Origin of the sequence: Pseudomonas lactis (genome assembly GCF_001439845.1) — a bacterium.
In the GTDB taxonomy this organism is placed as follows: domain Bacteria; phylum Pseudomonadota; class Gammaproteobacteria; order Pseudomonadales; family Pseudomonadaceae; genus Aquipseudomonas; species Aquipseudomonas lactis.
The window spans coordinates 1-112,102 of sequence record NZ_JYLO01000020.1 but is presented as its reverse complement, the minus strand read 5'-3'; the positions used below and the strand labels follow the sequence as shown (position 1 = coordinate 112,102).

The window sequence follows — 112,102 nt, the reverse complement described above, 5'->3', positions numbered from 1 at the left end:
AAAACTTTAGGAGAGCAGCATGAGCTACCTCGATGCGATCTCCTTGCGAATGGGTCGCCGCCTGCCCTTGATTCTGCAAACTGAAGCCACGGAGTGTGGCCTGGCCTGCCTGGCGATGATCACAGGCTTCCATGGTCATCATTCCACGTTGATGGACTTGCGCCGCCAATTCAACGTGTCGCTCAAAGGCAGTACGCTCAAGCAACTGATCCAGATTGCCGACCAGCTCAATCTCGGTACTCGGGCTGTCAGGCTGGAACTTGAAGATCTGAACAAACTCAAGCTGCCCTGTATTTTGCATTGGAACTTCAACCACTTCGTTGTGCTCAAGGCGGTAGAGAGTCAACAAATTATTGTGCATGACCCTGCGAGTGGCATGCGGCATCTGAGCTTGGCCGAGGCCAGCAAATCCTTTACCGGGGTAGCGCTCGAAGTCTGGCCGGAAGGAGGCTTTGAAAAGCAGGAGCCCAAGCCCCAGGTCAAACTGATGGGTATGCTGGGAAAAGTGAGTGGCCTTTATCGCTCCCTTGGGCAGGTATTGGTCTTGGCATTAGCCTTGGAAGTGTTCTCACTGGTCAGTCCGTTCTTGCTGCAATGGACGCTCGATAACGTATTGGTCACACAGGATCGTGACCTGCTGACCACGTTGATAATTGGCTTTGGCCTGTTGTTGCTGATGCAGCAAACGGTGAGTGCCATTAGGGCCTGGGTCATGATGCACATGAGTACGCTGTTGAGCGTGCAATGGTGTGCCAATGTCTTCAGTCATCTACTGCGCCTGCCAATCCAGTATTTTGAAAAGCGTCATCTGGGAGATGTTGTCTCACGCTTCGGTGCTGTCGACGTCATTCAGGGGACCCTGACAGCCGCGTTCTTTTCCGCCGTTCTGGATGGTCTGATGACCATCGCTACCTTCACGCTAATGCTTGTATACAGCCCATTATTGGCGGCCATCGCAGCAGCAGCGATGTTCCTGTACGCCCTGGTTCGCTGGGCGTGGTACTACCCGTTACGGCGGGCCAGCGAAGAGCAGATTGTTCACGCCGCTCGCCAGGAAAGCCACTTCTTGGAAACGGTACGCGGCATACGACCGATCAAGCTGTTCCAGCGCCAGAATGAACGGCGTCTCGCCTGGCTTGGATTGCTGGTAGAGCAGATCAATGCAGGATTGCGGACTCAGAAGTTACAGCTGATCTACACGCAGTTGAACGGTTTGATATTCGGTCTGGAAAGCCTGATCGCCGTAGGGGTCGGTGCGTCGATGGTCATGAATAACCAGTTCACCGTGGGTGTACTAATCGCCTTCATGGCTTATAAAAATCAGTTTGTCAGCCGCGTCGCGAGTCTGATCGATCATTTTTTTGAGCTTTACATGCTGCGTCTGCAAAGTGAGCGACTGGCCGACATCGTCATGCATCCACCGGAAGACAGTCGTGGGACGCTCGCCGGCGTGACGTGGCCAGCAAGCCCTGTAGATATTGAACTCAAAGGTGTGAAATATCGATATTCCGATCAAGAGCCATTCGTACTTGACGGTATTGATCTATGCATCGCACAGGGCGAGTCAGTGGCGATCACTGGGGTCTCGGGCAGTGGCAAGAGCACCCTTGTCAGCTTGCTGTTAGGAATCCTCCAGCCTACTGAGGGCAAGATTTGCATCGCCGGTAGTGATTTGCAGCAACTGGGTACCGAAAAGTTTCGCGGCAAGATCGGCACAGTCATGCAGGACGACTGTCTGTTCGCTGGTTCACTGTCAGACAACATTGTGTTTTTTGAGTCAAATCCTGATCTGGACTGGGCCATGGAGTGTGCACGCATGGCGTCCATTCATAGCGACATTCTGGCCATGCCGATGGGTTACAACACCTTGGTAGGTGATATGGGCACGGTGTTGTCTGGTGGTCAGAAACAGCGTGTGCTGTTAGCCAGGGCGCTCTACAAGAAACCCGACATTCTGATTCTGGATGAAGCCACCAGCCATCTGGATATGGCCTGCGAGCAACAGGTCAACGAGGCGGTGCGTGCGTTGGCGGTGACGCGCATCATCATCGCTCACCGCGCTGAGACGATTGCGTCGGCAGATCGGGTTGTGGTGATGGAGCATGGGCGGATTGTGCCGACACCGTTTGCCGAGACTCATTGTATTCATGCCATCGGCACGGTCACTTCGTGATGAGGGCGGCACGTACAGCAGCAATAGTGGCTGGTCTTTGTGCTGGCTCTCAGTGGGAAGCAGCAGCAGGTCTGGATGTGTTCATGACTGAGCGCACGGTTGCGCATACCGCCACTCAGCCCATCGACAGGGTTCCAGGAGCGTGCGAGAGCAGCCCGCTACCGGCGCGTTTAACATTGGAGAACATGATAGAGCGCGTGCTCTGTCACGACCCCCAAGCACGGCTGAACTGGGCAACTGCCAGGGCCATGGCCGCTGATGTCGGGGGGCGGCAGGCGGCGTATCTCCCCAGGCTCAACGCAAGTTCGGGTATCACCACGGGTCGCAACGACACGAATTATGACCAGCGTGAGGAATACTCCAACCGTGGTCATAAAAGCCAAGTGGATCATCGATTGGCCTTGAGTTGGGTGCTGTTTGATTTTGGTCGGCGCGATGCAGCATTGCGTAATGCTCGTCAATTGTTGATTGCGGCGAACGCCAATCAAGATGAGCAATTGCAGCAAACCTTCATACTGGCTGCGCAGTTGTATTACGACACGCTGGCCGCACAAAACAGTCAGATAGCTGCTGCTCAGGTGGCGGCCCTTGCAGCCGAAAACCTTAAGGCAGCCAGTGCCAAACATGACGCAGGCGCTGCTGCACTTTCGGACCGCCTCCAAGCCCAGGCAGCGTACTCCCAAGCGGCACTCAATGAAGTGCGCAGCAATGGTGCTTTAGTCAATGCCAAGGGGCTTATTGCCCTGCGCATGGGACTGGCGCCACAAACACCGCTGGAGCTAGCAGGAAGCCTGACTCAGCGCCCGGATACGCACTTTGTCAAAGGCATTAATGAGCTACTTGAACAAGCCAAGCAGGATCATCCCTCGCTCATTGCTGCCAAGGCTCAGTTGAATGCGGCAAAGGCCGCCATCGACGAGAGTAAGGCGCAAGGTCGGCCTACATTGTCATTTATTGCCAGTGCCTCAGATGTGCAGCTTAACCAATCAATGGCGTTCAACGGCGATAGTCGAACGCGGGACAACAGTGTCGGCCTGCAGCTGAATATTCCTTTGTTTGAAGGATTCGAGCGCACTTATCAAGTAAGAAGCGCTCAAGCACGACTGGAGGCGAGGGAGGCCGAAGTGAGTGATGTGGAGCAGCGCATTTCGATAGACCTTTGGGGTAACTATCAGGCACTGATCACTGAAACGCGATCTTTGGAAAGAACGGCTGACTGGGTGGATCAATCCAACCAGGCACTGGAGGTAGTGCAAGGCCGATACCAATCCGGTGTTGGCAGCATGATCGAATTACTCAATGCATTGACTGCGTATGCGACCGCAGAGCAGCAGCACATTAATGCACTGAATAGTTGGCAAATGGCACGCTTGAAATTAGCGGCGAGCTTGGGGCGCCTGGGGTTCTGGGCGCTATAGTCGCTTGTGTTTTAAATAAACCAAAAACTATAACTAAAAATATAAATGTAAAAAGCCGAGAAGCCATGATGAATACGGAAGCAGAATGTGCAGTTGCGTCGAGATTTAACCGGAATAGCTTTCTGCGGAATACGTCACTTTTACTATCATTGTATTGGAGGTCGGAAGAAAAATTTTTTGCGTGGTGCGCACTCATTGCCTTGGTAACGCTCTCTCTGTTGGGGGTTGCAACTGCATTAGCGCTCAATGAGTGGTATAAGCACTTCTACAATGCCATTCAAGAACTGAATGCTCACCGGTTCTATACATTGATATCGGTTTTTCTTGGAGTTGTTTGTTTCTCGGTAGCACGCTCAGTGCTGACCACCTATTTGGTAGATATATTTGCACTTAAGTGGCGTCGGTGGCTGACTAATTATTATCTTTCTGAATGGATACTTCAGTCGCCGCAGCCGGATCAGGTTGAACGTCACGTTGACAATCCAGATCAGCGTATCGCTGAGGATATCAATAAGTTTACTTATTCAACCGTCTATCTTGCTTGCGGGCTTCTTTATACGCTGGCGAGTGTGGTGTCATTCAGTGTGGTGCTCATCGCCATTTCGGGTAGTGCGTCACTGTGGGGGGTGACGGTTCCTGCCTATATGTTTTGGGTGGCGATTATATATGCTGTGCTGGGCATGTATATCAGTCAGAAAATCGGATTCAAACTTGTGTCCCTGAACAATCATCAGCAAAAGTCAGAAGCAGATTTACGTTATTGTTTGGTGCGGTTTCGTGATCGAAATAAAAAAGGGTATGGTAAAGCAATGCGAAGTTCTGAAAAGGCTAATCTTAGCAACAAGCTTGATATTAGTCTCGCTAATATGCGCCGTACCGTCCGGGTGAAAGTGCGCCTTTCGTTGTTTACAGAAAGTTATGGTCAGCTCTCATTGCTGTTTAGTAGTTTGCTGGCAGTGCCGAGGTTTTTTTCTGGCGCTATCAAGTTTGGCGATGTGATGCAGATTAATTCGGCATTCGGAAACCTCTGTGAAAATTTAAGTTGGTTTATTAATGCCTACCAGGACATAGCGGAGTGGAAAGCAACTACTGACCGAATGATATCTTTTGATGAGGCGTTGGCGCAGCAGGTTAAAATTTCAACGAGCTATCGTGACCTCATAAGACTTTCTAATTAAGGCGATAACATGTCTAAATTAACACTGAGCGATTTGCCGGAAGTGTTTGTCCCCTTTGAAACCGTAAAGGCCAATAGAGGAAAGGTTATCTATTACAACAAAGACCTTGGGGTTACCTTGAGTGCTTCGGAGTTAATGTCGAAATATAATTATATAACCATTGATACGGCTCTCGAGTCGGACAATTTTCTGGATAGAAAGGTTTTTTTTGCAGAGCGATATGGCGGTGATGGGATTTCCACCAATGGTGGCGGAGGACGCTGTGGTTTCGATGGGGTATTTCAATTAAAAGGCTTGGGGCCTAATCAACTGGTCGGAGACAGGCCTCGGGATACGTATGGAAACTCACATGCAAATGGCCTTTTATCATTGGATGTGGCTATTTATGAGGCCATTTGGGCTGAGGTCATAAACATTGCGCTTCCCTACGGAGCAGTGAGGACTGTTGCCGTTATAGATCTGGAATATGATTTTGAAGAGCCAGACAAGAAACATGCTCGGGGCCTGTTGGTACGTTTGCCCGCCGTAAGACCCGCTCACTTTATTCGTGCAGTTTACTTTAAAGAGATGAAGATTGGTTCGCTTAGTGAGGACGCTAAGCGTGTAAAAAAGGCAGTAAAAAAGCTTGTTGATTTTCTTCCGAAAAACAATCATAAAGTCGAATTTCAGGATTTAAATGTACGGATTACTTTAGGAATGGTTGAATTGGTAACGCGTTATGCCAAACAGTTTGCAGCGGCGAGAGCAAAACGAATATTTCATCAGAGTATTAGTGCGTCAAATATAACTTTAGAGGGGGGGTGGATGGACTTGGCGGGCGCGTCAGTATTTTCAGATAAGATCTGGTGGGAAGGATTCGATGTCAAACAATATTTGACGGAGTATGAGCCGGCAATTGGTAGTGTTCGCGATATGTGTTTTTATTTGTGCAAGTATGAAGTGATGAAAGTTGAGGAGTCAAATGAATTAGCGGAGTTGGCGATTACAGTTTTCAATCTTGAGTATAATAAAAGCTTGTCGCTATATAACGCGGCTCAGGCAGGGTTTCCTTTGGAAATACTAGGCGCTTTATCTGATGATATGTGTTTTTTAAGGTATTCTGATTTTATATATAAGGTTCTTAGGGATGATCGGCACACTGTAGCGCCAATTACAGCGAGGGGGGGGTGGACAGGTTACGAGCACTGGATTGCTAAGCTTTATAAGCAGCTTCTTCGGCAAAAAATCTATCAAACAAAAGAGAGCTTTTGTTGGTTTTCCAAGGACCAGGAATTCTTGAGGGGACTAATATATGCGTATGACGCACTATTTGATCTGGTTCTACGTAATTTTGAAGGTGTAGGAGGAACTTATAGCGGACTTTGTAAACTTGTGAGTATTAATGTTACTCGGCTGAATAGATGCGGTTCAGTACTGTTTAGTTTGCAGAGCGAAATCCCCAAAGCGCGTAAAGCGGCAGAGCTTGAGGATGGGGAGTTTGGAGTTGATAAGCTGTTTCAAGAGGCGATTGACTCTGCATGTTTAGCGTATAAGCATTATGCGGGCGTTCGTACTTTGTTCTGGAAGAGCGGGGCAGCAATGATTTTTTATGATGCATCGAATGATTGCTTTGTTACTAGTGTTGCCGGGCGAGAGGTTGTAATGACAGGTACATTTTCAGAAATTAGCGCGGCAGTAAGTTTGGTGAGATCCGCGGCTCCCTTTTACGATGACGTGATTGAGGTTTTTTATGAGTAAAAAATATAAAATATTCAACGAGTGCAAAAAAAGCAGCATCGACGAACAGGCAAAGACATTAGGTTTTGCGTTTTGGATTGCGATGCAATGTCCAGAATATTGCTTGTTCAGGTTGATCGATCTCAGGGCGTGGCTGATGCCAGCCATTCAGCACAAGCAAATAATGCTTTTCTTTGATGCCTTTGATAATCCAATTGGTTATGTGACTTGGGCGAACCTAGCTGCCGACGCTGAAGATCGCCTATTGAACGATCCGAATTTTTTACTTCACGAATGTGAGTGGGATGAGGGAAATAGAACGTGGATAATAGATTGTTGCTTTCCATTTGGGGGCGCGGTATTAGCTATGCCAGAACTTAGAGGTAAATTTATATCGCAGAGTATAAGTAGCGTTCATTGGGCTCGGAGGGCGGGCGACTACTCGGTTCGAAAAGTCGTCAGTTGTACTGTCTAGCTTGCTGTTGTGCGCGTGCTTGATTTATACATTGAAAATTTTTGGTGTTTTCTCAGAGGAGTAAACCGGCTCATCAATGAGATGTTAAGGTGGCGGTAATTTTTTCAAAGACTCCCTGACGGTAGCATAAATAAAAAATGCAATTATAAGCAATTTAGTGACTGGCGGCAGCGAGTATTTTACGATTAACGTATGCTGTAAGTTTTTTGGTTTGGGTTAAAGTATGGTCAAAGTATTAAAGGGTGGAGGGAGCTTTCAAGGGCGGTTGATGCGGCGAAATAAGTCCAATACGGACCGCTTATGGTGAAAAAAATGTGCTATCAGGTAAGCGATTAGAATATTGACCAATGCCACCGCACCGCTTCTAAGAACAGCTTCGATAAGCAGCATTTTTTGATTGAAATGCAAAAATATCGTATTCGCTATGAGGATTAGTGCGCCCACAGTGACAATTACTAGATGCTTGCGCGCAACTAATGCAGGTAGTATTACAGATACGCATAGAAGTCCCCAAAAACCATTCAATACCCCAAACGCGTCAAAAGTCATAAATATAATTCCTCAATACATGGGCGCTCTGTTACTTTTGATAGCAGAACACCCAAGCTTCTGGGTGTCCATTTTTAATGGTTCGCTGGGGCCTAGAAACTTGGGATCGTGAGATACACCACATTTCTTATGTGAAACACGATACCTCAAGAACTTGAGATGTTTCGAGTGAAAAGCCCAGTTGCGCTGGCCGTTGCAACGGAATATGCATAGTATACCCCTTTACCCACCCCTGTTGCGACCGAAGCAACAGCACTGTACCCCGCAGATACTCCTCCCATAACGGCCGCTCCGGCGATTTGTCCTGGACTTCCGCCGCTCAGATATGCACTCGTACCGCCTCCAATAGCACCGCCTATAACAACGACTGCTGGATGTACCCCTCCAGCAATTGTTTGAATTTCATCGTCCGTAAGCTTTCTCATTAGGTCATCATCCTATACCAGTTTTCACCCTAAACAACAGCGATCAAAAAGTGCTTCGCAGCTGTATCGCGTAATAGAGTAACGCTCCGCAGCGTATTCTAGTACCCCTACATGTGTAGGGTGATTAAGAGGTGCCTTTGCATACTGCTATATAAGAATAAGACCAATGGATGCGTGATTCTATTGCTGGATATTTTATATTATTTTTGAAAGTTTACGTCGATATTTGCTTGTTGAGTCGTCTGGGCTTGGTCTGACTTTCGGCTAACGAAGGGATTTCAAACTCAAGGGAGTAGCGTAAAAATCGTAGAAAGGCCCGTGCGCTCATGTGAGTTGACAGACGTTTAAAAATATTTGACGTTATTGCGACAGCGGTAACGATTTTTTATACCCGCGTCTCAGCATCGCAGCCCACGACTCCCGCGCGCCAGTGAGTCACTGACACGCAAGCACGGCGAGGACTTTACAACGTTTGCACAATGACCTGGCTTTTCAAATCGTTGACCATGTCTTCAATCGCCGGTTGCATGGCCGCGAAATCTTCCGGGGTGCAGAGAATCTCTGGCTTGCTAAACACATACTGACGGGTGATCAGCACCGTATTGGCCTTCTTCACATAGGTAGAGCGATAGTCGAAGCCTGCGTGTTTCACCGACACTGCCTTGGGCACCGCGAGGATCTTCACCTTGGCGGGGAACTCCAGGCGCGCAACTTCTGAGATTTCACTCGAAAGGCAGGAGAAGTTCTGAGTACGTTCCTTTTCGGCCATCAAGGAAAACACGCTCTGGCCAATACCGCCGGCCAAGCTGGAGAGGGTAGGCACCCCGGTCGGGCCAGGCAGGTTGACCAGATTGCTGGTGTGGCCTTTGAGGGTGAACTTGAAGGTATTGGCAGTACTGTCCAAAGCGTCAGTTTCGATCACGCCGCTACCGGATTGCCCAAACATGCTCAGGACCTGTTGCACCAACTGATTACGGTCGGCTGGCTGCATGGCCTTGAGCATGAAGCGGTTAAGCTCCGCGCCCCAACCGTCGATGGTGGAGTCATTGGTAAAGTCTGCAGCGCCTTTGGTGTTGACCTTGAACGCCATGGTTGTGTCCACTTTGCTAGGCTGGCGGGACGGTGTCTGCTTACGCTCACCGGTCTGTGTCAGCAATACCGGTTTGCCGAGTTCGGGCAGAGGCAGGTAGCCAGCGGCGATGGGGGTCGCGGTGGAGTCCAGGTACAGATCGAGGCTGGGTACATAAGTGATCACATGGTTGAGCACGCCCAGAGTCGGCACCTGGGGCAGTACGTAGGCGTTGCCGGCGTTGATCAGGGCGGGCGAGCTTTCAATGGCGACGGCTTTGAGCAGCGCTTCAAGCAGGGCTACATGGTCTTTGCAGTCGCCGTAGCGGTTATCCAGCACCGCTTGCGCTGAATGCGGTACTACGCCGCCGGCGCCGACGTACACGGCCACATAGCGGATGTTCTTGCGTACCCAGTCACTCAGCACCAGGGCCTTGCTGCGTGGGTTGTCGAGGTTGGTGGTGAGTTCCTTGGCCAGTTGGGTCATGGCCGGGGTCACTTCTACCTGTGCGCGTGCGGCGTAGGCCCGGGCAAACTGTTTGTAGTCGGTGAACGTCGATACGGCCAGCAGTTGCCCGTAGTCGGTGTAGGCAACGGAGCCATCTTCCACGCGATTTTTCTTGGTTTGCTCCAAGTCCCAGCGGTACACCGTTCGCCCGTTGGCGTTGGCTGGCGCGGACGCTTTGAAACCCCGTGAGTCGGCGTACAGCTTCATTTCGGCGGGCATGTCGTAGCTCAGGCGCACCTGCTCATTCTGGTAAAAGTCCGGCGAGAAAAGGTCTTCGAACTGCCCCGCAAACAACGGTGTATTGCGATGGCGCTGGTACCGCAGAACCATGCGATCACCCACTTGCAGCTCCGGGAAGATCACCACTTTGACCCGCGAGTCCTGAAACATCGGCGCCTGGGCAGACTCCAGTTCCTGCTGCTCCTTGATCCGGTCTGGTGTTACCACGACTTTGCGGCCATCGGATTTGAGAGTGTAGGCCTCGACAATATCCAGAGTTTCCAGGGTGCGATTGTAGGCCACAGAGCGCTGGGCGTTGGAGGTGATCGCGCGTTCTTCATTGATCCGCATAACCCGTTCGACATCCAGCACAAAGCTACCGTCGGGGTTCACGACGTAGGACTGGATGTTTTTTTCGTGGGTCAGGGAGAGGTCGGTGTAATCGGCACGGGCTGGCGTCGTCAACAGCGCGCAGACCATGACTGCCAGCACACCGAACAGGCGTAACGCAGAGAACGGGAGGCTTTGCATAGAGATCCTTCTGAACTAGGGGCGCGCCGTTTCACCGGGGCGTATGTTCCTGAATAAGTCGATGGATAGGACTCGCGAGCGCTTCGCCTACTCAATTGGCTGACGTTCAGGGGTTATGAAGATTTTTTAGGTTTCTCTCGTACGCTATGTGTGCCGAGACTTCCCATTGAGTAAGACGTTTTCGAAGGATTTTATTTAGCGCTGGTTAATCAGAAAGTTAAAAGCCTTGATCCATGTCTCTTGGGTGAAGAGGTGTTTTTTTGACGGCTGATGATCTTTTCCCGTCCTCTTACCTGATATGCCGATAAGGCGTTCGCCCTTGATACCTTCGCCCTGGAAAGGACCGATGCAGCTCGCCGTTGGCGGTATTGCCGATGCGCAATTGATGCCGCATATCGCCGGCGATACCACCACGGCAATCCGCACCGCTTCGCAGTGCAGCGTCGACCGCATCCATGCGTCCAGTCACGCATTGCAGATGCCGCGTAGCTGATACTGCCTGGGCCGGCCGAATGCCTAAGCGAGTTTCACATTCATGGTGATGTGGGCGGTGAAGACCTTGACGCCACCCGCATCAAAGATCTCCACCGGCACGATCTTGTCTCCGGCGGTTTGCCAATCGATAGCGCTGCCATCGGCAACAGCGCGGATATCGGTTTTCGCCTTGGCCAGGTATTCCACAGTCATGCCTTTGGGAATCCAGCGTGCGCCTGCGGGGATCGACGCGTCGGTCATCATGCCGCCGGCCAGTTCGGCGGCGTTGCACAGTGCGATGGCATGCATCGAGGCTAGGTGGTTGGTGATTTCCTTGCGAAACGGCACGGTGACCACCGCATGGTTGGGTTTGAGCTCCGCGATCTCGGGCGTGATGGTGCTGAAGTAGGGGGCCATCTGGCAGGCCAGGTTGCTGAATGCAGCGGGGCCTACGCTATTGAACATGCTCAGGGCTTGGCTCATCGGAATATCCTTAAGGGTCATTTGCAGAATAATATTCTGTAACGGAACAATATTCTGTTGATTCCGCGGCTGTCAACCTGAGCTTTCTCTGCCGGTCGTTCAGCCTATAAACTGTTTTGATTTGGCGTTCCTCCATGCACTCCATCGATCTCATCGAGCGCACCTTCCCCGGCAGGCGCAGCGACCTCAAGCGCATCATCCTGCGCGAAGCACTGGCGTGTTTTAACGAGGTGGGCATCGAGGCGACCTCTATCGAAACCATTCGCGCGCGCTGCGACACCAGCGTGGGCGCTATCTATCACCACTTCGGCAATAAAGAAGGGTTGGTCGCTGCGCTGTTCTTTGCGGCGTTGGAGGACCAGGCCAGTCTGCGTGACCACTATCTGCAAGCAGCGGACACCGCCCACGCAGGTGTCGTCGGGCTGGTGTACAGCTACGTTGAATGGGTGACCGCACAGCCGAACTGGGCGCGGTTCGTGTTCCAAAGCCGTTTTGCCGTCTCCAGCGGCCCGTTCAAGGACGAGCTGCTTGCACGCAATAAACAGCGCAACCAGCAGTTGAAGGAATGGATGGGCGGGGAAGGGCGCAAGGAGCATTTCAGCCACTTGCCTGCCGAGCTGATCCCTTCGCTGATCATTGGTGCGGCGGAAAGTTACTCGCGTGCGTGGTTGTCGGCGAAGGTCAAAAAGAGTCCATTTGAATACCGTGAACTGCTGGCTGAAGCGGCGTGGAAGTCGATCAGCCTGGGTTAGTCAGGCCTGCTCATCTCCTGCAGGAGCTGTCGAGCGGTGTTATTGTCGGGAGTTGTGTTTGGCGCGATGGCCCTGCAAACCGATATTCCACATACACCGCCGATCCCCTGTGGGAGCTGTCGAGCTTTAGCGAGGCTGCGAAAGCGGTGGGTCAAACAATGAGCCTTTGGGCAATGCCCCCCACCTGATCAAATTGCGTCTGAGGCTATACTTGCCTCCTTCCAACCAATCGAGATCCCCATGAGCACCTCTCTTTCCCTGTCGCCCGGGCGCAAGCCCGTCGCGCCACTGATCGCTTTTGTCATCCTGGTGGCGGGCGCTCTGTTCCTGCAAAACACTGTGGGCGCGCGCCAGGTGTTGTTGCTGGTGGTCGGCGCCGCGCTCGGCCTGACCTTGTATCACGCTGCCTTCGGTTTTACTTCGGCCTGGCGCGTGTTTATCAATGATCGGCGTGGCGCCGGCTTGCGTGCGCAGATGGTGATGCTGGCGGTGGCGGTGGTGCTGTTTTTCCCGGCGCTGGGCGCGGGCACTTTGTTTGGCCAGCCGGTGACCGGGCTGGTGGCGCCAGCGGGTGTGTCGGTGGTGTTCGGGGCGTTTATTTTCGGGATCGGCATGCAGCTGGGCGGCGGGTGTGCGTCGGGCACCTTGTTCACCGTCGGCGGCGGTAATGCGCGGATGTTGGTGACACTGCTGTTCTTTATTTGTGGCTCGTTGATCGCCACCCATCACGTCGACTGGTGGTTTGCACTGCCATCGTTCCCGGCGGTTTCCATTGTCAAAAGTTTCGGTGTGCTGCCGGCGCTGGTTCTAAGCCTGGCGGTGTTCGGGCTGATTGCAATGGTGACCGTGCGCCTGGAAAAGCGCCGTCATGGTCAGCTTGAACAAGGCGTACAAAGCGAGCACCAAGGGCTGCGTCGCTTCCTGCGCGGGCCGTGGCCGTTGGTGTGGGGCGCGATTGGCCTGGCGTTGCTCAACTACGTGACCCTGGCCCTGGCCGGGCGGCCATGGGGCATTACCTCGGCGTTCGCGCTGTGGGGCGCCAAGGTGGCGAGCGGGCTGGGCGTGGATGTCGCCAGTTGGGCATTCTGGCAGATGCCGGGCAATGCCAAGGCCCTGGCTGCACCGGTGTGGGAAGACATCACCAGCGTCATGGACATCGGCATTGTCCTCGGTGCGTTGTTGGCCGCAGGCCTGGCCGGGCGTTTCGCGCCCAGCCTGAACATCCCGCTGCGCTCGTTGATCGCGGCGGTGATCGGCGGCCTGATGCTTGGCTATGGTTCGCGCCTGGCCTATGGCTGCAACATCGGCGCGTACTTCAGTGGCATCGCCTCGGGCAGCCTGCATGGCTGGGTGTGGCTGGTGGCGGCCTTTATCGGCAACGGCGTGGGCGTACGTTTACGGCCCTTCTTCTTTGCGGGTGAACGGCCCCAGGTGGCATTGAGTGGCTGCTGAGCAGTCCACCCACATTCGCCTGGCGCGCGCGCAAGATGCCGGTTTGTTGCCCGCCATCGAGCAGTGCGCAGCCCAGGCATTTCGCGCAATCGAAGGGCTGGCTTGGCTGGCGGATGCGGCGTCGATCAGCATCGAACGCTATCGGCAATGGATCGCGCTATCGACCTGTTGGGTGGTGGTTGATGACCTCGATCACCCTCAAGGCTTCCTCAGCGCAGAACGCTTTGGCGACGACCTGCATATCCATGAAGTGTCGGTTGCTCAGCCGCTCCAAGGCCAGGGCTGGGGGCGCAGATTGATGGAAACGGCGATAGAGCATGCCCGCGCCCAACACCTGCGTGCGGTGACGCTGACCACTTTCAAGCATGTACCCTGGAATGCTCCGTTCTACCGGCGCCTGGGCTTTGCAATTCACCTCGATCCGCGTCTGGAAACGATCCTGGCGGATGAATACGTCCATGGCTTCGAACCCGGCAGCCGTTGTGCTATGGCGTGCCCGGTGATATGTCCGAATCCGTCCTGAAGTAGTCTGCCTTGCGTCTGTCGCGCACTGTAGGTGGTCCTTACCATGGCGTGCATCATTTACCCACTGATGCAAGCCACAAGGACTGTCCATGACCCATAAAGCCCTGATCGTGATCGACGCCCAACATTCCTTCCGCCATTCAACCTACTGGTCCGAAAATGACCTGCCCGACTACCTGGAAAAACAGCAGGCGCTCATCGACAGCTGTGTTCAGCGGGGCATCCCGGTGGTACAAGTCTTCCATGTTGAAGACCAGGGGCATTTCTCCATGCAGTCGGGCAACGTCAGGGCACTGAGCGAGTTGTCGATCAATCCGCAGTTGGTAATCCATAAGCGCTACCACAGCGCTTTGGCCGGTACGCCACTGGCCGCGCGCCTGGTGGAAATGGGCGTCACCACGCTGATCATCAGCGGCATCCGCACCGAGCAATGCTGCGAGACCACCACGCGGCAGGCTTCCGACAGCGGCTTCAAGGTGGATTTTGTCAGCGAGGCGACCCTGACCTTCCCGATGACCCACGCGCGTAGCGGCCGGGTCTATACGCCGGCCGAGATTCGCGCACGCACGGAGTTGGTCCTCGATGACCGCTTCGCCCGCATCGTGACGGTTGCCCAGGCACTGGCGGAGTGAAGTGGTGAGCGTACCGGTGCTGTTCGTGCTATTGCCAAACGTGCTGATGCTCGACCTGGCCGGGCCTGCCGAAGTACTGCGCCTGGCCGCGCAGGTCGACGACCCGGCGGCGGTGGATTTCGACTTGCAATACGTCAGCCCGGTGGCAACGCTGCACACCTCCATCGGCTTGCCGCTGACGGGGCTGGCGCCACTGCCGTCGACCCTGGCCCCCGGTACGCTGGTGGTGTTGGTGGGCTCCACGATGAACGTGTCGAAAGCCCAGCAAAAGGCCTTCGAATCGGCCAGCCATCAGCTCACCCAGTGGTTGCAAAACGTCTTCGCCCCCTCGGCCGAGCGTCTGGTGTGCGTGTGCGCCGGCGCATTGAGTGCCGCCAGGGCCGGGCTGCTCGATGGGCGCCAATGCACCACGCACCATTCTCTGTGCGCCACCCTGCAGGCCCTCGCCCCCGAGGCCCAGGTTCTGGAAAACCGCCTGTACGTCACTGATGGCCCGGTCAGTTGCAGTGCTGGTGTCACAGCAGGTATCGACCTGATGTTGCATCTGGTTGCCGAACTGGCCGGGCCACGCTTGGCGTGCGCGGTGGCGCGAGACATGGTGGTGTACCTGCGCCGCAGCGGCAGCGACCCGCAGTTGTCGCCCTGGATAACCGGGCGTAATCACCTGCACCCGGCGGTCCATCGCGTGCAAGACGCCATCACTGCCGCCCCCTGCGAAACCTGGACACTCACCCGCATGGCAAGCCTGGCCTGCACCAGCAGCCGGCACCTGGCGCGCCTGTTCCAGGAGCACGTACAGATCAGCCCCTTGGATTACCTGCATCGCCTGCGCGTGGCCGTAGCCCGCGAACTGCTGGCCGAGTCGGACCTGGGCATTGAAACCGTCGCCGAACGCGCAGGCTTTGGTTCGGCGCGGCATCTGCGGCGGATCTGGGGCAAGTATGAAGCGGCCACCCCTTCAGCCATGCGTCTTACTCAGCAGGCGTCTCGGGGGGCGTAACCGAGTCCTGGCCAGCTTCGGTTTCCAGCTTCAAGCGGTCGGCCTTGCTGATGTATCTGTCTTTGCTTTTTGGCGCCAGCTTGGCACTGGCTTTTTTGGCTTTGGCCTTGAAGAGCTGCTGGAGTTTTTTCTGGCGGTTCATGTCGCGATGCCTGAGAGGGAAAGGCGCGGATGATACCAGTTTCAACACATATGACCGGGCCCTGGGTTAATGCCAGTCAGTCAAGGCAGAGGTGGTAACTGTGGCCAGAGATTCAGTGTGCCAAGAACTGGCTGATCAGCGTGATCACCTGCTGCTGGATCACAGATCGTGGCCGTGCGCCCGGACCATCCTGACAGATGATGCTGTCACCGGGCACATCCGCGTCGAGCACTGCCGCCGCGCCAGGTTTGCATTGCAACATAAAGCTGAAGTGATTGGCGTCGCTGATCTGCACGTACTGCGTAGAGGCTTTTGGCAGCCGCTTGGCCATGTCGGCCGATTCCATCTGCGCTGGCAAATCCGCTGACGGTACACCCGCCGCTATCACCAACGCCCGCACCGGCAGCGCCGCCAGGCTTGCATCGGTAAACCCGCGCGACAGGCCCAGGTCCAAAGACACCACGGCGCTGACGCGCTTGTCGCTCAAGTCCGCGGCCAATTGCGCCTTCCCGTTCGGAGTGCCCTCAGGGTTCATCTCACGGTAGGCGGTACACGCGACCAGCGTCGGATTGGCGCTGCAGTCCCGGGCAAACAGCGCCGGGTCGAAACGTGCACCGGCCGTCTCCATCACCGTCCAACCCCCGAGGGAATGACCCACCACCGCGATCCGGCCGCTGTCCACCGCACCGAATGGCTCGGGCTGCGCCAACAGCGCATCGATGGCCCGGCTCAAATCCCTGGGCCGTTGCCACAACTGCGCAGCGGCCTCGGCGCTGCGATCTTGGCTGGTAGTGCCCGGGTGGTTCACCGCCGCCACGATATAACCCTGCTGGGCCAGTGCACTGGCCAGCCACGCCTGCTTGCCCCAGTTACCACCGTAGCCGTGGGAGAGCACCACCAAAGGATGCTTGCCGGGCGTCGGTGCGGCATCAGGTACCGCAAGCACACCAATGAACACCAGGTTGTCGGCGATCAGCTTGGGTTGCGCGGTGGTAATGGCGGGGTACCACACGGCCATCTCCAATGGGCGAATGTTATGAGCGTTGGGGAGGGTAGTGGTTTGGAAACCGATGGGGTTGTCGTTGGCGAGTGCAGGCGCGGCAAGACCTATCAGGAGCAGGGCGGCGAGGATGGCTTTCATTGTTTTTATCGTCCTTGAAATGAAGGACGCAGCATGACCTGAATCGGTCGGTTCAGGTAGAGGGTAACGGGCGCCTTGGCCGCCCAATGACTTTAGGTTTAAAGTCAGCTTTAAGGTCAATGGTTTTTATGGATGGGACATGAGAATAGGCGAGTTGGCAAAAATCAGCGGGTTGGCGGCCTCACGCATTCGCTTCTACGAGGCGAGCGGTCTGATCCAATCGGTTGAGCGTAAGTCCAACGGCTATCGGGACTATGCGCCCGGCACCGAGGCGGTGTTGGAGATCATCACAGGCGCTCAGGCGGCAGGTTTTTCTCTGGAGGAAATCCGGCAGTTAATGCCCAGAAGCGCCGGTGGTTGGCAGCATGACGCGCTGCTCAGCGGGCTCAAGCACAAGGTCGAGGAAATCGAGGTCCTGCAACAACGGCTGGCCCAGAACAAGGCTCAGTTGCTGAATGTCATCAAGGGCATCGAAGGTAGGCCCGAGGGCATGGCATGTGCCGAGAATGCGCAGATGCTGATTGATCGTCTGCGCGAGGATGGGGCGGCTCCAGCGTCTTCCAAGAGAAAGAGCGCCCGCCAGGCTTCGAGGGCCTGACCGGCGCAAAGGCGCTGTCGAGTCGTCGTGAAGTCGATCATGACGACTGATGGCTGCAAGGCTAGCTAACCGTTGAAGCACTTTCCCTCGCCATCAATTTGTCCACCAACAAAACACCCAACTCACTCAACTGATGAATCGCCAACGCGACATCGCGCTGTTTACCCGTCAGTTCATCCGACAGATCAAGCAGCAATGCGGTGACCGAGGAAAAGGTTTCGTAGCTGTTGGCGATGAGCATTTCGCTGCTGGCATCGTCGGTAACGCTGAACAGCGAGGAGGAGGGTGGTTGTGCCTGATCAAGCTTCAGGTTTGGATCGTTTGGAGGGTTGGGCGTGACTTTGTACATATGCGTAATTCCTGAATGGGGCCGACACCGTTTCGCTACTAAACGAAAGGGTGGCAGCTGTACGCAGGTTAGTAGACCGGGGAATTACACAAAGCCGGCGCGCCCGAAGGCGCCCTACGCACAGCCACCATCAGGCACAGACAGGAACGTCTGATAGATGAAGCTCATGCACTAAGTGTAATTGACCCTCGGGCTACTAAACCCGATCACTGAGTTGTCAGCGACCGAGCCACCTTAGAGACGCCCATCCAAGCGCACAAGCCGGCGGATTCTGACGCAACTGTAGGCAATGGAGCAAGGTGGTGAAGCTTGCTGTAGGACGGGTCCACATCAACGCCGGCCCACTCACCCACTCCCTGTAGGAGCGAGCTTGCTCGCGAAAAAATCATAGGCGCCGCGTTCACTCTGGATGCACACCTTATCTTTACGTTCTTCGCGAGCAAGCTCGCTCCTACAGTCGCGACGCAACGTTTCGGTCTTGAGGACATAAGCGCTAATAGTATTGCTCGGCTGCCTGCGCAGCGGCTGGACTAGGATTTTTTCTGGCGGTGCACACCGACATTAAAAATTCACTGGCATCTACAAGAAGTAGCCAGTAGGCTACATTTGAATCTATGACCAATACGATCGGCGGGACGCCCGAGGAATCAAGCGGGCAAAAGAGATTCTCGATGCCCTGAGAGGTCAATGACATGAGTAAGTCGACATTCAAACCAGAGGACATGCCGATCCTCGAGTTGGATACATCCGGCACCAGCGCCTATGAGGCTTCACGTTTCCTTGATAGCCCGGAAACCATCAGTGCCTATCTTGCGCAAAGCATGGCATGCCATGACCCACACGTCCTTATGAAGGCGCTGGCCGAGGTTGCCAAGGCCCTGGGTGTAAACAAGGTTGCCGAAGCGGCGGGGGTGAATCGGGAGAGCCTGTATAAAACCCTGAAAGGCGGATCAAAGACACGTTATGAGACGGTCCAGAAGCTGATGTTGGCATTGGGCGTGGAACTGACGGTGCGACCGATTACCGCGACCACCCCTAAAAAAACGGCTGCCATCGGTACAGAGAAGCTGTATTGAAATGCGCATGGTCTTGTAGGAAATCGACCTCTGGTAGCGTAAGGGTTTCCCTATAACACTGTTTATATATCCAGTATTTGCGGGTCTTCGCGCTCATGAACCGAAAATGAGCGAAAAATGCGCCTGTGGCAAAAAAAAGCTACTCCGTTAGGTTGAGGTCCTCTCCTTCAAGAAAGGAGAGTCCTTAATCAAGTGAATGGAGTCACAAAATGAACAAACCACAAACCCAGACACCGCTTCGCCATGGTCGTGTCACATCCCCTTCCAGCCGTGGCGCAGTCGCCGTGGATCTTGGCCTGCTGGAGACCTGGCAGGTCAATGAAATGGAAGGCGGCAAGAACTTCCCGGCACTGACGGCCGGTCCGTTCCCAGCGCCTTATCAAACCGACAGTGACAGTGTCACCCCACCCGCCGACGGCTTCATCCTCAGCGGTGGCAAGACCGATGCGCGTGACTGCGTCAACTTCACCCACGAGGAAATGGCCAAGCAACTCGGCCGCGCTTTCACTTGGCCGTTGCTCAATGTCGAGCCGGGTCAGACCTTCAAGGTCACCTGGGCATACACCGCGCCGCACACCACCCGTGGCTATCGCTGGCTGATCACCAAGGATGGCTGGGACCCGAAACAGCGCATCACCCGCGCACAACTGGAAACCCAGCCGTTCGCTGAAGACTTCTATGCCCAGGTGCCGTACTACAGCCATGCAGGCGAGCTGAAGGCCAAGGTCAATCATGAAGTGAAACTGCCGGCCAATAAAAAGGGCCAGCATGTGATTGTGTTGATGTGGATCGTCGCCAACACCGGCAACGCCTTCTATCAAGCCTTCGATGTGGACTTCAAATAAGCCCGCACCGTTAAACCCACACGTTCTGAAGGATTAGAACATGTCAAAGATTGACTTTACCTCATTGCAATCGCCGCTCAACGATGCCGCTTCGCTGATGCCGAGCATTGCCGGCAAAAAGATCCTCATGGGCTTCTGGCACAACTGGCCTGCCGGCCCGAGCGATGGCTACCAGCGTGGCCAGTTCGCCAATATGAGCCTGGCGGATGTACCAAAGGATTACAACGTGGTGGCCGTGGCCTTCATGAAGGGCAACGGTATCCCAACCTTCAAACCGTACAACCTGTCCGACGCCGAGTTCCGTCACCAGGTGGGTGTGCTGAACAGCCAGGGCAGGGCGGTGCTGATTTCCCTTGGCGGCGCCGATGCACACATCGAACTGCATAAAGGCAACGAACAGCCACTGGCCAACGAGATTATCCGCCTGGTGGAAACCTATGGCTTTGATGGCCTGGATATCGATCTTGAACAGAGCGCGATTGATTTCGCCGACAACAAGACTGTCCTGCCCGCCGCGTTGAAATTGGTCAAGGACCACTACGCAGGTCAAGGCAAACACTTCATCATCAGCATGGCGCCGGAGTTTCCGTACCTCACCACCGCCGGCAAATACGTCGGTTACATCCAGGCGCTGGAAGGCTATTACGACTTCATCGCCCCGCAGTATTACAACCAGGGTGGCGACGGCATCTGGGTGCAGGAGGTCAACAATGGCAACGGCGCCTGGATTGCCCAGAACAACGACGCGATGAAAGAGGACTTCCTGTATTACCTGACCGAAAGTCTGGTGAGCGGAACGCGTGGGTTTACCAAGATCCCGGCAGATAAGTTCGTCATTGGCCTGCCCGCGAACGTCGACGCGGCTGCCACCGGTTATGTGATCAACCCAACAGCCGTGACCAATACATTCAAGCGTTTGCACGACAAAGGATTGTCGATCAAGGGCCTGATGACCTGGTCGGTGAATTGGGACAACGGGATCAGCAAAGACCGCGTGCCCTACAACTGGGAGTTCAGCCGCCGTTATGGGCCGATGATCAATGGCACTGATCTCTCTGGCCTGGAGCAGGATGCGGCGGAGTTCGAGGTCGCTAATCGGCAGTAGCGTAAAGAGGGCTCTGGCAGACGTGCCAGAGGTCAAACCGCTAAGCTTCTGATCTGACTAAAATCCGATGCCTGTTTGGGCATCGGATTTTTTGCGTCACGCTCAAATTGCGCTGAGCGCTCCTAAAGCCGATTTACCGCACCAAGCAAGGCCGCTTGTTATCAAAGCCCCAACCCGGAATCAGAAACTGCATCGCCACACTGTCATCCCGCGCCCCAAGGCCCATGCCTTTGTATAGTTCATGAGCCTTGGCCACCGCGTCCATATCGATATCCACACCCAGGCCAGGCTTGGCCGGCACCTTCACATAGCCCCCTTCAATCTTCAACGGTTCGCGTGTCAGGCGCTGACCGTCCTGCCAGATCCAGTGGGTGTCGATGGCGGTGATCTCGCCGGGGGCGGCCGCCGCCACTTGGGTAAACATCGCCAAGGAAATATCGAAGTGGTTGTTGGAATGCGAGCCCCAGGTCAGGCCCCACTCGTTGCACATTTGCGCGACGCGCACCGAGCCTTGCATCGTCCAGAAGTGCGGGTCGGCGAGGGGGATGTCCACTGATTGCAGCTGGATGGCGTGGCCCATTTCCCGCCAGTCGGTGGCGATCATGTTGGTGGCGGTTTTAAGGCCCGTGGCGCGGCGGAATTCGGCCATGACTTCGCGGCCTGAATAACCGTTTTCTGCGCCGCAGGGGTCTTCGGCATAGGCCAGCACATGATGCTGGTCGCGGCACAGGCGGATGGCTTCTTTCAACGACCATGCGCCGTTGGGGTCGAGGGTGATGCGCGCATCGGGAAAACGCTCGGCCAGTGCGGTGACGGCTTCGATTTCCGCGTCGCCGCTCAATACGCCGCCCTTGAGCTTGAAATCGTTGAAACCATATTTGGCCTTGGCCGCTTCGGCCAGGCGCACCACCGCGTCGGCGGTCAGGGCTGTTTCATGGCGCAGGCGGAACCAGTCGTCATCGGCGTCGGCCTCGTTGCGGTAGTCCAGGTCGGTGGCGTTGCGATCCCCCACATAGAACAGGTAGCCGAGCATCTTCACCGCGTCGCGTTGCTGCCCTTCGCCGAGCAGGGCCGCCACCGGCACCTCAAGGAATTGACCGAGCAAGTCGAGCAGGGCGGCTTCCATGGCGGTGACGGCGTGGATGGTGATGCGCAGGTCGAAGGTTTGCAGGCCACGTCCGGCAGCATCCCGCGAGGCAAAGGTACTGCGCATTTGGTTGAGCACGCGCTGGTATTGGCCAATCGGCTGGCCGATCACCAGCCCGCGCGCGTCCTCCAGTGTTTCACGAATGCGCTCGCCGCCTGGCACTTCGCCCACGCCGGTGTTGCCGCTGCTGTCCTTGAGGATGACGATATTGCGCGTGAAGAAAGGGCCGTGGGCGCCGCTGAGGTTGAGCAACATGCTGTCGTGGCCGGCGACGGGGATGACTTGGAAGTGGGTGACTATAGGGGTATTCATGGCAAGTTCCTGACTGGGCTCAAAGGGGTTTGCTGAGAGGGGTGCCGGTGGTCACAGCGCTTGGCGCGGCCGACACGGCAGAAGGTGAAGTCTTGGCGAAGAACACCAGGATGGCCGCCAGCACCGAGGTGCCGGCCAGGCCATACAGCCCGCCCTGGATTGACCCGGTGGTTTGTTCAAGAAAGCCAAAGGTGGTTGGCGCGACAAACCCGCCCAGGTTGCCGATGGAGTTGATCAGCGCGATCACGGCGGCGGCGATGCGCACATCCAGGTAGCCCTGGGGGATCGGCCAGAACAACGAAGACGCGGATTTAAAACCGATGGCCGCAAAGCAAATCGCAACGAAGGCGAAGATCGGCCCGCCCGTGGTGGACATGAACATCCCCGCCGCGGCGATCAACAACGCCGTTGCGACCCAGGCCTGCTGGAACTTGAACTTGCCCGACAGCGAGGCGAACGCGTACATGGCAATGATCGAGATCAGCCAGGGGATCGAGTTGAAGAAGCCCACCTGCACATCACTCAAGTCGCCCATCTTTTTGATGATGCTCGGCAGCCAGAAGGTCGCGGCATAGATCGTCAATTGAATGCAGAAGTACAGGGCGCAGAACAGCAGGATCTGGCGGTCCTTGAGCAGCTTGCCGATGGTTGGTTTGACCGTGGTCAGGGCTTCACGATCACGTTGCTCCTGATCGATAGTCTCCACCAGCGCATCCTGTTCTTCGCGGCTCAGCCACTTGGCATCATGGGGCTTGGAGTCCAGCCAGAACCACACAAAGAAACCCAGCGCCACCGATGCCAGGCCTTCGATGGCAAACATCCATTGCCAGCCGTGCAAGCCCAGCCCTTCAATCTGCAACAAGGCCCCCGACAACGGCCCGGAGATCAATGACGCCACCGCCGAGCCACTGAGGAAGATCGCGATGGCCTTGCCACGCTCCACACCGGGCAACCAGCGGGTGAAGTAATAGATCACGCCGGGGAAGAAACCGGCCTCCGCCACGCCCAGCAAGAAACGCAAGATGTAGAAGTGGGTTTCGTTCTGGATGAACGCCATCAGCGTGGCGACGATGCCCCAGGTGAACATGATGCGGGTCAGCCAGATACGCGCGCCGACTTTTTGCAGCAGCATATTGGACGGCACTTCGAACAGCGCATAGCCAATGAAGAACAGTCCGGCGCCGAAGCCGTAGGCGGCTGCGCCGATGCCCAGGTCATGCTCCATGTGCGTGCGCACGAAGCCGATATTGACCCGGTCGATGTAGTTGAGGATGAACATGACCACGAACAGTGGGAGCACATGGCCCTTCACTTTGCTCACGGCGCGGGCGAGCGCTGAATCACTTTCGGGTGCGGCTGAGGCTGGGCTTGAATGCTTCACGAATGAAAACTCCCCCTGATTATTTTTATGCGGGCTTGGTGTTTTGTTGACGGACATCATACAAGTTGTTTTTTGAAGGCCGCAATCCTGTGAGAGCTGTTTTTGTTCTTATAAGCCGGTATTGAGATTGGCTATTTTGGTTATTTTCCAGATTTTATTGGGTTTTGCCCTGCTGGTGACGGCTCGGGGTGTGCGCTTCTCTCAAAGCGAAGACAGGCTCGGGTGAGTTGGGATGAGTGTGTTGTCATACAAGCTAGGTGTTTTTCTCCGCCACCCGTCGCCCCGTGCGCTCAGGGTGATAAGCTCCCCCCAGCCCAACCCCGTGGACCCGTCTCGATGCCGATTAAAAGCACACCGCCTGTGCGTAAACGTTCCGCCAACCTGGCCCAGGGTGTGGTCGAGGCACTGACCCAGCGCATCCGGTTGGGGCAACTCAAGCCGGGTGAAAAACTGCCGTCCGAATCCACCATCGTGCTTGAGCATGGGGTGAGCCGCACCGTGGTGCGTGAAGCCTTGTCCAAGTTGCAGGCGTCGGGGCTGGTGGAGACGCGTCACGGCATTGGAACCTTTGTGCTCGAGCAGCACACGCAGCCAGGCCTGCGCTTGCATGTAGACACAGTCGCCAGCGTGCGCAACATGCTCGAATTGCGCCTGGGCCTGGAAGTGCAAGCGGTGGCCTTGGCCGCGCTGCGCAGGAGCGAGGCACAACTGGCCCACATGCGCCAGGCGCTGGACGACTACCAAGCCTCCCTGGCCAATAACGACAGCTGTGTGGAGGAGGACAAGCGCTTTCACCAACTGATCGCCGAAGCCACCGGCAATACATTTTTCACCGACATCATGCAGCACCTGGGCACGGCGATGATTCCGCGCACCCAGGTGAATGCCGTCGAGCGCGGCGGCGCGGACTTTGCCCAACTGGGGCAGTTGGCGAACCTGGAGCACGAGGCGATCTATAACGCCATCAAGCGCCAGGACCCAGACGCCGCGCGCGCGGCCATGGTGCTGCACTTGACCAACAGCCGGGATCGATTTTCCGGGCACTCTTAAGGAATCACCGTTGAACGAACACACCTTGTCTCAGCGCCTGGAGCGCGTGGCCGCGCACATACCGGCGGGTGCCCGCCTGGCCGATATCGGCTCGGACCACGCCTACCTGCCGGTGGCCCTGATACACCGCGGCGCTATTGCGGCGGCCGTGGCGGGGGAAGTGGCCGCTACACCGTTTCAGGCGGCCAACCGTACCGTGGCCGACAACGGCCTGGCGCAGCACATCACCGTGCGCCTGGCCGATGGTTTGGCGGCGATTCAAGCCGGCGATGACATTACCGCTGTCAGCCTGTGCGGCATGGGCGGCGAGACGATCCGCGACATTCTCGACAGCGGCAAGGCGCACCTCAATGGCCGGGAACGCTTGATCCTGCAACCCAACGGCGGCGAGCAACCCCTGCGCCAATGGTTGATGGACAACGGCTACCAGATCCTGCACGAGGAGCTGCTGCGGGAAAACCGCTTCTACTACGAAATCATCGTCGCCGAACGCGCCGAGACGATGACCTATACCGCCGAGCAACTGTACTTCGGCCCGCTGCAAATGCAGGCGCGTAGCGAGGATTTTTTGGCGAAGTGGCAACGTATATTGCGCGAGAAACGCAAGACATTGGCCAGCCTCGAACAAGCGCGGCAGGCGGTGCCCGAGCAGAAAGTGCAGGAGATCGTGCAGCAGGTGAAGTGGATCGATCAGTTGCTCGCCTGAGCGACATCTCCCACATTAGAACTGTGATCCCCGGATATGCTCCAATAGCCGCATCATCAGCTCACCAGGAACCCGCCATGGCCGACACCACGGACCAAGCCTTCTACGACCGGGCAGACGCCCATATCGAACTGTCCAACGAACAGCTCAAGACCTGCGAAAGTCTCGGCGAGGTCAGCGCGTCAATGATGTTCGGCACCACACGCTTCAATGCCTGGGCCAGTGCGCGCAACTTCAAGTCCGGCGCCGAAATGGCGGATGCGCGGGAAGCGATGTTGAAGTATTTCTGCGACCAGTACCGGATGATGCTTGAGGATAACCTGGATGATCACATCAATAATTTCAGTCAGTACATGCGGGTGAACCCACAGGGTTGATCTGCGCATTTCAGGAACTCGTCTACTTCCTGTGCGTTGCGCAAGTGAATCACTGGAATCTGCGGCCCGATGTTCATGCGCGCCGCTTCAATGCCAGGTCGGCTCACCCGATCGTAGTTCCAGCAAAAGCTCAGGAAGTTCAGAAACTCCCTGTCCAGTTTCTCCTTGCAGCCTGCGGGCTTATCTGCACGCGGCCGGTCCAGCAAGCTGCGCATAAGCACTCGTCGCAAGCAGGTGGTGCGAGGTATGTCGAGCCATATGATGAGGTCTGCGCGCGGCAGGCGTAGATCGAAAGTCCGTCGGGCGTAATTGCCTTCACAGACCCATCGGTCCGATGCAACCGCTTGCCAGACCCGCGCGCGGAAGACCTCATTGTCGGCCTCCACCCAATTAGGCTCCCAGAACAATCTGTCCAGATGCACTACGGATAAATTCAGGCGCCTGCCAAGGTCGCGGGCCAGGGTTGATTTGCCACTGCCTGCGTTACCCAGTATCACGATGCGTTGCATGTGCAGTCCTTTGCTGTGGAACAGTCGAGCCTTGAGCGATATTACGTGATTTGCTCTTTAGGCGAACAACATTCAGGGCACTTCACCTCCGACGTGTAGTCTTCTGCTTATCCCTAACGGAGCTGTCCGCTATGATCACTGTCCATCACCTCAACAATTCTCGCTCACAACGCATTCTCTGGATACTTGAAGAACTGGGCCTGCCCTACGACATCAAGCGCTACCAGCGTGACGCCAAGACCAACCTGGCGCCGCCTGAACTCAAGGCCATCCACCCCCTGGGCAAATCCCCGGTGATCGAAGACGGTTCCCGCGTGCTGATCGAATCTGCTGCGATCATCGACTACCTCATCCGCCGCCACGGCAACGGCCAACTGCAACCCGACCCGGCCACCGACGCCTACGACAGCTATGTGCAATGGCTGCATTTTGCCGAAGGCTCGGCCATGCTGCCGCTGATGCTCAACCTCTACGTCGGACGCCTGGGTGAAGCGGGTGCACCGCTGCATCCGCGGATCGAATCGGAACTGGCCAACTACCTGGGCTACCTGAATGATGTGCTGGGCCACACGCCGTACCTGGTGGGCGACGCACTCAGCGGCGCGGATATCCAGATGAGCTTTATCGGCGAAGTCGCCCAGGCCCAGGGCAAATTGCAGGCCTACCCGAACCTGGCCGCGTGGCTGCAAAAGCTCCAGGCGCGCCCGGCATACCGCAAGGCGGTGGAGCGGGGCGGGGAATACGCGTTCGCCAAATAGCGGGACCACCGACACCGCCTCCTGTAGGAGCGAGCTTGCTCGCGAAAAACGTAAACGATAACGCGTGTTTCCTGGATGAACGCGGCGCCTTTGGGTTTTTCGCGAGCAAGCTCGCTCCTACAGAAGGTGACCGGGGCTTGTCCCTTACCGGTTTAACCCGCTTTGGCAGGTGAACCTTCGAGTCTCCCAGCGCTCACTTAAGAGGTGGCACTGGCTTTTCTCGAAAGGAATCTGCATGCACTCCACCTCGTCAATCGCGCCTGTAGAGCGCGAACTGAGCCTGCGGGCGGTCATCACCGGGATCGTGCTGGGTATCCTGCTGACCCCCTCCAACGTGTACGCAGGCTTGAAGATCGGCTGGTCGTTCAATATGTCGATCATCGCCTTGCTGATCGGCTATGGCCTCTGGCAGGGCCTGGCCAAGCGTTCCGGTGAACACCTGCCGTGGACCCTGCACGAGAGCAATATCAACCAGACCGTGGCCTCTGCCGCGGCGTCGATCATTTCCGGCGGGCTGGTCGCGCCCATCCCGGCGTATACCCTGCTGACGGGTAACCAACTGGCAGCGCTGCCGATGATTGCCTGGGTGTTTTCGGTAAGTTTCCTGGGGATCTGGATCGCGTGGTACCTGCGGCCGTCATTGCTAAATGACAAGGCACTGAAGTTTCCCGAAGGCATGGCCACCCTGGAAACCCTGCTGCACATCTACAACCATGGCCGCGAAGCCGCCACGCGCTTGAAAGTGCTGCTCGGCGCGGCGCTGTTGTCCGGGCTGGTCAAGTGGGTGGATACCTTCATGTGGGCCTTCCCGCGCTGGTCGCCGAACGCCCAGTTGGAGCGCCTGACCTTCACCGCCGACCCCTCCCTGCTGTTGCTGGGGTTTGGCGGCATCATCGGCATTCGCGTAGGCCTGACCCTGCTGCTCGGCGCCTTGCTGGCATGGGGCGGGCTGGGGCCGTGGCTGTTGGCCAATGGCTTGGTGAGCCTGCCCGCCGACAGCAGCGGCCCACAATTTGCCGCGCTGGTGGAGTGGCTGCTGTGGCCCGGGGTGAGCCTGATGGTGTGTTCCACCCTGGCGTCCCTGGCGATTCGCCTGTGGGCGTTGCATCGCTCAACCCGAGCGACTGGCGGCACGCCCTGGGCGGTTCCCAAGCCTGGGCCTGCCGTGGGGTTCGCCTTGGCGATCGCGCTGGTGGTGAGCCTGCAAGCGCTGTTGTTCGGTATCAACCTTGGGATGGCGCTGCTGACCATTCCCCTGGCGATCTGCCTGGCCGCCGTGGCGGCGCGGGTGGTGGGGGCCACCGGTATTCCGCCGATTGGCGCCATCGGGCAACTGTCCCAACTGAGCTTTGGCATCGTTGCGCCGGGCCAGGTGCCGATCAACCTGATGAGCGCCAACACCGCCGGCGGTTCGGCGGGGCAGTGCACGGACCTGATGAATGACTTCAAGGTGGGCAAGGCGATTGGCGCGACGCCGCACAAACAGGTTATCGCCCAGATTCTCGGGATTTTTGTCGGCAGCATCGTCGGCGTATTCGCATACCTGGCGCTGATCCCCGACCCTCAGACCATGCTGCTCACCGAACAATGGCCGGCCCCGGCCGTCGCCACCTGGAAAGCCGTGGCCCAAACCCTGACCCACGGTTTGGATTCACTGTCCCCCAGCATCCGCTGGGCCATCGGCATTGCAAGCTTGTTCGGCGTGCTGCTGGGCATCCTCGACAGCACATTACCCACACACCGCGCCCGCTACCTGCCGAGTGCGGCAGCCTTGGGACTGGCGTTTGTCTTGCCTGCGTCGGTGTCGCTGATGATGGCCCTGGGCGCGATCATGACCTGGGCCGTGAGCTGTCGCTGGCCGAGCGTGACGCAGCGCTTTGCGATCACGGCAGCGGCGGGGCTGATCGCCGGTGAGAGTATTACCGGAGTAGGCGCGTCGTTATGGCAGATGCTGGGAAGTGGATGAATGGCCGACGTGGATTTACAACTCTTCACGAATTCAAAAGGCTCATCGTTATAGGCTTGGCGCTGCGATCACTGGATCAAACCCATTCAACTGAGCGTTGAGCCTACCCATGAAACTGCCTGCCCTCGCTGCCACGTTTCTCGCCTTTGCTACGCTGCATCCTTTACCCGTACATGGCGCAGGCCCCATCACCCATGTCGCCATCTACCGTGGCCTGGCGGGTTGCCCGGATTGCTCGGAAAACGTGAAAACCGCCCTGCAGCGCTTGAACCCCAATTACCAGATCGACTTCGTTGGCGCCGACGAACCCATCGACATCACCCCGCAAACCCTGGCGCGCTACGATCTCTACGTGCAACCCGGCGGCGGCCAGGACATCCCGGCCGCCCTCGACAGCCTGGGCGATGCGCGTGCCGAAGCTATCCGCGATTACGTCGCCAAGGGCGGCCGCTACCTGGGCCTGTGCATGGGCGCCTACCTGGCCGACGACAACAACCTCGGCCTGATCCCCCAGGCCCTCGACACCGAAGCCGGCCGTCCCGGTTTTGAAGTGGCCGGCATTGAAGACGCCGCCGTGCGGGTGACGTGGGACGAGCAGCCTGACTCTGTGTTCTATCAGGACGGCCCGTATTTTCCCAAAGCCAGCGCCGCTGCGCCCTACAAGGTCATCGCTACTTACCACAATGGCGATGTGGCGGCGGCGCGGTACACCTACGAACGTGGCGTGGTGGTGCTGAGCGGGCCGCACCCGGAAGCTGGGCGGGAGTGGTTCGAAAATGCCGATATCGAGCTGAGCAAGATGCCGCGTGGCGAGCTGTTCGGGTCGTTGATACGCAGCGCGCAAGAGTAGGGCGCGCCGCCCGTTACTTCAGGGGGCCACCATTCCCCATGTCGATATCAGGCACGATGGTGGCGTAACCAGGCTACTTGTGCCTGGCCTCGGGCACTTAAGGTGAAGGTCATTGGCCGCCCGAGAACAACAAAAACAATGACTAGCCTCAACTGCAACGATTCCAACGGTCAGCTGGCGCAGGGCTTCAAGCCGCGTCACGTGACCATGTTGTCCATCGCCGGCATCATCGGCGCGGGGTTGTTTGTCGGCTCCGGGCATGCCATCGCCGCAGCGGGGCCGGCGGTTTTACTGGCTTATCTGTTCTCCGGCCTGCTGGTGGTGCTGGTCATGCGCATGCTGGGGGAAATGGCGGTGGCGCGCCCGGACACTGGCTCGTTTTCCACCTACGCCGACCAGGCCATCGGCCCTTGGGCGGGGTTCACCATCGGCTGGTTGTATTGGTGGTTCTGGGTGCTGGTCATTCCCATCGAAGCCTTGGCCGCCGGGCACGTGCTCAACCAGTGGTTCCCTCAGGTCGATGCTTGGCTGTTTGCCTTGGTTTCAATCGTTCTGCTGGTGATCACCAATCTGTTCAGCGTGGCCAAATACGGCGAGTTCGAATTCTGGTTCGCCATGGCCAAGGTGATTGCCATCATCGGCTTTATCGGCCTGGGTTTCAGCGTGCTCATGGGCTGGATCCCGGATCGCGAAGCCAGCGGCTTGAGCCGCTTGATGGAAGAACATGGCGGGTTTGCCCCCAACGGCCTGTCGGCGGTGGTAGGCGCGTTCATTACCATCATGTTCAGCTTCATCGGCACTGAGGCGGTGACCATCGCCGCAGCGGAATCGAGCAACCCGGCCCAGAACATCGCCAAGGCCACGCGTTCGGTGATCTGGCGCATCGGCGTGTTCTACCTGTTGTCGATCTCCGTTGTGATTTCCGTGGTGCCCTGGAACGACCCGCTGCTGGCCTCCGTGGGTTCCTATCAGCGTGCACTGGAAATTATGAACATCCCCAACGCCAAGTTCATGGTCGATGTGGTGGTGTTGATCGCGGTAGCCAGTTGCATGAATTCCTCGATCTACATTTCCTCGCGCATGTTGTTTTCCCTGGGCAAACGCGGCGATGCGCCACCGGCACTTAAAATCACCTCGAAGGCGGGCGTGCCCCGGGCGGCGGTGATCGCCAGCACCATCATCGGTGCGGGCGTTACGTTGCTGAGCTACTTCATGCCGGCCGGTCTGTTCCAGTTCCTGCTCGCCAGCTCCGGCGCCATCGCGTTGTTGGTGTACTTGGTGATCGCTATCTCGCAACTGCGTATGCGTCGCTTGCTGCTTCGGCAAAACGTCGAGTTGACCTTTCGTATGTGGCTGTTTCCCTGGCTGACTTACCTGGTGATCGTGTTCATCTGCCTGGCCCTGGGGGTGATGATGGTGACGCCCGAGCACCGCACCGAAGTGTCCTCGACCATTGGCCTGGCGTTGGTGATTTCCTTCATCGGCCTGGTTACGGCGCGCCAGCACAACCGGGCACCCAAGCCGGTGGCGCTGGAACATTCCTGATCACGCCTGTGGGGTAGCGGTGATGGAAACCGAGGCACCTGTTTGCCAGACCATCGGCTTTTTGCTGCTGGACCAATTCACGCTGATATCGCTGTCGTGTGCGGTCGAGCCGCTGCGCATGGCCAACCAATTGGCGGGCGAAGAACTCTACCGTTGGCAAACCCTGAGCCTGGACGGCCAGCCGGTGTGGGCCAGCGATGGCGTGTCGGTGACCCCGGATGCGTGCGCGCAGGACCAGCGCGGCTTCGATGCGGTGATCGTGTGCGGCGGCGTCGGCATTCAACAGGCTATCAGCCCTGCGCTCATCGCCTGGTTGCGCAGCCAGGCGCGCCTGTACTGCAAACGCCTCGGCGCGGTGTGCACCGGCAGTTGGGCGCTGGCCCAGGCGGGGTTGCTCGATGGCTTCCAGTGCAGCGTGCATTGGGAGCTGATGGCGTCGATGCAGGAGGCGTTCACCCGCGTCAAGGTCAGCTCCAGCGTATTCACGCTCGATGGCAACCGCTTCACCAGCTCCGGCGGCACTGCACCGCTGGACATGATGCTGCACCTGATCGGCCGCGATCACGGGCACACGCTGTCGGCGGCGATTTCCCAGATGTTCGTGTACGAGCGCATTCGCAACGAGCGCGACCACCAACGCGTGCCGCTCAAGCACCTGCTCGGCACGCAACAGCCCAAGCTGCAAGAAGTGGTCGCCCTGATGGAATCCAACCTGGAAGAACCCATCGACCTCGACGAACTGGCCGCCTATGTTCACGTGTCACGCCGCCAGTTGGAGCGCATGTTCCAGAAGCACCTGTACTGCACGCCATCGCGCTATTACCTCAAGCTGCGCCTGACCCGTGCGCGCCAGTTGCTGATGCAGACGCCCATTTCGATTGTCGAACTGGCGGTGATTTGCGGCTTTGTGTCCACGCCGCATTTTTCCAAGTGCTACCGGGATTTCTTCGGCGTGGCGCCCAGCGATGAGCGCTCGGACATGCGCCTGCATCCGCCGCCTGCGTTACGGCCAGAGGGGCAATCCCTGGCCCCGCAAAAACCCAGGGATGTACTGGAGCAGGCGCGTGACGAGCCGACGTTTGCCACGGTGCAGATTCAAAGGCGATAGGGCGATGCTCAGCTTAGCGTCAGAACGTTGTCTGTAGACCCACCCTGAGGGTTCGGCCCGGCGCCGGCATAAAGCTTTGCGCCAGCGGGTCCAGGTAGTAGCGGTCGGTGAGGTTTTGCAGCGAGACGTTCAGTTGGGTGTGGTCCTGCAATTTGTAGTTGAGGAACAGATCCACCAGCGTCATTTCGCGATAGACCAATTGCGGCGTGGTGGCGCCTGTCTGCCAAGGTTTATCGGCGGTCACCGTGGGGCCGGAGGTGTAGGTGATGCGCGTGCCGACCGTCAGCGACTGGGCGAAAAAGCGCAGGCCGGTGGTCAGGTTGGCGGCAAAGCGTGGCGGGTTCTGGGTGTTGGTGTAGGAGCCCATGAAACTGCCGGGCGTACAGTTGGGCGTCTGGCTGGTGTCGCGATAGCGGTTGCTGCTGGCACGCAGGCGAGCGGCGAACGCCGAGTCGCAGGTTTGGGTCTTGAGGTAGGAGGTGGATGACAGGTCGGCAAACACACGGCCGGCATCGTAATGGGACTGCAACTCCAGGCCGCTGGTCTTGAAACTGTCGGTGTTGCTGAATTGCATCAGGCCCATCAGGCCTGGGCTGGGGTCGTAGTAACGGGTGATGTAGTTTTTGATGGTGTTGTTGAAGTACGCCAGTTTGATCGCCGCCTCATCGTCAGCCACAAACAGGCCTTTTTGGAGGGTGCTGGCGCCGATTTCCCAGTTACTCGAACGCTCGGGCTTCAAGCCTTTGCCGGGTAAAGTTTGTAATACGCCCTGGCTGGTCTCGAACAGCGACGGCATCCGCAGACCCTGAGTGTAAGAGGCGTAGACGAAGGTGTCGGGCGCCACCTCCAGGTTGATGCCGAAGGCAGGCGCAAACGCACCGCCGCTGTTGCGGTTTTTTCCGGAGTAGTCATAACCGCTGACCACTTCGCCCACCTGGGGCTCATACACCGAGGTCTCCGTGGCCCCGAAATCGTTATAGCGCGGGCCTTCAAATGGGAAGTTGGTGTTACTGAAAACGATGCCGTTGTTCAGGCGCGGGTCGGTAGCGTCGGTGTAGTCCCCGTTCATGTCGGGGAACCAGAGCATGTTGCCGTAGGTCCCGGCCTTCGTGGCTGACACGTAGCGCAACGGGCGCTCTTCCCAGCGCGCCGTTGAAAGCGGCACATGGTCTTGTGTGCGGTAATAGGTATAGCGGCCACCGCCCCATAGTGTCAGGCGGTCCACGGGTTGGTATTCGAGCTTGCCGTTGAGGTTGAATTCCTGGCGTGAACCATCGCGCAAACTGCGGTTGGCGTTGATGTCATGCTGGGTGGTGACCACGCCTTTTTGCGGGCGCAGCTCTTCGATCTGGAAGCCACCGCCCAGGTCCAGCTTGAGGTCACCATAGTCGCTGGTGAACCGCGAAGTATTGGCCAGGTCGCCGCCGATGCGACGGTTGGCCTGGCGGCTCCAGTTGCGGTCCGAACGGTAGGCTTGGGACGCGGGCGCGAGCACTGAAGTCAGTTGGCTGGTTTGCGCATCGGTCATCCACAGGCTGGTGGTAAGGTCCACCAGCGGGTTGTTGGTGGGCAGGTAATGGTAGCGCGCGGTATAGGTGTCGATCTGGGTATGGCCCAGTGGGTACTGGTAGATGCCGCCGGTGCCGAACCGAAAAATGTCCGACGGCATGATCTCGCCGATGTGCCCGTTGTAGCGCTGGTAACCCAAGTCAAAGGTGTGTTCGTCGGTGGGGCGGAGGGTGGTCTTGAGCAACCAGGATTCGGTCTCGGCCGACGAATTGAGTACTTCTTCGCCGGCGTTATAAGTGCTGGCCACCGTGCTTTCTTCGTCGCCATAGCGGTCGTAGGTACGGTAGCGATCCTGGCCCTTCTTGCCCGCAAAATAGTTGCCTTGATTGCGGTGAGCGTAGGCTGCGACTACATCGAACAGGTCATGGGTGTAGGCAAACGCGGCGCTGCCGGATTCGGATTGGGAGCCGAACAACCCGCCACGGTTTCGGTGCGGTTCGGCGTACAGGCTGCCCTCTGATGAGTGACCGTCGCGGTAGGCGGGCGCAACGCCGTTGTTCCACGTCTCGCCCTTGAGGCGCAGGCCGATGTTTTGCCCATCGCGCAGAATGTCTTCAACTCCCAGGGTGCGCATTTTAACCGTGCCGCCGATGGCGCCGGAGTCAACGCTGGGGCCCTTGTCGATAGTCACATCGCTGATCAAATCCGGGTCGATGTAACTGCGCTGCTGGGTGCCGGCGTAGCCGCGATACACATCCAGTGCTTGCTGCGCGCCATCCACCGTAACCGCCACGCGGCTCTGGCCCTGGATGCCGCGGATGTTTACATCCAGGCCGCCGCCGTTGCGGCTGTCACCCACCTGTACGCCGGGCTGGCCTTTGAGCAGGTCGCCGGCGGAGATCACGCCAAAGCGCTGCATGTCCTCGCCGGAGATATACACGGAGGAACGCGGCGCCGCATACACTTGCTGTTTTTGCGGGTCTTCGCCGATGACTTTCTGCGTGGGCAGCGCAAGGGCCGTGCCGCCCTGGTACAGCTCGTAGCTGCCATCGGCCAGGCGCTGATAACTCAAGCGCGTGCCTTCCAGCAGCTTTGTCAACGCGGCGTCGGTGGTGAAGTCGCCGGTCAGGCCCTGGCTGTTCTTGCCGGCAGTCAGCGTGGCACGCCCCGCCATGCTGATGCCCGCCTGCACGCCAAAGCGCGAGAGCACCTGATCCAGCGTGCCGGCGTCGATGTTGAAGTGCTGGCGCTCATCGGCTGCCAACACCGCCGCGCCGCACAGCGGTTGCAAGGCAAGGAACAGCAGGCCGACTGTGCGGCTGCGCAGAACATGGAGGGGGGAGGTCATGCAGGGCTCCTGAGGGTGAAGGCCCACCTGTTTCGATGGGTTATTCCCATAGGCCAAGCGACGTGGAAAAAACTGCGCTGTATTACGAAAATATTTTCAGGCCGGTACCACGGTCACCCAATAGCGCGTGCGCCGCTCAATGCGCACCGGCAGCGCTTGGGCGAGCAGGGCCAGGGCGGCATCGGTATCGTCGAGCTGGAAACTGCCGGTGACGCGCATGCCCGCAACGGTTTCGCCACAGCGCAAAATCCCTGGGCGATAGCGCGAGAGTTCGGCCAGCAACGCGTCCAGGCGCATGCGTTCGGCAGGCAGCAAACCTCGCAGCCAGGCCTGAGCAAGGAACCCATCGACAGGGACCGGCGCGGCGACCCCCTGGCTGTTCACCTGGGTGCGCCAACCTGCTTCCAGCCGCAGGGGCAGTGGGTGGCCCCGCGTATGTACCTGCACCAAGCCGCGCAGGACCGTCACCTGAGTGCTCTGGCGGTCATGGCGCACCAGCAGATGAGCGCCCGGGCTGTGCAGCGTCGCGTCGGGTGTCTTCAGTTGCAGTGCTCGCGATTCGACGGGCGCGTCCAGGGCCATCTCACCTTCGACCAACTGCACGCTGCGCTGTGCGGCGTTGAAGTCCAGGTTGACCGCGCTGGCGGTGTTCAGCCACAACGAACTGCCGTCCGCCAATCGCCATTGGCGCCGCTCGCCGGTGCTGGTGCTATACGTGGCCAACGCCGAACGCACCACAGTGGACTGCGCACCTTGCCACGACAACCCGCCGAGCAGGCCGACGGCGAGCAAGGCCTTGAGCACCTGGCGGCGTTGGTGTGGATCATTGCCGGCAGCTTCCAGCGCCCGTCGCGTGGTGGCATCCGCCAACAGCGTCGCCCCCGGCTGCAACGACAACGGCAAGCTGCTGACGCGCTGCCAGGCGTATTCATGTTCGGTATTGGCTTGGCGCCATTGCTGCAAAGCCAAACAATCGGCAGCGTTCATCAGCCCGGATTGGCTTTTCACCAGCCAGTCGATAGCGCTGTCGCGGACCTGCGGATCAACCGGCAGGCTCATTCAAAACGACTCGCGTAACACACGCTGAACGCCTTGCCCATGGCCCGCTGCACCTGAGCCACGCTGAGGTGCAACTGCGCGGCGATTTGCGGGTAGGTCAAGCCGTCGAGCTGGGACAAAAAGAAAATCCGCCGCACCGGCATCGACAGCCCCACCAACAATGAGTCGAGTTGCAGCAGGGTCTCGATGGTCAGCAGCCGCTCCTCCGGCGAAGGCTCCAGCGCTTCGGGCCGCGCGGCCAATGCCTCCAGGTAAGCGCGTTCAATCGCCTGGCGCCGCCAACGGTTGATCAACAGATCGTTGGCAATCTTGGCCAGAAACGCCATGGGCTGGCGCAGTTCGCCCACATCCTGGCGCGAACACAACACGCGCACGAAGGTGTCGTGGGCCAGGTCCTCGGCATCGGCACGGTGCCCCAGGCGTCGATGCAACCAGCCCCGCAACCAGGTGCGGTGGCGGGTATATAACTGCTCGACCGGCGAGGCGGTGCTGTCGTTGAACATGTGAGATTCGCTTGGCTTAAATGATAACTCTTCTCATCTTATGGGTTTTGGTTAAGGGTTGTACAGCGCTAAGCAGCGTACGCTTGCGCTCAAATCCACTGATCGTTGACTGCCGTCCGCTCTCCGCCTTCGTGCCCGGTGTTCAAGATGCCCCTTGGCTCGATCATCATCAGCCTGGCTTCACCTTCGGCCGCCGTCCTGTGTTCAATGCCACGCGGCACCACATACAACTCACCCGGCTTCACATACACCGGGCCATCCGGCAGGTCGATACGCAACGTGCCCTCAAGCACCAGAAAGGCCTCATCGGTTTCCGGGTGCGAGTGCCAGATGAACTCACCCTCGATGCGCACCACCTTGAATTGGTAGTCGTTCATTTCGGCGACCACTCTTGGGCTCCATTGTTGATCGATGAGCGAGGCTTTTTGCGCGAGGTTTATCGGTTGGGCGGGTTGCTGTAGGTGAGTCATGCTGAGCCTTCCTGTCGGTGAGAAGGCCAGACTATCCGGGCCGACAGGTCAGAGGCTTGTATGATCCTGCAACCTCTCCAGGCGTACACCCCCGCATTCCCCACGGGAATGCAGCACATAAAATTAATGCATTTTTCTTACTGCGACGGTTAACGTAATTTGCGTCAAGGCCACGGAGAACCGCCTTGAACTCATCCTCATCCAACCCTGCTGACAAATTCGATACCTCAAGAGCCAACGAGTACGCGCGACAAAGCCGTATCGCGCTGGCGGGCTATGACGCGTGCCAGGATCTGGCAGCCTGCATGCTCGCGGCGAGCCTTGGCGATGCCCCTTCGGCCAGGGTACTTGTGGTCGGCGCCGGCGGTACGGCGCAGGAGATCATCGCCATGGCCAGCCTTGAACCGGGCTGGCGTTTTATGGCGGTTGATCCCTCCCAGCCGATGCTCGACGCGGCAAGGCAGCAGTTGGAAGCCACCCACTTGCTTGATAGAACCACCCTGCATCTCGGGCCGCTTGAAGACCTGGCAGCATACGCTTCATACGACGCCGCCACCTTGATCGGTGTGCTCCACCATCTGGAGGGTGATGAGGCCAAGGACCGGATGCTGCGATCGATTCGGGCGCACCTTAAACCGGGGGCACCGCTGATTGTCGCGGGCAATCAATACGCTTATGCCAGCCAGCCGTTGCTGCTGGCGGCATGGGGCCAACGCTGGCGTCAGCATGGTGCCACCCCGGACGAGGTGAAGGCCAAGCTCGGCAAAATCCTTCAAGGTGCTGACCCGCCCCATTCCGAGGCGGCGGTTCAGAAGCTGTTGCATGACGCTGGCTTCGGCGACGCGACCCGTTTCTTCAGCAGCCTTTTCTGGGGGGCTTGGTTGACGTGCAAAGTGGGGTAGCGATGTTTCCCCTTGCTCAACAACCGCGATTCAGATCGCCCGGAGAGTAGCCAGCCGCCGACGCCAATCGCCGCCATGCCGAAGGTGGCATTCCTCTTCGGAGTCGAAACTGACGCAGCGGGCGATGTTCGGGACGTGCACGTCAGCGTCATCCAGCGCGGCGGTAGTCAGCTCGCGCATACGGGCGTCCGCGCCGGTCGCGAGGGCGTGAGCCTTGCTCGCGACGCTGTCGAACACCCAGGTCACCCGCAGGCTTTGGGGGAAGGCGCGGTAATCGACGGTGTGGGTCAGCCATTCGAAGCCCGGGATTTCAGCTTTCGCGATTTCGCAGGCGTCGGTCAGGGCTGCGATGAGACGGCGTTCGATACGGGCGTGGTCGCGTGAGGCAGGTGGCATAAAGGAAGTCTGTGAGTCCTGGGAGTGGGTTGGGGCGCTGATCAGAGCATAGCTATCTACACAACTTCGGCACGACGCTAAATCTGTGGCGAGGGAGCTTGCTCCCGTGACGGCCTGACAGTCGGCGCATATCCATCTGACGCTCCGAAATCCAAATGTGGGAGCTGGCTTGTCGGGTCGCCGCATCGCTGCGAAGACGGCCTGCCAGCCGACGCCAATCTACCTGCCCCCCACGATCCAACTGTGGGAGCTGGCTTGCCTGCGATGACGGCCTGCCAGCCCACGCCAATCTACCTGACACTCAGCGATCCAACTGTGGGAGCTGGCTTGCCTGCGATGGCGGCCTGCCAGCCGACGCCAATCTACCTGACACCCCGCAATCAAACTGTGGGAGCGGGCTTGCTCGCGAAGGTGGCCTTATAGGCGACACAGCTATACCGAGTACATATCCATTCCTGCGGTAACGGCCACTTAGGGTTCCACCCTGACGGCGGCTCACTTTGCAAAAGCGGCAAAGTAAGCAAAACGCTCTTGCCCCACCACTCGGCACCTCGCCTAGGCTCGGTGTGCCCGAACACAGTCTTGAATCCGTGGGCCGCCGCCACGCGCCATCCATGGCGCGGGGCGGCTAACCCGGCGTCCTGCCGGGTTACCCACGAATTCAAGCCTGCGTTCGGCCAGCGTGGTTTAACGGGGCGCCTGAGATCAAAAGCAGATCAAGATCAAGATCAACAGCGGCTCGCTTCGCATCGTGGTTACCGTTGAGCGCTACAGAGTTGTGTAGATACCTATGCTGATCAGAGCGGGCGCTATTGAAGCGAAGGACGCAACCGTTGCCATTCATTCCAGCAATCCTCGGCAACGATATCCGGGTAACCCCGTTCTTGTTCCATCGCCAACGCGGTGGAGAAGGTTACCGCAATGCAAGTGGCCTGGTCGCGGATATTGCACACTTCGACTTCGCTGAGAGGGGTGCCTTTTTTCGATTCGGCGGCCGTCAGCACGGCGGCAAGGGCGGGAACAAAAACCAGGCAGAGGGGCTCGGTAGACATCAGCTTTTTCCTGAGTAGGGTGGGTGGTGCGCTTATTCTTCAGGGTTGATCAACGACCTCAACGTATGGTCCTCCCAAACGCCAGCAATCTTCAGATAGGCTCGCGCATGCCCCTCCTTCTCAAACCCCAGCGACTCCAGAAGGCGTTCACTTCGCACATTGCGGGGTAAATGATTGGCCATGATCCGGTGAAGCCCCAACTTCTCAAAGCAATGATGGTTAGTGACCTGAAGTGTTCTTTTCATCAGGCCACGGCCTTGGGCTGATTCCGCCAATGAGAAGCCGAGATGACAGGCCTGAAAAACGCCTCTCACAATGTTCGTGTAGTTACACCGCGCTAGAACCTCTCCGCTCTCAGGTTCAAGCAAGAGGAAACACAGAGCGTTGCCAGCCTGCATATTGTTGACCTGCTGCTCCACCCTGGCCTTGGCGTTGCCAGTGGTGAAATATTCCTCATCCCTGAGCGGCTCCCAGGGTTGCAGATGCCTGCGATTGACGCGTTCGTAACGGCTGACCCTCTCGAAATCGTCCCATGACAAGGGCCGAAGGCAGTAGCCCTCAACGCAATACTCCATAAACCCCTCCAGATTGATCAATGGCCCCATCTGACTGCTCAGCCGCAAAGAATAGCGCCGCTGCGCGTAAAGCGACCCCTTTCATGGCAAACAGGTCTACCATGCCAGCCCCGGCAGTGGTTCCACTCGCTCCCGAACTCCATTTTTCAAGGTAGCGATAATGTCCATCGACCAGATCTCCCTCCCCAAAGGCGTCGGCCCCCACGCCGCCAAGCTGCTTGACGCCATTACTGGCGCCTCCACCCATGAAGAACTCAACCGTGCTGGCGGTAAAGCCGAGGGTTTTGTGCTGGGGCTGGAGGCCACCAAGGCGATCAAAAGCCAAATTGCAGAATCGTTGTATGTGGCGTATGACGACGCGGCGAGCAATCGGGCCGGTGAACTGAAGGGCTAGTGCACGTCAGCCCATGGTTCCGGAATGAGCGCCAATCGCCGGAATGGGCTGCCGCACATAATAATTGTCGAATTCACTGCTTTCGATGAACTGGAAGCCATGGCGGGTATAAAAGCGATTCGAAGCGCTTTCTTTGAGAGCCCCCACTTTAATAGGCAGCGCCGCCGCATCCGCCTCTTTGAAAATCTGCATGAGAACAGCAGACCCCACCCCTGACCCTTGCGCGCTCGGCCTTACATACAAGTGGTCGAGCAAGAGTTCATGGTGGTGACGTTTCACCACTACGAAACCCACCCGCTCTCCAGCTGCCTCGATATAGCGTGTGTCGCGAGCTTCAAAGCCGCCGACAAACCGCTCCCGCGCACGGGCTGGATCAAATCGCCCAACACGCTCCAGGCTTTCGCGCATGGCCTCGATTCGAATGGCTACCAGATTATCCAAGTCGCTTTGTTGAACCGGGACCAAAATGATGGGGGAATTTTGATTGGGTGCGACGGGCATATTGGGTGCTCCAACTACCATCCTGGCGGCCCAGTATAGAGAGCCTGATACTGATGAAGCGACCCGCATGATATGTTCACGGCATACATGGAGTAACGGACCCCAGGAAGGAAAGTGCAATGCCAGTGGATACCCACCCAATCCGTATTCTCTCGCAACGCCTGAGCATCGAGCCCTTCTGCGAGCAGGACGCTGTTGAGTCTTTCCCTTGTATCACACCGTCTCTGACTCGCTACATGTCCTGGGAACCGCCTGCCTCACTGGAAGAGTACGCGCAAGTCTGGGGGCGGTGGCTGCCTGCGATAGCGGATGGCAGCGACATCGTGTTCACGGTCAGGGAGTTGGTAGGTGCTCGTTTTACTGGCTTGGTCGGGCTGCACCATACCGCCAGTGAAACACCGGAGTTGGGGATCTGGATCCGTGAAGATAAACACGGGCTGGGCTTTGGTGGTGAAGCGGTGCGGGCGGTTGTTCAATGGGCTAGCCAGTGGGTGGCAGCCAAGCACTTCATTTACCCTGTTGCGACGCAGAACCGTGCGAGTCGACGTATTGCTGAAGCTCTGGGGGGAGTCGTCATCGAAAGGCGGACGGCGGAAAAATATGATTCGGTTGTGTATCAGATACCGGGGGGTTAGCTCTGGGCATCGGGTTTGCGATTGCTGGCCTGCACGAACGGCAGAAATCGGCCATTAGCGGACGTTGAACTACGTCCGCTGAACCCCAAACCTGAATATCGGCTTGGCTCAGATTCAAATTCAGATTGAGCAAATCCGCCTCTCACCCAACCGCTCTACCAACCTGATGAGATAACCGTCGGGATCCTGGACGATGAATTCGCGCTGGCCCATTCCAAGATGGGTTAGATGCACCAACTATAGTTCGGTGCCACGAGGGGATCGTGGCGAGCATCATGATGCAAGGGCGGGAATTATAGTGACGCGTTGATGGCTGCTATTGGTCGAAGAGATTCTTGCACGCAGCTCACCTTTAGGCCGGTGGGCATCGATCAGACACGCTCGGGTGAGCTGCGATCGAAGCGCGTCAGGTCATAAAACATTTTTGGGGTGAACCTGCCAGCGGTTCGAATACGCATATACTGTGCGTATTGCGAATGGTAGCAGTTTGATATTGCCGGCTAAAGGTTGTGTAACTTCGATGAACAAGACTGATCTGCTTGAGTATTTGAAAGAGACCAGTTCGGAAATGACCCGAGACAATATAGATGAAGCTGTTCTGCTGCATTTCGATTTGGTCATGGAAAGCTATCGAGAAAAGCCTTCGTTTTATAAAAATTTGTTGAAATATGACCGATTCATGGTTGCCCTGTCTTTATTGAGCTTCAGCTACAAAGACGAGAAAGTTCCTTTATCCAGAGTAAAGGCATTCTGCTACGAACGTGGCTATATGTCTCGAAATAGCCTGGATTCTTATTGTTCATTTTTGTCCATTGCCGGATATCTGGATGTTCGGTTACATGTGCAGGACGGGCGTCAACGTAGTTTCCGACCTACGGAAAAAGCGCTAAGCAATACCGTGCAGCTAATCAAATCTTATTTGCTGCCTTCGCAGATGATCTCTCCATACGACAGTGGGTTATCGGTTGTGGGGAAGAATGTTGATCTATTGCGCGTATTTTTTCGAGGGTTTGCCAAGATACTTGAAGGGGACTTCCTGCTCGACAAGCTGTTGCCTGAAGCGAAATGGATTCTCAATCGGGACGGCGGTCATCTGCCGATGCTCGCACTCTATGCCGATGCCCTGCGCACCGGCTCGTTAGAGACCGGCTACAACGTATCCTCTTACGTGGAGCTTTCATCGCGTCTGGGCGTGTCCAAAACACACATGCAGCGCATGATCAAAGAAGGCCAGTTACAGGGCTATTTCAAATGCGACAAACGTTTGGTGGGGTTGAGTCCGGCCTTTCTCGAATTGATGCGGCGGGCCATGTCAATCTACTTTGCAATTGCCCGTGTCAGCATGGAGTTGGGAGTTGATGAGAGCGAAGTAGGAAACGAGCCTGGCGGTATTCGCTGTGTGTGTGAGCGTTAGCGCGAGTTCGCTTGTTATTTTGGGGAGCGATTTAATCACTAAGCAATGTCCTTTTTGTTGTAATTTTTATGCCGGAGTTCAGCGTGTTTAATCGCCAGTTGAAGAATGCTCTTTTTACCTGCCAAGAGCAATTGTGCCTGGCGCTCGGGACAGTCGCCGACGTCGAAGCGGTGTTTCTTTCAGTACGTGTCGATGGAGCTGGCCGGATTATCTCGGCCAACCAGCGGTTTGCGCAAACGCTGGGATACTCGCTGGAACAGCTTTCAAAAATGGTAATGAGTAACATCAACGCGCAACCGCAGAATGATTTTGCACCCAACCTGTGCGCCATCGAACGGCAACGCTATCGTGCCTCCGACGGCCTTGCTGTGACACTCAATATAGGCTGGATCGCTGCAGCGAACCGGACGTTTCAAGGCTACGGCATGGTTGCACCTGCGCTGGCGCGGGACGAACAGGAGGTTATCGAAATGTTCAGCGCACTGAACCGCTCGATGGCGATGATCCAGTTCAGTCTCGCGGGTGAGGTCGTCTACGCCAACGAATCGTTCGTCCAGGCGATGGGTTACAGCCTTGCGGAGATACAGGGCAAGCATCACCGTCTGTTCTGCCTGGCGGAGGACGTGGCGTCGGCGCATTACGACGAATTCTGGAAGAGTCTGAACAAGGGCGTGTTTAACGCTGGTCGCTTTCGCCGGGTAGATAAAAGCGGAAAAGTGGTTTGGCTGGAGGCCACTTACAATCCCATCAGAGACGCTTCCGGTCGGGTTTATAAAATTGCCAAATTCGCCAGCGTAGTGACCGAGCAAGTTGAAAAAGCCGACGGAATCAAACAAGCAGCGACCATGGCTTACGACGTGTCGCTAGATACCGATGTGAAAGCTAACCGAGGGATGGAACTGGTCGCCGATTCCGTGCTCGGCACACAGAATATTTCCCAACAGATGGCCTTGGTGACCGACAGCATGACCGCGCTTGAATCGCAGTCGCAGTTGATCGCTTCCATCGTCGACACGATCGGCGCCATTGCCACCCAGACAAATCTCTTGGCGCTTAACGCCGCTATCGAAGCTGCACGCGCTGGAGTGCATGGACGAGGATTCGCTGTCGTGGCGGATGAAGTGCGCAAGCTCGCCGGCCGTACCAGTGCGGCCACCCAGGAGATTAACGGTGTGGTCAGGCAAAATCGAGAATTGGCCGGCGAAGCCGCGTTGCATGTCCAGTGCAGCAGAGACCAAGCCAACGTTTTATTGGAACTGTCCGAACAGGCAGGTATGGCGATGGCAGCTATCCAGTCAGGCGCAAAGCAAGTAGTGAAAGCCATTGGTAGAGTCACCAGCGATCTGCATTGAACGCTTTATCTGCGTCGCGGTAACGCCTCCTCCTTTGGTGAAAGCAATATGGAAGTTTTTGCGTACGGTTTTTCCGATTGATAACAGGAATTTGGATGCCAAAGCACACTTAATTCATTGATTAGGTATTGCCCAGACGTTGACATCACATTCAGGCCGTTTCGGAAAAGGAGTTTAGGGATGCCGGCGAATTTCAAAATCAGACCAAGAATGCGAACACTGCTGTCACCAGCGGTAACCAAGATTGAAATGGCGGGAATTGTTTCCTGGCTTTGTGTGTTGCTGATTGAGCCTGCGACAACGTTAAATCTGTTAAATATGTTGGTTACAGCATCGTTGTTGATTATATGGTACGTTCATCGCGTAGTTGCTGATTTTCGCATATGGAGAATACTCGGCGGCGTGTATATATTGATTTTATCACTCGGCTTTGCGCATGTGATTGACACCAATGTGCAGCTGCGCGTCTTTACGCTGCCCCTAGCTGTGATCATCGTGGTAAGCAGTGCTATCTTATTCGTCACGGTTCAGGACTATCTTCTCTCTACATTGCTGGTCTGGATACTGATGTGGCCCAATTTGGACGTTGGCTTTTACCGGGAACTGGAAGTTTATCTGGTCATTTTTTGCGTTGCTTCCATGTCCATAGGGTTTACTCTCAGCTTTACCTATCTAAGAAACATGCGCTCAGTGTTGTTGGTCGAAAGTGAATTCAGGACATTGGCGGAGACGGATTTTCTCACATCCTTACTTAATCGACGGGCCTTTATGGGGTTCTTCCAAAATGCATTGGCAGAAGGCCGCAGCGGCTACTTTATAATGTTGGACATTGACGAATTTAAATTAAAAAACGATCAGTACGGTCACGATGTCGGTGACAAGATTTTGTGTGCCATGGCCGCGTGCCTGAAATCCACCCCTGGCAGCCACAGTGTCGGGCGGATTGGAGGTGAGGAATTCGGTGTCTTGTTGTTGGGCGAAGATGATGCGGTTGCTCATGAGTACGCATTGCGCCTGCTGGGCAACATCCGTTGCAGTGTATTGCCTCCGCATCAGTTCACTTGCAGCGCGGGCGTCGCGCAGTTCCGAGCGACATCGGACATGTCCGCAGTGCTCAAATGCGCCGACAGCAATATGTATAAAGCGAAGCATGATGGTAAGGATCGGGTGTTTCAGGATGGAAAGCAGGTCAAACCGCTACGTCCTGTAACTACGTAATTAAGGTTTGACTGGAGGACGTCTGTGAAAATCGTTTTCGAAGAAATCGAATCTCCCCCTTGCTGCTTGCTTACTCTGGGCACCTTCACTTTAATGTTCCAGAACCGCTCAGAGGCTGAAAGCTTTCTCAAGCTCCTGATGGGGGCGCAGACATCGTTTAGCCCCAATCGCTGAACGTCTGCTTCTGGCCGATTGCTGCCCTTCGTGAAGGGCAGGTTAGCGTCGGATGCTCTCCTTTGCCACGTAGCATTCGATCACCGCCCAACTCAGTTTGTGACGGTGATCGTCGCAATCGTTATTCCTTCTCCAGCTCTGCAATACCTCTCACCGGATAGATCACTTCATGGGTGTCCAGATTTCGAATCTCGGATTCGATAGTAATGGTCGAGACCTGACGCCCCGGGGGCCCATTGATGTCGTCGCGGGTGGTGAAGTCCACGACATATCGCTGGCCTGCGCGGAATTCCACATCGCGAGCAACGAAGCCGCACTTGGCGCCACCGGTACCCAAGGCATTCATCGATACCCAACACCAGCTCAAGGAGTGTTTGCCTGGGGTCAAGCGCAGTGCCTGCTTGCCGGAAACGTCAAGGATTGAGCGCCGCCCGGAACCCTCTAGTAGTTGGTCGTCCACATGCGTGGCCAGCAGCAATCGATGGAATTTTACTCCCAATCCGCGAAAACGGGTGGTGGCGAAATACACCACTGGCGCATTGGCCGCGTTATTGGACAGGTCATATGGCGTCATCAACTCCGGTGCCCAATCGCCTTGGTAATCCTTGTAGTGGTAGTTGGAACAAGCGGTTGTGAGACCGGCAATCAGCAGAACAGCTGGGAGTTTGAGATACGACAGAAATGACGACGAGCGCATTATTCTTCCTTGTTTAACGAGTTGGTTAGGATACCGCATCGCGAAGCCAGCTAGTACTTGAGCGGATTAGCAAACTCATCGCCCATCAGTTTCGAGCCAGCGAAAGTACAAGCGCACTTTTAAAGCAGTCGTCGCTCTCGTCATCGCAGAGGGCTTTGTGCTGAGGCTGAATCCACCAAAGCCATCAAGCGCCAAATCGTCGAGTCGTTGTATGTGGCTTACAACGACGCGACGAGATCATCGATCTAATGAATTGAAGAGCTGATCATCAGCCAGGGCAGGGCGCTTCGCGGTCCAGGAGTCTGGCGGTGAGGAGTACGCCCAGTTCGCTCAGTTGGTGGATGGCCAGGGCGATGTCGCGGTGTTTGCCGTTGAGGTCTTCGGACAGGTCGAGCAGCAGGGTGCTGACGTTGGTGAAGGTTTCGTAGCTGTTGGTGATGAGGGTTTCGTTGCTGGCGTTGGGGGCGACGGTGAAGAGGGTGGTTGAATCGTTAACCATGGTTAAGTTCCTTGCTTGGGCCACTTCCCCATCGCTACTAAACAATAAGGGCGGTAGCTGTACGCAGGTTAGTAGACCGGTGGAACCTAACAAAACCGGCGCGTCCGAGGACGCCCTACGCACAGCCACCATCAAGCACAGACGGGAGCGTCTGATGGATGAAGCGTGTGCACTTGTTAGGTCTGAGGTGGGCTACTAAACCCGATCACTGAACAATTCAGCGACCGAGCCACCTTAGAGACGGCCACCTCAGCGCACAAGCCGGCGGATTCTGACGCAGGCGTAGGCAATGGAGCAAGGTGTGGCAGGGGAATCGGATTTTGCCTTCAGGCGCTGCGTGATCGTTTGGGTTTTTCGCGAGCAAGCTCGCTCCTACAGGAGTGTTCATCACCTCAAACGAGATTGTTAGCATTGAACGCGTTTCATATTTGAGGCAGGGATGGATGACACGATATGAGGTTCAACCAATCACATACCTTCCGCGCCAGATACAGGCGCTGGAAAAGGAGGCCGTTGGCGAGGGTTTCAGGTTCCTCACGCGTCTGATTAACGAATGGCACTCTGGAGCAAACCGCTTTGATGCACCCGGCGAGTGTCTGATGGCGGCCTATTTGAATCAGCAGTTGATAGGCATTGGAGGTCTTTCAGTTGATCCCTATGCTGACAATAATGTGGCCAGACTGCGACGGGTGTACGTCGCACCTTCGTCAAGGGGGCAACACGTCGGGCAGGCGCTGGTAAAGGCGCTTGTTGAACGTGCCGCTCCCAGGTTTCAGGTCGTGCGTCTTTTCACGGATACGGCTGAAGGAAGCGCCTTTTATGAGCGCTGTGGCTTCAAGCGAACGGATGATGCCCAGGCGACTCATATCATGCGGCTTGGCGGTTTCTGAGGCGGGTAGCTGCACCAGTGGACTGCGGAGTCGACATGAACGTGTTTTTGCTTTTCAGCTATGAAAGGCGTATCGAGCGTGCCCAGCGCTATCGACACCCAGTCGGCAAACTCGCCTTGAGACCGTGACCAGAACAATGCCGAGCCGCAGTGTGTGCAAAATTCGCGCAACACCGCCTCTGAGGATGCAAAGGTTTTGATGCTGTTGGCGCCGGAAAGTAGGCGTAGTGCGTTGCGGGGAACACTGCCGTAAGAAGCGAATGCGGCTCCGTGACTCTTGCGGCACTGGCGGCAATGGCAGTGGCTCACTGATTTGGGCGTGGCGGATAGCTCGTAAGTGACGGCTGCGCATAAGCAGCTTCCTTGGTACACCTTGGTTATACGCTTTCCCGTCAAGCCAACTCGCCGAGTCGCTTGATTCACCTGGATTGAAAGAGCAACCCCACAATACTGCGGACTCGCCGTAGCACTGTGGAGTTGCTAAGACAGCGCCTACACCGCCCCGAAACGCACCTCCACCGACAGGCTGCCCTGGTTATCGCTCAGGCCAGCCCCGTAACGTCCGTCCAGGTCGTCATTGATGCACAATTGCAACTCCCCCTGCTGGCCACGCGGCAATTGCGCCTGGTTGCCCACCAGGAACGGCGCGCCGCTGGTGCCGATACGCCCGATCAACGCTCCCTCTGGTTGACCGGGTAAGGTATAGCCGGGCTTGGCGGTCAAGCCTGGGTGGCCTGCCGCGCCGACCATCCCGGTGCCCGGGTTGGCCGTCCACTGCCCACCGGTGCACACCGCCAGTTGCCAGCTGTGCCCGTTGACCTGCAGGCCTGTGCCCTGCCAGGGGTCTCTGGCCTGCACCTGCACGGTACGCTTGAGCAGGTCGCTGGCGACCACGTCGGCGGCCTGGAAGGTCAGCGCGGTGATGGTCAAGGTTGGGTTGGCGGTGCCGGTGGCGGGGAACACGCCGTCGCCGACCAGGAACAGGTTGGGGTGGTCCCAGCTGCGCTGGTCTTTGTCCACCACCGACTTGGTGCGGTCCGAGCCCATGCGGTAGGTGCCCATCAGGTGGCCAGCGCCGTAGAACGCGTAGTTCTGGCCGCCGTGCTCGAACACCGTTTGCGAGCCGGGCTTGAGCTCAGGGTTCAGGTCGGTCAGCTCGGTGGCACCCATCAGCTTGGTGATGATATGCGTGGCGGCCAGGCGCGCCTGCTTGAAGCCCTCCTTGGTGTAGTCGGACAGTTCGTAGGCGATCTGCGGCCTGGTCAGGCCCAAGCCGTCGGTGAGCCCCTCGGCCCTCTCTACCCGGCACAGCGCTTTGTCGGGGTCTTTCTCGACCTGCTCGATCAAGAAGCCCAGACGGAACTGGCGGGTCAGCACGCTGTTGAGCTGCTGCACCAGCGCCACGCCGGACAACGCCTTGTTATGGGGGTTGGCGCCGCCATGGTTGGTGCCGTCGATGAAATCGCAGACCGCGGCGTACGGATCATTCGCCGACCAATTCCAGCCCTCGTTGCCGATCTCGATACGCCAGGCGGCACGTTCGCTGCGGAACGGGCCATCGCGCATGTCTTCGATCCCCGAGGTGGACAATGGCCCACGGAACGGGAACAACGGCTTGCCTTCAGGCATTAGGCCCCAGGCCAGGTACACCGGGTGGTCGGCCAGTGACTTGCCGACCTGGCCGCTGCTGTTGGCGACGCCGTTGGGGCTGTGCGGGCCGATGGAGTTGAGCAGCAGCTTGGGCGTTTCGATCGCGTGGGCGGCGATCACGTAGCGCTTGCCCTGGGCCGTGCCGTTCTGGCGGGTGCCGTTGTTCTGGTATTGGATGAAATCGATACCCGTGACCCCATTGGCATCGACCTGCACTTGGCTCGCCACACACTGGTAGAGGATACGCACGTTGCCGGTATCCAGCGCCTTGGCCATGGTCACGGTGGCGTCGTACTTGGCCTGGATCGGGCAAATCGGCGTGCAGCTGGTGTTGCCGGCGCATACCCGTCGGCCATTGTCGTTCTGCGAGTTACGCCCGGCCGGGGTTTGCCGCACGTTGAGGGTGATGCCCTGGTACTGGGTGCCATCGACGGCCTTGCCCACGCCCTGGTCGACCAACGACGGCGGAATGCCGTGCATGCTGTATTGGTAGCCCTGCGGGAAGGTCACGCCCAGGTAGCTCTGCGACGCCACATCGGCGGACACGCCCATCTCTTCCTCGGCGCGGCAGTAGGCGGTTTGCAGGTCGTCGTAGCTGATCGGCCAGTCGACCCCGACCTTGTACACGCTCTGCATACGAAAGTCGTTGGGCAACAGGCGCAGGGCCGTGCCCATCCAGTGCCACATGGTACCGCCGCCTACCCGCTCGTAGGTGCTGGCGAACAGTTGCTTGCCCTTTTGTACCAGGTAGCTCTTCTGCAGCTTGTTCGGATCGTCGCTGCCGGCGGTGATCAAGTCTTGGATAGTCGCTCGCGGGGCGAACTGTTTGGCCGGGGTCTGCTCGGTCTGCTCCGGTGGGTAGGGCGACTCGGGCGCCTTGAGCACGGCCGTGTAGAAACGCTCCAGGTACTCGCTGCGGTTAGGTGGAATCGCCGGGCCCGACTCGAGCACCAGCACTTTCAAGCCAGCCAGGCCCAACTGATAGGCCATGACGCTGCCGGCCATGCCGGCGCCCACGACGATTACATCGGCGGTTTCGATGTTCTGGGTGTGTAGAGTGCTCATGGTTGCTGCCCTTCCTTGGCGTCGACACCGGTGAATTGCTTGAGGGTCGGTGGCTGCTCGGCCCAGTAGCCGAAGTGGTATTGGCTGTAGCCCATAGGGTGGGACTGGGCGATCTTCCACGCCCAGCTTTCCTTGTAGGCCTGGTCGGAGACCACGCGGATGTCACCCTTGTGGGCGGTGCCCTGGTCATAAGGCTGGTACCAGCTACCAAGCAGCCACAGCTTCATGATCGAGCGCGCGCCCTGGGCGATCTGCGGGTCAGAGTTGCCGAGCACGGCGCTGGCGATTTGCTCAGGCGGTTGGTTCTTGATGCGGGCGAATAGCGTCAGCAGGTTGCTGAACGCAGCGGTGCCCATGCCTTGCTCGGCAGTTGCCAAGAACAGCGGCGGCAGGTTGACCGGGTCGAGCAAAGGCGCCAGCAGTTTGGCTGACAGGCCAGTGAGCACGGCGGACAGGTCGATGAAGTTTTGCAGGTTTGGGTCGCTCATGGCATCACTCCTTGGCACCGGTGGATTGGGCACGTTCAAGCAGGAAGGTGAAATCGGCGAAACTGGTGCGCGGGGACTGGGTCACCCGGGTGGTCGCGTTGTTGTGGCACTCCATGCAACTGGACGAGGCCTGTGGCGTGGTGCCCTGGTTGTAGGTTTCCAGCGTGGCGTTGGCCAGGAAGGTCGGGGCAGGCGTGCCCAGCGGGTTGGTCGGCGACGGTACTTGGCAGTCATCGGCGGGAGCGGTTGGCCACTGGGTGCTGATCAGCTGGTAATTGGCCCAGACCGTGCCCTTGAGTGCGCCTTGCCACTGCGCGTTGAGCTGGTGGGTCGCGGCGGTGAGTGGTATTTCCCGCACGATCTGCGAAGGCGTGGCGTACTTCGACGGGTCCCACGGCCGCGCTGGCGGCTCATTCACCGGGCGGTTGCTGGCCTGGGCGTCGTAGAACAGGTAGGGGCCCTTGCGCTCGTTTATCGGTGTGGTCTCTTCCGGCACGTTGCGCACGTGCTCGAAGGTCGACCATACCCACTGCGGCGCCTCTTTGGTCTTGTGCACGATGTGCAGGCCGACCAGCCCGACCTTCTGCGCGCTGCATGACTCGGGGATTACCGCGCCCGTGTTCGGGTCGGTGTTGCCACGGGTGTAGACCAAGGCGTCGACGGCGTGGAAGTCCTGCGGGTTGTCGTTGCGGCCGAGTACCTTCCAGGCTGATTTAACCATGATCGCGCCGACTTGCTGGGTCTCCTTCGCGCCGCAGGAGAAGGCGATGCGGTTGTCGGCCTTGCTCAGGAACGCTTGCTGGCCTTCCTTGCTGTAGAGGCCGTTGTTGACGATGTCGTCGAACATCGGCTGGTTGACCATAATCGCGTTGCGCGTGTAGGTGCCCTCCTGGTCTACCAGTGGGCCGGTCTTGAACGGCTGGATGAACTCGTCGAGCACACCGGCGACCTTGCCCATCTGTTGCAGCACGGGCAGATCCCCCTTGCCTTGGCAGGCGGCGGGTGGCGGCGTGTGCTGGTCCCAGGCGACCGGCTTCTGGCCTTGGGGCAGGAAAATCGCGTAGCTCTCCTTCCACGACTCCCAAACTCTCTGCCCCGGCGCGCCGATCTGCGCCGAGGTGTTGGCGCTGCCGTCGGCGTTGGCGGGCCAGTTCAGGGCGACGAAGGTCTGCCACGACAGCACGTCGAAAGCGCGTTGCAGGCTGTCCAGGGTGATGGGAGGGTTGGCGGTGACGTCGAAGGGGATCGCAGGTGACAGCACCGGCGGGGTGGCCGTATCGGCCATGGCGAGCGCACTGGTGAAGCTTGCACCCAGACACGCCAACTGTTTCAGGGTTATTTTCATTATCGTCTCCTCAGCAGATAACGCGTCGGGACGATGAGGCGGACTGGCCCTTCATGGACCGAATGTTCAGCGTAATCCCTGACGCTAAGCTGAAGGCTAGCCGTTGCGTCAGAACCCTCAGAGATATCCGACTAAAGGTAGGGATAAGCAGGATTGGCGCACGGCGGCAGATGCAGGCGTAGGCAATGGAGCAAGGTGTGGCGGGGGGGGATTGGGTTTTGCCTTCAGGCGTTGCGTGATCGTTTAGGATTTTCGCGAGCGAGCTCGCTCCTACAGGAGTACCATATTCGGGTGTTATGGTTGCGGCAGGCTATGGAGGACTGAACATGACATTGACTGTCGACACCTTGCTCGAATTGGCCATGGCCAACCCGATCAATGCCCAAATCACGGCGCGCCTGCCGGATCTGGGTGTGCAGCAGTGCCTGCTCACGGCGGGCTGCCTGTTCCAGGCGGTGTGGAATCATCAGGCGAATCTGCCGGCCGATCAGGGCGTGAAGGATTACGACGTTTTTTACTTTGATGAGGATGTTTCGTACGAGGCGGAGGACGCGGTGATTCGCCGAGCACAGGCGCTATTTGAGGACCTGGGCGTGAATGTAGAGGTCAAGAATCAGGCGCGGGTGCACCTTTGGTATGGGCAGCGGTTTGGCCGGCCTTATCCGCAGTTGCATTCGGCTCGGCAGGGGGTTGACCGTTACCTGGTGGCGGGCACGTGCATTGCGCTGGATATTGCCTCGGGCGAGGTGTATGCGCCTTATGGCCTGGAGGATGTGGAGCAGGGTGTCTTGCGCATCAACCCTTTGCATCCGGAGCCTGAGCTGTTTTTGCACAAGGCCAGGAGTTATCAGGCGCGTTGGCCGTGGCTCAAGATTGTCGAGCCGGGCTGAGCCCCAATGCTGTAGGAGCGAGCTTGCTCGCGAAAATCGTTAACGATAACGCGTGCCTTCAGATTAAACGCGGCGCCTGTGAGTTTTTCGCGAGCAAGCTCGCTCCTACAGTAACGTGCCGAGTAGGCCGCAACTTATCACTACCAGCCATGGCGGCAGTTTCCACACCATCAACACGGCCAGTGCCAGCAACGCCAGGGCGAGGTCGTAGCCGTTGAAAATCGCACTGGTCCACACCGGCTGGTACAGCGCCGCCAACAACAGGCCAACCACCGCCGCGTTCACCCCGGCGAGCGCGGCTTGGGTGCGCGGGCTTTTGCGCAGGTTGGCCCAGAAGGGCAAGGCGCCGAAGATCAGCAGAAACGACGGGGCGAAGATCGCCAGCAGCGCGATCACCCCGCCAAGCCAACCGCTCGGGGCGTGGGTCATGGAGGCGCCGAGGAAGGCGGCGAAGGTGAACAGCGGGCCGGGCACGGCCTGGGTGGCGCCGTAGCCGGCGAGGAAAACATCGTTGCTGACCCATTGGCTGGGCACCACTTCGGCTTGCAGTAGCGGCAACACCACGTGGCCGCCGCCGAATACCAGCGCGCCGGTGCGGTAGAAGGCGTCTACCAGCGCCAGTGTGGGGTTAAGCGCCCATGCGGCGAGGAGCGGCAAGGCCACCAGCAACAGCAAAAACAGCATCAACCATAGGGCCCCGGCGCGGCGGCTGATGGCAATGGGCAGGGCGTCGGGCTCGGCACTGCTCTCGGGCTTGAACAGCAACAGGCCGGCCACGCCTGCGACCACCATGACCCCGACTTGAGCCCAAGCGGAGGGTTGCAGCAACACCACGCAGGCGGCGATCAACATCAACGCCACCCGTAAAACGCCTCTGCACAGGTTGCGTGCCATGCCCCACACAGCCTGGGCCACCACGGCTACGGCGACGACCTTGAGGCCGTGCAGCGCGCCATGGGGGAGGGCGCCGCCGTAGTGGGCCAGCCCCAGGGCAAACAGGATCAGGACGATGGCCGATGGCAAGGTGAACCCGGCCCAGGCTGCCGCCGCGCCCCGGTAACCCGCGCGGGACAGGCCCAACGCGATACCGACCTGGCTGCTGGCCGGGCCGGGGAGGAACTGGCACAGGGCGACCAGTTCGGCATAGCTGCGCTCGCTGAGCCAGCGGCGGCGGGTGACGAACTCTTGGCGAAAATAGCCGAGGTGCGCAATCGGCCCGCCGAAGGAAGTGAGGCCCAGGCGCAGGAAGATCAGGAACACTGACCAGGGGCTGCTGCGGTGATCGGCAAGCTGGGGCAAGGGGACGTCTCGGGCAGCGATGCTGGATGTTGCCGACCATAACCAATTTTCATGACGCGCAGAAGAGCGGGTATTTTGCTGCTCCCATTGAATTTATCCGAGGTTGCTTGAGTCACTCAAAGCAGTGCATTGTTTTTCCATCCACAGGACCTCAAGGACCGACCATGACCTTTTTCATCTTCCTGCTCGCCTGCGCCGCCGCCGCCAGCACTGGCGTGATCTTCAAACCCGGCGCCTGGTACGAATCCCTGGTCAAGCCCAGCTTTACCCCGCCTAATTGGCTGTTCCCGGTGGCATGGACGATCATTTACCTGCTGTTGGCCTGGGCCGGTTACCGCTTGACCTTGATCCCCGGCAGCGAAATGGTGTTGGCCCTGTGGGCGGCGCAGATCGCGTTGAACACGCTGTGGACGCCGGTGTTCTTTGGTGCCCATCGCTTGTTCGCGGGGATGGTGATTATCGTGCTCTTGTGGCTCACCGTAGCCGCCATGGTAGTGCTGGCCGTGCGCCTGGATTTGATCACCGGCCTGATCCTGTTCCCGTATCTGGCGTGGCTGTGCGTGGCCGCGGCGTTGAACTTCTCGATCCTGCGTAATAATCGCTGATGGCCTACCAGCATTGGCCCGCCAGCGAGCCCGAACTGGCCCAGATGCGCCGCTTCAATCAGAAACTGGCGTGGATGCCGCGCTTTAAAGTCCGCAACCGCGTGACACCGCGTCTGATCCAGGCACTGCTACGCGCTAGCCAGACGTTCAAGAAGGCGCCCGTGGTTGAGCTGAAAAGGCTGGGCACGGTGCCCGTGCGCATCTTGCGCCCCAGTGGCAAGCCCAAAGGCGTGGTGCTGGATATCCACGGCGGTGGCTGGGTGATCGGCAATGCGCAAATGGATGACGACCTTAACCTTGGCATGGTCAACGCGTGCGATGTGGCGGTGGTGTCGGTGGATTATCGGCTGGCGGTGGATACGCCAATTGAAGGGCTGCTGGATGACTGCCTGACGGCTGCGCGCTGGCTGTTGGCGGACTGCCCGGAGTTTGCCGGCCTGCCGGTGTTTTTTGTCGGTGAGTCGGCCGGCGGGCACCTGGCGGCGGCCACTTTGTTGGCGCTCAAGCAATGGCCCGAGTTACTCCAGCGGGTCAGCGGCGCGGTGTTGTATTACGGCGTCTACGATTTGACCGGCACCCCCAGCGTGCGCACGGCCGGGCGGGACACGCTGTTGTTGGACGGACCGGGCATGGTTCAGGCGCTGCGCCTGCTGACGCCGGGGATCAGCGACGAGACGCGCCGTCAGCCACCGTTGTCCCCCTTGTATGGGGACTTTGCGGGGTTGCCGCCAGCATTGATGTTTGTGGGTGAACTGGACCCGCTCAAGGATGACACCCTGCTTATTGCCGAGCGATGGGCGGCGGTGGAGGCCCATCTCTTGCCGGAAGCGGCCCATGGGTTTATTCACTTTCCGGTGGCGATGGCTGATCGCGTGTTGGCTTACGCTCGCCAGTGGATAACGGGCCGGATCCTTGGCAATGAGCGTTAGTATCGAGGCGGTGCAGGCCGCTGACATTTCCCAGGTGCTGAGCTTCGCTTTGCAGGCGCGTGATGAACTGTTTCCCACGCTCAGTGCCACCGGAGTACCCCAGGATCTGGCGCAGTTTGAAGCCCTCTACCTTGAGGGCAGCGGGCGATTTTTGATTGCTCGTGCTGAAGGCCGGATCGTTGCCTCCGTGGCTTATCGGCCCTACGACGGCCGTTTCCCCCAGTTGAACTACCAGGGCCGCAACACGGTGGAAGTGGTGCGCCTGTATGTGCTCCCGGCAGCACGACGCTTGGGCCTGGCGGGCCGGTTATACCGCTCGCTGCAAGCGCTGGCGCGGGCCGATGGCGTAGAGGTGATGTACCTGCACACCCATCCGTTTCTGCCCGGTGCGATTGAATTCTGGCGCAGGCAGGGGTTTGAGGTGGTGGATGTCGAGGCCGACCCGATATGGCAAACCACCCACATGCACCTGCCTCTGTAGAACCAATGTGGGAGGGGGCTTGCCCCCGATGGCGGTGGGCCAGTCACCGATGTATTTGTTGACACTCCCTCATCGGGGCATAGGTATCTACACAACTTTGTAGGCTGTAGCAGCCGACGGTAACCACGATGCGAAGCGAGACGCTCTTGATCTTGATCTGCTTTTGATCTTAGGCGCCCCGTTAAACCACGCTGGCGGATTACGGGCACACCGAGCCTGGGCGAGGTGCCGAGTGGTGGGGCAAGAGCGTTTTGCTTACTTTGGCCTGGGCCGGCATCCCGGCTTTTGCAAAGTGAGCCGCCGTCAGGGCGGAACCCTAAGTGGCCGTTACCGCAGGAATGGATATGTACAGGGTCCAACTGTGTTGACTGTCAAGCCGTCTTCGCAGGCAAGCCAGCTCCCACAGTTGGATCGCGGTGCGTCAGTTAGATCAGCGTCGGCTGCCAGGCCGTCGCGGGAGCAAGCTCCCTCGCCACAGGTTTAGCGTCGTACCGAAGTTGTGTAGATACTTATGCTCATCGGGGGCAAGCCCCCTCCCACATTTGGATCACAGTTGGCAGTCAGACCGTCACCAGAGCAAGCTGCCCCAACGTACGGATTCAGTTGGAGCGCAGGCGCAGGATTTGCGCGCCGTCAAACGGGTCCGTCAGGTAATGCCCCTGCACTCCGAATGTCTCCTGCAAACGCTGCGGCGTCAGCACCTCAAGCGGCGTACCCAGCGCCACCAGCCGCCCGCGATCCAGCACGGCCAGGCGATCACAGGTCAGCGCCTGATTCAGATCATGCAGCGCAATCAAGGTGGTCACCGGCAAGCCTTGCACGCCTTTCAAGATCGCCAGTTGATGCTGGATATCCAGGTGATTGGTCGGCTCGTCCAGCAACAAAATCTGCGGGCGCTGCGCCAGGGCGCGGGCGATGTGCACGCGTTGGCGTTCGCCGCCAGAGAGGCTGCGCCAGGCGCGTTGGCTCAGGTGGGTGGCGTCTACGTCGTGCAGCGCCTGGTGCACGATGGCGTCGTCTTCACGCGACCATGGGCTCAGCGCCGACAGCCAGGGCGTGCGGCCTAGCGCCACGGCGTCGAACACGCGGATGGCGTCGTCGGTGTCGGCCTGTTGCTCCACCACCGCCAGCTGTTGCGCGATGGTGCGGCGTGACAACCCACCGACCCGCTTGCCGCCCAGGCGCACTTCACCGCTGGCCGGCGGGCGCAAACCGGCGAGTAATTTGAGCAGGGTGGACTTGCCCGAACCGTTCGGCCCGACGATGCCCAGGGTTTCGCCCGCCTGCACGTCCAGGTCGATACCGTCCAGTAACTGGGCCTCACGCACCTTGAAACCCAGGCCGCTGCAACTGAGCACGCTCATCGGGCGTTCCTCCGGCCAATCAAAATCAACGCAAACACCGGCGCGCCCACCAGTGCCGTGACCACCCCAACGGGAATCACTTGGCCCTTGATCAGGGTGCGTGACAGCACATCGGCGGCGATCAGAAACAGCGCGCCGCCCAAGGCGCTGGCCGGCAGCAAGCGCGAATGCCCGGTGCCAAGCAACAGGCGCACCGCATGGGGAATTACCAAGCCGACAAACCCGATGGAGCCGACGATGGACACCATCACCGCCGTCACCAGCGCGGCGCAGGCCACCAGCACAAATTGCACGCGGCGCACCGGGATGCCGAGGGAGGCCGCCGAGTCGCTGCCGAAGGTGAACGCATCCAGTGCACGCCGGTGCCACAGGCACACTGCGAGCCCCACGACCGCCACCGGCACCGCCAACCACACCGACGGCCAGCGCACGCCGCTGAGGTTGCCCAGCAGCCAGAACATAATGCCGCGGGCTTGTTCGGAGCTGGCCGACTTGGTGATCAGGAACGCGGTCAGGGCATTAAACAACTGCGAGCCGGCGATGCCCGCGAGGATGATCTGCCCGGTACCGCTGGACGATCCGCTGGCCCGCGCCAGCAGCGTCACCAGCGCAAATGCCGCCATCGCCCCCACAAACGCGCCCGCCGACAACGACACCAAGCCACCGCCCACGCCGATCAAGGCGACGAGCACTGCGCCGGTTGACGCACCGGCGCTGATGCCCAGCAGGTACGGGTCGGCCAGCGGGTTACGCAGCAGTGATTGCAGGATCACGCCGCACGTTGCCAACCCTGCGCCGCAGGCTGCGGCCACCAGGGCGCGGGTGAGGCGGTAGTTCCACACCACACCTTCGTCGATGGGGTCCAGTACGTAGCCGGCGGCCCAGAGTTTATTGGCGAGCACCTGCAGCACCACCTGCGGTTCGATGGCGGTTTCACCGATGGCGACGCCAGCGAGCAGGGCGAGCAACAGCAGCGCCAGGGCGAGTAGGGTGCGCATCATTTGCCCAGGTGGTAGCCGTCGATGGCGGCGGCCAATTGTTCAAGGCCCTCGAAGGTGCGCAGGCTCGCCTGCAAGGCAAGGGCGTCGAGGATGATGATGCGGTTGTTCTTCACCGCGTCCATGTTGCGGGTCACGGGGTCGCTGCGCAGGAAGGCGAGTTTCTTTTCATGGTCGTCGGCCGGGTAGCGGCGGCGGTCCATGCGTGCGATCACCAGGAAGGTGGGGTTGGCCTTGGCGATGGTTTCCCAGCCGACGGCAGGCCACTCCTCATCGGACTGCACCACGTTACGCAGGCCAAGGGTTTGCAGCATGAATTGCGGCACGCCTTTGTGGCCGGCTACGTAAGGGTCGCTGGCCATTTCGGCGCTGGAGAACCACACCAGTGCACTGGCTTGCTGCAAGCCCTTGCCCTGGGCCGTGGCGACGGACTTGGCCAGGCGCGCCTTGAGTTCGTCGGTCAGTTGTTGGCCGCGATCCTGCACGTCGAAAATCTGCGCCAGTTGCTGGAGGCTCTGGTAGATCGTCTCGATGCGAAAGGGCTCCAATCGCGTGCCGTCGGCACCCACCAGGTTGTCCTTGCCTTCGCAGTCGGACGGCAACAGGTAGGTGGGGATCTTCAGTTCATGAAACTGCTCACGGGTGCCGACCACGCCTTGGGGGCCCACCACCCATTCCAGCTCGGCGGCCACCAGTTGCGGGCGCTTGGCGAGTACGGCTTCGAAGCTGGGCTCGTTGTTGGCCAGGCGCTCGATGCGATCGTCCTGGGCCTTGTACTGCGCCGCCACGTTGTTGAACCACAGCGAAGTGCCGACCACCTTGTCGCCCACGCCCAGGGCGTAGAGCATCTCGGTGGCGGCCTGGCCGATGGTGACGCTGCGGGCGGGGGCGTGCTGGAAGGTCAGGGTGCTGCCGCAGTTTTGCAGGGTCAGCGGGTACTGAGTGGGCGCGGCTTGCGCCAGGGCACACACACTCAAACCTGCGATCAGGGCGGTAACGCGTGGCAGCATGAGGCGATCTCCTTGTGAACCGTAGGTGCAGCAGGGGAGGTACGGCTCGGAAATACGCCCATGGAGGCTGCTGAAGCGCAGGGCCAGGATGTCCTTCCCGGACACCCCGCCGGTTAGTGAATTAGCTGGGCCGGCAGGTCTCCTGACTGATGCGTCGTCGCCATGCCCCGCCTTCCCGGACGTGGTCCAGTGGCATTCGAGGGTAGGCTCGGCATCTACAGTTGCGGGGGCAGTTTCGGTTCACGCCGCGTGCGGCGTTTCGAATTCCCTGTTAGTCCCATACGGGAACCGGCGGCCGTATGGTAAGCGATCACACCCTGTAGGAGCGAGCTTGCTCGCGAAGGTCGCTAACGTTAACGCGGGGAGCCTGGTGCGCCGCGGTGCTCTCGGGTGCTTCGCGAGCAAGCTCGCTCCTACAAAGGGATCGTCAGAGCCGAATATCCTGGGGGCCGCGGATCAGCGCTTCGATCCGGGTGCCTGTGGCGCGCTCTTCGTTGCTGAAGCCGTCGTAGTCGGCCAGGTTGGCGAAGCGGATGCCGGTCAATTGTTCGATCGCGATCACGCTGCGCTGGTAGGTTCTGAGCTGACCGAACACCAGGTCCAACTGATCCAGCTCGCGTCGCTGGTCGATCATGTAGGCACTGGCGGACGGTTTGCCGTCGTCGCTGAGGTAGGCCACCACTTTCCAGAATGCCTGGGGGATTTTTACCCCGCGATAAACGCGATCGTTGTCGCTGAACACCGGGCCGCTGAACACCGTGGCCCGGGCTTTCCAGCGCTGGGTGTTGTCGAGGATGTAGTCTTCCAGTTCCAGCCAGGTCTTCTGGTTGAAGCCGCTCATTTGAGGGGAGCAGTTGGTGAAGTGAAAGGTGTCGAAGTTGGCGGTGTTGGCCTCGTCGCCCCAGTTGGGGTCCTGGCGCCGTACCAGGTGGCCGCGGTCCAGGCCATTGCCTGCATAGAGGTCTTCACCTACCTGCGCATCCAGGGGCAGGCGGCCATCGTAGGCCCAGGTGTCGTTGCTGCGCGTGATGTCTACATGCTTGGCGCCGTCGATATTCACCCCCACGTAGAGCGCCAGTCGTCGAGAGCGCGACAGGGTGATGGAGAAATGCGTGTAGTCCAGACGCTTGGGTTGCACGTCGCCCGCCAGTGGCTGGTCAACCGTGGGCCATGGCACCACGAAGTCGCTGAGGAAGTCGTCGGCATAGCCAGCGCGGTTTTTGAGGTCCTTGGCCGCGGTGACGCGCGGCGTCGCGGCTTTGGCTTCCAGCAGGGTGGGGTTGGCCGCGACCAATGGGCGCAGGTCGGCGAGCCTTGGGCGGTGGGAAAGGTCGATGTTGGCTGTGCGGGCGGGCATGGGCATGTTCCTTATGGGCCTCGGATAAACACCACTGAAACACAAACTCATGACAATTTGGCCCAGGGGGCGAACACAGGGCTATCCTGAAAACCGTTACCCGGACGTTCATCACACGCCAAAAAGGAGCCAGCTCATGTGTGTTCGCCAACCGCGCAACCCGATTTTTTGCCTGATCCCGCCGTACATGCTCGACCAGATCGCACGCCACGGCGACAAAGCCCAACGGGAAGTCGCATTACGCACGCGTGCCAAGGACAGCACGTTTCGTTCGTTGCGCATGGTCGCGGTACCCGCCAAGGGGCCGGCCCGCATGGCACTGGCCGTGGGCGCCGAGAAGCAACGCTCGATCTACAGTGCCGAAAACACCGACAGCCTGCCCGGCAAGCTGATCCGCGGCGAAGGGCAGCCCGCCAGTGGCGATGCCGCGGTGGACGAAGCCTATGACGGCCTGGGCGCGACCTTCGATTTTTTTGACCAGGTCTTTGATCGCAATTCCATCGACGATGCGGGCATGGCGCTGGACGCCACGGTGCACTTCGGCCAGGACTACAACAATGCGTTCTGGAATTCGACCCAGATGGTGTTCGGCGATGGCGACCAGCAGTTGTTCAACCGCTTTACCGTGGCACTCGACGTCATTGGCCATGAGTTGGCCCATGGCGTGACTGAGGATGAGGCCAAGCTGATGTACTTCAACCAGTCCGGTGCGCTGAACGAGTCGTTGTCGGATGTGTTCGGTTCGCTGATCAAGCAGTACGCGTTAAAGCAAACGGCCGAGGATGCCGACTGGTTGATCGGCAAGGGGCTGTTTACCAAAAAGATCAAGGGCACGGCGCTGCGCTCGATGAAGGCGCCAGGCACTGCGTTTGATGACAAGCTGCTGGGCAAAGACCCGCAGCCTGGGCACATGGATGATTTTGTGCAAACTTACGAGGACAATGGTGGGGTGCATATCAATTCCGGCATTCCCAACCACGCGTTCTATCAGGTGGCCACCCGGATTGGCGGGTTCGCCTGGGAGCGTGCCGGGCGTATCTGGTATGACGCACTGCGCGATTCGCGGTTGCGGCCCAATTCCGGGTTCTTGCGTTTTGCGCGCATTACCCACGATATTGCCGGCCAGCTTTATGGCGTGAACAAAGCTGAGCAGAAGGCAGTCAAGGAAGGCTGGAAAGCGGTGGGCATAAACGTTTGACGAAGCCGCCTGAGCGGCGAGGAAAAACCATGCGAATTTCAATCAAGGAAAGCGGCGGACCGGCGTTTTTTCCGGGGTTGGCCAAGCCGCGCACGGTAGAGTTGGACGCGCTGCCCGAGCCTGATCAGCAGGAGTTGCGGCAACTGATTGAAGCGTCGGGTTTTTTCCAGTTGCCGCAAAGCACCGATCCCGAGCCTGGCAACCCAGGCCGGGTGCATTACACCCTGACAGTTGCGGAAGGCAAGCGCGAGCACACGGTCTGTGTGCTCGCGCCGGTGAATCCCCCGGCACTGGACGGGTTGGTGCAGTGCGTGCGACGGCATAGTCGGGGCTGACTTGGGCCTATTGGCTAGATGAGCTCAGCAAGATCCGATGGGCTGAAGGCTTTCAGGCTGGAGGTCTCTCCCGTGCGAATTTTGCTGGCCCACTGTGGGTCGCTCAGTAATGCGCGGCCAACGGCGATGAGGTCAAATTCTTCGCGTTCAAGCCTGTGCACTAGATTATCCAGGCTGGCGGGTTGAGAGCTTTCGCCTCCGAAGGCGGCAAGAAAGTCCCCGGACAGGCCGACCGAGCCCACGCTGATGGTCGCCGCGCCGGTGAGTTTCTTGGCCCAGCCGGCGAAGTTCAGCCCCTGCTCGCCATCCAGTTCGGGAAATTCGGCTTCCCAGAAACGCCGTTGTGAGCAATGCAGGATATCGACACCCGCTTCCACCAGCGGCACCAGCCAGTCCGACATGGCGTTCGGCGTGGTCACCAGGCGCGCGCTGTAATCCTGCTGCTTCCACTGGCTCACCCGCAATATCACGGGGAACGCCGGGCCTACTGCTGCACGTATCGCCTTGACCACCTCTGCCGCGAAACGCGAGCGTTCCTTGATCGATGCACCATTGAACTGGTCGGGACGCTGATTGGTGCCTTCCCAGAAGAACTGATCGAGTAAGTAACCGTGTGCACCGTGTATTTCAACGGTATCAAACCCTAACCGTTTGGAGTCGGCAGCCGCCTTGGCGTAAGCCGCAATCGTGTCGGCGATGGCTTCATCACTCATCGCGTCACCGCGTGGCGTACTGGGTGCGGCGAGGCCGGAAGGGCCTTCGATACCTGTCTCGGGCGCCCAATCGTTGAAGGGATTTCCCACTGATCCGACATGCCAGATTTGCGGTCCCATTTTGCCGCCTGCCGCATGCACGCCGTCGATGACCTGTTTCCAGCCCGCCAATGCCTGGTCGCCATGGAACAGCGGGACGCCGGGGTCGTTACGTGCGCCGGGGCGATCAATGGCGGTGCCTTCTGAGAGAATCAGCCCGACGTCGTGTTCGGCACGTCGGCGATAATAGGCGGCGACGTTTTCTTCCGGTACACCGGTGGGGGAAAACGAACGGGTCATGGGTGCCATGACGATGCGATTTTTCAGGGCCAGGGATTTCAGCGCAAATGGCTGAAACAAAGCATCCAGATTCGTAACACTCATTGCCAGAGACTCCATTTGAAATGAGTCTTGATAGTATATTGTGTATACCTAATATCAATTAGGCACTTTAAAGCTATCAGGTATCCCAGAGGAAACCACATGCTCGATCATGACCCGGCGCTGACTCAAGACGGTACGGTGCCCAAGGTATTCAAAGCCGATTGCTCCAGCCGATTATTGCTTGATCAGATCACCGACAAGTGGTCGGTGCTGATACTGGGCTCTTTGTGCGAAAAACCGCTGCGTTTCAATGAAATCAGGCGTCGCCTGGACGGCATCACGCAAAAAGCCCTGACCCAGAGCCTGCGCCGTCTTGAACGCAGTGGCATCCTGGCGCGCCGGGTCATCCCGTCTTCACAGGTGGCGGTGGAGTACAGCATTACGCCGCTGGGGGGGACGCTGGAAGAGCCGTTCAAGGCGCTTTACGCCTGGACGCTCAGCCATTCGGAAGCGGTGCTGCAGGCGCAGGCGGCGTTCGATGCGCGCACCGACGACGCCTAGCCGTTGCAGCTTTACTTGCGGTCCAGCCACACCGTTTGTGCGTTGCAGAACTCGCGTACACCGAAGTGCGACAGCTCGCGGCCGAACCCGCTCTTCTTCACACCACCAAACGCCACCCGCGGGTCTGACACGCTGAACGCGTTGACAAAGACCCCGCCGGTTTCCAACTGATCGGCAATCGCCCGCGCCTTTGCCGCGTCGCGGGTGAAGATGCTCGCGGTCAGGCCAAACTCGCTGTCATTGGCCAGCGCCACGGCGTGCTCGGCGTCGCGAGCGGTGATGATCGAGGCCACGGGGCCGAACAGTTCCTGTTTGAACGACGTCATTTGATCGGTGACGTCAGCCAGAACGGTCGGTTCGTAGTAATTGCCCGCGCCCGCAACTTTATGGCCACCCAGCAGCAGCGTGGCGCCTTCTTCCAGGGTCGCCTGGACCTGGCCGTGCAGTTCGTCACGCAGATCAAAGCGTGCCATGGGGCCGATATAGGTGGCGGTTGAGGTGGGCTCGCCCATCACCAGGGCGCGGCTGGCTTCAAGGAACTTGGCGGTGAAGGCTTCAACCACGCCCGCTTCGATGATCAAGCGCTTGGCGGCGGCGCAGACCTGGCCGCTGTTCTGGAAACGGCCGATCACGGCGGCTTGCACAGCGGCGTCGAGGTCGGCGTCGTTGAGTACGATAAACGGGTCGGAGCCACCCAGTTCCAGCACGCATTTCTTCAACGCGGCCCCGGCTTGTGAGCCGATGGCGATGCCAGCGCGCACGCTGCCGGTGAGGGTCACAGCGGCGATGCGCGGGTCGGCGATGGCCGTAGATACACCGTCCTGGGTCACGTTGATCACTTCGAATACGCCTTCAGCGAAACCGGCTTTACGCAGCGCCTGCTGGATCAGATACGCGCTGCCCATCACATTGGGCGCATGCTTGAGTACGTAGGTGTTGCCGGCAAGCAGGGTCGGCACGGCGCCGCGCAGCACTTGCCACACCGGGAAATTCCACGGCATCACCGCGAGGATAGGGCCCAGCGGGCGGTATTCGATTCGGGCGCTGCCGTTGTCCACCAGAGTGGGTTCCGGAGCAAGCATGGCCGGGCCGTGGGCGGCGTACCACTCGCTCAGTTGCGCGCACTTTTCGATTTCGGCACGGGCCTGGGCGATGGGTTTGCCCATTTCCAAGGTGATCATTTGCGCCATGTCTTCAGCCTGTTCACGCAGGGCAGCGGCCAGGGCCAGCAGATATTCGGCTCGCTGGCTTACCGGCGTGCGACGCCAGGTGCGGAAGGCATCGGTCGAGCGGGAGAGGGCGGCGTTCAGCTGTTCTGCGCTTTCATAGGGGTAGCTGCGGACTGTTTCGCCGTTGGCGGGGTTGATCGACAGGGCGTGGGTCTGGTGGGAGATAGCATTGTTCATGGCACCGTCCGGCTGAATGAGTGGAATGGGGCCAGCGTACGGGGCTGTATGTTTTCTGGAAACTGAATAATATTAAGCAATATATTCTCATTACGAGAATGTTTGGCCTAAGCTCGTCCCCACGCTCTGCGTGGGAATGCATCCTTTGACGCTCCGCGTCAACGAGCTGTGAGCCAACGATTGGACGCGGAGCGTCCGAGGCAGCGTTCCCACGCAGAGCGTGGGAACCATGTACATGATTGGAGAATGACTTGGATCTGGTGCAACTGGAAATCTTCAAGGCCGTTGCCGAGCAAGGCAGCATCAGCGCCGCCGCGCAGTTGATTCATCGCGTGCCATCGAACCTCACCACGCGCATCAAACAACTGGAGCAGGACCTGGGCGTGGAATTGTTTATCCGCGAGAAAAGCCGCCTGCGCCTGTCGCCGGCCGGGTGGAACTTCCTCGGCTATACACGGCGCATTCTTGATTTGGTGCAAGAAGCCCGCGCCACGGTGGCGGGGGAGGAGCCCCAGGGCGCGTTTGCCCTGGGCTCGCTGGAGAGCACGGCGGCCGTGCGTATTCCGGCGTTACTGGCGGCGTATAACCAGCAATACACCAAGGTCGAGCTGGACCTGAGCACCGGCCCCTCGGGCACCATGATCGAAGGCGTGCTGTCGGGCCGGCTGACGGCGGCCTTTGTCGATGGGCCGGTGCTGCATTCCACGCTGGAAGGCGTGGCGGTGTTTGAGGAGGAGATGGTGGTGATTGCGCCACTGCATCACGCGCCAATCACCCGTGGCCAGGATGTGAATGGCGAGAACATCTATACGTTTCGCTCCAACTGCTCGTACCGGCATCACTTCGAACGCTGGTTCTCACAGGATGGCGCGGTGCCGGGCAGGATCTTCGAGATCGAGTCGTACCACGGCATGTTGGCCTGTGTCAGCGCCGGGGCAGGGCTGGCGCTGATGCCACGCAGCATGCTGGAGAGTATGCCGGGGTGTGCGGCGGTGAGTGTGTGGCCGCTGCCCGACACGTTCCGTATCTTGAATACCTGGCTGATCTGGCGGCGGGGCACGGTGTCGCAGAGTTTGAACAGTTTCGTAAAACTGCTGGAAGAACGCACTCTGCCAGCACCCTAGATCAAATGTGGGAGCTGGCTTGCCTGCGATAGCGGTGTGTCAGTCAATGAATCTTTAACTGAACCGCCGCTATCGCAGGCAAGCCACCTCCCACAGGTGTCCTACATCAGCCGCCAAATTGCAGGGTGCCCATGGCCAGTTTGGCCATGATTGCCGTCGCGCCTAGTTGTACCAGCCATAACGCCAGCCCACCGAGGAATACTCCCAACGCCACTTGCAGCACCAGGCTCTTCTGGCGCTTGGCTTGCGGTGCGCGTGGGGCGTAGTCATGCAATTCGTCGCGGTCGGCGCGCAGGTCCAGGTCGTCGTTTCTCATAAAGCTCTCACAGCAAGGGGGCAGTCGGTGTTCAGTCTAGTGTGTTCGCCAATAAAAAGGGGGAAGCCATTGGCTTCCCCCTTCGTATAACGTTTGCCCGTTTACAGCACCTGGACAATCGCCTTGGTCACTGCACCAATGTTCGATTGGTTCAGCGCTGCCACACAGATACGCCCGGTATCGAGTGCGTAGATACCGAACTCGGTGCGCAGGCGGGTGACTTGTTCCACAGTCAGGCCGGAATAGGAGAACATCCCACGCTGGCGACCGACGAAGCTGAAGTCATGGCCTGGCGCAGCCTTGGCCAGTTCGGCCACCATCTGCTCGCGCATACCGCGAATGCGCAGGCGCATCTCGGCCAGCTCGGCTTCCCACTGGGCGCGCAGCTCAGGGTTGTTCAACACGGCGGCAACGATGGCTGCGCCGTGGGTCGGCGGGTTGGAGTAGTTGGTGCGGATCACACGCTTGACCTGGGACAGGATGCGCGCGCTTTCTTCCTTGGACTCGCTGACGATCGACAGCGCGCCTACGCGTTCGCCATACAGCGAGAACGACTTGGAGAACGAGCTGGACACAAAGAAGGTCAGGCCCGATTCCGCGAACAGGCGCACCGCGGCGGCGTCTTCGTGGATGCCGTCGCCGAAGCCCTGGTAGGCCATGTCGAGGAACGGCACCAGGTTCTTGGCCTTGACCACGTCCAGCACGTCTTGCCAGTCGGCCGGGCTGAGGTCGACGCCGGTGGGGTTATGGCAGCAGGCGTGCAGCACCACGATGGACTGTGGCGGCAGGGCGTTGAGGTCCTCGAGCAGGCCGGCACGGTTCACGTCGTGAGTGGCGGCGTGGTAGTAGCGGTAGGTTTGTACCGGGAAACCGGCTTTTTCAAACAGCGCCTGGTGGTTTTCCCAGCTCGGGTCGCTGATGGCGACGACGGCGTTGGGCAGCAGTTGCTTGAGGAAGTCGGCGCCGATTTTCAGCGCGCCCGTGCCGCCCACGGCCTGGGCGGTAATCACACGGCCTTCGCTCAACAGCGGCGACTCAGCGCCAAACAGCAGCTTTTGCACGGCCTGGTCGTACGCCACGATGCCGTCGATCGGCAAGTAGCCACGGGCGGCATGTTGCGCCACACGAATGGCTTCCGCTTCGGCAACGGCACGCAAGAGTGGAATCTTCCCCTCCTCGTTGCAGTAAACGCCCACGCCAAGGTTCACCTTGGTGGTTCGTGTATCGGCGTTGAATGCTTCGTTGAGGCCCAGGATTGGATCGCGTGGTGCCATTTCGACAGCGGAGAACAGGCTCATTTTTGCGGCAGCTCTATGGGGGGTAGGAGGGACGTGTCGCGCTCCAGCCGAATGCACTAGAGCGGTGCACAAACGGGGAGCTAGTATAGAGGCCATCACGGCTGAGAGCGACAACGGAAACGGCTTTTCGGCCATGTTTTTCGGTTTATTTGCTGACCGTTAGTCTTATTGCCACATTGGCGAGAAAGGTCGTGTAGGACGACGGCCTTGAAACCCGTCACATTCGACACCACTTCTACAGCTATCATGGTTTTTTCCTGCAACCTGCGATGATTATTCGCGGGTTGCTGAGCTATTTCGTCCCTGGCGGTGTCGAGTCTGGGGTGACTTCACGAGGTACGTTATGTCGGATTTCCAGCTCGTTACCCGTTTTGAACCCGCCGGCGACCAACCGGAAGCCATTCGTCAGATGGTCGAAGGCATCGAAGCCGGCCTGGCGCACCAGACGCTGCTTGGGGTGACCGGTTCCGGCAAGACCTTTAGCATCGCCAACGTGATCGCCCAGACCAACCGCCCAACCCTGGTGCTGGCGCCGAACAAGACCCTGGCGGCGCAGCTCTATGGCGAGTTCAAGGCGTTCTTCCCGAACAACGCGGTGGAGTATTTCGTTTCCTACTACGACTACTATCAGCCCGAAGCCTATGTGCCGTCCTCCGATACCTTTATCGAGAAGGATGCGTCGATCAACGACCACATCGAGCAGATGCGCCTCTCGGCCACCAAGGCCCTGCTGGAGCGCAAGGATGCGATCATCGTTACCACGGTGTCGTGCATCTATGGCTTGGGCAGCCCGGAAACCTATTTGAAGATGGTGTTGCACGTCGACCGTGGCGACAAACTCGACCAGCGCGAACTGTTGCGTCGCCTGGCGAGCCTGCAGTACACCCGTAACGACATGGATTTTGCCCGCGCCACCTTCCGGGTGCGCGGCGATGTTATCGACATCTACCCGGCGGAATCCGACCTGGAAGCCATCCGTATCGAACTGTTCGATGATGAGGTCGAAAGCCTGTCAGCCTTCGACCCGTTGACCGGTGAGGTGATCCGCAAGCTGCCACGCTTCACCTTCTACCCCAAAAGCCACTACGTGACCCCGCGCGAAACCCTGATGGGCGCCATCGAGGGTATCAAGGTCGAATTGGCCGAGCGTCTGGAATACCTGCGTTCCAACAACAAGTTGGTGGAAGCCCAGCGCCTGGAACAACGCACCCGCTTCGACCTGGAGATGATCCTGGAGCTGGGCTACTGCAACGGCATCGAAAACTACTCGCGCTACCTGTCGGGCCGCGACTCCGGGGCGCCGCCACCGACGCTCTATGACTACCTGCCGCCGGACGCCTTGCTGGTGATCGACGAATCCCACGTCAGCGTGCCGCAGGTGGGCGCCATGTATAAGGGTGACCGTTCGCGCAAGGAAACCCTGGTGGAGTACGGTTTCCGCCTGCCGTCGGCGCTGGACAACCGGCCCATGCGCTTTGACGAGTGGGAAGCCATCAGCCCGCAGACCATCTTCGTCTCCGCTACGCCCGGCAACTATGAAGCCGAGCACGCGGGCCGCGTTATCGAGCAACTGGTGCGACCCACTGGCCTGGTGGACCCGGAAATCGAAATTCGCCCGGCGCTGACCCAGGTCGACGACTTGCTCTCGGAGATCAACAAGCGCGTGGCCCTGGAAGAGCGGGTGCTGGTCACCACCCTGACCAAGCGCATGTCCGAAGACTTGACTGATTACCTGGCCGACCACGGCGTGCGCGTGCGTTACCTGCACTCGGACATCGACACCGTGGAGCGCGTGGAAATCATCCGAGACCTGCGCCTGGGCACCTTCGATGTGCTGGTGGGGATCAACCTGCTGCGCGAAGGCCTGGACATGCCGGAAGTGTCGCTGGTGGCGATCCTGGATGCGGACAAGGAGGGCTTCCTGCGCTCCGAACGCTCGCTGATCCAGACCATCGGCCGAGCGGCGCGTAACCTCAATGGGCGGGCGATCCTGTATGCGGACCGCATCACCGGTTCCATGGAGCGTGCGATTGGCGAGACCCAGCGTCGTCGCGACAAGCAGATCGCGTTCAACCTGGAACACGGCATCACCCCCAAGGGCGTGTTCAAGGACGTGGCCGACATCATGGAAGGCGCCACCGTGCCCGGCTCGCGCAGCAAGAAGCGCAAGGGCATGGCCAAGGCCGCCGAGGAGAGCGCCAAGTACGAGAACGAACTGCGCTCACCGAGTGAGATCACCAAACGGATTCGACAGCTGGAAGAGAAGATGTACCAGTTGGCGCGGGATCTGGAGTTTGAAGCGGCGGCGCAGACGCGCGATGAGATTGGCAAGTTGCGTGAGCGGCTGTTGGCTGTTTGATTTGCGTTGATTGGGCTGGCCTCATCGCGGGCAAGCCCGGCTCCCACATTGATCTGTGAGCGCGGTCAAAATGTGGGAGCTGGCTTGCCTGCGATGGCCGCGCCTCGGTTTTCCAGATATCCCCCAGGCTGTTACCATTCGCCCCTTGTTTCAATTTTCAGTTATATCGCCCATTCGAGACCTGCCATGACCACCGTCCGCACGCGCATTGCGCCATCGCCTACTGGGGATCCCCACGTCGGTACTGCTTACATCGCCCTGTTCAACTACTGCTTTGCCAAGCAGCATGGCGGTGAGTTCATCCTGCGGATCGAAGACACCGATCAACTGCGCTCCACCCGTGAGTCCGAACAGCAGATTTTCGATGCCCTGCGCTGGTTGGGCATTACCTGGGCTGAAGGCCCGGACGTGGGCGGCCCTCACGGTCCGTATCGCCAGAGCGAGCGCAGCGACATCTACAAGCAGTACACCCAGCAACTGGTCGATATGGGCCATGCCTTCCCGTGCTTCTGCACCGCCGAAGAGCTGGACCAGATGCGCGCCGAGCAACAGGCCCGTGGCGAGACCCCGCGCTACGATGGCCGTGCGTTGCTGTTGTCCAAGGAAGAAGTGGCTGCGCGCCTGGCGGCTGGTGAGCCCCACGTCATCCGTATGAAGGTGCCAAGCGAAGGCGTGTGCGTGGTGCCGGACATGCTGCGCGGTGACGTCGAGATCCCGTGGGACCGCATGGACATGCAGGTGCTGATGAAGACCGACGGCTTGCCGACGTACTTCCTGGCCAACGTGGTCGATGACCACCTGATGGGCATCACCCATGTGCTGCGTGGCGAAGAGTGGCTGCCATCGGCACCGAAACTCATTCTGCTGTACGAATACTTCGGCTGGGAGCAACCGCAACTGTGCTACATGCCGCTGCTGCGTAACCCGGACAAGAGCAAGCTGTCCAAGCGCAAGAACCCCACGTCGGTGACGTTCTACGAGCGCATGGGCTTCATGCCCGAGGCGATGCTCAACTACCTGGGCCGCATGGGCTGGTCGATGCCGGATGAGCGCGAGAAGTTCTCGCTGCAGGAAATGGTCGACAACTTCGACCTGTCCCGCGTCTCCCTCGGCGGGCCGATCTTCGATATCGAGAAACTCTCGTGGCTCAACGGCCAGTGGCTGCGTGACCTGCCGGTGCAAGAGTTCGCCAGCCGCGTGCAGCAGTGGGCGTTGAACCCCGAGTACATGATGAAGATCGCGCCGCTGGTGCAGGGCAGGGTAGAGACCTTCAGCCAGGTCGCACCCTTGGCCAATTTCTTCTTTGCCGGTGGCGTGAATCCTGATCCCAAGCTGTTCGAGTCCAAGAAGCTTTCCGGTGACCAGGTTCGCCAACTGATGCAGTTGATTCTGTGGAAGCTTGAAAGCCTGCGTCAGTGGGAGAAAGATGCAATCACGGCGACCATCCAGGCGGTGGTGGAATCCCTTGAACTGAAACTGCGCGATGCCATGCCGCTGATGTTTGCCGCAATCACCGGGCAGGCCAGTTCGGTGTCGGTGCTTGATGCGATGGAAATCCTCGGCCCGGACCTGACCCGTTTCCGCCTGCGCCAAGCCCTTGATTTGCTTGGTGGTGTGTCGAAGAAAGAAAACAAGGAATGGGAAAAGCTGCTGGGCGCTATCGCTTAAGCAGGCCGCTTGCGGCACGAAACCCCGGTTTTCCGGGGTTTCGTCGGTAAGTGATTGTTATCCCGGCAAAAAATTTTGGAAATTGTTGAAAATAAATTTGACACGTTTCCAAACCGCCATTAAGATTCGCCCCGTCCTCACCGATGAGGGGCTATAGCTCAGCTGGGAGAGCGCTTGCATGGCATGCAAGAGGTCAACGGTTCGATCCCGTTTAGCTCCACCAATTTACAGGTTCAAGGTTCCGGCCACACCGTCCTTGAATTGATCAGGTCTCAGCTCTGATCAGATGTACAGAAGGTTTTGTCCCCTTCGTCTAGTGGCCTAGGACACCGCCCTTTCACGGCGGTAACAGGGGTTCGAGTCCCCTAGGGGACGCCAGTTTCAACAAGCAGCTCGAAAGGTCTGCTGCGTCGCGAGACGAAAAATCCGGGGCTATAGCTCAGCTGGGAGAGCGCTTGCATGGCATGCAAGAGGTCAACGGTTCGATCCCGTTTAGCTCCACCAATTTTACAGGTTCAAGGTTCCGGCCACACCGTCCTTGAATCGATCAGTTCTCAGCGCTGATCTGTTGTATAGAAGGTTTGTGTCCCCTTCGTCTAGTGGCCTAGGACACCGCCCTTTCACGGCGGTAACAGGGGTTCGAGTCCCCTAGGGGACGCCACGATTACCCGCTCTGCGGGATTTTTAAGGGTCATTCAATTATTGAATGGCCCTTTTGTTTGTCTGGCGTTTGGCCAATTCCCTCCTTTATTCCCATTTTTCTGTACTGACCGGCGGTCGTGCTTGTCGCTTGCCAAATATTATTATGGTAATAATATTCAACCCATGAACGACGGAGGCTTCGATGAGCGATAAAAAAGCGCAAACCCGCGAACGTATTTTGCAGGCTGCCAGCGCGGCATTGATCCAGCGTGGCCCGGCTGAGCCCAGTGTGGGTGAAGTGATGGGGGCGGCGGGGCTAACGGTAGGAGGCTTCTACGCGCATTTTGAAAGCAAAGACGCACTGATGCTGGAAGCGTTCAACCAGTTGTTGGCGCAGCGTCGCGCCTCCATCGATGACTTGGACGAACAGCTGACCGGCGAAGAGCGCCGCACCTTGGTCGCCGCGTTTTATCTGTCACGCAAGCACCGCGACTCCACGACCCAGGCCTGCCCGTTGCCCGCGACAGTGGGGGAGATGGGGCGCTTGCCGGACGCATTTCGCGAGGTCTTGAACGAGCACGTCGAGTTGATGGCTGCGCAACTGGCCGGCAGCCCTGAAGAGATCGACAAAGCCCTGGCGGACATGGCCTTGATGGTCGGGGGGCTGACCCTGGCGCGGGCGCTGGGGCCGGGCGAGTTATCGGATCGCGTGATACGTGCGGCCAAGTCGGCGGTACGCTGAAAAAGGGGACGCAAGATGGGCGCATTGACCTGGGTTCGTGGTTTCAATGGCACGGTGGGGCGCCTTGCGCCGCATGCGGTTGCCAGCAAGATGCGTCGCACCTTCATGACCCCGCGCGATCTGCCGCCGCGTGACTGGGAGCTGCCGTTGTTGGCGCAATCGGAGCGCATCACTCTGCGTTTCGGCCTGTCGGCGTTGCGATGGGGGCATGGCCCGGCGGTGCTGCTGATGCATGGCTGGGAAGGCCGGCCCACTCAGTTCGCCAGTTTGATCACAGCGTTGGTCGACAACGGCTATTCGGTAATTGCCCTGGACGGTCCCGCCCACGGCCGTTCGCCAGGGCGTGAGGCCCATGTGCTGCTGTTTGCCCGCGCCATGCTTGAGGCGGCGGCCGAGCTGCCGCCGCTGTACGCGGTGGTCGGCCACTCCATGGGCGGCGCCAGTGCGATGCTGGCGGTGCAGTTGGGGTTGCGTACACAGGCATTGGTCAGCATTGCCGCACCGTCGCGCTTTCTGGATGTGTTGCGCGGGTTCACCCGCATGGTCGGCTTGCCGCCACGGGCGCGCTCAGCCTTTATCCAAGAAGTGGAGTTGAGCATGGGCATGCCGCTCAAGCATCTGGACGTGGCCCACTACCAAATGAACATTCCCGGCCTGATCGTCCACGCCGAAGACGACACCTTCGTTCCGGTCAGGGCGGCTCAAGCCATTCACGAAGCCTGGTTCGACAGCCGCCTGCTGCGCCTGGAGCAGGGCGGCCACCAGAAAGTGCTCGCCGACCCGCAGGTGATCGACGCTGTACTCGCCCTATTGGCCGGCTGCCGTCTACAGGAGCGCCAGAGCGCCTGATACACTGCCCCGCCGACATCAATCGACTGGAGCAAGGCATGAGCTGGGATTTGGCAACGCCGTTCATCATCGATCTGCAGGTTGCGGCTGAAGACATCGACGGCCTGGGACACGCCAATAATGCGGTGTATGTCTCGTGGCTGGAGCGTTGCGCCTGGCGCCATTCCCAGCGCCTGGGGCTGGACCTCACCGAATACCGCCGCCTGGACCGCGCCATGGCCGTGGTGCGCCATGAAATCGACTACTTGGCGGCAGGCTATGAGGGCGATGAGTTACAACTGGCCACCTGGATCGTCGATTGGGACCAACGGCTGAAAATGACCCGTCGTTTCCAGCTGGTACGCCCCCGCGACGGCGCGACTCTACTGCGTGCGCAAACAACCTTCGTGTGCATTGAGTTGTCCAGCGGCAAGCCCAAGCGCATGCCCGCCGAGTTTATTGACGGTTACGGCCCCGCCCTGACAGGGGGTTAACGGTTGCCGCTGGAAACCCAGTAAACTGCGCCACGATTTTTGTTGAGTGTTTTCCATGCAAATTGCTTTGGCGCCCATGGAGGGGTTGGTCGACAACATCCTGCGGGACGTGTTGACCCACGTGGGCGGTATCGACTGGTGCGTGACCGAATTTATTCGGGTCAACGACCGCCTGCTCACGCCTGCCTATTTCCACAAGCTCGCGCCTGAACTGCTGCACGGTGCCCACACGGCGGCGGGTGTGCCGTTGCGGGTGCAGTTGCTCGGTTCTGACCCGGTGTGCCTGGCGGAAAATGCCGCCCTGGCCTGTGAGCTGGGCTCTGAGGTCATCGACCTGAACTTCGGTTGCCCGGCCAAGACCGTGAATAAATCCCGAGGTGGCGCGGTGCTGCTCAAGGAGCCGGAGCTGCTCAACCAGATCGTCGAGCATGTGCGTCGTGCCGTACCGGCGCATATTCCCGTGACCGCCAAGATGCGCCTGGGCTTCGACAGCCCGGATGGCGCGCTGGTGTGCGCCACGGCCCTGGCCGAGGGCGGCGCGGCGCATATCGTAGTGCATGCGCGCACCAAGGCCGATGGCTACAAGCCGCCGGCCCATTGGGAATGGATCCCGCGGGTGCAGGACGTGGTCAAGGTGCCGGTGTTTGCCAATGGCGATATCTGGAGCGTCGAAGACTGGAAGCGCTGCCGCGAAATCAGCGGCGCCGAAGACATCATGCTGGGCCGTGGCCTGGTGGCGCGGCCCGACCTGGCGCGGCAGATTGTGGCGGCCAAGGCCGGCGAAGACGTGGTCGAGATGACCTGGGCGCAGATGCAGCCGATGCTTCAGGAGTTCTGGCGCCAGTCGGTGGCGCAACTCACGGAAAAGCAGGCGCCCGGCCGCTTGAAACAGTGGCTGGCGATGCTCACGCGCAACTACCCGGAGGCAGTGGAGTTGTTCACGGCCCTGCGCCGCGAGACGGACTTGGGCCAAGTCAGCCGCCTGCTGGGTATGCCTCATCCAGCAGCCGCCTGAACCCCTCGATCGGCAACGGTCGGCTGTGCAAATACCCCTGGAATAAATGGCAGCCGAGCTTTTGCAGGAACGCCAGTTGCTCCAGGGTTTCCACCCCCTCGGCGATGACTTCCAGGTTCAGGCTGCGGGCCATGGCCACAATGGCGCGGATGATTTCCGCATCATTGGGGTCGTGGGTCGCATCGCGCACGAACGACTGATCAATCTTCAGCGCGTCCACCGGCAGGCGCTTGAGGTAGGTCAGGGATGAATAGCCGGTACCGAAATCATCCATCGCAAAGCTCACGCCGAGTTTTTTCAGGCGGCGCATCTTCACCACCGTGTCGTCCAGGTTCTGGATCACGATGCCTTCGGTAATTTCCAGTTTCAGCAGGCTGAACGGCAAACCGTGTTGCTTGAGGCTGTGCTCCACCCGTTCCACAAAGTCGTTCTGGCGAAACTGCCGGGGACTGATGTTCACGCACAGGCTGAAATTGAGCGGGTCCACCAAGCCGTCGGCAATCAACTGGGCAAAGGCGCCGCAGGCTTCATCGAGAATCCAGGTGCCGACCTCCAGGATCAGGCCGCTGTCTTCCAATACCTTGATGAATTCCGTCGGTGACTGCGCGCCCAATTGTGGATGCTGCCAGCGCACCAGGGCCTCGGCGCCGACTATCCGGTTGCCGCGCGCATCCACCTGGGGCTGGTAATGCACGCTGAATTCGCCGCGTGACAAGGCCAGGCGCAAGTCAGTCTCCATGCGCAGGCGTTCGCTAGCGGTTCTTTGCATGCTGTTGTGGAACATCTGCGTGGTGTTGCGCCCGGAGTCCTTGGCGCGGTACAGGGCGATGTCGGCGCGCTTGAGCAGATCGGCAGGGGTGGTGCCGTGGTCGGGGATCAGCGCCACGCCGATGCTGGGCGTGACCTGCAGCCGGTGACCGTCGAGAAACATCGGTTCCGAGAGCAATTCGCGCAGGGTATCGGCCAGCGCTTGCACCTGGCTGCTGACCGTCTGGCGGGTGCCCTCCAGGCCGCTGAGCAATACCACAAACTCATCGCCGCCCAGGCGCGCCACGGTGTCCTCCATGCGCACGCTGGCCTCCAGGCGCGCGGTGACGATTTTCAGCACGGTGTCGCCAACGGGGTGGCCGAGGGAGTCGTTGATGTGTTTGAAGTGGTCCAGGTCCAGAAACAGCAGGGCGCCGCGCAGGTTGTGGCGCTTGAGCAGGGCGATCTGCTGGCTCAGGCGGTCCATCAGCAGCGCACGGTTTGGCAGGTTGGTCAGCGGGTCGTGATAGGCCAGGTGACGGATCTGCGCCTGGGCATTCTTCAATAGGCTTACATCCCGCGCGGTCAGCAGCAGACAGGGGGTTTCATTCAAGGTGATCGGCTCCACTGACACCTCCACCGCCAGTACCTCGCCGCGCTTGTTGCGCCAGAGCATTTCCAGGTGGTGGATGCGGCCCTTGATCTGCAACTCGGCCAACAGTGCGGCGCGTTGGTTTTCATCGGCCCAGATGCCGATCTGGTACAGGGTCAGGCCGATGGCCTCTTCGGTGCGGTAACCGGTCAGGCGGCAAAAGCCGTCGTTGACCTCCACATAACGGCCGGTGTCGCGTTCGGTGATGGAAATCGCGTCGGGGCTGGAGTGAAACGCCTTGGCGAACTTCTCTTCACTGGCCTTGAGTGCGGCTTCCGAGCGTTGCTGCTGGGTAATATCGCGCAGCGTGGTGACGATGCACGGCTGGTCGCTGACCTTGATCAAGCGGCTGGAAATCATGCAGGTCAGGCTTTGGCCGTCCTTGTGATGCACCACGATAGCCACATTGCTCAGGGCCTGTTCGCGAATCACCTGCTCGATGCGCTGCAGGCGCTTGCTGGAGTCGTCCCACAGGCCGATTTGTTCGGCGCTTTTGTCCAGTACTTCGGCGGCTGTAAAGCCAAACGTCTGGGTAAACGCCGGGTTGATCTCGATAAACGCGCCGCTCTCCAGGCAGGTGACGCAGATCGGGTCGGGGCTGGCCTGGAACAGGCTGGCGAACTTCTCTTCCGAGGCGGTCAGCCGTTGCTCGCGCTCGACCTGGTCGGTGATGTCCAGCAAGGTGCCGGCCATGCGCAGGGGCTTGCCTGATTCATCGCGATACAGGCGTGCGCGGCTCTCCAGGTAGCGCGGGCTGCCGTCTTCCATTTGCACGCGGTAGGTCAACTGATAGTTGCCGTCCGGGCCTTCGCGCAGACTGCGGTACGCATGGCGCATGCCCTCGCGGTCTTCATCGGACATGCCCTCAAAAAACGCATCGAAGGATTCATGGAACGGCGCGGGTTCCAGCCCGTGCAACTGGGCGGCACGCGCTGAGCCGTAGAGCATGCCGCTGGGGATGTGCCAATCCCAGGTGCCCAGTTGCGCGGAATCCAGGGCCAGGTCCAGGCGCTCCTGGCTGTCCTTGAGTGCTTGCTCGGCGTTTTTACGTTCGGTGGTGTCCAGGAACGTGCTGATCAGGTACGCCTCGCCGTCCAGTTCGACCTTTTGCGCGCTGAGGGTGCCGTCATGGATCTGGCCGTTGCTGGCGCAGAACTGCACTTCCATGGTGATGGGTTCCCCCTTGCGCTGCGTGGCCTTGACCAGCAGCGCACGCTGTTCCGGGTGGCGCCACAAGCCCAGTTCCAGGGTGGTGCGGCCGATGGCATCGGCCACCGGCCAACCGAACAGCATCTCGAAATACTGGTTGGCTTCGCTGATCAAACCGTCAGCCTGACGCGTCAGCAGTACCATGTTCGGGCACAGGTGGAACAGGGTGGCAAAGCGCTTTTCCGAATGGCTGAGGGCGTGTTCACGGTCGCGTTGGTGGGTGATCTCGCGGATCACCCCGATCATGCGCCGCCGTCCGGCTTTGTCGGGAACCAGGCTGCCGCTGATTTCCAGCCAGTGCTGGCTGCCATCGGGCCATTGGATGCGGTGGTGCATGGCGCGGTCGAGCGGCTCTCCGGCGAGCACCGCATGAAAGCCGCGCACCACCCGCGCACTGTCTTGTGGGGCCAGCAGGTCGAGGTAGTCGAGGTCCTTGGGCAGAGGCTGGCGCGGGTCAAAGCCGAATAACGCCTGGGTACCCCGCGACCAGCTGATTCTTCCCGTGTCGATTTCCCAGGACCAGGCACCCAGTCGCGCGGCATTGAGGGCCGTCAGCAGTTGCGGGGCACTGTCCCAGCTTTGTTCCGCCGCTTGAGGGTCCAGGGCGTAGATGCGGGGCAGGGGTGGAACCGGGTCAACGGGGTTGCGCATTATCAAAGGGCCTTGGCTCATTGAGAAAACCGCGCGGTTTGACCTAAACCCCTGGCCCACACAGTGTCATGCCGGTAACCCTGGCAGATCGACCTGTGCATCCAACAGGCTCATGAAAGCCCGCGCAGCGTTCGACAGCGTCCTTTCGGTGTGCACGATATAGCCTAGCTGGCGACTGAGCTGTATGCCCGGCAAAGCGATACTTGCCACCTGATCATCGAGCATGGTGCGCGGCAACACGCTCCAGGCCAGGCCGATGGAGACCATCATCTTGATGGTTTCCAGGTAGTTAGTGCTCATCGCAATATTAGGTGTGAGGCCCTGGGCCTCGAACAGGCGGCTGACAATATGGTGGGTAAAGGTGTTGCCGCCGGGAAATACCGCCGGATGCCCGGCGATATCGGCCAGGCTGACGGAGCCGTTGCTGATCAGGCTGTGTTCGGGCGCCACCACAAAATCCAGCGGGTCGTCCCACACACGGGTAGCTTGCACCAGGTTGTGGGGCTCTGGCGCCAGGGTGATCACCGCGACTTCCGCACGGCCGTGGAGGATTTCTTCGTAGGCCACTTCTGAATCCAGAAACTGAATATCCAGCGCCACATTCGGGTATTGCCGCGTGAAAGTGCGCAGGACCGGTGGCAGGCGGTGCAGGCCGATATGGTGGCTGGTGGCCAGGGTCAGGCGCCCGCTGACCTCGCCGGTGAGGTTGGTGAGGGCGCGGCGGGTGTCGTCCAGCACGTTGAGGATTTGATAAGCGCGTGGCAGCAAAGCCCGCCCGGCCTCGGTCAAGCCGACTTCACGGCCCAGGCGGTCGAACAGCCGAACCTTCAATTGTTGTTCCAAACCGGCGATGCGCTTGCTGATAGCCGGCTGGGTCAGGTGCAGGCGTTCGCCGGCGCCGGAGAAACTGCCGGTTTCGGCGATGGCGATAAAGGCGTTGAGGTTGGCCAGGTCCATGGTGCTATTCCAGTTGGTAATCCAAAGCATAAAAAATATGAATTTGAGTTATTTAATGTAGCGCCATACCATCAGCCTCACAAGCCAAAGGGTTATTGAAAAGCCCGGCGTATAGAAGCACCGCTGATGAGGACCGACTGATGGCCGGCAAAACGCTTTACGACAAGCTTTGGGATTCCCATGAAGTGAAACGTCGCGATGATGGATCGTCGCTGATCTATATCGACCGTCACATCATCCATGAAGTGACCTCGCCCCAAGCGTTCGAAGGCCTGCGACTGGCCGGGCGCAAGCCTTGGCGCGTCGACTCCATCATCGCCACGCCGGACCACAACGTGCCCACCACGCCTGAGCGCAAGGGCGGCATCGAAGCCATTGCCGACCAGGTCTCGCGGTTGCAGGTGCAGACCCTCGACGACTATTGCGACGAGTACGGCATCACCGAATTCAAGATGAACGACGTGCGCCAAGGCATCGTCCATGTCATCGGCCCGGAGCAGGGTGCAACCTTGCCGGGCATGACCGTGGTCTGCGGTGACTCCCATACCTCCACCCATGGTGCGTTCGGCGCCCTGGCCCATGGCATCGGCACTTCCGAGGTGGAACACGTATTTGCCACCCAGTGCCTGGTGGCCAAGAAAATGAAGAACATGTTGGTACGCGTCGAAGGCCAATTGCCGTTTGGCGTGACCGCCAAGGACATCGTACTGGCCGTGATCGGCAAGATCGGCACTGCCGGTGGTAACGGCCATGCCATCGAGTTCGCCGGCAGTGCAATCCGCGACCTGTCCATCGAAGGCCGCATGACCATCTGCAACATGTCCATCGAAGCCGGTGCCCGCGTGGGCATGGTGGCGGCGGACGAAAAGACCGTCGAATACGTCAAGGGTCGCCCGTTCGCGCCGCAAGGCGCCGATTGGGACGCCGCCGTCGAAGCCTGGAAAGACCTGGTCTCCGACGCCGATGCGGTGTTCGACACCGTGGTCGAACTCGACGCTGCGCAGATCAAGCCGCAAGTCAGCTGGGGCACTTCGCCGGAAATGGTATTGGCCGTTGACCAGAACGTGCCGGACCCGGCCAAAGAGGCCGACCTGGTCAAGCGCGGCTCCATCGAGCGCGCCTTGAAATACATGGGGTTGACCGCCAACCAGGCGATCACCGACATCCAGTTGGACCGCGTATTTATCGGCTCCTGCACCAACTCGCGGATCGAAGACCTGCGCGCCGCGGCGGTGATCGCCAAGGGCCGCAAGGTGGCCTCGACCATCAAGCAAGCCATTGTGGTACCAGGTTCCGGGCTGGTTAAAGCCCAGGCGGAAGCCGAAGGCCTGGACAAGATCTTCCTCGAAGCCGGTTTTGAATGGCGTGAGCCGGGCTGCTCGATGTGCCTGGCGATGAACCCGGACCGCCTGGAGTCGGGCGAGCATTGCGCGTCGACCTCCAACCGTAACTTCGAAGGGCGCCAAGGCGCGGGTGGGCGTACCCACCTGGTGAGCCCGGCCATGGCCGCCGCCGCTGCCGTCAACGGTCGTTTCATCGACGTTCGCGAATTGATCTGAGGAAAACCCGATGAGAGCTTTTACCCAACACACAGGCCTTGTAGCGCCGTTGGACCGTGCCAACGTAGATACCGACCAGATCATCCCCAAGCAATTCTTGAAGTCGATCAAGCGCACCGGTTTCGGCCCCAACCTGTTCGATGAGTGGCGCTACCTGGACGTGGGCTACGCCTATCAGGACAACTCCAAGCGCCCACTGAACAAGGACTTTGTGCTCAACGCCGAGCGCTACCAAGGCGCCAGCGTGTTGCTGGCCCGGGAAAACTTCGGCTGCGGCTCCAGCCGCGAGCACGCCCCGTGGGCCCTGGAAGAGTACGGCTTTCGCAGCATCATCGCGCCGAGCTACGCCGATATCTTTTTCAACAACAGCTTCAAGAACGGCCTGTTGCCGATCATCTTGAGCGACGCTGAAGTGGACGAGTTGTTCCAGCAAGTGGAAGCCAATGTCGGCTACCAGTTGACGGTGGACCTGGCCGCGCAAACCGTGACCCGCCCGGACGGCAAGGTGTATCACTTTGAAGTGGATGCCTTCCGCAAGCACTGCCTGATCAACGGCCTGGACGACATCGGCCTGACCTTGCAGGACGGCGATGCGATTGCTGCGTTTGAAGCCAAGCACCGGGCGAGCCAGCCCTGGTTGTTTCGCGATGCCTGATTTGCGGTAAACCGTGCGGGCCTCATCGCGGGCAAGCCCGACTCCCACATTGGAGTGCATTCCAACTGTGGGAGCTGGCTTGCCTGCGATAGCGCCAGTGCAACCACCACAAACCCAAGGAAAGCCACCATGACCACCCCCGCCCACACCCAAGTCGTGCAAAAACAATTCGGCGAGCAAGCCTCGGCCTACCTGAGCAGCGCCGTACACGCCCAGGGCACCGAATTCGCCGTGCTGCAAGCCGAACTGGCCGGGCAGGGCGCTGCGCGACTGCTGGACCTGGGCTGCGGTGCCGGTCATGTCAGCTTCCACGTGGCGCCTCTGGTTAAAGAGGTGGTGGCCTACGACCTGTCTCAGCAGATGCTCGACGTGGTGGCCGCCGCCGCCAAAGACCGCAACCTGGCCAACATCCGCACCGTGCACGGCGCCGCCGAGCGGCTGCCCTTCGCCGATGGCGAGTTCGACTTCGTGTTCAGCCGTTATTCGGCCCATCACTGGAGCGACCTCGGCCTGGCCCTGCGTGAAGTGCGTCGGGTGCTCAAGCCGGGCGGCGTGGCGGCATTTGTGGATGTCTTGTCACCGGGCAGCCCACTGTTGGACACTTACCTGCAAACCGTCGAAGTGCTGCGCGACGCCAGCCACGTGCGTGATTACTCCGGCGCTGAGTGGATGCGCCAGTTGAGTGAGGCCGGCCTGCACGTACGCAACAGCAGCCGCCAGCGCTTGCGCCTGGAATACACCTCGTGGGTCGAGCGCATGCGCACGCCCGAGGTACTGCGGGCAGCAATCCTGGAGCTGCAAAAGGCGATGGGCCAGGAAGTACGCGATTATTATGACATTCAAGCAGACGGCACCTTCAGCACCGATGTGCTGGTGGTCTTCGCCGAACGCTGATTGATTTTTCCCGACCTGCCCACGGGCGGGTCGCTTGATGAAATGAGGAACGCATGAGCAAGCAGATTCTGATTCTCCCTGGCGACGGTATTGGTCCGGAAATCATGGCCGAAGCGGTGAAGGTCCTTGAGCTTGCCAACAGCAAGTACAGCCTGGGCTTCGAGCTGAGCCACGATGTGATCGGCGGCGCCGCCATCGACAAGCACGGCGTGCCTCTGGCCGACGAGACCCTCGACCGCGCCCGGGCTGCCGATGCCGTGCTGCTCGGCGCCGTGGGCGGGCCGAAATGGGACAAGATCGAACGTGACATCCGCCCTGAGCGCGGCCTGCTGAAAATCCGTGCGCAACTGGGCCTGTTCGGCAACCTGCGCCCGGCCATCCTCTACCCCCAACTGGCCGACGCGTCGAGCCTCAAGCCGGAAGTGGTGGCGGGCCTGGATATCCTCATCGTGCGTGAGCTGACCGGCGGTATCTACTTCGGCTCGCCACGGGGCGTGCGCGAGTTGGAAAATGGTGAGCGTCAGGCCTATGACACGCTGCCATACAGCGAGAGCGAAATCCGCCGTATCGCCCGTGTCGGTTTCGACATGGCGCGCGTGCGCGGCAAAAAAGTCTGCTCGGTGGATAAAGCCAACGTGTTGGCTTCCAGCCAGCTGTGGCGTGAAATCGTCGAAGAAGTCGCCAAGGATTACCCGGACGTCGAACTGAGCCACATGTACGTCGACAACGCCGCCATGCAGCTGGTGCGTGCACCCAAGCAGTTCGACGTGATCGTCACCGACAACCTGTTCGGCGACATTCTGTCCGACCAGGCGTCGATGCTCACCGGTTCTATCGGCATGCTGCCGTCGGCATCCCTGGACACCAACAACAAAGGCATGTACGAGCCGTGCCACGGTTCGGCGCCAGACATCGCGGGGCAGGGCATTGCCAACCCGTTGGCGACGATTTTGTCGGTGTCGATGATGCTGCGTTACAGCTTCAACCTGGGCGATGCGGCGGACGCCATCGAGAAGGCCGTCAGCCTGGTGCTGGATCAGGGCTTGCGCACGGGCGATATCTGGTCCCAGGGTTGCACCAAGGTCGGGACGCAAGAAATGGGCGACGCAGTAGTCGCCGCGCTGCGGAATCTGTAATCTCTCGGGCCCGCTTGCAGTTGTTGCTGCAAGGCGGCCCACTTTTTAACAAGGTGTAGTTGCGATGAAACGTGTAGGTCTGATCGGTTGGCGCGGTATGGTCGGTTCCGTGCTCATGCAGCGGATGCTGGAAGAGCAGGATTTCGATCTTATTGAGCCGGTGTTTTTCACCACTTCGAACGTAGGTGGCCAAGGGCCGTCCGTGGGCAAGGATATTGCCCCGCTCAAGGATGCCTACAGCATTGAAGAGTTGAAGAGCCTCGACGTGATCCTGACCTGCCAGGGTGGCGACTACACCAGCGAAGTCTTCCCCAAGCTGCGCGAAGCCGGCTGGCAGGGTTACTGGATCGACGCCGCTTCGAGCCTGCGCATGCAGGATGACGCGGTGATCATCCTCGATCCGGTCAACCGCAAGGTCATCGATCAGCAACTGGACGCCGGCACCAAGAACTACGTGGGCGGCAACTGCACCGTGAGCCTGATGCTGATGGGCCTGGGCGGTCTGTTCGAAGCGGGCCTGGTGGAGTGGATGAGCGCCATGACCTATCAGGCGGCCTCCGGCGCCGGCGCGCAGAACATGCGCGAACTGATCAAGCAGATGGGCGCGACCCACGCCGCTGTCGCCGATCAACTGGCTGACCCGGCCAGCGCCATCCTCGACATCGACCGCCGTGTGGCCGAGGCCATGCGCAGCGACGCTTACCCGACCGAGAACTTTGGCGTGCCATTGGCCGGTAGCTTGATCCCGTGGATCGACAAGGAACTGCCTAACGGCCAGAGCCGCGAAGAGTGGAAGGCCCAGGCCGAAACCAACAAGATCCTGGGTCGCTTCAAGAACCCGATCCCGGTGGATGGTATCTGCGTGCGCATTGGCGCCATGCGTTGCCACAGCCAGGCACTGACCATCAAGCTGAACAAAGACGTGCCAATCGCCGATATCGAAGGGTTGATCAGCCAGCACAACCCTTGGGTCAAGCTGGTGCCGAACAACCGCGATATCAGCATGCAGGAGCTGAGCCCGACCAAGGTCACCGGCACCCTGAATGTACCGGTGGGCCGCCTGCGCAAGCTGAACATGGGCAGTCAGTTCCTCGGCGCGTTCACCGTCGGCGACCAACTGCTGTGGGGCGCGGCTGAGCCGTTGCGTCGCATGTTGCGGATTTTGCTGGAGCGTTGATCGCTTGAAGCAATAACAGAAACCCGCGTTCTGGTGACAGGCGCGGGTTTTTTGTTGCCTTTGTGATCATTCCCACGCTCTGCGTGGGAATGCAGCTCTGGACGCTCTGCGTCTGCTTTAGAGGCGTGACGCGGAGCGTCACAGGAGGCGTTTCCACGCAGAGCGTGGGAACGATCAGGGGGGCTGTAATTGCCTCACCCTCTACCACCCGGTAAAGTGCCGCTCCCCCGTAATGCCCGAGGCAATCCCATGACCCAGACCTTTGAAATCGCCGTGATCGGCGCCACCGGTACCGTTGGCGAAACCCTGGTGCAGATTCTCGAAGAGCTGGAGTTCCCGGTGGGCACCTTGCACCTGCTGGCGGGCAGCAACTCGGCGGGGGCTTCGGTGCCGTTTCGGGGCAAGAACGTGCGGGTCAAAGAAGTCGACACGTTTGACTTCAGCAAGGTGCAGTTGGCGTTCTTCGCCGCAGGCCCAGCGGTGACCCTGAGTTTCGCCCCGCGTGCCACCGCCGCTGGCTGCGCGGTGATCGACTTGTCCGGCGCATTGCCCGCCGAGCAGGCGCCGCAAGTGGTACCGCAGGCCAACGCCCATGTGCTGGACGCGTTGAAAAAGCCTTTCCAGCTCGGCAGCCCGAGCCCGTGTGCCACCTACCTCGCGGTGGTGCTGGCGCCGTTGCGCGGTGTGGTGGACATCCAGCGCGTCAGCGTCACCGCCAACCTGGCAATCTCTGCCCAGGGCCGCGAGGCCGTCAGCGAGTTGGCGCGCCAGACCGCCGAGCTGCTGAACGTACGCCCCCTGGAGCCGGCGTTCTTCGATCGGCAAGTGGCGTTCAACCTGCTGGCGCAAGTCGGCACGCCGGATGCCCAAGGTCATACCGTCCTGGAGAAACGTCTCGTCCACGAACTGCGCGCCGTGCTGGAAACACCTTTACTAAAGATTTCCGCCACCTGCGTTCAAGCCCCGGTGTTTTTCGGCGATAGCCTGACTGTGTCGCTGCAACTGGCCGCGCCGGTCGACCTGGCCGCGGTGAACCGCGCCCTCGAGGCTGCGCCGGGTATCGAGCTGGTCGAGGAGGGCGATTACCCCACGGCCGTAGGCGATGCCGTTGGCCAGGACGTGGTGTACGTAGGGCGAGTTCGCGCCGGTATCGACGACCCGGCGGAACTAAATCTTTGGCTGACGTCAGATAACGTACGCAAAGGCTCGGCCCTGAACGCCGTGGAGCTGGCGCAGTTGTTGATAAAAGGCCTTGTGTAAAAGATACTTGGCGGCAATTTGTAGATTGATTCTAACCAGGCGCTATGCTTGGTCCCAAGTGAAACACAAGCGCGTCGGTGACCTATCGGCTCGCCATGCCTAATGGCAGCGGTTACCAACCTTCTCGCAGGGCGGGAAGCGTTCAAACAAAGGATGAGGCTATGGTTCAAGTTCGCAAACTGGTGTTAGCAATAGCGGCCGCCTCGGCGCTGTCCTCCGGTATGGCGCAGGCGCTGCAACTTGGGGAGATGACCCTCAAGTCGAAGTTGAACCAGCCGCTGTCGGTGGAAATCGAATTGCGCGATGTGGGCGGCCTTACGGCGTCCGAGATCACCCCTAGCCTGGCGTCTGCCCAGGCCTTCGTGGACGCGGGTGTCGATCGCCAGGCGTTCCTCGATGACCTGACGTTCACCCCGGTGATCAACCCCGAAGGTCGCAGCGTGGTGCGCGTGACCTCCAGCAAGCCGCTGCCCGATTCCTACGTGCGCTTCCTCATGCAGGTGCAATGGCCCAATGGCCGTTTGATGCGTGACTACAGCGTGCTGCTCGACCCGGCCAAGTTCGACCAGCCGGCCCCGACGGCGAGCGCGCCGGCCAACACCGCGCCAGCCAGTACCGCACCTGCCGCCAGCACGCCTGCCCAGCACACCACCACGTCCCGCGACACCTTGTGGGAAATTGCCGCAAAGAATCGCAATGGCGCCTCGGTCCAGCAAACGATGCTGGCCATCCAGGCGCTTAACCCGGATGCCTTTGTCGACGGCAATATCAACCGCCTGAAAACCGGCCAGGTCCTGCGCCTGCCGGACGCTACGCAAAGCACCGCCCTGGCGCAGCCGCAAGCGATCGCCGAAGTGAGCGCGCAGAACGCCGCCTGGCGCCAGGGCCGTCGTGGCCCGCAGAGCCAAGTGGCCGGCAAGCCACAGCTGGACGCGACCAAGCGCACCCAGGCCGGCAATGCGCCGTCGAGCACCCAGGCCAAGGACAATTTGAGCCTGGTGTCGGCCGAAGCCGCCAAGAAAGGTGGAAAGGGCACCGTCGGTGACAGCCGCGCCCTGAGCGACAAGCTGGCAATGACCCAGGAAGAGCTCGACACCACGCGGCGCGACAACGAAGAACTGAAAAGCCGTGCCGCCGACTTGCAAAGCCAGTTGGACAAACTGCAAAAGCTGATCCAGCTCAAGAATGACCAGTTGGCTCGTTTGCAGGCGCAAACGGGTGAACCACAGACCGCCGCGATGCCCGCGCAGTTGCCGGGTGAGCCTGCAGCCGAGCCGGCAGCTCCCGCTGCAACACCAGCGCCAGTGCCTGAACCGGCCAAGCCGGCTGCTGCGCCGGCCAGCACCGAAGGCAAGTTCAACGACCTGCTGACCAACCCGATTGTGCTCGGCATCCTTGGCGGTGCGGCCCTGCTGGTGGTGTTGCTGCTTCTGCTGCTTTGGGCACGCCATCGCAATGCTCGCCGCGAAGAAGAGAAACATCTGCGTATGGCACGGGCGTTGGCCGAAGAGCCTGAGTTCGTTTCCAATATCGATCAAGACCTGCCGCCTGACAGCTTCGAGGGCCTTGAAGTGCCGCCGCCGAGCGTCAAGCTCGCCACCGCAACGCCGCCAGCATCTGCGCCCGCGCCGGCGCCGGTGGTTGAGACGGTAGTGGCACCGACGGTCGCCTCCGTGCTGGCGCCGTTGGCGGTTGCCGTGGCTCAGGAAAATTCCAGCGACGCCCTGGCCCAGGCCCAATCCCATATCGACCGTGGCCATCTGAACCAGGCGGCGGATGTGCTTGAACAAGCCATCAAGCGCGAGCCCAAGCGCAGCGACCTGCGTTTGAAGCTGATGGAAGTCTATGGCCTGCAGAACAACAAGGACGGGTTCGTTACCCAAGAGCGCCAGTTGGTGGCCAACGGTGAGAACCATGCCCAGGTCGAGCAGCTCAAGGCGCGTTTCCCGGCCATGGCCGTGTTGGCCGCGGGTGTCAGTGCCGCAGTGGCCGCCGCAGCCCTGGATGCGCAGTACGTCAAGGACCTGCTCGACGACAAGCCGACCCCAGCCCCGCAGGCAGATACCTTCGACACCGATTTCGACCTGAGCCTGGATGACCTGGAAGCTGCCTCGCCGGCCGAGATCGCGCAAGACCAGCAAACCTTTGAATCGCTGCTCAAACAACAGACCGAGCCCAAGGCCGATGCGCCGGACCTGTCGGACTTTGACCTGGACCTGCAGTTGGACCCGCCCGCGTCGCAATCCGATGACGACTTCCTGTCGGGCCTGGAAGGGCAGATCAAGGATGTACCGCCGGTAGAGCCGCCGACCCTGACGCCGGCTGCGCTGGACGAATTCGACCTCCCGGAAGACTTTGACCTGTCGCTGGCGGATGAGCCGAGCGCGCCTGCGGCCAAGTCCGATGCCTTCGCTTCGGAGCTGGACGACGTCAATGCTGAGCTGGATCGTTTGTCCCAGAGCCTGGAACATCCGCCGATCGGGCCTTCCTTCACGGCTGAAGATGCCGCGCTGGGCGCTGAGGATGAGCCAGAGTTCGATTTCCTCTCCGGCACCAATGAAGTGGCCACCAAGCTTGACCTGGCCCAGGCGTACATCGACATGGGCGATGCCGAAGGCGCGAAAGACATCCTGTCTGAAGTGCTGACCGAAGGCGACGAAGGTCAGCGTAGCGAAGCCAAGGAAATGCTCGGCCGAATCTAACGGCCGACGCAGAAAAATGTGGGGCTTGCTCGCGAATGCGGTGGTTCAGCTGCTGATGTGCTGGATGATACGGCGCATTCGCGAGCAAGCCCGCTCCCACATTTAAAGTCCACTCATGCACCCTGACGCCCTATAATGCCCGCCTTTGCGCAACTCATCAGGCTCACAGTTCTTGGCAAATATAGATAACGCGGCTGCCGAAATGGCGGCCGCAGGCTTTTACCGCATCGCCCTGGGCGTGGAATACAAAGGCTCGCGCTATCGCGGCTGGCAGCGTCAGGCCTCCGGGGTGCTGACGGTGCAGGAAACCCTGGAAAATGCCCTGTCCAAAGTCGCCAACTCGCCGGTGTCGCTGATGTGTGCCGGGCGTACCGACGCTGGTGTACACGCGTGTGGCCAAGTGGTGCACTTCGACACCCAGGCCGAGCGTTCGATGAAGGCGTGGGTGATGGGGGCTAATATCAATTTGCCCCATGACGTCAGCGTCAGCTGGGCCAAGGTCATGCCGGCGCATTTCCACGCGCGTTTCAAGGCCATCGCCCGGCGTTACCGCTACGTGATCTACAACGATCAGATCCGCCCGGCGCACCTCAATGAAGAGATTACCTGGAACCACCGCCCGCTGGATGCCGAGCGCATGGCCGAAGCCGCACAGCATCTGGTCGGGGTGCATGACTTCAGCGCCTTCCGTGCCGGCCAGTGCCAGGCCAAGTCGCCGATCAAGGAAGTCCACCACCTGCGTGTGACGCGGCACGGCAAGATGATCGTGCTGGATATCCGTGCCGGGGCCTTCCTGCATCATATGGTGCGCAATATCGCTGGGGTGCTGATGACCATCGGCACCGGTGAGCGCCCGGTGGAGTGGGCCAAGGAAGTGCTGGAAAGCCGCATTCGCCGCACGGGCGGGGTCACGGCGCATCCGTTCGGCCTGTATCTGGTGGATGTGGAGTACCGCGACGAGTTCGAACTGCCGGAACGCTTTATCGGGCCGCACTTCCTCACCGGTTTCAGCGAACTTGGCGGCTGACGCCCGGAAAAGCTTTTGTTACCATCCGGGACTTTCTCGGTCCAACCCTGAGGTTCCTACGACATGTCAGCCGTTCGCAGCAAGATTTGCGGGATTACCCGCATAGAAGACGCGCTGGCGGCGGTCGAAGCGGGGGCGGATGCCATTGGCCTGGTGTTTTATGCCAAGAGCCCACGGGCGGTGAATGTGCTGCAGGCGCGGGCGATTATCGCTGCGTTGCCGCCCTTTGTGACCACCGTGGGGCTGTTCGTCAACGCCAGCCGCTGTGAGCTCAACGAAACCCTGGATGCGGTGCCGCTGGATATGTTGCAGTTTCACGGCGACGAATCGCCAGAGGAATGCGAAAGCTATCAGCGCCCGTACATCAAGGCGTTGCGGGTCAAGGCCGGGGACGATATCGCCGCAGCCTGCGCCGCGTATGCCGGCGCTCGCGGGATTCTGCTGGACACCTACGTCGAAGGCGTACCCGGTGGTACGGGCGAGGCGTTTGACTGGTCGCTGATTCCCGAGGGTTTGAGCAAGCCAGTTATCCTCGCGGGTGGGCTCACCCCTGAGAACGTCCAGGCGGCCATCGAACAGGTCCGGCCGTATGCCGTGGACGTCAGCGGTGGGGTGGAACAGGGCAAGGGGATCAAGGACCCGAGCAAGATTCGCGCGTTCATGCAGGCCGTGCGCAACAGCAGGGGTGGGATGTGACGGCTGGCAGTCTGCCGCCGTCCATAACTACCACTGTGTAAAACAGCCCGGCGCCGCCTGTGGGTGGCCCGGAAACGAAGTGGCAACCCTGCGCTGGCAGGTTGTCTGGAAGGCTGAGGATACGGGCGGGAAATGGCAGGTCCAACGTCTGACCCCGTCCCGCCTGTGTCATCGCCACATATGAATTTAGCTCAAGGGCATACGCGGGGCTGTGTTCAAGCCACCGGTACTGGAGAAAAGAAAGCATGAGCAACTGGTTAGTAGACAAACTGATCCCTTCGATCATGCGTTCCGAGGTGAAGAAAAGCTCGGTTCCTGAAGGTCTGTGGCACAAATGCCCATCCTGCGACGCGGTGCTGTATCGCCCGGAGCTGGAAAAGACCCTGGACGTTTGCCCCAAGTGCAACCACCACATGCGTATTGGCGCACGCGCCCGTATCGACATCTTCCTGGATGCCGACGGCCGTAATGAGCTGGGCGCCGACCTGGAGCCGGTTGACCGTCTCAAGTTCCGCGACAGCAAGAAGTACAAGGACCGTCTGGTCGGCGCGCAGAAGCAGACCGGCGAGAAAGACGCGCTGATTTCGGTCAGCGGCAAGCTGCTGGGTATGCCAGTGGTGGTTTCGGCCTTCGAATTCTCCTTCATGGGCGGCTCCATGGGCGCCATCGTCGGTGAGCGCTTTGTTCGCGCTGCCAACTATGCCCTGGAAAACCGTTGCCCGATGATCTGCTTCGCCGCCTCCGGTGGTGCGCGTATGCAGGAAGCCCTGATTTCCCTGATGCAAATGGCCAAGACCTCGGCGGTACTGGCGCGTCTGCGTGAAGAAGGCATCCCGTTCATCTCCGTGCTGACCGACCCGGTCTACGGCGGCGTGTCCGCCAGCCTGGCGATGTTGGGCGATGTGATCGTTGGCGAGCCTAAAGCGCTGATCGGCTTTGCCGGCCCACGTGTGATCGAGCAGACCGTGCGGGAAAAACTGCCGGAAGGCTTCCAGCGCAGCGAGTTCCTGCTGGAGCACGGTGCGATCGACCTGATCATCCCGCGTGGCGAATTGCGCCCGCGCCTGGGCAGCCTGCTTGCGCAAATGATGGGCCTGCCGACGCCTGTGTACATTGCGCCTAAGGTCGAGCCGATCGTCGTGCCGCCGGTGCCTGCAAACCTATGACCCAACGAACCCTGGGCGAATGGCTCGCCTACCTTGAGCAGTTGCATCCGTCCGCCATCGACATGGGCCTGGAGCGCTCGCAACAGGTAGCGGCCCGCCTCGGGTTGGGCCAGCCGGCACCGCGTGTGATCACGGTGACCGGCACCAACGGCAAAGGCTCCACCTGTGCCTTTGTCGCCGCGCTGTTGCAGGCCCAGGGCCTCAAGGTCGGCGTGTACAGCTCGCCGCACCTGCTGCGCTACAACGAGCGGGTGCAGCTCAATGGCGTAGAGGCCACTGATGCCCAGCTGTGCGAAGCCTTTGCTGCGCTGGAGGCTGGGCGTGGCGACATCTCCCTGACCTATTTCGAGATGGGCACCCTGGCGGCGTTCTGGCTGTTCGAGCGTGCGCAACTGGATGTGGTCGTGCTGGAAGTCGGCCTCGGCGGGCGCCTGGATACGGTCAATGTGGTGGATGCCGACCTGGCCCTGGTGACCAGCATAGGTGTCGATCATGCTGACTACCTGGGCAATACCCGCGAATCGGTGTCTTTTGAAAAGGCCGGGATCTTCCGCCAGGGCCGTCCGGCTCTGTGCGGTGACTTGGATCCGCCGCAACCCTTGCTGGACAAGGCGCGCGAACTGGATTGCCCGTTCTACCTGCGCGGTCGCGAATTCACTCTGGACATCGGCGACACCCATTGGCAATGGCGTGGGCAGGATGCACGTGGCCAACGGGTAGAGCTGCTTGATTTACCGTTGCTGAACCTGCCGATGGAAAACGCCGCGCTCGCGCTGCAAGCCTATCTGCTGCTGGACCTGCCGTGGGATGCCGCGCAGATTGCCGCGACCTTGCTGGCAACCAAAGTGGTGGGGCGCCTGGATCGCCGAACCTTCGACTGGCAAGGCAAGCGCCTGAGCCTGATGTTGGATGTGGGCCATAACCCCCATGCTGCGCAGTACTTGGCTCAGCGTCTGGCGCGTACCCCGCCGTTGGAGCGTCGCCTGGCGGTGTTCGGGTTGTTGGTCGACAAGGACCTGGACGGCGTGGTTGCGCCACTGCTGGGCAGCGTCCAGTCTTGGGCTGTTGCGCCGCTGGATACGCCGCGCAGCCGTCCCGCCGCTGAGCTGGAAACTGCCTTGCAGAACCTTGGCGCGCCGGTGGCGTCGTATGCAAGCGTCACTGCGGCCCTGGAGGCGCAGTGTGCGGTAGCGACGGCCGAGGACGAAATCCTGTTGTTCGGATCATTTTATTGTGTTGCCGAGGCGCTTGAATGGCTGGCCCGGCGCTCCACGGAGGAAGCTGCACATGGCATTACTGGATAGCGCATACAAGCAGCGAATGGTCGGGGCCTTGGTGCTGGTGGCGTTGGCGGTAATCTTTCTGCCGATGCTGTTCTCCCGCCAGGACGAACAGCGCCAGGTGGTGGTTGAAGCCCCTGCCGCGCCCCAGGCACCGGTGGTGCCGCAGGTTCAGGTCGAGCCGGTGGTGGTGCCTGAGCCCCAGGCGTTGCCGCAAGAACCTGTGCCCACCGATGAAGACGTTGCCGCGCAAGAGGCGCCCTCGATGCCGGTGCAGCCGAGTGTCCCGGTGGTCAAGCCGACCCCGGCACCGGCCGTTGCTGCCAAGCCGGCCGCCCCTGCGCCAGTGCCCAAACCGGTAGCGCCGCAGCCTGCGGCACCGGGCAAGCCGGATGTGGGCCAGAGCCGCATCGACCCTAATGGCCTGCCGATCAGTTGGTCGATCCAACTGGCCAGCCTGGCCAACCGCGAAAGTGCTGACGCCCTGCAGAAAAAGCTGCGAGCCCAGGGTTATAACGCTTATATCCGCAGCGCCGACGGCAAGAACCGGGTGTTTGTCGGGCCGCTGATCGAGCGTGCCGAGGCAGATCGCCTGCGCGATCTGCTGGGTCGCCAGCAGAACCTCAACGGTTTCGTGGTGCGTTTCCAGCCCGAGCGCGGCTGAACGGGCAATATGCTCTAAATGTGGGAGCTGGCTTGCCTGCGATGGCGGTGGTTCAATCGACAACGATGTCGAATGTGCCGCCCTCATCGCAGGCAAGCCAGCTCCCACATTGATTTATGGTGGGCTTGAAATGGCGTTCACACCGCCCAATCTATTGATTTGCAAAGCACCCGCAATCACCGCTTACCGATAGCCCGGCGCTCTGCTAAAATGCGCCGCCTTATCCGTACGTAGGCTGCACTGTGCCATTTACCTGGGTTGATTGGGCGATCGTTGCAATCGTCGCCATCTCCGCTTTGATCAGTCTGAGCCGCGGCTTCGTAAAAGAAGCGCTGTCGTTGCTGACCTGGATCATCGCAGGAGTCGTAGCCTGGATGTTCGGTGGTTCACTGTCGGTCTACCTGGCCGGGTACATAGAGACACCTTCGGCTCGCGTCATCGCGGGCTGCGCCATCATGTTCATCGCCACGCTGTTGGTGGGGGCAATGGTCAATTATCTTATTGGCGAGTTGATACGTGTCACCGGCCTCTCCGGGACCGATCGATTTCTCGGCATGGCCTTCGGGGCTGCGCGTGGCGCGCTGCTGGTGGTCGTGGCGGTCGGGCTGTTGAGCCTGGGGCCGGTACAGCAGGATTCGTGGTGGCAGGAGTCGGTACTCGTGCCAAAATTTCTATTGGTTGCAGACTGGTCCAAGAACCTCATATTGGGGTGGAGCAGTCAGTGGCTGGCCAGCGGAATCAGCGTACCCGCTGATCTTCCGTTCAAGGAACACCTCTTGCCGGCCAAAACGCCTCAGTAAGCTGTGTTCAGTCAAGATTCATTAAGTAGGGGTTGCGTCGCATGTGTGGCATCGTCGGTATCGTCGGTAAGTCGAACGTCAATCAGGCGCTGTATGACGCGCTAACCGTCCTCCAGCACCGCGGCCAGGACGCTGCCGGTATTGTGACCAGCCACGACGGCCGGTTATTCCTGCGCAAGGACAATGGCCTGGTGCGTGACGTGTTCCATCAGCGTCACATGCAGCGCCTCGTCGGGCACATGGGCATTGGTCATGTGCGTTACCCGACTGCCGGTAGCTCGACCTCGGCCGAAGCTCAACCGTTCTACGTCAACTCGCCTTACGGCATTACCTTGGCGCACAACGGTAACCTGACCAACGTTGAACAACTGGCCAAGGAGATCTACGAATCTGACCTGCGCCACGTCAACACCAGCTCCGATTCGGAAGTGCTGCTCAACGTGTTCGCCCACGAGCTGGCCCAGCGCGGCAAGCTGCAGCCGACCGAAGAAGACGTGTTCGCCGCCGTGATCGATGTGCACAACCGTTGCGTCGGTGGTTATGCGGTGGTGGCGATGATTACCGGTTACGGCATCGTCGGTTTCCGCGACCCCCACGGCATTCGCCCGATCGTGTTCGGCCAGCGTCACACCGACGAAGGCGTCGAGTACATGATCGCTTCTGAAAGCGTGTCCCTGGACGTGCTGGGCTTCACCCTGATCCGCGACCTGGCGCCGGGCGAAGCTGTCTACATCACTGAGGACGGCAAGCTGCACACCCGTCAGTGCGCCGTAGCGCCGAAACTCACCCCGTGCATCTTCGAACACGTCTACCTGGCGCGCCCGGATTCGATCATCGACGGCGTCTCGGTCTACAAGGCGCGCCTGCGCATGGGCGAGAAGCTGGCCGAGAAGATCCTGCGCGAGCGCCCCGAGCACGATATCGACGTGGTCATCCCGATCCCGGACACCAGCCGTACCGCTGCGCTGGAGCTGGCCAACCATTTGGGCGTCAAGTTCCGCGAAGGCTTCGTGAAGAACCGCTACATCGGCCGTACCTTCATCATGCCCGGCCAGGCGGCGCGCAAGAAGTCGGTACGCCAGAAGCTCAACGCCATTGAGCTCGAGTTCCGCGGCAAGAACGTGATGCTGGTGGATGACTCCATCGTGCGCGGCACCACCTGCAAGCAGATCATCCAGATGGCCCGCGAAGCCGGGGCGAAGAACGTGTACTTCTGTTCCGCCGCGCCTGCGGTGCGTTACCCGAACGTGTACGGTATCGACATGCCGAGCGCCCATGAGTTGATCGCTCATAATCGTTCTACCCAGGATGTGGCCGACCTGATCGGCGCCGACTGGCTGATCTACCAGGACCTGCCGGACCTGATCGAAGCGGTTGGCGGTGGCAAGATCAAGATCGAGCAGTTCGACTGCGCCGTGTTCGACGGCAAGTACGTGACCGGCGATGTCGACGAGGCTTACCTGAACAAGATCGAACAGGCGCGCAACGACTCGTCGAAGATCAAGACCCAGGCGGTCAGCGCGATCATCGATCTGTATAACAACTGAGTAAACACCGGCCCTGAGGGGCCGGTTTTGTATCTTAAATAAAGAATTGAATAAGGAGTCGCAGCATGAGTCAGGAATGGGATGCCGGTCGGTTGGACAGCGACCTCGATGGCGTAGCTTTCGATACCCTGGCTGTGCGCGCCGGCCAGCACCGTACCCCGGAAGGTGAACACGGCGACCCGATGTTCTTCACCTCCAGCTACGTGTTCCGTACTGCCGCCGATGCCGCTGCGCGCTTTGCCGGCGAAGTGCCGGGCAACGTGTATTCGCGCTACACCAACCCGACCGTGCGCGCGTTCGAAGAGCGTATCGCGGCCCTGGAAGGTGCCGAGCAGGCCGTGGCGACTGCCACCGGCATGGCGGCCATCCTGGCGGTGGTGATGAGCCTGTGCAGCGCCGGCGACCATGTGCTGGTATCGCGCAGCGTGTTCGGCTCGACCATCAGCCTGTTCGAGAAGTACTTCAAGCGTTTCGGTATTGAAGTCGATTACGTGCCCCTGGCGGACCTGTCCGGTTGGGAGGCGGCCATCAAGGCCAATACCAAGCTGTTGTTCGTCGAATCGCCGTCCAACCCGCTCGCTGAGCTGGTGGACATCGCCGCGCTGTCCGAAGTCGCCCATGCCAAGGGCGCGATGCTGGTGGTGGACAACTGCTTCTGCACCCCGGCCTTGCAGCAGCCGCTGAAGCTGGGTGCGGACATCGTGGTGCACTCGGCAACCAAGTTCATCGACGGCCAGGGCCGTTGCATGGGCGGCGTGGTGGCTGGTCGCAGCGAGCAGATGAAGGAAGTGGTGGGCTTTCTGCGCACCGCTGGCCCGACCCTGAGCCCGTTCAACGCCTGGATCTTCCTCAAAGGCCTGGAAACCCTCAGCCTGCGCATGAAAGCCCATTGCGCCAACGCCCAAGCCCTGGCCGAGTGGCTGGAACAACAGGACGGTATCGAGAAGGTGCATTACGCCGGCCTCAAGAGCCACCCGCAACACGCCTTGGCCCAGCGCCAGCAGCGTGGTTTCGGTGCGGTGGTGAGTTTCGAAGTGAAGGGCGGCAAAGACGGCGCCTGGCGCTTTATCGACGCGACGCGCTTGATCTCCATTACCGCCAACCTGGGTGACAGCAAGACCACCATCACCCACCCGAGCACCACCTCCCACGGGCGCCTGGCGCCGCAGGAGCGTGAAGCGGCCGGCATCCGTGACAGCCTGATCCGCATTGCGGTGGGCCTGGAAGACATTGCCGACTTGCAGGCAGACCTGGCCCGCGGGCTGGCGGCCTTGTGATCGAGTGGTCCATGGAGGCCGCAGCGGCCAGTAACGGGCGCGTGGCGTTGGTGACGGGCGCGGCGCGGGGCATTGGCCTCGGGATTGCCGCGTGGCTGATCAGTGAAGGCTGGCAGGTGGTGCTGACCGACCTGGACCGCGAGCGCGGTGCCAAGGTGTCCAAGGTGCTGGGCGACAATGCCTGGTTTATCACCATGGACGTGGCCGACGAGAAGCAAGTGGCCCAGGGTGTCGCCGAGGTGCTGGGGCAGTTCGGGCGCCTGGACGCGCTGGTTTGCAATGCGGCGGTGGCCGACCCGCGCAATATCACCCTGGAAAGCCTCGACCTGGCGTACTGGAATCGCGTGCTGGCGGTCAACCTCAGCGGGCCGATGCTGTTGGCCAAGCACTGCGCGCCTTACCTGCGTGCCCATGGCGGTGCCATCGTCAACCTGGCCTCGACCCGGGCGCGTCAATCCGAGCCTGACACCGAAGCCTATGCGGCCAGCAAAGGTGGGCTGTTGGCCCTGACCCACGCCCTGGCCATGAGCCTTGGGCCGGAAGTGCGGGTCAATGCGGTCAGCCCTGGCTGGATCGACGCACGTGACCCGGCTGCGCGGCGTGCAGAACCGCTCACCGACGCCGATCATGCCCAGCATCCGGCGGGCAGGGTGGGGACGGTGGAGGACGTGGCGGCGATGGTGGCCTGGTTGCTGTCGCGTCAGGCCGGGTTCGTCACCGGGCAAGAGTTCGTGGTGGACGGTGGCATGAGCAAGAAGATGATTTACAGCGAGTAGGGCGGGTAGCCGTCTTGAAGTCATTTTTGTCTTTTTCAGAAAAACTTCAAGCAGGCTATTGACTTAGGTCCGCTACCTGCGTAAATTTCGCGGCCTCAACGAAGCAAAGGGTGATTAGCTCAGCTGGGAGAGCATCTGCCTTACAAGCAGAGGGTCGGCGGTTCGATCCCGTCATCACCCACCACTTCTTGAGAGTTTTGCCCTCGGGCAAGACGCAACGTTAAAGGTTGCACCGACGCGCAGCGGTAGTTCAGTCGGTTAGAATACCGGCCTGTCACGCCGGGGGTCGCGGGTTCGAGTCCCGTCCGCTGCGCCATATTTTCCAGGTTCGATGTGTCGGGCTTGAGATTGAACAGCCAAGGCTGATCAGTCAGATGTTTAAAGGTGGTTGAGGGTTCATGCTCAATCAGCCAAGCGATACGCAGCGGTAGTTCAGTCGGTTAGAATACCGGCCTGTCACGCCGGGGGTCGCGGGTTCGAGTCCCGTCCGCTGCGCCATATCTGCCTCAAGGCCCACTGAACGCCTTGAAGCACAAGGAAAGCCACTGGCTCACCTTGATCCGATAGCAAAAACCCTGGTCGAAAGACCGGGGTTTTTTGTGTCTGGGGGTTTGAAAAAACCTCATCTTCTTCGCTACCACCAGCGCTCATTATCGGCAAACGGCCGACAGATCATTTCGATTCTGTCGGCCGTTTTGCGTTCTTGTGTCAAAAAATTTCAATGTGGTTATTTGCCGCAGGCGCAGAAACCTTTAAAGTTAACCCTTCGGTCAACTTTGCACTGTCATCATGGCCTTTTGATTCGTCGAGAAAGGCTTCTGCAAGTCTCCAGATTCGGTGTACTTAACCATAAGGGCGGATTTATAACCGCTCAGAGGATGATCCATGTCCAACCGTGAAATAACCCGGCGCTCGTTCCTCCAGGGCGGGCTGGTGGCGGGTGTGAGTGTCACGCTCACGCCGCTCAGCACCCAGGCGCTGGCTGCCTTGATGGAAAACAGCGTGACCGTGCCGTCTGAAAAGTGGCTCGGCCATAACGGCAAGGCGCGCCAGCGTAACGATGCCTTGTCGAAAGTCTGCGGCAGCAAGGTGTTTGCCCGCGACATCCGTTCCAAGGACATGCCGGGCTGGCCCCAGCAGCAAGGTCACGCCATGTTGCTTAAAACCATCAAGGCCGACCACATCTACGCGGGCTACGACCTGTCGTGGCTTGGCGCCGATCTGCAGCCGGACCGTATTGTCACCGCTGCCGACCTGGACAAGGACGGTATCGTCTTCCCGGAAAAGCATGCGCCGGACCCGTTGCTGCCCGAGGGTAAAGTGCCGATGTTCATCGGTCACCCGGTGGCGATCCTGATCTGGAACGACTTCGAGCGTTTCCGTCAGGCCAAGAACAAGCTCAAGTTCAATGACAAGGCGATTCGTTACGGCGCCAAAGTGCCGTATTACGAAGGCGACCCCTACGGCAGCTTCCGCTATGTGCGCGTGGGTGGCGCGACCTCGGCCGATGAAGACGAATTCGCCAGTCTCAAGGATTCGATCCTGTTCCCGATGCTGAAAAACCGTCGCCCGGTGTGGAATTCCCAGCCAAACCTGCACGGCAACCTGACCGAGCGCGGGTTGTTCTACGCCGAGCGCATGAAGAGCCAGATCAGCACGCCGCCGGACAACTGGCTGGTGTTTGACGAGCGCTACAAAACCCCATCGATCGAACCGGCCGCCATGGAGCCGGACAACGGCAACGGTTGGTACGATCCGGCGACCAAGACCCTACACTTTGTGGTGGCCACCCAGTGCCCATTGGAAGTCGCGACCGAGACCGCCAAAATGATCTCGCCGTCGAGCTTCGGCCTGGCCCACTTGAACATGCACCCGGGTTACACCGTGGGGTACGGCTCCAAAGACCACAACATTTTCGTCTACTACGCCGCCCTCGCTGCGTTGTATGGCGCCGGCGTGCCGGTGCGTCTGGCCAATGACCGTTACGAGCAATTCCAGAGCGGCATCAAACGCCACCCGTTCGATATTCGCTATCAGTTGGCGGTCGACAAAAACGACCACAGTTTCAAAATTTTCCTCGCCGACATGAGCGTCGACGGCGGTGGCCGGATCAACTACAGCCCATCGGTGGCTGCGGTCGGCGCCACGGCGGCGCAGTCGATCTACTACATGCCGCAGAACGACCTGCAAGTGACCGCGTACCACTCCCGTGGCGTTGAAGCCGGTTCGATGCGTGGCTACGGCACCCTGCAAAGCATGGCGGCGACCGAAATGATGGTCGACGAAATCGCCGGGCGCCTGGGTGTGGATGCCATTGAGCTGCGGCGCAAGAACGCACTGCGTTCGGGCATGAAGAACACCCAGGGCGCGATCCCTGCCGGTGCGTTGCGCCTGCACGAAATTCTCGACAAGGCCGCTGTGCACGACGTGTGGAAAAACCGCGACGCGATCAAGCAACAACGCGAAGCCGCAGATCCGGATAACTGGTATGGCGTTGGTTTCGCCATCTGCCAGAAAGACTTCGGCACCGGTTCCGAAGCGCCGATGGCCAGTGTCGAATTCAGCGCTGACGGCCGCATCAGCCTGCGCCACATCGGCATCGAAATCGGCACCGGCATGTCCACTTCGCAATCGCTGGTGGTCGCCGATTTCCTCGGCAGCCCGGCCCACGAAGTAAAAACTGGCGAAACAGAGTGGCAGGAAATGCAGCTGGTCACCGGCGGCAACCCCTACACCATGAGCCAGGCCGAGCAGGATACCCTGCTGCGCAACCCGCGTTGGGTGGGCAAGCTCGCTTCGGCGTCTTCGGCGACCAACTCGGCGTACTACTTCAGCCATGCCACCCGTGAAGCGGCGCGTGTGCTGTTCAACCACGGCCTGTGGCCAGCGGCGCTGGAGATCTGGCGCCAGGGCCCGTTTGGCGGCCAGGCCAACCCCTATGTTGTGCGCCGCGAAGACGCGCATTGGGTCGACGGCAAGCTCACCGCCAACGGCATGCAGCCGTTGAGCTTTGAAGAGCTGGCCAAGCGTGCTCACGAGCGCGGCCTGGTCACCGCTGCCACGGTCCACGGGTTCAACCGCTGGAGCTGGGCCGAAGCCGAATACAGCATCGACGGCGTGCGCGAGCGCCTGCCGCTCGACGGTCTGGCGGTGAAATACGGCGACGGCGCACCGAAAGCCAAGCAGGCGCTGATGAACACTGCCGGTTTCCACCTGCTCGATCGCCAGAACGTCAGCTATCCCGCCACCCAGTTGAACAACGCTGCGGTGACGTACTACAGCCCCGTCGCCACGTTGGTCGAGTTGAAGGTCAACAAGGGTTCGGCACAGGTCGAAGTGCTCAATCACCATTCGTGGATCGAGTGTGGTCGGGTGCTGGTTGAAGAATTGGTCAAGGGCCAGCTCGAAGGCGGTGTGGCCATGGGCATCGGTCACGCCTTGATGGAAGAAATGCCGCTGTACGAAGGCGGGCCGGGGGAGGGTGACTGGAACTTCAACCGCTACCGCCTGCCAATGGCGCGTCACGTTGCCGTGTGGAAACAGACCTCGGAGATTCTGCCGGCGCTGTCGCCGAGCGACCCGTCCAAAGGTATCGCTGAGGTGGTGATGATCCCGATTGTCGGGGCCATCGGTAATGCGGTGGCGCACGCCATCGGTAAACGTGTTCGCGACCTGCCAATCACGGCTGCCCGCATCAAGGAGGCCCTCAATGGCTAACCGTCCGCTTCAACTGACCCTCAATGGTCAATCCGTCGGCCCGGTGGACATCCCTGATGACCTGCCGATGATCGACTACCTGCACGAGTACAAGAACCTCACCGGCTCGCGGTTGGGCTGCGGCCAAGGCATTTGCCACGCCTGCGTGGTGATCGTCGATAACCCGGACGGCACCAGCGAAGAAGTGCGCACCTGCATCACCGGCGCGCACTACTTTGAAGGCAAAAAAGTACGCACCATCGAAGGCCATGCCAAGCGCGACGAGGCGGGCCAGGTCACTGAGCTGAACCCGATCCAGCAGCGCTTCGTGGATGAGTTCGCCTTTCAGTGCAGCTATTGCGCACCAGGCTTCGTCAACGCGGCCACGGTGTTGGTGGAGAAACTGCAACGCCAGCCGACCGTGCACAGCAAGCTGGAACAAGTCATCGAGGATAGCCTCGGTCATCACGTCTGCCGTTGTACCGGGTACGTGCGTTATTACAACGCCACCCGCAACGTGCTGACCGATCTCGGCCTGGTCAAGGAGGGTTAAGCATGAAGCTTTTTCTGACCCGCCTGGCCTTGGCGGTTGGCCTGGCCGCGCCGGTATTGTTTGCCCACGCTGATGATCAAGCCAAGCGCGGCGAATACCTCGCCCGCGCCGCCGACTGCATGGCCTGCCACACGGCACCGGGCGGCGCGCCGTTTGCGGGCGGCCTGCCGATTGTCTCGCCGTTCGGCACCATCTACGGCACCAACATCACGCCAAGCAAGGAACACGGCATCGGCTTGTACAACGATGATGAGTTCTTCGCCGCGTTGACTGAAGGCAAGCGTCGCGACGGCGCGTACTTGTACCCGGCGATGCCCTACACCTCGTACCACCTGATGCCGCGTGAAGACTCGGACGCGATTCATGCGTACCTCAAGACCATCGAGCCGATCGAGCGCGCAGCGCCGGTGACGAGCCTGAGCTTTCCGTTCAACGTGCGCCTGGGCCTGATGGGCTGGAACGTGTTGTACGGCAAAGCGCTGAAACTGGAACCGGCGCAAGGCAAGAGCGAAGCCTGGAAGCGCGGCCAATACATGGTCGAAGTGCTCGGTCACTGCGGCGAATGCCACACGCCACGCGGCCTGCCCGGCGCGATGGAGCTGGACAAGCGCCTGACCGGCGGCATCCTCAATGGCTATCTGGCGCCCAGCCTGCTCGCCACGGACCTGGCCGCACGCGGCTGGAATGAACAGGACCTGAGCACCTTCCTCAAGCACGGCATGAGCGCTCAAGGCTCGATGTTCAACGAGATGTTCCCGGTGTTTCACAACAGCACCCAGGGCCTGAGCGATGCGGACCTGGCCGCGATGGCGACCTTCCTGCTCGGCGATAAACCGCCGGCAGCCAAGGCGTTGGTCGAAGTGCCGGTGGAGCAACTTGGCCCGAGCGCTCAGCGCGGCCGCCAGGAATACCTGAACGTCTGTGCCGGTTGCCATGCGGCAGGTGGCGAAGGCAAGCCGCACATCGCGGTGGCGATGCGCGGCAACACCACGCTGCGGCTGGAAGACCCGCGCAACCTGGTACGGGTGATTGAGGACGGGATCGGCGAGCAGAAGTTCTCCGGGTTCGAACACATGCAACCGATGCCGGGCTTCGCTGGAAAACTCAGCTCGGAGCAACTCACCGATCTGACCAATTACCTGCGCCAAGGCTGGGGCGGGCAATCGGCGGAGCTGGCGGTAAGCGACGTGCAGAAGCTGCAGGCTGAGGCGCCGTCCATCGAGCACAAGGCGCACTGACATGCAGCATCTGGATCTGCAGGTGATACGACGGGCGCTGGAGTGGTCGGTGGCCGGGCAGCGCATCTGGCTCTGTACGGTGCTGGCCACCTACGGCTCGGCGCCGCGGGCGCCGGGTTCGCTGCTGGCGGTGAACGCCGCTGGGCAGTGGATTGGGTCGTTGTCGGGTGGTTGCGTCGAGGAAGACTTTCTCGAGCGCGTCGCCGAAGGTGCGTTTCTCGATGCGGTCAACGTGGTGCGCTATGGCGCAGGGGACGATCCGCGCTCGCGGGTCAGCCTGCCCTGTGGCGGTATTCTCGATGTCTTGGTTGAGAAGCTCGAGCCTGACTGCGAGGTGCAGGCGCACCTGCGTGAAGTGGAGTCGGCGCTGCTCGGGCAGCGCTGCTTGATTCGCGAGGTGGATCTGGCCAGCGGGGCGCACAGCCTGTTTGCTGACCGCGAGCAGGGCGCGCGCATCGAGCGTGACAGTGACCGGGTGCGCATCCGTGTTGGTGCGGCTCAGCGTTTGTTGCTGGCCGGGTACTCCAGCGTGGCGCAGGCGTGTGCCGAGTTTGCGGTCGGTCTTGGGTTTGAGGTGATCCTCTGCGACCCGCGCGATGAAGTGCTCGAAGGCGTGGTGCTCAATGGCGTGGAGATTCGTCGCCAGTTGCCGTCGGTGTTTATTGCCGACGGTGGCTGTCACCGTGATACGGCGGTGGTGGCGCTGACCCATGACCCGCGTATCGACGATCTGGCGATGATGGAAGCGGTGCGTACCGACGCGTTCTACATTGGCGTGATGGGGTCGTTGCAGACATCGCAGAAGCGCTTTGAGCGACTGCGCCGTATCGGTGGGTTAGGGGAGGCTGAATTGGCGCGGATACACGCGCCCATCGGGCTTAACCTGGGCAGCAGGACGCCATCGGAAATCGCGCTGGCAGTATTGGCCGATATCGTGCGGATTCGCAGCGGGATTGCTCGCGACCAGCTCTGAAGCGCAGCCCTGTAGGTGTAGGAGCGAGCTTGCTCGCGAAAAACTTCAACGATAACGCGTTTATTCTGAATGAATGCGGCGGCTGTGAGTTTTTCGCGAGCAAGCTCGCTCCTACAGTGGTTACATCCCGAACTTATCCCGCAACCCGTAGTACCAGGCCCCCAACGCCGCAAACGGCGTGCGCAACATCTGCCCACCCGGGAACGGGTAATGCGGCAAGTCCGCAAACGCATCAAAACGCTCAGCCTGACCCCGCAAGGCCTCTGCCAGCACTTTGCCCGCCAGGTGCGTGTACGTCACGCCATGGCCGCTACAGCCCTGGGAGTAATAGATGTTGTCGCCAAGGCGGCCAACCTGCGGCAAGCGCGACAGGGTCAGCAGGAAGTTGCCGGTCCAGGCGTAGTCGATCTTCACGTCCTTGAGCTGTGGAAATGCCTTGAGCATTTTCGGCCGGATGATCGCTTCGATATTCGCCGGGTCCCGCGCGCCATACACCACGCCGCCGCCGAAGATCAGGCGCTTGTCGCTGGTGAGGCGGTAGTAGTCGAGCAGGTAGTTGCAGTCCTCGACACAATAATCCTGGGGCAACAGCGTCTTGGCCACTTCATCGCCCAGTGGCGCCGTGGTGATCACTTGGGTGCCGCACGGCATCGACTTGGCCGCCAACTCCGGCACCAGATTGCCCAGGTAAGCGTTGCCCGCGACGATAATGAACTTCGCCCTGACCCTGCCTTCAGCGGTGTGCACCACCGGATTGGCACCGCGCTCAATGCGCACCGCTGCCGATTGCTCATAGATCGTGCCGCCCAGGGATTCCACGGCCGCGGCTTCACCGAGCGCCAGGTTGAGCGGGTGGATATGACCGCCGCTCATGTCCAGCAGGCCGCCCACATAGTTGTCACAGGCCACCACTTCGCGGATGCGGTGCTCGTCCAACAACTCCAGTTGCGTATGGCCGTAGCGCTCCCACAGGCGCTTCTGCGACTCCAAGTGGCCCATGTGCTTGCTATTGAGGGCGGCGAACACGCCGCCGTCCTTCAAGTCGCACTGGATCTGATACTTGGCCACGCGCTCACGGATGATCCTGCCGCCTTCAAACGCCATCTGCCCCAACAACTGCGCCTGCTGAGGCCCGACACTGCGCTCGATCACATCGATATCGCGGCTGTAACTGTTGACGATCTGCCCACCGTTGCGGCCCGAAGCACCAAAACCGACCTTGGCGGCTTCCAGCACCGTGACGCGAAAGCCGTTCTCCAGCAAAAACAGCGCACTGGAAAGCCCGGTATAGCCAGCCCCGATCACGCACACGTCGGTCTCGACTTCACCTTGCAGCACAGGACGGGGCGGGACTTCATTCGCAGAAGCGGCGTAATACGACTGGGGGTAGGGGGTGTTCGCCATCCTGGAACCTCTGTTTTATATTTTTTACGAGTGCGCCGATCCTACCTGAGTTGAAAATTGCCTGCCAGCCACCCGGAAATCACGGGTGTACCCGACGCAAATAAAAAATTCGCATATTCATAGGGTTAGCTGCAAAAAAGATGTTGACACCCCTTCGAAATTCCGTAGAATGCCGCCTCACAGCAGGCACGTAGCTCAGTTGGTTAGAGCACCACCTTGACATGGTGGGGGTCGTTGGTTCGAGTCCAATCGCGCCTACCAAACAAAATCCGCTCTGCTGGGCGGTCTATAGGGGTCATCGGAAACGGTGACCCCTTTTTGCTTTCTGCGATTTGCAAAACTTTTGCAAAACTTTTGCAAAACCCCCACCTCAAAACGCCAACTCGGCGCCCACCTCGACATACTCGATCTTCTTTTCGTCGTGCCCCTCCTGATAATGCTTCGTCATCTTCTCGTCCGCATGGCCCATGAGCGCCTGGATGTACTCCTGTGGGAAATTCTGCTGCTCATACAACCAGGCACCCAATGCGCGGATCTCGTGAAAAGTGGGGCGCTCTCCGGCCGGCACGTGGTCATAGGCGTGCGCTGCGTCCCTGGCCTTGCTGAACTCCTTGGTCAGGTAGTCCGGCGTTACCGATGTCCAGTGATCCTTGGCGTCTATCTGCTCCCGCCTGCGGGCTTTGGGCTTGTAGTGGATCAGGTAGGGCGAGGCGAGCGGTGAGCGCAGGCACTCTCCGACCACCTCCCGCAGCGTTGCGCCCATGGTGATCTTCAGGTGTACCGGGTTGTCGTAACCCTGGGTTTTCCCTGGCGACACTGTGAGCGTGTTCTTTTCCATGTCCGCAGCAGACTTCAGCCAGGTGACGATGTCGTCCCGGCGCTGAAGGCTGGCCAGGGCCAGGCGGATTGCCCGCTTTAGCCATGGCGGCGTTGTTGCTGCGTGGATGATCACCTTCAACCCGTCGAGCGTGTGGCGCTGGCGCTTTTTCTCGGCCTCCTTCTTTACCAGGGTGAGTTCGGCGTTGTTACGTTCGGCCAGGCCCTTGGCCACTGCGAACGCGAATATCTGCACCCACAGCCCGCGGTGCTTCGTGTAGGCATTGTTGCTGAAGTTATCCAGGTACTCGGCCATGGCCAGCACATCCAACTGTCCTATCAAGCGGTCACCCAGATCCTGCCGGTACCGCTCGAGCTTGAACTTGATCTCCTCCAGGGTGCGGGCGGCGTATGACCGGTGCGGCAACCAATCTTCTTCGAAGCGCGTCAGCAGGTTGCTCACGATCGGTAGTCGGTCGCCGGTCAACACCGACAGCAGCGAGCCGTCATCTACGACCAGCTCGGCCATTTTGAGGTTGGCTGCCCGGGCCAGCTTGATTGCCTCCTCCAGAGGGCGGTTGATGCTGGTCATCACGCCGGTGATCGGGTTGCGGTACCGCCAATACTTCCCGTTCGGGTAAAGGTTTGGCGGCAGCTTTCTGTTTTGCAGCGTGCGGGGGCGGGCAGCCATCACCCAATCTCCAGCATCTTGGCCAGCAGCGGGTCACTCGATCCCATAACCTCCGCCTGCACGTCGACGAAATACATCCCGCCCTTTACCTCTCCAATCACTTCGCCTTCCTCAATCCATTTCTTCAACTGCTGCAGGCTCGGCTTTCCACCGACGTACCGCAACTTCCTGTATTCCCCGGCCTCCATGAGGCGCGGAAGCTTGACCGTAATTTGCGCCAGGACCTTTGCCATAGCTACCTCCCGCCCACCGTGGGCCGCGCTGTCTTAATAATGTGGATTGCCAGGCCAAAGCTGATCAGCAGCCAGGTGCATGTACCGGCGAAGGCGTAGAGCAGTGCCTCGGTGGTGCCGGTGCCCAGCAGGTCGATAGCGAACCAGCCGAACCAGCCGAGTGTTCCTACCAGGTATAGAAAAGCCCCCAGCAGTATCAGGGTGAGTTTCATAGCGAACATGGGTTGTCCTTGCCGCGCTGGGCGGCAGAAGGTGGTTAGCGGGTGGCGTTGTAGATAGCCGAAGCCAGTCGGAGCTGTGTTCCATTGCCGTTGCCCGCAGGCTTTATGCGATCAATGACGGAAAGAGCTTCCTTTGCAGCTGTTAGTAGCGTGTCTTTCTGGCGCTCAGTCTTTATCGCCAGTGCCCGCAACCTATCTGCTTCGGCCTTCCATTCAATTGCGCATTCTTCAAAGTGCTGGGCCGGCTCCCAGGGCGACGGAATCACGTCTATGGTGATCGGCCCCATGTCCCAGTTGTTGCGCCTTGCTGCATCGGCGCACGCGTCCCGCACGGCCTGAGCCCGGTGCTCTGCGTCTTCTTTGCTCAGGCATGCGCTAACTTCTCCTGGCCCAACGCTGTGCATCGCCCAAAGTGCTATAGGCGGATCAGTCAGTGCCCGGCGCAAATAGGTCACGATAGGACGTAGCGGGTCCTTCTCTTCCAGTTCATTCAGGATTTCTTCTGCCGCTTTCCGGTCGAGGGTCAAAACTTCAATGGCTGGTTCGGGCGGGGCAGTCAATGCGTTGATGATTTGCTGCATGTCAGACATAGGAATACCTCGCCCGCCGCTCACCGGCAGGCATGTAGGGGGATTGGGGTTACTTCGAAAGTACGGCGCTGCTAAGGGCGTCAGCTTCTTCATCAGCGCGCATGACATGCTTAGCCCTAGAGCAGTCGAGGTTGCCATAGCCGGAAACGCTGTAGCCGATCAACTGCATGAGCTGCGAGCGATCATCCTTCGAGTATTCGCGACAGGCGATGTCGTTCAGGTCTAAGCCATGCTTTGCGCACAGCTCCTGCATGTCGCAGATGATTTGATTTTTCTTGAAGCGGACGACTTGATCAGCCGCTACTTCCACAGGCTGCATTGGTTGGCGTTTGCTCATGGCCTGGGCCCCTCCGAGATAGTGATGCCAGCGCCTAACAGTACAATTCGCACATCAAAGCTCGGCACCAGCCCGATTGCACAATCGGCAGTGTCGTCTTTCTCGCGGTCCAGGCGCCCGTCGTTGTCCCAGGCCTCGACGGCTGGCAGCTCAACCACCAGCGTCTCGCGGGAAGCGCTCCAGCCAATCCAGCACATGCCTACGTACAGATTGATGTACTCACCATTTGTCCGTTTCGACAGACTTGCTCCGGGAAACCGGGCCAAATGCCAAGCTTCGAACTTTTCCTGCGCTGTCTGCGTCATGGCTTATTCACCTTGTAGATGGAGTGGGGGAGTTCAGAGTTGTTGCAGAAGGCGCCGGCCGATCCAGCGAACCACGGTGACGGCCTTGCTGTTGCCGATCGCCTTGTAGCGGGGGCCGTCAGGGCATTCGCTGGCAGGCTTTCCCCGCCAAGGGATCAGCGTGTAGTCGTCGGTCATGCCCTGGAGGCGTTCGCACTCGCGGGGAGTTAGTCGACGGACAGCACTGGTGGAAGATACAACGTTGGGGCCCAGGGATGAGTCTGTGTTGTCGACTTGCTTGCCGTAGTTGCTGGTCAAGGTCTGGGCTACGTCGCGGCATGCAACTATGGGCTGCCCACGGCCTGTTCCGTCCTCGCTCCCATCGAACCCTTCAGCTTTCAGCGTATGGGTGATGTCGCCGGTGATACATACAGCGACCTGGCCGCCGGCGTTGGCATGGCTGCCTGAGTGGTTCATTGCGCGCAGGGTAGGGGCGATCGCCCCGGCGTCAGCACCGTGATCCTTGCAGGAAAATGCCAGCACCGCGTTTTCCTGGCCGTTGTTCCTGCCTAGGGCGAAGGCAAGTTTGTTGCTGACACCAGGGTCTTGGGTGCCGTGCACTACCAGCAGGCCGGACTCTGCGTCTTGCTGAGTAGCGCTACCGGCTGCTTTGCCGCCGGCTTGAAGCGTACCCGTGACAACGAATGCCTCGCTTTCAAAATCCATCCGCCCACTGGCGCTTCCGCATGCATTGCGCGCCGGAGCCACATCGATTGGCCCACGGGTGTCGTTCCCGCCGAAGACAAGCAGATGTCCTGCCTGAGCTTGGTTGTCATCTGCGCCACATGTTCCAACACCATTCGCGGTTAGGGCTGCGACTGGTCCGAACCGCTGTGCAGGGCCGAAAGGAGCTGTTCCGGTAACGTCCTGCCCCTGGCCTCGGCGCGGCGCAGTATCCCGGCGCACGCCTTCTCGCTCAAAAAGTACCTCGGTGGGATCGAACCCGTCTCGAGCACTTGCGACAACGAACACACGACGGCGTCGTTGGGCCAGGCCGAAATATTGGGCGTCCAGGACCCGCCACGCGATTGTTCTTTTGGGTCCATACACACAACCAGCGTCCTGCCATTTCTTCCCTGAAGGCTGCAGCTCGCAGTCTTCCCCAGCAAGCGCGCCAAGAAAGCATCCGAAGGCGTTCCCTTTGTCGCTGAGGACGCCGGGGACGTTCTCCCAGACGATGACGCTGGCGGGCTTTCGCTGGCCGGCGCGAACATAGTCAACTGCATCTGCAAGCTCCACGTATTTGATGGTGAGTGCGCCGCGCGGGTCAGTGAGGCCTTCGCGCATACCGGCGACCGAAAATGCCTGGCATGGGGTGCCGCCGACCAGCACGTCCGGCGCCGGGATCTTGCCGGCCAGCACCAGGGCGGCCAGCTTGGTCATGTCGCCGTGGTTCGGCACGTCAGGGTAGCGGTAGGCCAGGACCGCCGACGGAAACTGCTCAATCTCGGCGAACCAGGCGGCGCGCATGCCCAGCGGGTGCCACGCTTGTGTTGCAGCT

Annotated in this window: 107 protein-coding genes, 8 tRNA genes, 3 pseudogenes and 1 riboswitch (1 of these 119 cut by a window edge); of the genes and pseudogenes, 74 read left to right on the top strand and 44 right to left on the bottom strand. The window is 59.8% G+C overall.

Features of this window, described 5'->3' with window-relative positions:
- The 6 genes in view from TX24_RS27900 to TX24_RS27875 are tightly spaced (at most 9 nt apart) and all read left to right on the top strand, a layout consistent with a single transcriptional unit that may run on beyond the window.
- Positions 1 to 10: the 3' portion of an HlyD family secretion protein gene (locus tag TX24_RS27900; protein ID WP_057711879.1), read on the top strand. Its footprint begins 1,247 nt before the window's first position; 10 of the gene's 1,257 nt are visible here — the last part of the coding sequence; its start codon lies off the left edge, out of view; it ends in the stop codon at positions 8 to 10.
- Between the two features lie 9 nt (positions 11 to 19).
- Positions 20 to 2,173, top strand: a complete 2,154-nt coding sequence (locus TX24_RS27895; RefSeq protein WP_057711876.1) for a peptidase domain-containing ABC transporter — start codon at positions 20 to 22, stop codon at positions 2,171 to 2,173.
- A complete protein-coding gene (locus tag TX24_RS27890) occupies positions 2,173 to 3,591 on the top strand; it encodes a TolC family protein (protein ID WP_057711875.1) in 1,419 nt (472 codons plus the stop codon). The genes TX24_RS27895 and TX24_RS27890 overlap by 1 nt, the downstream gene beginning before the upstream one ends.
- Positions 3,528 to 4,769 carry an SbmA/BacA-like family transporter gene (locus tag TX24_RS27885; protein ID WP_157255573.1) on the top strand — a complete coding sequence of 414 codons (1,242 nt, stop codon included), beginning with the start codon at positions 3,528 to 3,530 and terminating at the stop codon, positions 4,767 to 4,769. Before TX24_RS27890 ends, TX24_RS27885 begins: the two co-directional genes overlap by 64 nt.
- A 9-nt stretch (positions 4,770 to 4,778) precedes the next feature.
- Positions 4,779 to 6,506 carry a hypothetical protein gene (locus TX24_RS27880; protein ID WP_057711873.1) on the top strand — a complete coding sequence of 576 codons (1,728 nt, stop codon included), beginning with the start codon at positions 4,779 to 4,781 and terminating at the stop codon, positions 6,504 to 6,506.
- Entirely contained in the window at positions 6,499 to 6,960 is a 462-nt protein-coding gene (locus TX24_RS27875) for a toxin-activating lysine-acyltransferase (RefSeq protein ID WP_057711872.1), read from the top strand. The genes TX24_RS27880 and TX24_RS27875 overlap by 8 nt, the downstream gene beginning before the upstream one ends.
- 255 nt (positions 6,961 to 7,215) lie before the next feature.
- Here TX24_RS27875 and TX24_RS27870 read toward each other — a convergent pair whose 3' ends face one another.
- The 3 genes from TX24_RS27870 to TX24_RS27865 all read right to left on the bottom strand — a co-directional run bounded on the left by TX24_RS27870 (position 7,216) and on the right by TX24_RS27865 (position 10,260).
- A complete protein-coding gene (locus TX24_RS27870) occupies positions 7,216 to 7,509 on the bottom strand; it encodes a hypothetical protein (protein ID WP_057711871.1) in 294 nt (97 codons plus the stop codon).
- A gap of 146 nt (positions 7,510 to 7,655) precedes the next feature.
- Positions 7,656 to 7,934 (bottom strand): class IIb bacteriocin, lactobin A/cerein 7B family, encoded by a 279-nt coding sequence (locus tag TX24_RS33025; RefSeq protein WP_122993371.1) that lies wholly within the window; start codon positions 7,932 to 7,934, stop codon positions 7,656 to 7,658.
- A 463-nt stretch (positions 7,935 to 8,397) separates the two neighbouring features.
- Positions 8,398 to 10,260: a DUF3857 domain-containing transglutaminase family protein gene (locus TX24_RS27865; RefSeq protein WP_057711870.1), complete on the bottom strand. Its 1,863-nt coding sequence runs from the start codon at positions 10,258 to 10,260 to the stop codon at positions 8,398 to 8,400.
- A gap of 346 nt (positions 10,261 to 10,606) precedes the next feature.
- Here TX24_RS27865 and TX24_RS31485 point away from each other — a divergent pair, with 346 nt between their 5' ends.
- Positions 10,607 to 10,753 (top strand): hypothetical protein, encoded by a 147-nt coding sequence (locus tag TX24_RS31485; RefSeq protein ID WP_183043803.1) that lies wholly within the window; start codon positions 10,607 to 10,609, stop codon positions 10,751 to 10,753.
- A gap of 23 nt (positions 10,754 to 10,776) precedes the next feature.
- Here the strand turns inward: TX24_RS31485 and TX24_RS27860 are convergent, their stop codons facing one another.
- The gene (locus tag TX24_RS27860; protein ID WP_057711869.1) at positions 10,777 to 11,217 is read right to left on the bottom strand and encodes a hotdog fold domain-containing protein; all 441 of its coding nucleotides are present in this window, start codon (positions 11,215 to 11,217) and stop codon (positions 10,777 to 10,779) included.
- A gap of 134 nt (positions 11,218 to 11,351) precedes the next feature.
- Here TX24_RS27860 and TX24_RS27855 point away from each other — a divergent pair, with 134 nt between their 5' ends.
- From TX24_RS27855 to TX24_RS27835, 5 genes are all read left to right on the top strand, one after another.
- Positions 11,352 to 11,969, top strand: coding sequence for a TetR/AcrR family transcriptional regulator (locus TX24_RS27855; RefSeq protein WP_057711868.1), 618 nt, complete (start codon positions 11,352 to 11,354; stop codon positions 11,967 to 11,969).
- A gap of 240 nt (positions 11,970 to 12,209) precedes the next feature.
- Complete coding sequence (locus TX24_RS27850; RefSeq protein WP_057711867.1) at positions 12,210 to 13,421, top strand: YeeE/YedE family protein; 1,212 nt, start codon at positions 12,210 to 12,212, stop codon at positions 13,419 to 13,421.
- Positions 13,411 to 13,944, top strand: coding sequence for a GNAT family N-acetyltransferase (locus TX24_RS27845; protein WP_057711866.1), 534 nt, complete (start codon positions 13,411 to 13,413; stop codon positions 13,942 to 13,944). Before TX24_RS27850 ends, TX24_RS27845 begins: the two co-directional genes overlap by 11 nt.
- 91 nt (positions 13,945 to 14,035) lie before the next feature.
- Entirely contained in the window at positions 14,036 to 14,578 is a 543-nt protein-coding gene (locus TX24_RS27840) for a cysteine hydrolase family protein (RefSeq protein ID WP_057711865.1), read from the top strand.
- Positions 14,579 to 14,582: 4 nt separating this feature from the next.
- Positions 14,583 to 15,578 (top strand): GlxA family transcriptional regulator, encoded by a 996-nt coding sequence (locus TX24_RS27835; RefSeq protein ID WP_057711878.1) that lies wholly within the window; start codon positions 14,583 to 14,585, stop codon positions 15,576 to 15,578.
- Here the strand turns inward: TX24_RS27835 and TX24_RS31480 are convergent.
- Positions 15,550 to 15,720 carry a DUF2986 domain-containing protein gene (locus TX24_RS31480; protein WP_003192693.1) on the bottom strand — a complete coding sequence of 57 codons (171 nt, stop codon included), beginning with the start codon at positions 15,718 to 15,720 and terminating at the stop codon, positions 15,550 to 15,552. The two genes, TX24_RS27835 and TX24_RS31480, sit on opposite strands and share 29 nt — an antisense overlap.
- A gap of 112 nt (positions 15,721 to 15,832) precedes the next feature.
- Positions 15,833 to 16,861, bottom strand: a complete 1,029-nt coding sequence (locus tag TX24_RS27830; protein ID WP_057711864.1) for an alpha/beta hydrolase family protein — start codon at positions 16,859 to 16,861, stop codon at positions 15,833 to 15,835.
- 139 nt (positions 16,862 to 17,000) lie between these two features.
- Here TX24_RS27830 and TX24_RS27825 point away from each other — a divergent pair, with 139 nt between their 5' ends.
- Positions 17,001 to 17,459: a MerR family transcriptional regulator gene (locus TX24_RS27825; RefSeq protein ID WP_057711863.1), complete on the top strand. Its 459-nt coding sequence runs from the start codon at positions 17,001 to 17,003 to the stop codon at positions 17,457 to 17,459.
- 61 nt (positions 17,460 to 17,520) lie between these two features.
- Here the strand turns inward: TX24_RS27825 and TX24_RS27820 are convergent, their stop codons facing one another.
- Entirely contained in the window at positions 17,521 to 17,808 is a 288-nt protein-coding gene (locus TX24_RS27820; protein WP_057711862.1) for a DUF6124 family protein, read from the bottom strand.
- Between the two features lie 692 nt (positions 17,809 to 18,500).
- Here TX24_RS27820 and TX24_RS27815 point away from each other — a divergent pair.
- The 3 genes and pseudogenes from TX24_RS27815 to TX24_RS27805 form a co-directional block, all read left to right on the top strand.
- Complete coding sequence (locus TX24_RS27815; RefSeq protein WP_032900783.1) at positions 18,501 to 18,884, top strand: addiction module antidote protein; 384 nt, start codon at positions 18,501 to 18,503, stop codon at positions 18,882 to 18,884.
- A 209-nt stretch (positions 18,885 to 19,093) separates the two neighbouring features.
- Entirely contained in the window at positions 19,094 to 19,729 is a 636-nt protein-coding gene (locus TX24_RS27810) for a lytic polysaccharide monooxygenase auxiliary activity family 9 protein (protein ID WP_003192686.1), read from the top strand.
- Positions 19,730 to 19,769: 40 nt separating this feature from the next.
- A pseudogene (locus tag TX24_RS27805) lies at positions 19,770 to 20,771 on the top strand (chitinase); the annotation flags it as partial.
- 196 nt (positions 20,772 to 20,967) lie between these two features.
- On the opposite strand, the gene gudD reads toward TX24_RS27805, so the two are convergent.
- Positions 20,968 to 22,293 carry a glucarate dehydratase gene (gene gudD / locus TX24_RS27800; protein ID WP_003192683.1) on the bottom strand — a complete coding sequence of 442 codons (1,326 nt, stop codon included), beginning with the start codon at positions 22,291 to 22,293 and terminating at the stop codon, positions 20,968 to 20,970.
- Between the two features lie 19 nt (positions 22,294 to 22,312).
- Positions 22,313 to 23,674: an MFS transporter gene (locus tag TX24_RS27795; protein WP_034136218.1), complete on the bottom strand. Its 1,362-nt coding sequence runs from the start codon at positions 23,672 to 23,674 to the stop codon at positions 22,313 to 22,315.
- Between the two features lie 336 nt (positions 23,675 to 24,010).
- Between TX24_RS27795 and TX24_RS27790 the strand changes: the two genes are divergently transcribed.
- The 3 genes from TX24_RS27790 (at position 24,011) to TX24_RS27780 (ending at position 25,807) form a co-directional block, all read left to right on the top strand.
- Positions 24,011 to 24,724 (top strand): FadR/GntR family transcriptional regulator, encoded by a 714-nt coding sequence (locus TX24_RS27790; protein ID WP_003192677.1) that lies wholly within the window; start codon positions 24,011 to 24,013, stop codon positions 24,722 to 24,724.
- A 10-nt stretch (positions 24,725 to 24,734) separates the two neighbouring features.
- Entirely contained in the window at positions 24,735 to 25,430 is a 696-nt protein-coding gene (locus tag TX24_RS27785) for a tRNA (adenine(22)-N(1))-methyltransferase (RefSeq protein ID WP_003192676.1), read from the top strand.
- A gap of 77 nt (positions 25,431 to 25,507) precedes the next feature.
- Positions 25,508 to 25,807: a DUF3144 domain-containing protein gene (locus tag TX24_RS27780; RefSeq protein ID WP_034136037.1), complete on the top strand. Its 300-nt coding sequence runs from the start codon at positions 25,508 to 25,510 to the stop codon at positions 25,805 to 25,807.
- Here the strand turns inward: TX24_RS27780 and TX24_RS27775 are convergent.
- Entirely contained in the window at positions 25,777 to 26,316 is a 540-nt protein-coding gene (locus TX24_RS27775) for a P-loop NTPase family protein (protein WP_057711861.1), read from the bottom strand. The two genes, TX24_RS27780 and TX24_RS27775, sit on opposite strands and share 31 nt — an antisense overlap.
- Positions 26,317 to 26,447: 131 nt before the next feature.
- On the opposite strand from TX24_RS27775, the gene TX24_RS27770 reads away from it, so the two are divergent.
- The 5 genes from TX24_RS27770 to gbdR all read left to right on the top strand — a co-directional run bounded on the left by TX24_RS27770 (position 26,448) and on the right by gbdR (position 32,543).
- The gene (locus TX24_RS27770) at positions 26,448 to 27,074 is read left to right on the top strand and encodes a glutathione S-transferase family protein (RefSeq protein ID WP_003192671.1); all 627 of its coding nucleotides are present in this window, start codon (positions 26,448 to 26,450) and stop codon (positions 27,072 to 27,074) included.
- 235 nt (positions 27,075 to 27,309) lie between these two features.
- Entirely contained in the window at positions 27,310 to 29,040 is a 1,731-nt protein-coding gene (locus TX24_RS27765) for an OPT family oligopeptide transporter (RefSeq protein ID WP_003192669.1), read from the top strand.
- A 109-nt stretch (positions 29,041 to 29,149) separates the two neighbouring features.
- Positions 29,150 to 29,890: a BPL-N domain-containing protein gene (locus TX24_RS27760; protein WP_057711860.1), complete on the top strand. Its 741-nt coding sequence runs from the start codon at positions 29,150 to 29,152 to the stop codon at positions 29,888 to 29,890.
- Between the two features lie 138 nt (positions 29,891 to 30,028).
- A complete protein-coding gene (locus TX24_RS27755; RefSeq protein WP_003192665.1) occupies positions 30,029 to 31,435 on the top strand; it encodes an amino acid permease in 1,407 nt (468 codons plus the stop codon).
- A gap of 22 nt (positions 31,436 to 31,457) precedes the next feature.
- Positions 31,458 to 32,543, top strand: coding sequence for a choline metabolism transcriptional regulator GbdR (gene gbdR / locus TX24_RS27750; RefSeq protein WP_034136032.1), 1,086 nt, complete (start codon positions 31,458 to 31,460; stop codon positions 32,541 to 32,543).
- A 19-nt stretch (positions 32,544 to 32,562) separates the two neighbouring features.
- Here the strand turns inward: gbdR and TX24_RS27745 are convergent, their stop codons facing one another.
- The 4 genes from TX24_RS27745 to TX24_RS27730 form a co-directional block, all read right to left on the bottom strand.
- On the bottom strand, positions 32,563 to 35,400 hold the full coding sequence (locus TX24_RS27745; protein WP_057711859.1) for a TonB-dependent receptor: 2,838 nt from the start codon (positions 35,398 to 35,400) through the stop codon (positions 32,563 to 32,565).
- A gap of 96 nt (positions 35,401 to 35,496) precedes the next feature.
- Complete coding sequence (locus TX24_RS27740) at positions 35,497 to 36,459, bottom strand: FecR domain-containing protein (protein WP_057711858.1); 963 nt, start codon at positions 36,457 to 36,459, stop codon at positions 35,497 to 35,499.
- The gene (locus TX24_RS27735; protein ID WP_057711857.1) at positions 36,456 to 36,962 is read right to left on the bottom strand and encodes a sigma-70 family RNA polymerase sigma factor; all 507 of its coding nucleotides are present in this window, start codon (positions 36,960 to 36,962) and stop codon (positions 36,456 to 36,458) included. Before TX24_RS27735 ends, TX24_RS27740 begins: the two co-directional genes overlap by 4 nt.
- Before the next feature lie 89 nt (positions 36,963 to 37,051).
- The gene (locus TX24_RS27730) at positions 37,052 to 37,432 is read right to left on the bottom strand and encodes a cupin domain-containing protein (protein WP_003192658.1); all 381 of its coding nucleotides are present in this window, start codon (positions 37,430 to 37,432) and stop codon (positions 37,052 to 37,054) included.
- A 185-nt stretch (positions 37,433 to 37,617) separates the two neighbouring features.
- Here TX24_RS27730 and TX24_RS27725 point away from each other — a divergent pair, with 185 nt between their 5' ends.
- On the top strand, positions 37,618 to 38,334 hold the full coding sequence (locus tag TX24_RS27725; RefSeq protein ID WP_057711856.1) for an SAM-dependent methyltransferase: 717 nt from the start codon (positions 37,618 to 37,620) through the stop codon (positions 38,332 to 38,334).
- A 30-nt stretch (positions 38,335 to 38,364) separates the two neighbouring features.
- Here the strand turns inward: TX24_RS27725 and TX24_RS27720 are convergent, their stop codons facing one another.
- The 3 genes from TX24_RS27720 to TX24_RS27710 form a co-directional block, all read right to left on the bottom strand.
- The gene (locus TX24_RS27720; protein WP_003192656.1) at positions 38,365 to 38,730 is read right to left on the bottom strand and encodes a hypothetical protein; all 366 of its coding nucleotides are present in this window, start codon (positions 38,728 to 38,730) and stop codon (positions 38,365 to 38,367) included.
- A gap of 809 nt (positions 38,731 to 39,539) precedes the next feature.
- Positions 39,540 to 39,782, bottom strand: coding sequence for a hypothetical protein (locus tag TX24_RS27715; RefSeq protein WP_057711855.1), 243 nt, complete (start codon positions 39,780 to 39,782; stop codon positions 39,540 to 39,542).
- A 32-nt stretch (positions 39,783 to 39,814) separates the two neighbouring features.
- Positions 39,815 to 40,357 carry a GNAT family N-acetyltransferase gene (locus TX24_RS27710; protein WP_057711854.1) on the bottom strand — a complete coding sequence of 181 codons (543 nt, stop codon included), beginning with the start codon at positions 40,355 to 40,357 and terminating at the stop codon, positions 39,815 to 39,817.
- Positions 40,358 to 40,517: 160 nt separating this feature from the next.
- On the opposite strand from TX24_RS27710, the gene TX24_RS27705 reads away from it, so the two are divergent.
- Entirely contained in the window at positions 40,518 to 40,751 is a 234-nt protein-coding gene (locus TX24_RS27705) for a hypothetical protein (RefSeq protein WP_003192651.1), read from the top strand.
- Positions 40,752 to 40,757: 6 nt separating this feature from the next.
- Here the strand turns inward: TX24_RS27705 and TX24_RS27700 are convergent, their stop codons facing one another.
- Entirely contained in the window at positions 40,758 to 41,252 is a 495-nt protein-coding gene (locus TX24_RS27700; protein WP_057711853.1) for a GNAT family N-acetyltransferase, read from the bottom strand.
- Positions 41,253 to 41,371: 119 nt separating this feature from the next.
- Between TX24_RS27700 and TX24_RS27695 the strand changes: the two genes are divergently transcribed.
- The gene (locus TX24_RS27695; RefSeq protein ID WP_057711852.1) at positions 41,372 to 41,887 is read left to right on the top strand and encodes a GNAT family N-acetyltransferase; all 516 of its coding nucleotides are present in this window, start codon (positions 41,372 to 41,374) and stop codon (positions 41,885 to 41,887) included.
- A gap of 120 nt (positions 41,888 to 42,007) precedes the next feature.
- On the opposite strand, the pseudogene TX24_RS32675 reads toward TX24_RS27695, so the two are convergent.
- Positions 42,008 to 42,100, bottom strand: a pseudogene (locus tag TX24_RS32675) (VOC family protein); the annotation flags it as partial.
- Between the two features lie 307 nt (positions 42,101 to 42,407).
- Between TX24_RS32675 and TX24_RS27690 the strand changes: the two are divergent.
- From TX24_RS27690 to TX24_RS27680, 4 genes and pseudogenes are all read left to right on the top strand, one after another.
- Positions 42,408 to 43,301 (top strand): hypothetical protein, encoded by an 894-nt coding sequence (locus TX24_RS27690; RefSeq protein ID WP_003192623.1) that lies wholly within the window; start codon positions 42,408 to 42,410, stop codon positions 43,299 to 43,301.
- A 68-nt stretch (positions 43,302 to 43,369) separates the two neighbouring features.
- Positions 43,370 to 44,101: pseudogene (locus TX24_RS33020) on the top strand (PAS domain-containing protein); the annotation flags it as partial.
- A gap of 45 nt (positions 44,102 to 44,146) precedes the next feature.
- Positions 44,147 to 44,653: a methyl-accepting chemotaxis protein gene (locus TX24_RS33015; RefSeq protein WP_370706276.1), complete on the top strand. Its 507-nt coding sequence runs from the start codon at positions 44,147 to 44,149 to the stop codon at positions 44,651 to 44,653.
- Positions 44,654 to 44,833: 180 nt separating this feature from the next.
- The gene (locus TX24_RS27680; protein ID WP_057711851.1) at positions 44,834 to 45,871 is read left to right on the top strand and encodes a GGDEF domain-containing protein; all 1,038 of its coding nucleotides are present in this window, start codon (positions 44,834 to 44,836) and stop codon (positions 45,869 to 45,871) included.
- Positions 45,872 to 46,166: 295 nt separating this feature from the next.
- On the opposite strand, the gene TX24_RS27675 is transcribed toward TX24_RS27680, so the two are convergent.
- Positions 46,167 to 46,742 carry a hypothetical protein gene (locus TX24_RS27675; RefSeq protein WP_032896105.1) on the bottom strand — a complete coding sequence of 192 codons (576 nt, stop codon included), beginning with the start codon at positions 46,740 to 46,742 and terminating at the stop codon, positions 46,167 to 46,169.
- Between the two features lie 268 nt (positions 46,743 to 47,010).
- Positions 47,011 to 47,241, bottom strand: coding sequence for a DUF6124 family protein (locus tag TX24_RS27670; RefSeq protein ID WP_032900778.1), 231 nt, complete (start codon positions 47,239 to 47,241; stop codon positions 47,011 to 47,013).
- Between the two features lie 443 nt (positions 47,242 to 47,684).
- Between TX24_RS27670 and TX24_RS27665 the strand changes: the two genes are divergently transcribed.
- Entirely contained in the window at positions 47,685 to 48,131 is a 447-nt protein-coding gene (locus tag TX24_RS27665) for a GNAT family N-acetyltransferase (protein WP_003192614.1), read from the top strand.
- On the opposite strand, the gene TX24_RS31460 is transcribed toward TX24_RS27665, so the two are convergent.
- From TX24_RS31460 to TX24_RS27650, 4 genes are all read right to left on the bottom strand, one after another.
- Positions 48,104 to 48,511, bottom strand: coding sequence for a GFA family protein (locus TX24_RS31460; RefSeq protein WP_082628893.1), 408 nt, complete (start codon positions 48,509 to 48,511; stop codon positions 48,104 to 48,106). The genes TX24_RS27665 and TX24_RS31460 overlap by 28 nt on opposite strands.
- Positions 48,512 to 48,622: 111 nt before the next feature.
- Entirely contained in the window at positions 48,623 to 50,845 is a 2,223-nt protein-coding gene (locus TX24_RS27660; RefSeq protein ID WP_057711850.1) for a GMC oxidoreductase, read from the bottom strand.
- Positions 50,842 to 51,333, bottom strand: coding sequence for a hypothetical protein (locus TX24_RS27655; RefSeq protein ID WP_003192607.1), 492 nt, complete (start codon positions 51,331 to 51,333; stop codon positions 50,842 to 50,844). The genes TX24_RS27660 and TX24_RS27655 overlap by 4 nt, the downstream gene beginning before the upstream one ends.
- 4 nt (positions 51,334 to 51,337) lie before the next feature.
- Entirely contained in the window at positions 51,338 to 52,678 is a 1,341-nt protein-coding gene (locus tag TX24_RS27650; protein WP_003192605.1) for a hypothetical protein, read from the bottom strand.
- 326 nt (positions 52,679 to 53,004) lie between these two features.
- On the opposite strand from TX24_RS27650, the gene TX24_RS27645 reads away from it, so the two are divergent.
- Complete coding sequence (locus TX24_RS27645) at positions 53,005 to 53,568, top strand: nucleotidyltransferase family protein (protein WP_057711849.1); 564 nt, start codon at positions 53,005 to 53,007, stop codon at positions 53,566 to 53,568.
- Between the two features lie 105 nt (positions 53,569 to 53,673).
- Here the strand turns inward: TX24_RS27645 and chrA are convergent, their stop codons facing one another.
- On the bottom strand, positions 53,674 to 54,867 hold the full coding sequence (chrA, locus tag TX24_RS27640; protein ID WP_003192601.1) for a chromate efflux transporter: 1,194 nt from the start codon (positions 54,865 to 54,867) through the stop codon (positions 53,674 to 53,676).
- 164 nt (positions 54,868 to 55,031) lie between these two features.
- Between chrA and tspO the strand changes: the two genes are divergently transcribed.
- From tspO to TX24_RS27625, 3 genes are read left to right on the top strand one after another with little or no spacing between them, the layout of a single operon-like run.
- Complete coding sequence (gene tspO / locus TX24_RS27635) at positions 55,032 to 55,472, top strand: tryptophan-rich sensory protein TspO (RefSeq protein WP_003192600.1); 441 nt, start codon at positions 55,032 to 55,034, stop codon at positions 55,470 to 55,472.
- Positions 55,472 to 56,401: an alpha/beta hydrolase gene (locus TX24_RS27630; RefSeq protein ID WP_057711848.1), complete on the top strand. Its 930-nt coding sequence runs from the start codon at positions 55,472 to 55,474 to the stop codon at positions 56,399 to 56,401. The genes tspO and TX24_RS27630 overlap by 1 nt, the downstream gene beginning before the upstream one ends.
- Positions 56,391 to 56,882 carry a GNAT family N-acetyltransferase gene (locus TX24_RS27625; RefSeq protein ID WP_003192598.1) on the top strand — a complete coding sequence of 164 codons (492 nt, stop codon included), beginning with the start codon at positions 56,391 to 56,393 and terminating at the stop codon, positions 56,880 to 56,882. Before TX24_RS27630 ends, TX24_RS27625 begins: the two co-directional genes overlap by 11 nt.
- Positions 56,883 to 57,481: 599 nt before the next feature.
- Here TX24_RS27625 and TX24_RS27620 read toward each other — a convergent pair.
- The 4 genes from TX24_RS27620 to TX24_RS27605 form a co-directional block, all read right to left on the bottom strand.
- A complete protein-coding gene (locus TX24_RS27620) occupies positions 57,482 to 58,246 on the bottom strand; it encodes an ABC transporter ATP-binding protein (RefSeq protein WP_003192596.1) in 765 nt (254 codons plus the stop codon).
- Positions 58,243 to 59,247 (bottom strand): FecCD family ABC transporter permease, encoded by a 1,005-nt coding sequence (locus TX24_RS27615; RefSeq protein ID WP_003192595.1) that lies wholly within the window; start codon positions 59,245 to 59,247, stop codon positions 58,243 to 58,245. Before TX24_RS27615 ends, TX24_RS27620 begins: the two co-directional genes overlap by 4 nt.
- Positions 59,244 to 60,254 carry an ABC transporter substrate-binding protein gene (locus TX24_RS27610; RefSeq protein WP_034134156.1) on the bottom strand — a complete coding sequence of 337 codons (1,011 nt, stop codon included), beginning with the start codon at positions 60,252 to 60,254 and terminating at the stop codon, positions 59,244 to 59,246. The genes TX24_RS27615 and TX24_RS27610 overlap by 4 nt, the downstream gene beginning before the upstream one ends.
- Positions 60,255 to 60,369: 115 nt before the next feature.
- Positions 60,370 to 60,562: riboswitch (cobalamin riboswitch) on the bottom strand.
- A gap of 119 nt (positions 60,563 to 60,681) precedes the next feature.
- On the bottom strand, positions 60,682 to 61,611 hold the full coding sequence (locus TX24_RS27605; protein ID WP_032900775.1) for a DNA/RNA non-specific endonuclease: 930 nt from the start codon (positions 61,609 to 61,611) through the stop codon (positions 60,682 to 60,684).
- 136 nt (positions 61,612 to 61,747) lie between these two features.
- Between TX24_RS27605 and TX24_RS27600 the strand changes: the two genes are divergently transcribed.
- Complete coding sequence (locus tag TX24_RS27600; RefSeq protein ID WP_003192590.1) at positions 61,748 to 62,809, top strand: M4 family metallopeptidase; 1,062 nt, start codon at positions 61,748 to 61,750, stop codon at positions 62,807 to 62,809.
- 29 nt (positions 62,810 to 62,838) lie between these two features.
- Entirely contained in the window at positions 62,839 to 63,144 is a 306-nt protein-coding gene (locus TX24_RS27595) for a protealysin inhibitor emfourin (RefSeq protein ID WP_003192587.1), read from the top strand.
- Between the two features lie 14 nt (positions 63,145 to 63,158).
- Here TX24_RS27595 and TX24_RS27590 read toward each other — a convergent pair whose 3' ends face one another.
- Positions 63,159 to 64,280 carry an NADH:flavin oxidoreductase gene (locus TX24_RS27590; RefSeq protein ID WP_003192585.1) on the bottom strand — a complete coding sequence of 374 codons (1,122 nt, stop codon included), beginning with the start codon at positions 64,278 to 64,280 and terminating at the stop codon, positions 63,159 to 63,161.
- Between the two features lie 99 nt (positions 64,281 to 64,379).
- Here TX24_RS27590 and TX24_RS27585 point away from each other — a divergent pair, with 99 nt between their 5' ends.
- Complete coding sequence (locus TX24_RS27585; RefSeq protein ID WP_003192584.1) at positions 64,380 to 64,781, top strand: winged helix-turn-helix transcriptional regulator; 402 nt, start codon at positions 64,380 to 64,382, stop codon at positions 64,779 to 64,781.
- Between the two features lie 11 nt (positions 64,782 to 64,792).
- Here the strand turns inward: TX24_RS27585 and TX24_RS27580 are convergent, their stop codons facing one another.
- A complete protein-coding gene (locus TX24_RS27580; protein ID WP_034134160.1) occupies positions 64,793 to 66,187 on the bottom strand; it encodes an aldehyde dehydrogenase family protein in 1,395 nt (464 codons plus the stop codon).
- A 251-nt stretch (positions 66,188 to 66,438) separates the two neighbouring features.
- On the opposite strand from TX24_RS27580, the gene ptrR reads away from it, so the two are divergent.
- Positions 66,439 to 67,311 (top strand): putrescine utilization regulator PtrR, encoded by an 873-nt coding sequence (gene ptrR / locus TX24_RS27575; RefSeq protein ID WP_057711847.1) that lies wholly within the window; start codon positions 66,439 to 66,441, stop codon positions 67,309 to 67,311.
- A 106-nt stretch (positions 67,312 to 67,417) separates the two neighbouring features.
- Here the strand turns inward: ptrR and TX24_RS27570 are convergent, their stop codons facing one another.
- Positions 67,418 to 67,627, bottom strand: a complete 210-nt coding sequence (locus tag TX24_RS27570) for a hypothetical protein (protein WP_005789784.1) — start codon at positions 67,625 to 67,627, stop codon at positions 67,418 to 67,420.
- A gap of 101 nt (positions 67,628 to 67,728) precedes the next feature.
- Positions 67,729 to 68,925 (bottom strand): amino acid aminotransferase, encoded by a 1,197-nt coding sequence (locus tag TX24_RS27565; protein WP_057711846.1) that lies wholly within the window; start codon positions 68,923 to 68,925, stop codon positions 67,729 to 67,731.
- 343 nt (positions 68,926 to 69,268) lie between these two features.
- Between TX24_RS27565 and uvrB the strand changes: the two genes are divergently transcribed.
- The 10 genes from uvrB (at position 69,269) to TX24_RS27515 (ending at position 76,673) form a co-directional block, all read left to right on the top strand.
- Positions 69,269 to 71,284 carry an excinuclease ABC subunit UvrB gene (gene uvrB, locus TX24_RS27560; RefSeq protein ID WP_003192575.1) on the top strand — a complete coding sequence of 672 codons (2,016 nt, stop codon included), beginning with the start codon at positions 69,269 to 69,271 and terminating at the stop codon, positions 71,282 to 71,284.
- Between the two features lie 186 nt (positions 71,285 to 71,470).
- Positions 71,471 to 72,952 (top strand): glutamate--tRNA ligase, encoded by a 1,482-nt coding sequence (gene gltX / locus TX24_RS27555; RefSeq protein ID WP_003192573.1) that lies wholly within the window; start codon positions 71,471 to 71,473, stop codon positions 72,950 to 72,952.
- Between the two features lie 147 nt (positions 72,953 to 73,099).
- Positions 73,100 to 73,175, top strand: a tRNA-Ala gene (locus tag TX24_RS27550).
- Between the two features lie 79 nt (positions 73,176 to 73,254).
- Positions 73,255 to 73,330: transfer RNA gene (locus TX24_RS27545), tRNA-Glu, on the top strand.
- Between the two features lie 50 nt (positions 73,331 to 73,380).
- Positions 73,381 to 73,456 (top strand) — tRNA-Ala (locus TX24_RS27540).
- An 81-nt stretch (positions 73,457 to 73,537) separates the two neighbouring features.
- Positions 73,538 to 73,613: transfer RNA gene (locus TX24_RS27535), tRNA-Glu, on the top strand.
- Between the two features lie 183 nt (positions 73,614 to 73,796).
- A complete protein-coding gene (locus tag TX24_RS27530) occupies positions 73,797 to 74,336 on the top strand; it encodes a TetR/AcrR family transcriptional regulator (protein ID WP_003192571.1) in 540 nt (179 codons plus the stop codon).
- Between the two features lie 15 nt (positions 74,337 to 74,351).
- Positions 74,352 to 75,185: an alpha/beta hydrolase gene (locus TX24_RS27525; protein WP_003192569.1), complete on the top strand. Its 834-nt coding sequence runs from the start codon at positions 74,352 to 74,354 to the stop codon at positions 75,183 to 75,185.
- Between the two features lie 38 nt (positions 75,186 to 75,223).
- Positions 75,224 to 75,658, top strand: coding sequence for an acyl-CoA thioesterase (locus TX24_RS27520; protein WP_057711845.1), 435 nt, complete (start codon positions 75,224 to 75,226; stop codon positions 75,656 to 75,658).
- Positions 75,659 to 75,713: 55 nt separating this feature from the next.
- Positions 75,714 to 76,673: a tRNA dihydrouridine synthase gene (locus TX24_RS27515; RefSeq protein WP_057711844.1), complete on the top strand. Its 960-nt coding sequence runs from the start codon at positions 75,714 to 75,716 to the stop codon at positions 76,671 to 76,673.
- Here TX24_RS27515 and TX24_RS27510 read toward each other — a convergent pair.
- Both TX24_RS27510 and TX24_RS27505 read right to left on the bottom strand, forming a co-directional pair.
- A complete protein-coding gene (locus tag TX24_RS27510) occupies positions 76,633 to 79,932 on the bottom strand; it encodes an EAL domain-containing protein (RefSeq protein WP_057711843.1) in 3,300 nt (1,099 codons plus the stop codon). The two genes, TX24_RS27515 and TX24_RS27510, sit on opposite strands and share 41 nt — an antisense overlap.
- Positions 79,933 to 79,998: 66 nt before the next feature.
- Positions 79,999 to 80,889, bottom strand: coding sequence for a LysR family transcriptional regulator (locus tag TX24_RS27505; protein ID WP_003192564.1), 891 nt, complete (start codon positions 80,887 to 80,889; stop codon positions 79,999 to 80,001).
- A 140-nt stretch (positions 80,890 to 81,029) separates the two neighbouring features.
- Here TX24_RS27505 and leuC point away from each other — a divergent pair, with 140 nt between their 5' ends.
- From leuC to TX24_RS27390, 23 genes are all read left to right on the top strand, one after another.
- Entirely contained in the window at positions 81,030 to 82,448 is a 1,419-nt protein-coding gene (leuC, locus tag TX24_RS27500; protein WP_003192562.1) for a 3-isopropylmalate dehydratase large subunit, read from the top strand.
- Between the two features lie 10 nt (positions 82,449 to 82,458).
- Positions 82,459 to 83,103 (top strand): 3-isopropylmalate dehydratase small subunit, encoded by a 645-nt coding sequence (gene leuD, locus TX24_RS27495; RefSeq protein ID WP_003192559.1) that lies wholly within the window; start codon positions 82,459 to 82,461, stop codon positions 83,101 to 83,103.
- Between the two features lie 129 nt (positions 83,104 to 83,232).
- On the top strand, positions 83,233 to 83,997 hold the full coding sequence (locus TX24_RS27490; RefSeq protein ID WP_057711842.1) for a class I SAM-dependent methyltransferase: 765 nt from the start codon (positions 83,233 to 83,235) through the stop codon (positions 83,995 to 83,997).
- A gap of 53 nt (positions 83,998 to 84,050) precedes the next feature.
- Positions 84,051 to 85,133, top strand: coding sequence for a 3-isopropylmalate dehydrogenase (leuB, locus tag TX24_RS27485; protein ID WP_003192555.1), 1,083 nt, complete (start codon positions 84,051 to 84,053; stop codon positions 85,131 to 85,133).
- A 64-nt stretch (positions 85,134 to 85,197) separates the two neighbouring features.
- Positions 85,198 to 86,310, top strand: coding sequence for an aspartate-semialdehyde dehydrogenase (asd, locus tag TX24_RS27480; protein WP_003192554.1), 1,113 nt, complete (start codon positions 85,198 to 85,200; stop codon positions 86,308 to 86,310).
- 249 nt (positions 86,311 to 86,559) lie between these two features.
- The gene (locus TX24_RS27475; RefSeq protein WP_057711841.1) at positions 86,560 to 87,570 is read left to right on the top strand and encodes an aspartate-semialdehyde dehydrogenase; all 1,011 of its coding nucleotides are present in this window, start codon (positions 86,560 to 86,562) and stop codon (positions 87,568 to 87,570) included.
- A 161-nt stretch (positions 87,571 to 87,731) separates the two neighbouring features.
- On the top strand, positions 87,732 to 90,272 hold the full coding sequence (locus tag TX24_RS27470) for a FimV/HubP family polar landmark protein (protein ID WP_057711840.1): 2,541 nt from the start codon (positions 87,732 to 87,734) through the stop codon (positions 90,270 to 90,272).
- 202 nt (positions 90,273 to 90,474) lie between these two features.
- Positions 90,475 to 91,299 (top strand): tRNA pseudouridine(38-40) synthase TruA, encoded by an 825-nt coding sequence (gene truA / locus TX24_RS27465; protein ID WP_003192549.1) that lies wholly within the window; start codon positions 90,475 to 90,477, stop codon positions 91,297 to 91,299.
- A 63-nt stretch (positions 91,300 to 91,362) separates the two neighbouring features.
- Complete coding sequence (locus TX24_RS27460; protein WP_003192547.1) at positions 91,363 to 91,995, top strand: phosphoribosylanthranilate isomerase; 633 nt, start codon at positions 91,363 to 91,365, stop codon at positions 91,993 to 91,995.
- 245 nt (positions 91,996 to 92,240) lie between these two features.
- The gene (gene accD, locus TX24_RS27455; RefSeq protein ID WP_003192545.1) at positions 92,241 to 93,161 is read left to right on the top strand and encodes an acetyl-CoA carboxylase, carboxyltransferase subunit beta; all 921 of its coding nucleotides are present in this window, start codon (positions 92,241 to 92,243) and stop codon (positions 93,159 to 93,161) included.
- On the top strand, positions 93,158 to 94,465 hold the full coding sequence (folC, locus tag TX24_RS27450) for a bifunctional tetrahydrofolate synthase/dihydrofolate synthase (protein ID WP_034134167.1): 1,308 nt from the start codon (positions 93,158 to 93,160) through the stop codon (positions 94,463 to 94,465). The genes accD and folC overlap by 4 nt, the downstream gene beginning before the upstream one ends.
- Positions 94,449 to 95,105, top strand: coding sequence for an SPOR domain-containing protein (locus tag TX24_RS27445; RefSeq protein ID WP_003192540.1), 657 nt, complete (start codon positions 94,449 to 94,451; stop codon positions 95,103 to 95,105). Before folC ends, TX24_RS27445 begins: the two co-directional genes overlap by 17 nt.
- Positions 95,106 to 95,347: 242 nt before the next feature.
- Complete coding sequence (locus TX24_RS27440) at positions 95,348 to 95,905, top strand: CvpA family protein (RefSeq protein WP_003192538.1); 558 nt, start codon at positions 95,348 to 95,350, stop codon at positions 95,903 to 95,905.
- A 41-nt stretch (positions 95,906 to 95,946) separates the two neighbouring features.
- Entirely contained in the window at positions 95,947 to 97,452 is a 1,506-nt protein-coding gene (gene purF, locus TX24_RS27435; protein WP_003192537.1) for an amidophosphoribosyltransferase, read from the top strand.
- A 65-nt stretch (positions 97,453 to 97,517) separates the two neighbouring features.
- Entirely contained in the window at positions 97,518 to 98,729 is a 1,212-nt protein-coding gene (locus tag TX24_RS27430; protein ID WP_003192536.1) for an O-succinylhomoserine sulfhydrylase, read from the top strand.
- An 11-nt stretch (positions 98,730 to 98,740) separates the two neighbouring features.
- A complete protein-coding gene (locus TX24_RS27425) occupies positions 98,741 to 99,505 on the top strand; it encodes an SDR family oxidoreductase (RefSeq protein ID WP_003192533.1) in 765 nt (254 codons plus the stop codon).
- A 108-nt stretch (positions 99,506 to 99,613) separates the two neighbouring features.
- Positions 99,614 to 99,689, top strand: a tRNA-Val gene (locus TX24_RS27420).
- Between the two features lie 55 nt (positions 99,690 to 99,744).
- Positions 99,745 to 99,821: transfer RNA gene (locus TX24_RS27415), tRNA-Asp, on the top strand.
- Between the two features lie 105 nt (positions 99,822 to 99,926).
- Positions 99,927 to 100,003, top strand: a tRNA-Asp gene (locus TX24_RS27410).
- Between the two features lie 387 nt (positions 100,004 to 100,390).
- On the top strand, positions 100,391 to 103,222 hold the full coding sequence (locus tag TX24_RS27405; protein WP_057711839.1) for a xanthine dehydrogenase family protein molybdopterin-binding subunit: 2,832 nt from the start codon (positions 100,391 to 100,393) through the stop codon (positions 103,220 to 103,222).
- Positions 103,215 to 103,754, top strand: coding sequence for a (2Fe-2S)-binding protein (locus tag TX24_RS27400; RefSeq protein WP_003192529.1), 540 nt, complete (start codon positions 103,215 to 103,217; stop codon positions 103,752 to 103,754). Before TX24_RS27405 ends, TX24_RS27400 begins: the two co-directional genes overlap by 8 nt.
- Before the next feature lie 2 nt (positions 103,755 to 103,756).
- Positions 103,757 to 104,992: a c-type cytochrome gene (locus TX24_RS27395; protein WP_057711838.1), complete on the top strand. Its 1,236-nt coding sequence runs from the start codon at positions 103,757 to 103,759 to the stop codon at positions 104,990 to 104,992.
- Position 104,993: 1 nt separating this feature from the next.
- Complete coding sequence (locus TX24_RS27390; RefSeq protein ID WP_057711837.1) at positions 104,994 to 105,965, top strand: XdhC family protein; 972 nt, start codon at positions 104,994 to 104,996, stop codon at positions 105,963 to 105,965.
- Between the two features lie 120 nt (positions 105,966 to 106,085).
- On the opposite strand, the gene TX24_RS27385 is transcribed toward TX24_RS27390, so the two are convergent.
- On the bottom strand, positions 106,086 to 107,369 hold the full coding sequence (locus tag TX24_RS27385) for an NAD(P)/FAD-dependent oxidoreductase (protein WP_057711836.1): 1,284 nt from the start codon (positions 107,367 to 107,369) through the stop codon (positions 106,086 to 106,088).
- 184 nt (positions 107,370 to 107,553) lie between these two features.
- Here TX24_RS27385 and TX24_RS27380 point away from each other — a divergent pair.
- Positions 107,554 to 107,630, top strand: a tRNA-Val gene (locus TX24_RS27380).
- Between the two features lie 109 nt (positions 107,631 to 107,739).
- Here the strand turns inward: TX24_RS27380 and TX24_RS27375 are convergent.
- The 7 genes from TX24_RS27375 to TX24_RS27345 all read right to left on the bottom strand — a co-directional run.
- Positions 107,740 to 108,876: a tyrosine-type recombinase/integrase gene (locus TX24_RS27375; RefSeq protein WP_057711835.1), complete on the bottom strand. Its 1,137-nt coding sequence runs from the start codon at positions 108,874 to 108,876 to the stop codon at positions 107,740 to 107,742.
- Complete coding sequence (locus TX24_RS27370; protein WP_057711834.1) at positions 108,876 to 109,109, bottom strand: hypothetical protein; 234 nt, start codon at positions 109,107 to 109,109, stop codon at positions 108,876 to 108,878. Before TX24_RS27370 ends, TX24_RS27375 begins: the two co-directional genes overlap by 1 nt.
- Positions 109,110 to 109,111: 2 nt before the next feature.
- Entirely contained in the window at positions 109,112 to 109,330 is a 219-nt protein-coding gene (locus tag TX24_RS27365) for a hypothetical protein (RefSeq protein WP_057711833.1), read from the bottom strand.
- A gap of 35 nt (positions 109,331 to 109,365) precedes the next feature.
- A complete protein-coding gene (locus TX24_RS27360; RefSeq protein ID WP_057711832.1) occupies positions 109,366 to 109,920 on the bottom strand; it encodes a hypothetical protein in 555 nt (184 codons plus the stop codon).
- A 49-nt stretch (positions 109,921 to 109,969) separates the two neighbouring features.
- Entirely contained in the window at positions 109,970 to 110,257 is a 288-nt protein-coding gene (locus TX24_RS27355; RefSeq protein ID WP_186354457.1) for a hypothetical protein, read from the bottom strand.
- The gene (locus TX24_RS27350) at positions 110,254 to 110,562 is read right to left on the bottom strand and encodes a phiTE_015 family protein (protein WP_057711830.1); all 309 of its coding nucleotides are present in this window, start codon (positions 110,560 to 110,562) and stop codon (positions 110,254 to 110,256) included. The genes TX24_RS27355 and TX24_RS27350 overlap by 4 nt, the downstream gene beginning before the upstream one ends.
- 33 nt (positions 110,563 to 110,595) lie before the next feature.
- The coding region (locus TX24_RS27345) for a DNA cytosine methyltransferase (protein ID WP_057711829.1) at positions 110,596 to 112,102 on the bottom strand (1,507 nt) is incomplete at its 5' end.

What these genes read in the sequence shown, in the direction of transcription:
- TX24_RS27630 (WP_057711848.1), top strand. Translation starts at nt 55,472, where the DNA reads ATGGCCTACCAGCATTGGCCCGCCAGCGAGCCCGAACTGGCCCAGATG.
- TX24_RS27590 (WP_003192585.1), bottom strand. Translation starts at nt 64,280, where the DNA reads ATGAGTGTTACGAATCTGGATGCTTTGTTTCAGCCATTTGCGCTGAAA.
- TX24_RS27645 (WP_057711849.1), top strand. Translation starts at nt 53,005, where the DNA reads ATGACATTGACTGTCGACACCTTGCTCGAATTGGCCATGGCCAACCCG.
- TX24_RS27585 (WP_003192584.1), top strand. Translation starts at nt 64,380, where the DNA reads ATGCTCGATCATGACCCGGCGCTGACTCAAGACGGTACGGTGCCCAAG.
- TX24_RS27875 (WP_057711872.1), top strand. Translation starts at nt 6,499, where the DNA reads ATGAGTAAAAAATATAAAATATTCAACGAGTGCAAAAAAAGCAGCATC.
- TX24_RS33025 (WP_122993371.1), bottom strand. Translation starts at nt 7,934, where the DNA reads ATGAGAAAGCTTACGGACGATGAAATTCAAACAATTGCTGGAGGGGTA.
- TX24_RS27675 (WP_032896105.1), bottom strand. Translation starts at nt 46,742, where the DNA reads ATGCGCTCGTCGTCATTTCTGTCGTATCTCAAACTCCCAGCTGTTCTG.
- TX24_RS27745 (WP_057711859.1), bottom strand. Translation starts at nt 35,400, where the DNA reads ATGACCTCCCCCCTCCATGTTCTGCGCAGCCGCACAGTCGGCCTGCTG.
- TX24_RS27620 (WP_003192596.1), bottom strand. Translation starts at nt 58,246, where the DNA reads ATGAGCGTGCTCAGTTGCAGCGGCCTGGGTTTCAAGGTGCGTGAGGCC.
- leuB (WP_003192555.1), top strand. Translation starts at nt 84,051, where the DNA reads ATGAGCAAGCAGATTCTGATTCTCCCTGGCGACGGTATTGGTCCGGAA.
- TX24_RS27740 (WP_057711858.1), bottom strand. Translation starts at nt 36,459, where the DNA reads ATGAGCCTGCCGGTTGATCCGCAGGTCCGCGACAGCGCTATCGACTGG.
- TX24_RS27365 (WP_057711833.1), bottom strand. Translation starts at nt 109,330, where the DNA reads ATGTTCGCTATGAAACTCACCCTGATACTGCTGGGGGCTTTTCTATAC.
- TX24_RS27695 (WP_057711852.1), top strand. Translation starts at nt 41,372, where the DNA reads ATGCCAGTGGATACCCACCCAATCCGTATTCTCTCGCAACGCCTGAGC.
- TX24_RS27705 (WP_003192651.1), top strand. Translation starts at nt 40,518, where the DNA reads ATGTCCATCGACCAGATCTCCCTCCCCAAAGGCGTCGGCCCCCACGCC.
- TX24_RS27625 (WP_003192598.1), top strand. Translation starts at nt 56,391, where the DNA reads ATGAGCGTTAGTATCGAGGCGGTGCAGGCCGCTGACATTTCCCAGGTG.
- gltX (WP_003192573.1), top strand. Translation starts at nt 71,471, where the DNA reads ATGACCACCGTCCGCACGCGCATTGCGCCATCGCCTACTGGGGATCCC.
- leuD (WP_003192559.1), top strand. Translation starts at nt 82,459, where the DNA reads ATGAGAGCTTTTACCCAACACACAGGCCTTGTAGCGCCGTTGGACCGT.
- TX24_RS27355 (WP_186354457.1), bottom strand. Translation starts at nt 110,257, where the DNA reads ATGAGCAAACGCCAACCAATGCAGCCTGTGGAAGTAGCGGCTGATCAA.
- tspO (WP_003192600.1), top strand. Translation starts at nt 55,032, where the DNA reads ATGACCTTTTTCATCTTCCTGCTCGCCTGCGCCGCCGCCGCCAGCACT.
- TX24_RS27810 (WP_003192686.1), top strand. Translation starts at nt 19,094, where the DNA reads ATGAACAAACCACAAACCCAGACACCGCTTCGCCATGGTCGTGTCACA.
- TX24_RS27520 (WP_057711845.1), top strand. Translation starts at nt 75,224, where the DNA reads ATGAGCTGGGATTTGGCAACGCCGTTCATCATCGATCTGCAGGTTGCG.
- TX24_RS27880 (WP_057711873.1), top strand. Translation starts at nt 4,779, where the DNA reads ATGTCTAAATTAACACTGAGCGATTTGCCGGAAGTGTTTGTCCCCTTT.
- TX24_RS27700 (WP_057711853.1), bottom strand. Translation starts at nt 41,252, where the DNA reads ATGCCCGTCGCACCCAATCAAAATTCCCCCATCATTTTGGTCCCGGTT.
- TX24_RS27570 (WP_005789784.1), bottom strand. Translation starts at nt 67,627, where the DNA reads ATGAGAAACGACGACCTGGACCTGCGCGCCGACCGCGACGAATTGCAT.
- TX24_RS27395 (WP_057711838.1), top strand. Translation starts at nt 103,757, where the DNA reads ATGAAGCTTTTTCTGACCCGCCTGGCCTTGGCGGTTGGCCTGGCCGCG.
- TX24_RS27565 (WP_057711846.1), bottom strand. Translation starts at nt 68,925, where the DNA reads ATGAGCCTGTTCTCCGCTGTCGAAATGGCACCACGCGATCCAATCCTG.
- TX24_RS27895 (WP_057711876.1), top strand. Translation starts at nt 20, where the DNA reads ATGAGCTACCTCGATGCGATCTCCTTGCGAATGGGTCGCCGCCTGCCC.
- TX24_RS27650 (WP_003192605.1), bottom strand. Translation starts at nt 52,678, where the DNA reads ATGAAAATAACCCTGAAACAGTTGGCGTGTCTGGGTGCAAGCTTCACC.
- TX24_RS27715 (WP_057711855.1), bottom strand. Translation starts at nt 39,782, where the DNA reads ATGTCTACCGAGCCCCTCTGCCTGGTTTTTGTTCCCGCCCTTGCCGCC.
- TX24_RS27865 (WP_057711870.1), bottom strand. Translation starts at nt 10,260, where the DNA reads ATGCAAAGCCTCCCGTTCTCTGCGTTACGCCTGTTCGGTGTGCTGGCA.
- TX24_RS27385 (WP_057711836.1), bottom strand. Translation starts at nt 107,369, where the DNA reads ATGGCGAACACCCCCTACCCCCAGTCGTATTACGCCGCTTCTGCGAAT.
- TX24_RS27660 (WP_057711850.1), bottom strand. Translation starts at nt 50,845, where the DNA reads ATGAGCACTCTACACACCCAGAACATCGAAACCGCCGATGTAATCGTC.
- TX24_RS27505 (WP_003192564.1), bottom strand. Translation starts at nt 80,889, where the DNA reads ATGGACCTGGCCAACCTCAACGCCTTTATCGCCATCGCCGAAACCGGC.
- TX24_RS27730 (WP_003192658.1), bottom strand. Translation starts at nt 37,432, where the DNA reads ATGACTCACCTACAGCAACCCGCCCAACCGATAAACCTCGCGCAAAAA.
- TX24_RS27425 (WP_003192533.1), top strand. Translation starts at nt 98,741, where the DNA reads ATGGAGGCCGCAGCGGCCAGTAACGGGCGCGTGGCGTTGGTGACGGGC.
- TX24_RS27375 (WP_057711835.1), bottom strand. Translation starts at nt 108,876, where the DNA reads ATGGCTGCCCGCCCCCGCACGCTGCAAAACAGAAAGCTGCCGCCAAAC.
- TX24_RS27780 (WP_034136037.1), top strand. Translation starts at nt 25,508, where the DNA reads ATGGCCGACACCACGGACCAAGCCTTCTACGACCGGGCAGACGCCCAT.
- TX24_RS27775 (WP_057711861.1), bottom strand. Translation starts at nt 26,316, where the DNA reads ATGCAACGCATCGTGATACTGGGTAACGCAGGCAGTGGCAAATCAACC.
- TX24_RS27580 (WP_034134160.1), bottom strand. Translation starts at nt 66,187, where the DNA reads ATGAACAATGCTATCTCCCACCAGACCCACGCCCTGTCGATCAACCCC.
- TX24_RS27600 (WP_003192590.1), top strand. Translation starts at nt 61,748, where the DNA reads ATGTGTGTTCGCCAACCGCGCAACCCGATTTTTTGCCTGATCCCGCCG.
- TX24_RS27850 (WP_057711867.1), top strand. Translation starts at nt 12,210, where the DNA reads ATGAGCACCTCTCTTTCCCTGTCGCCCGGGCGCAAGCCCGTCGCGCCA.
- TX24_RS27515 (WP_057711844.1), top strand. Translation starts at nt 75,714, where the DNA reads ATGCAAATTGCTTTGGCGCCCATGGAGGGGTTGGTCGACAACATCCTG.
- folC (WP_034134167.1), top strand. Translation starts at nt 93,158, where the DNA reads ATGACCCAACGAACCCTGGGCGAATGGCTCGCCTACCTTGAGCAGTTG.
- TX24_RS27430 (WP_003192536.1), top strand. Translation starts at nt 97,518, where the DNA reads ATGAGTCAGGAATGGGATGCCGGTCGGTTGGACAGCGACCTCGATGGC.
- TX24_RS27490 (WP_057711842.1), top strand. Translation starts at nt 83,233, where the DNA reads ATGACCACCCCCGCCCACACCCAAGTCGTGCAAAAACAATTCGGCGAG.
- TX24_RS27525 (WP_003192569.1), top strand. Translation starts at nt 74,352, where the DNA reads ATGGGCGCATTGACCTGGGTTCGTGGTTTCAATGGCACGGTGGGGCGC.
- TX24_RS27615 (WP_003192595.1), bottom strand. Translation starts at nt 59,247, where the DNA reads ATGATGCGCACCCTACTCGCCCTGGCGCTGCTGTTGCTCGCCCTGCTC.
- TX24_RS27825 (WP_057711863.1), top strand. Translation starts at nt 17,001, where the DNA reads ATGAGAATAGGCGAGTTGGCAAAAATCAGCGGGTTGGCGGCCTCACGC.
- TX24_RS27830 (WP_057711864.1), bottom strand. Translation starts at nt 16,861, where the DNA reads ATGAAAGCCATCCTCGCCGCCCTGCTCCTGATAGGTCTTGCCGCGCCT.
- TX24_RS27790 (WP_003192677.1), top strand. Translation starts at nt 24,011, where the DNA reads ATGCCGATTAAAAGCACACCGCCTGTGCGTAAACGTTCCGCCAACCTG.
- TX24_RS27350 (WP_057711830.1), bottom strand. Translation starts at nt 110,562, where the DNA reads ATGACGCAGACAGCGCAGGAAAAGTTCGAAGCTTGGCATTTGGCCCGG.
- TX24_RS27820 (WP_057711862.1), bottom strand. Translation starts at nt 17,808, where the DNA reads ATGTACAAAGTCACGCCCAACCCTCCAAACGATCCAAACCTGAAGCTT.
- TX24_RS27530 (WP_003192571.1), top strand. Translation starts at nt 73,797, where the DNA reads ATGAGCGATAAAAAAGCGCAAACCCGCGAACGTATTTTGCAGGCTGCC.
- leuC (WP_003192562.1), top strand. Translation starts at nt 81,030, where the DNA reads ATGGCCGGCAAAACGCTTTACGACAAGCTTTGGGATTCCCATGAAGTG.
- uvrB (WP_003192575.1), top strand. Translation starts at nt 69,269, where the DNA reads ATGTCGGATTTCCAGCTCGTTACCCGTTTTGAACCCGCCGGCGACCAA.
- TX24_RS27390 (WP_057711837.1), top strand. Translation starts at nt 104,994, where the DNA reads ATGCAGCATCTGGATCTGCAGGTGATACGACGGGCGCTGGAGTGGTCG.
- TX24_RS27665 (WP_003192614.1), top strand. Translation starts at nt 47,685, where the DNA reads ATGACACGATATGAGGTTCAACCAATCACATACCTTCCGCGCCAGATA.
- truA (WP_003192549.1), top strand. Translation starts at nt 90,475, where the DNA reads ATGGCGGCCGCAGGCTTTTACCGCATCGCCCTGGGCGTGGAATACAAA.
- TX24_RS27860 (WP_057711869.1), bottom strand. Translation starts at nt 11,217, where the DNA reads ATGAGCCAAGCCCTGAGCATGTTCAATAGCGTAGGCCCCGCTGCATTC.
- TX24_RS27670 (WP_032900778.1), bottom strand. Translation starts at nt 47,241, where the DNA reads ATGGTTAACGATTCAACCACCCTCTTCACCGTCGCCCCCAACGCCAGC.
- asd (WP_003192554.1), top strand. Translation starts at nt 85,198, where the DNA reads ATGAAACGTGTAGGTCTGATCGGTTGGCGCGGTATGGTCGGTTCCGTG.
- purF (WP_003192537.1), top strand. Translation starts at nt 95,947, where the DNA reads ATGTGTGGCATCGTCGGTATCGTCGGTAAGTCGAACGTCAATCAGGCG.
- gudD (WP_003192683.1), bottom strand. Translation starts at nt 22,293, where the DNA reads ATGAATACCCCTATAGTCACCCACTTCCAAGTCATCCCCGTCGCCGGC.
- TX24_RS27870 (WP_057711871.1), bottom strand. Translation starts at nt 7,509, where the DNA reads ATGACTTTTGACGCGTTTGGGGTATTGAATGGTTTTTGGGGACTTCTA.
- TX24_RS27595 (WP_003192587.1), top strand. Translation starts at nt 62,839, where the DNA reads ATGCGAATTTCAATCAAGGAAAGCGGCGGACCGGCGTTTTTTCCGGGG.
- TX24_RS31480 (WP_003192693.1), bottom strand. Translation starts at nt 15,720, where the DNA reads ATGAACCGCCAGAAAAAACTCCAGCAGCTCTTCAAGGCCAAAGCCAAA.
- TX24_RS27470 (WP_057711840.1), top strand. Translation starts at nt 87,732, where the DNA reads ATGGTTCAAGTTCGCAAACTGGTGTTAGCAATAGCGGCCGCCTCGGCG.
- TX24_RS27510 (WP_057711843.1), bottom strand. Translation starts at nt 79,932, where the DNA reads ATGCGCAACCCCGTTGACCCGGTTCCACCCCTGCCCCGCATCTACGCC.
- TX24_RS27720 (WP_003192656.1), bottom strand. Translation starts at nt 38,730, where the DNA reads ATGCCACCTGCCTCACGCGACCACGCCCGTATCGAACGCCGTCTCATC.
- TX24_RS27360 (WP_057711832.1), bottom strand. Translation starts at nt 109,920, where the DNA reads ATGTCTGACATGCAGCAAATCATCAACGCATTGACTGCCCCGCCCGAA.
- TX24_RS27445 (WP_003192540.1), top strand. Translation starts at nt 94,449, where the DNA reads ATGGCATTACTGGATAGCGCATACAAGCAGCGAATGGTCGGGGCCTTG.
- TX24_RS27840 (WP_057711865.1), top strand. Translation starts at nt 14,036, where the DNA reads ATGACCCATAAAGCCCTGATCGTGATCGACGCCCAACATTCCTTCCGC.
- TX24_RS27710 (WP_057711854.1), bottom strand. Translation starts at nt 40,357, where the DNA reads ATGGAGTATTGCGTTGAGGGCTACTGCCTTCGGCCCTTGTCATGGGAC.
- TX24_RS27690 (WP_003192623.1), top strand. Translation starts at nt 42,408, where the DNA reads ATGAACAAGACTGATCTGCTTGAGTATTTGAAAGAGACCAGTTCGGAA.
- TX24_RS27610 (WP_034134156.1), bottom strand. Translation starts at nt 60,254, where the DNA reads ATGCTGCCACGCGTTACCGCCCTGATCGCAGGTTTGAGTGTGTGTGCC.
- TX24_RS31485 (WP_183043803.1), top strand. Translation starts at nt 10,607, where the DNA reads ATGCAGCTCGCCGTTGGCGGTATTGCCGATGCGCAATTGATGCCGCAT.
- TX24_RS27815 (WP_032900783.1), top strand. Translation starts at nt 18,501, where the DNA reads ATGAGTAAGTCGACATTCAAACCAGAGGACATGCCGATCCTCGAGTTG.
- TX24_RS27605 (WP_032900775.1), bottom strand. Translation starts at nt 61,611, where the DNA reads ATGCCCGCCCGCACAGCCAACATCGACCTTTCCCACCGCCCAAGGCTC.
- TX24_RS27460 (WP_003192547.1), top strand. Translation starts at nt 91,363, where the DNA reads ATGTCAGCCGTTCGCAGCAAGATTTGCGGGATTACCCGCATAGAAGAC.
- gbdR (WP_034136032.1), top strand. Translation starts at nt 31,458, where the DNA reads ATGGAAACCGAGGCACCTGTTTGCCAGACCATCGGCTTTTTGCTGCTG.
- TX24_RS27770 (WP_003192671.1), top strand. Translation starts at nt 26,448, where the DNA reads ATGATCACTGTCCATCACCTCAACAATTCTCGCTCACAACGCATTCTC.
- TX24_RS27370 (WP_057711834.1), bottom strand. Translation starts at nt 109,109, where the DNA reads ATGGCAAAGGTCCTGGCGCAAATTACGGTCAAGCTTCCGCGCCTCATG.
- TX24_RS27680 (WP_057711851.1), top strand. Translation starts at nt 44,834, where the DNA reads ATGCCGGCGAATTTCAAAATCAGACCAAGAATGCGAACACTGCTGTCA.
- TX24_RS27735 (WP_057711857.1), bottom strand. Translation starts at nt 36,962, where the DNA reads ATGTTCAACGACAGCACCGCCTCGCCGGTCGAGCAGTTATATACCCGC.
- TX24_RS27755 (WP_003192665.1), top strand. Translation starts at nt 30,029, where the DNA reads ATGACTAGCCTCAACTGCAACGATTCCAACGGTCAGCTGGCGCAGGGC.
- TX24_RS27400 (WP_003192529.1), top strand. Translation starts at nt 103,215, where the DNA reads ATGGCTAACCGTCCGCTTCAACTGACCCTCAATGGTCAATCCGTCGGC.
- TX24_RS27855 (WP_057711868.1), top strand. Translation starts at nt 11,352, where the DNA reads ATGCACTCCATCGATCTCATCGAGCGCACCTTCCCCGGCAGGCGCAGC.
- TX24_RS27405 (WP_057711839.1), top strand. Translation starts at nt 100,391, where the DNA reads ATGTCCAACCGTGAAATAACCCGGCGCTCGTTCCTCCAGGGCGGGCTG.
- TX24_RS27760 (WP_057711860.1), top strand. Translation starts at nt 29,150, where the DNA reads ATGAAACTGCCTGCCCTCGCTGCCACGTTTCTCGCCTTTGCTACGCTG.
- TX24_RS27655 (WP_003192607.1), bottom strand. Translation starts at nt 51,333, where the DNA reads ATGAGCGACCCAAACCTGCAAAACTTCATCGACCTGTCCGCCGTGCTC.
- TX24_RS33015 (WP_370706276.1), top strand. Translation starts at nt 44,147, where the DNA reads ATGGCTTACGACGTGTCGCTAGATACCGATGTGAAAGCTAACCGAGGG.
- TX24_RS27765 (WP_003192669.1), top strand. Translation starts at nt 27,310, where the DNA reads ATGCACTCCACCTCGTCAATCGCGCCTGTAGAGCGCGAACTGAGCCTG.
- TX24_RS27475 (WP_057711841.1), top strand. Translation starts at nt 86,560, where the DNA reads ATGACCCAGACCTTTGAAATCGCCGTGATCGGCGCCACCGGTACCGTT.
- accD (WP_003192545.1), top strand. Translation starts at nt 92,241, where the DNA reads ATGAGCAACTGGTTAGTAGACAAACTGATCCCTTCGATCATGCGTTCC.
- TX24_RS27890 (WP_057711875.1), top strand. Translation starts at nt 2,173, where the DNA reads ATGAGGGCGGCACGTACAGCAGCAATAGTGGCTGGTCTTTGTGCTGGC.